Source organism: Intrasporangium mesophilum (assembly GCF_054783095.1).
The window spans coordinates 173,015-288,357 of record NZ_BAAGRF010000013.1 but is presented as its reverse complement, the minus strand read 5'-3'; the positions used below and the strand labels follow the sequence as shown (position 1 = coordinate 288,357).

The following is a 115,343-nucleotide window of genomic DNA, read 5'->3' as shown; positions in this document are numbered from 1 at the left end:
AGGCGCGAGGGTGCCTTGCTGCACTCGTACTCGAGGCGGCCGGCCCGGGCGGCGCTCTGAAGACCGAACGCAAGGGTGTTTCACGCTACGAGGTGCAGGTGAAGGGACGTGCGGCCCACACCGGGCTTGACCCTGAGCGCGGCGTGAATGCGACGATCGAAGCGGCACACCAGGTGCAGGCGGTGGCGGCACTGGCCGACCCCGCCCGTGGCACCACGGTGACGCCGACCCGCCTTGACGCCGGCACCACCGTGAACACAGTCCCGGCGGCGGCCGGCTTCCTGGTCGACGTTCGGGTCTCCGACACCGCAGAGCAGGAGCGCATCCATGCCGCGATGCAGGGACTGAGCCCTGTGCTCACCGGCGCTGAGGTCGAGGTCCTCGGCGGTCCCAATCGACCACCGCTGACTCTGGCTGCGACCCACGACCTCTTGGAGCGCGCCCGGCGGCTCGCAGAAGACCTGCACCTCTTACCGCTCACAGCAGCCGCGGTCGGGGGAGCATCCGACGGCAACTTCACGGGCGGTGTGGGCACCCCCACCCTCGACGGCCTGGGGGCGGTGGGCGGAGGCGCACATGCCGATGACGAGCACGTGCTGACTTCTGAGCTGGTCGACCGCACGCGGCTGCTCACCGCACTGATCGCCGACCTTCTTCGGGAGCAGCAATCGTGATCGCAAGCACGGGCTTGGCGGCCGGGTCGGAGCGGGCCGACCTGGTCGAGGCCGCTCGCACTGACGCGGCGATCGCGATAGCCGCCGCGGGTGTCGACGTCCGGGTCCTGAACGACGTCGGTGAGCTCGAGGACGTCCGCCGTCTCTACGAGCGGATCTGGCGCACGGGAGCCCAGAACCCGCCCGTGACGGCCGACCTGCTGCGGGCCATGGTCAAGGGGGGCAGCTATGTCAGCGGCGCCTACCGGGACGACCAGCTCGTGGGCGCGTGCTTCGGTTTCTTTGCTCCACCGCACCTGCGCGCCCTACACAGCCACATCGCCGGTGTCGACCCGCAGGTGCAGGCCCGGGGCGTGGGCCTAGCCCTCAAGCTGCACCAGCGAGCCTGGACCCTCGCGAACGGTGCCCACAACATCACCTGGACGTTTGACCCGCTGGTCCGGCGTAACGCCTGGTTCAATCTCGCCAAACTGTCGGCGGACGTGGCGGAATACCTGCCGGACTTCTACGGCCCGATGGACGACGACATCAACCGCGCCGACCCAACGGACCGCGTGCTGGTGCGCTGGCCGCTGACAGCTCCCGCGGTCACCGCAGCCTGCGCGGGGAGCGCTCGATTCGTCAATGCGGCCGCGTTGCGCGATGCCGGAGCGACCGTCGCTCTTGAGGTCTCGGCCTCCGGTGGCCCGCTTAGCCGGCCGGCGCGGGGGCGAACCGTACTGGTCGGGATACCTGACGACATCGAGGGACTCCGCATGGATGATCCGCGGGGCGCCGCGGAATGGCGCGCAGCGCTGCGAGAGGTACTGGGCGGGCTGCTGGACCAAGGGGCGACGGTACGAGGTTTCGACCGAGCGGGCTGGTACGTCGTGGAGAGGCCGGACCGATGAGGCTCATCGGCGTCGAGATCCTGACCGTCGAGCTACCGCTCGCCACGCCGTTCCGCACCTCGCGGGGCACCGAGCACGTCCGCCGTGCCGTCCTGGTGCGAGCGGTGTCGCCCGAGATCGACGGGTGGGGCGAGTGTGGCGCCGCCGCCGGGCCCTACTACTCGCCCGAGTATGCCGACCAGGCCGTCCACGTCCTGCAACACTTCCTCGTGCCGGCCCTGGGCGCCCTCGAGACAGTGAGCGCCCATCAGGTGGCGCCTGCGCTGGCGAACCTCAAGGGCCACCGGACAGCCAAAGCCGCGCTGGAGACCGCCGTTCTCGACGCCGAACTGCGAACCCGCGGTGAGTCCCTGGCCGATGCCCTGGGCGCTGTCCGGACCACAGTCGCGTGCGGGGTCTCCGTCGGTATCCCCAACTCCATCCCGGAGCTTATCGACATCGTCGGTGGCTACCTCGCCGACGGCTACCTGAGGATCAAGCTCAAGATCGAACCGGGCTGGGACATCGAGCCCGTGCGGGCCGTCCGTGAGGAGTATGGCGACGTGCCGTTGCAGGTCGACGCCAACACCGCATATCAGCGCAGCGACGCACGCCACCTGAGCCGCCTCGACGCCTTCGACCTACTTCTGCTGGAACAGCCGCTGGCCGAGGACGACCTGCTCGGGCACGCCGAGCTCTCTCGGAGCCTCAGCACCCCGATCTGCCTCGATGAGTCGATCGTCTCGGCTCGCTCAGCGGCGGATGCGATCGCGCTCGGTGCCTGTCGGATCATCAACATCAAGCCTGGCCGCGTCGGCGGCTATCTCGAGGCGCGCCGGGTCCACGACGTGTGTGTCGCCCATGGTGTGCCGGTGTGGTGCGGCGGCATGCTCGAGACGGGCTTGGGCCGCGCGGCGAACCTGGCCCTGGCGGCCCTGCCCGGTTTCAGCCTGCCCGGAGACACCTCGGCATCGGAACGCTACTTCCATACGGACCTGACGGAGCCGTTCGTCCTCGACGGCGGGCACCTCGCGGTTCCGACAGGCCCGGGGATCGGGGTGGCTCTGTTGCCGGAGGTCCTCGAGGACGTCGTCGTCGAGCGGGTGTGGCTTCCGCTGACCTGAGTTGGTGCCGCGGGACCAACTTCTGCGATCATTTCGTCGTGGTCGACAAGCGCCGCCCCTGGGCGGCGCGGCTAGCGTCGGGTGCGTGACGGTCATGGACCTCCCGCAGCCGGGAATGGCGCGGGTCCTGGAGGAGCTCGGCGCCACGCTACTGACGGTGGTGGGGGGCTCACCTTCAACGACCGGCGACCTCGGGCCCGTGAAGGGAGTCGCCATCTATGACGCCCTGGACGAACCGGAGCTGACCGAAGGACTCGTCGTGCTCGGGGTGGGCCTGAACGACCCTGACGAGATCGCGTCGGTTGTCGAGCGACTCGGTGAGCGTGACGGCACCGCCTTGATCCTGCGGGCACCGGTGGAACCCACCGAGCGCCTCATCGCCGCGCAACGGCGGGCCGGGATCGCGGTGCTGGCGTTCGCGCGGGGAGCGTCGTGGACGGACCTGGCGCAGATGATTCGCTCGCTGACCATCGACGCGCCCCCTGCACCCGAGCTCGCCCGCCCGGGAGCCGGCCAGCGGCAGATCGTCGGCTACCAGTCGGGGCTCGGAGACCTGTTCGCAGTCGCCAACGCGGTCGCCGCAATGGTCGGTGCGCCCATCACGATCGAGGATCGCAGCTCTCGACTGCTCGCGTTCTCCGGTCGCCAGGAGGACGCCGACCAGTGGCGGGTGCAGACCATCTTGCGACGTCAGGTGCCGGAGGAGTACACCCGAGTGCTGGAGGAGCGCGGGGTGTTCCAGGAGATCTACCGGAGCAACAAGCCCGTGTATGTCGCGCCGATCTCAGACGACGAGCCGCAAGGACGGGGTGGGCGTGCCGCGATCGCGGTCCGAGCCGCCGACGAGATCCTCGGAACCATCTGGGCGGCAGTCGCCGAACCGCTTGGACCAGAGGGGAGTCAGGCGTTGCAGCACGGTGCGGCGCTCGTCGCGATGCACATGGTCTGGCAGCGGGCCGAAGCCGACCAGGAGCGCCGGCTGCGGGCCGAGCTGCTCGCTACGGCACTTGACGGCGGCCCCCGAGCGCTCGACACCATGGGCCGGCTTGGACTCAAGGACGAGCCGGCGGTCGTCCTGGCGCTGACGGTCGTCGGACCCGAGGGCGAGCACCCGTTGCCGGCCCAGCTGGCCGTCGAACGCAAGCGCCTGGCCGACGCCTTCGCACTGCATCTCACGGCCGTTCACCCCCGCAGCGCCGTCGGCCTGGTGGGGGACGTCACGTACGGCATACTTCCGGTCTCGAAAGAACGAGCGGGCGGCGAGATCAGGGCTTCGGAGATCGCCACGGAGTTCTTCCGTAGGGTTGGTTCCAGGCTGCGCCCGCTGGCGGGCGTTGGACCGGTGGTCGGCGGTGCCGCCTCACTGAATCGGTCCCGGGCCGGCGCAGACCGTGCCCTGCGGGTGCTGCGATCGAGGCGCTCGTCGCCGCAGGTGGCCCGGCTGGACGACGTGCATCTGGAAGCGCTGCTGCTGGAGCTGGCCGACCGCCTCGAGCAGGGGGACATTCCCAGCGGCCCTATCGCCCGGATCGTCGCCTACGACCGCGAGCATCAGAGCAGCCTGCTCGAGACCCTCCGCGCATGGCTGGACACGTTCGGCGACGTGCCGGTCGCTGCGTCCGCCATGTACGCGCACGCGAATACGTTCCGCTACCGACTTCGGCGCGCGACCGAGGTCGGCGCCATCGACCTGGATGACCCCAACGCGCGCCTCGCAGCGATGCTGCAGCTGCGACTGATGGACCTGACCGCCGGGACCGAATGAGAGCGGAGAAGGCGTCGTCGGTCGGGTCGACTACCCGACGACAATGCCACTCGGGAGGGTGAGACAGAGTTCTCTGGCCAGGAAGGCGAGCCACTCAGTGTCCTGTTCCAGGGCGGTCTCCCGGTTGGTGGCGGCACCATGACCGGCGTCCTCGAACACGTGCAGCAGGATCGGTGCGCCGCCCTGTTGGGCGCGCTGCAGGCGTGCCACGAACTTGCGCGCGTGCCACGGTCGGCAGCGCGGGTCGTTCGCGCCAGCCTGGACGTAGACCGCTGGAAACACCCCTGGGCGGATGAGCTCGTACGGCGAACGACCGAGGATCCGTCGCACGTCGGCAGGATCATCGGGATCGCCCCATGCCTTGCGGATCACGAAGTCGAGGTACGGATCGCGCATCCCTGCAGCAAGGTCGAGCAGGGGCGCTCGGGGGAGTGCCGCGCGCCACAGATCCGGCCGCGTGGTGACCGCGACCCCGCACATCAGCCCGCCGTCGGAGCCTCCGGTGACAGCGAGCCGCGAGCTTGTCGTCCGACCGCTCGCAATCAGGTGTTCGGCAACGGCGACAAGGTCGTCGTCACGGACGTGCTTGGTCTCACGGTGCGCTGCGAGATACCAGTCCCGCCCGAACTCACCGCCGCCGCGCAGGTATGCCTGCACCAGCGTCCCACCGGCCGCCACGAAGGCCGCGAGATCCGGCCGGTACTCCGGGAGAGTCGCGATGTTCGCGGCGCCGTATGCGCTGATCAGTGTCGGCTCCGGATCCTCGTCCTGGCCCGTCGACCCGGCGAGGCGGACCACGTGATAGGGCACCAGGGTTCCATCGGATGCCGTTGCGGACCCGATTTCCACTGTCGCGTCGAGGCTCACGGCGGGTGCCTGCAGCACGGTCACCTCGGGGTCGCCCGGACGGTGCCGGTACATCCCCCACGAGCTGGTCAAGGTCGAGAAGGCGAACACCAGCTCCGGGACGGGCGCACCAACGGCTAGACCCGTGAGTGGGAAGAACGGCGTGGCGACCGTGCCGCGCGCAGGCAAGCGAACCGAGTCGACGACGACACCCCGAGCATCGAGCAGGCGTAGCTGGGCGAAGGTGTCCTGCAGCCCGCCAAGATAGAGGTGGTCGCCGACCGGGGTGAGCGAGCGGAGGACCAGGTCGCTCTCCGGGACCAGCTCGACCCAGGTGGAGTCGTCGTTCGCGTCCTCTGCGCCGAGCGGAATCGCGATGACGCGACCGCGAGCGGCTCCGACGTCCGTCACGGCGACGTAGCGGTCTCCGACGACGTGCCCGGCCACGGTGCCGGTGCAGCTGGTCACGAACGGTCGCCAGCCCTCGGCCGGCTGGGTGAGGTCACGCACGGCCACCGGGATCGGACTGCCGATCCTGTGGCTGGCCACGAGCCAGCGACCGTCCGCCGACGGCTGGACGAGGGTGTACTCGCGAGAACCGGCCGGCACCGGCACCGGCTCGACCGTAGTCCGGCCCGAGTCGAGATCGTGGTGAAAGACGGCCTGGACGAACTCCTCGGGACTTCCGGTCAAGGCGAAGAACCAGAACCCGCGCGCGTCCGCCGCCCACGCCACGCCGCCAGCCCAGGCGCTGTGCAGCACCTGGACCGGCGCAGGAAGCACGGTCCCGCTAGCGACCTCGACGAGGTGGATCCGGTTGTGCTCGCTGCCATCGGAGCAGACCCCGACCGCCAGCACACGAGCATCCGGCGAGGGCTCGAGCCAGGACAGCACTGCCTGCTCGCCCGCGCCGACCAGGTCAGAGATCCGCAGAACCGGGCGGCCGGTCCCGAGAGGTTCGTTCGCCACAACAACGGTGTCACCGACGGCGCGGAACCACCGACCTGCTGCGTACCGCGGCAGAGCCGCACGCATTCCGGTGTCATACCGCTCGACGAGGCCGCGCCAAGCGCCGCGATCCGAGCTCTCGAAGATCGTCATCGTGGCAAGGTTCGCCTGCCACCGCTGCCACTCGCTGACCTCGTCGTTCTCGCCCTCCAGCCAGCGGTATGGGTCCGGCACCTCGAGCCCGGCGAGGTGGTTCATGACGTCCTCCGTCCTCGTGGCTGGGTAGCCGGCGAGCTCGGACCGCAGCCGCCTGACGCTGCCAGGGACCCGGTGCACCCGCCGCAGGTGCACGAAGGCGTCGTAGGCGGTGCCGAGGCTCGCGCATCGGTCCAGCCCGCCCGCGGCCTGCGTCCCGCGCACCCCGTCGAGGAAGCCCGCTGGTATGCCGCGGAGATCGACCGCGGACAGGGGGTCGCCCAGGGGGTCCAGTCGGGACTCCACGCTGTCCGGCCTGAGCACACGGTCGGTCAGCTCCACGGCCCAGTCGAAGGGCCGGGACGACCGTTCGACAAACCGCACCTCCGGTCCGGATCCGTACGTCATGCCGATCACGACGAGGTCGTCACCCAGGTGGGGTGCGAGCAATCCGCCGAGCATCGGGGAGCCGTTGAACGGACCGCGCTGCACGTGGGTGTTGTGGGCACTGACCAGGACTCGTTCCTCGCGCTTGAGCACCCAGCGGACCGTGTCGGCCATAAAGTGCTCGCGCGGTGGCGTCCCGGTGCCGTCGTAGGTCCGTTCGGCCACGAAGCCGGCCACGGCCGCGGCGCATCGTTCGGCCACGGGATCGTCCACGCCATCGGCCCGAGCAACGAGGGCCGCAAGGTCCTCGAGCAGCGACAGTTGCTCGTCGGAGGCAAGGGCGGCCCACCGGCGGGGCGCCAACGGGCGCGGCCCCAGGTCACTGCGCCGCAACAGGTCCTCGTCCCCGGGCATCGACGGAAGACGGTTCAGGAGTGCTCGAACGGCCGGGCCGGCTGACACCGCATCACCACCGAGGTCCATGCCGTACAGCCGAACACCGGCATCCCGCATCCACGACAGCTGCTCCTGGAAGGCGGCGCTGTGCCCGAAGCCGTACGAGATGCCATCGCGTGCGACCTGTGCTGCCGTTGCTCCCGACTCAGGCGGACCATGCAGCCACGCGTCGACCGTGAGGCCTTCGGGAAAGCCCGACTCCAGCACCAACGCCGTGACACCGAGGTCGTCGACCAGGATGCGGAGGATCTCGCCCCGGAGCTGGTGGAACTCGACGATCTGGTGTGCTCCCTCACCGAGGGCAACCACCCGCGCGCCGCCGACGACGCGGCGCAGCCAGGTCGGGTCGATCAGCATGGCACTCCTTGGGCTGGCCGGGCCATCCCTGTCATGGTTACTGGTGGTAGTACCAGAGCTCCGGTGAGTAGATGTAGCTGAGCAAGGACTGGAAGGACTCCGGAGGGCCCGACAGCGTGTCCTTCCAGACCACCAGCGTGTGCGGCGTCGGGACCAGCAGCACGGGCAGGTCGAGCGAGACGGCGGTGGTCTCCTTGGCCAGCACGGCCGGGTCGGCGCCGAACGTCGAGTCGTCGATCAGGCGGTCGACCTCCGGGTTTGAGTAGCTGCCCAGGTTGAAGCTTCCCGTCGTGTTGAAGATCGTGTTCGTGCTCGGGTAGCCCGCGGCCAGGTACAGCGCGCCGTAGTCCTCCATCGCCCATTGGTTGGCATTTGCCGGCGCGAAGCTGTTGCCGTAGTTCTCGTACATGTAGTTGAGCGACTTCGTGACAACGTTGACGGTGACGCCCAGCTTCTTGGCCTCCGAGGCGAAGGCGACGTCGCGAGCCGCGACGTACTTGGGGGTGTTCGCGGCGGTCAGGGTGAAGCTGATCGTCTGACCCTTGGGTATGCCGGCTCCGCACTGACCCGCACCGGTGCCGGGAGTCTGGCAGGTGGTCCCGGCGTCGGGGTCGACCTTCCAGCCATGGGCGGTGAGCAACGCGGCCGCGCCGGCCGGGTCGTAGCCGTAGGTCGGCCTGTCGCCGAAGGACGGCGGGTAGGGCGAGTCAGCCCCGCCCACGCTGTAGTTCTGGGAGGCAGCGCCGTTGTAGATGCCCCGGCTCTGGACGAAGGTCCCCTGGTCGATCAGCTTCTGCAGCGCCTGCCGCACGTACGGCTGCGCAATGACCTTGTCGAAGTTGTTGACCGTGTTCTTGAAGTTGATGGTCATGGAGTCGAACCGTGCCGGCGCCGGCGCGCCGAACACGTGGTAGCCGCCTCGCTTCAGAGCGTCGATCTGGTTGACGTAGCTGGCGTCCAGCGAACCCACAGTGAGGGTGCCGGCCTTGTACTGGTTGAGCACCGCCGCCGATGACGTGAACGACTTGAAGTCGACCTGGTCCAGCGCCTTCGCGCCGGGTCCGCTGTACTTCTCGTTCTTCGCGAGCGAGTAGGAGCCGGTGGTCGAGTCGAAAGACTTGAGCTTGTACGGCCCGTTCACGATCTGCCACAGCGGGTTGGAGGTGAAGGTCGACTGGTCCTCGGACTGCTTGGTCAAGTAGTCGTAGATCGCTGCCGCGTTCTTCGGGTCGGTGAAGTCCAAGTGGGGTCCGCCGGTCTGGGCGATGCTCCAGTCCGCGGACGGCATGATGTAGATGAGTGTGAGCATCGACAGGAGATACGAAGAGTTGTACGCCTTGTCCAGGTGCAGCGTGACCGTGTCCGGGGCCGAGGCCTTCGCGGTGACGCCGTCCGGGAATTGACCGGGCGTGTAGAAGCTCCAGTTTCCCGGGCTCTTGCGAAGAGCTGCTTTGAGCAGGTCGAGCGAGAAGACGACGTCGTCCGCGACGACTTTCTTCCCGTTGGACCAGGCGTAGTCCTTGAGCTTGATGGAGACGGTCTTTCGGTCACTGCTCGTCTTGGGCGGCTCGGCCAGGCTGTGGTTCAGGTCGGCGACCTGGTCGCCGGCGCCGCTCGGCCGGTAGAGGGCCCGCCAGAGCTGACCGCGCGCGATGACCGTGCCGTTCGCCGAAGCAGGCGGGTAGGGGTAGATGTAGTTCGGGCTCAAGCCGGGAGCGAGCGCGACGACCACAGTGCCACCTGGCTTGGGACTGCCGCTTTCATCGGGGAGCTTGTTGTAGCTTCCCGCAAGGTCTTTCGTCGGTGCGCCGCTGCTGCTCTCGGAGCAGCCCGCAACCAGTAGGGCGATTCCCGCGGCGGTTGCCGCGGCTGCCGTGCGCGCGCGGCGCTGGCGTGGCATGTGGATCATGGCTGGCTCCAATGTCTGTCGGTTGTTCGAATGAGACGATGCACCAGCGGTCTTCGCCTCGGTTTGGTCGGTGTGACAGTTTCCGGTGCCGCCGTCGGTCTGGCTGCACAAGAGGTGGTGTTCGCTGCCGCCTCGTCAGTCGGCGGTGCGCCCGAATGTGTCGCGAAGGGCGTTTGCGAGCAGGTTGAGACCAAGGACGGTCAGGACGATGCAGCAGCCGACTGGGTAGATCAGCCACCAGTAGCCCGCTGAGATGTAGGAGACGCCATCAGCCAGCTGGCTGCCCCAGTCGGTCGTGGGATAGCTCAGCCCGAAGCCGAGGAATCCCAAGGCTGCGACCACGAGGATGGCGTCGGCCACCTGGAAGGTCACGTTCACGATCACCACGCCGATCGAGTTGGGGATCAGGTGAGTGAAGATGATTCGCCGCCTCGACGCGCCCATGACGCGAGCGGCCAGCACGTAGTCGCGTACGCGGAGAGTGAGCACCTCACCGCGGACCAGGCGCGCCGAGATCAGCCAGGAGAAGCTCCCGACGACCAGGCTCAGCGTCCAGGCGTTCGCATGGAAGCGGGCCGACAGGATGAGGACGAAGAAGAGGAACGGCACGGACAGGAACACGTCGACCAGTCGCATCGTGAAGCCATCGACCACACCGCCGGCCAGGCCGGCCACGGCACCGTAGACGGTGCCGAAGGTGGTGGCGATCACGGCTGCGACCAGGCCGATCTGCAGCGACACCTGACCGCCGGCCATGAGCCGTCCCAGGACGTCGAACCCGTTCGTGTCGGTGCCGAGCGGGTGGCCGGGGCTGGGCGGCAGCGCAGCGTCCACCACGTTCACGTCAGTCTGGTTGGTGTGCCACAGCAGCGGCCCGAGATAGCAGAACGCCAGAATGAGAAGGAGCAGCACCAGACCGACCGCCCCGGACGGGTGGTGTCGCAGCCATCGCTGCGTCGCCTTCGTCCGCCCTCTGGAGGAGGACGACGGCAGGGCCTCGGCCGCGGTTCCAGGGCCGGGGGGTGCCACACCGCCCATGCTCATCGGGCCAGCTCGATCCTGCGGTCGGCGAAGGCGACGGCGATGTCGGCGGCGAAGTTGCCGACGACGGTGAGCACGCCACCGATCAGGGTGTAGGCCAAGAGCACGGGATAGTCCTCACGTTGCAGGCTGTTGAGGAACAGCAACCCCAGTCCCGGATAGTTGAACAGCGACTCAACGATCAGGTTGCCCGCCAGCAGGGTCGGGATCATCGTCCCGACGAGAGTGATCATCGGCAGGCTGGCGTTGCGTAGCACGTGCCGTCGGATCACCAGCGGCTCCGGCAGACCTTTCGCCCGAGCCACCGTGATGTAGTCCTGCCCCAGCTGGTCCACGGCGGACGACCGCTGGTACTGCGAGTAGATCGCGATGCTCGTCACCGCGATCGTGAGTACCGGCAGCACCATCGATCGCGGGTCGGTGAACACAACCCACGGCGAGTGCGACTGCGAGGCTTCCGCGGGAAAGACCGGCCACCGCTGGCTGAACAAGGCGATCAGTATGAGGCCCAGCAGGAAGGTCGGCGTGGCGTACAGGATGTAGATGACGACCGTGGCGATGCGGTCCAACCAGCCGTTGCGTCTGATCGCCTGCACCGTTCCGAGTGGCACCGCGATCGCCAACGCCAGGACCAGGCCGGACAGCGAGAGCATCGCGCTGCGGGCCGCGTTCTGCCGCAGCACCGTGCTGACGTCCTCGTTCAGCTTGAAGGATCGGCCCAGGTCTCCGTGCGCCAGCTGGTTGAGGTAGCTGACGTACTGGATCACAACGGGTCGGTCGAAGCCGTGTTGCTGGTTGAAGTCGGCCACCGCCTGCGGCGTGGCGCGCTGGCCGAGCACGACGCGTCCGGGGCTGTCGGAGACGAGGTGGAGCATGAAGAACACGACGGCCGAGATGCCGATCAACACCACGAGCGAAACCGCCAGCCGACGCAGGATGTACCTGGTCATCGGGATCCTTCCTTCGGCTGCAAGGGGAAGTGGCAGGCCACCTGCCAGCCACCGGAGACGGTCTCCAGGGCCGGCTCGACCTCGGCGCACAGCTGCGTGGCGAGCGGGCAGCGCGTGCGGAACCGACAACCGCTGGGTGGGTCGATCGGGCTGGGCAGCTCGCCCCGGACCCGCGCTTCGCGGGGCGCGACCGCGCCGTTGACCTCCGGGACCGCGGCGAGCAGGCCAAGTGTGTATGGGTGTGCGGGTCCGGCATACACCCGATCCACCGGCCCGGTCTCGACCAGCTTCCCCAGGTACATCACCCCCACCCGGTCCGCCAGGTATCGGACGACGGCGAGGTCGTGAGAGATGACCACGCTGCTGAGGTTGCGCTCGCGCTGCATCCGCCGCATGAGGTTGAGCACCTGAGAACGGATCGAGACGTCCAGCGCGCTGACGGGTTCGTCCGCGACCAGCACCAGGGGATCGAGCACGAGGGCACGCGCGAGGGCGACCCGCTGGCGTTGTCCGCCCGACAGCTCGTGGGGATAGCGCTCGAGGACCGAGGTGGGCAACCCGACCTCGGCGAGCAGGTCGTTAGAGAGCGCCGTCCTGCTCGCGCGGGTGCCGACACCCTGAACGGCCAACGGTTCTCGAAGGATGGTGCCGATGTTCATGCGGGGGTCCAGGGCCGCACTGGAGTCCTGGAACATCATCTGGAGCTTGGCGCGCCTGGCGCCAAGCGCTCTTCGCGTCCCGGCGCCGAGCTCGGCGCCCTCGAACACCACCGCCCCGGCTGTGGGGCGGTCGAGGGCCACCAACATCCGGCCCAGGCTGGACTTGCCACACCCGGACTCTCCGACCAGCCCGAACGTCTCACCGTCGGCGACCTCGAAACTGACACCGGACACGGCCTTGACGGTGCGGCGGTGTCCCAAGCGGCCGCCGGCCGTCGGGTACTCACGATGGAGGTTCAGCACCTGAAGCCGGGCGTCATTGCCTGTTTCATGGATGCGGCGCTCGACCAACCGGACGGGTGCCCTGTCCACTGGCCCGGTCGCTGGGTGCCAACAGGCGAAGGTATGCCGCCCCTCCGTCGTGGTCGGTGGACGTTCGTCGAGGCATTGCTGGGTCGCTGCTGCGCACCGTGGGGCGAACGGGCAGCCTTCGTGGCGGGTCGCGAGGTCCGGCGGAGCTCCTCCGATGCTGGACAGCTCGTGACGGCGGTCGTGGGTCAGCGACGGGATCGAGCCAAGGAGCGCCTGGGTGTAGCGATGCCGGGTGCTGTCGAAAACCGTGGCCGTCGGGCCGGACTCGGCCAGCCGACCGGCATACATAACCCCGACGCGATCGGCGTGGCGGGCGATGACACCCATGTCGTGCGTGATCAGGATCATCGCCATGCCCAAGCGGGACCGCAGGTCGTCGAGCAGGTCCAGGATCTCTGCCTGGATGGTGACATCGAGCGCCGTCGTGGGTTCGTCGGCGATGACGACCTTGGGCTCGCAGGCAAGGGCCATCGCGATCATCACCCGCTGACGCATGCCACCGGAGAGCTGGTGCGGATGGGCGTCCATTCGCTCCGCCGGTCGCGGGATGCCCACCAGGGCCAGCATCTCCTCTGCGCGCTTGCGGGCCGCACTCCGTGACAGTCCACGGTGCAGCTGGACCGGTTCGGCGACCTGGTCCCCGATCTTGCGGGTCGGGTTGAGCGAGGTCTGAGAGTCCTGGAAGACCATGGCGATGTCGTTGCCCCGAATGGCGCGGTAGCGCGACGATGCCAATCCGACGAGCTCAGTGCCGGCAAAGTCGATGGACCCACCCGTGACCTGTCCGCCGGACGGCAGCATTCCCATGATTGCTAGGCCCGTCATGGACTTGCCCGAGCCGGTCTCGCCGACGATGCCCAGCGTCTCGCCGCGCCGCAGGTCGAGGCTGACGCCGTCGATGGGCCGAACCAGCCGGTCGCCGCGGCGGATCTCCACCGCGAGGTCGCGGACAGTCAGCAGACTGTGCGCTCCGCCCAGCGCCGATGCTCCAGCAGCTTCTTCGGGGCTGGCGCTCACGGCTTGGATCTCCTGTGCCATTGGTCGATCGTCGGGCGGGTGTCGCTCCCGTGGTTGGTTCCCCAGACCCAATCTGAGGCCACCACCTTGTCGGACGCACCAAACGCGCTCTCTCGTGCGGGCTCAGCCCGGCCGACCGAGCTCGGCCACGTAGAGGTTTCGGACATTCTCCCCCAGCACAGCTCGGACGTCGGGCGCTGACCAGCCGCGTCGTAACAAGGCCTCGGTCACCAGCGGGAGTCCCGCGGGCCCCTCCAGACCGGGCAGGTAGGCGCCGGCCGGTACCCCCGCGACCGTGGTCGGTTCGCAGCACGGTGGCGTGGTCTCCGCCAGCACCTCCTGGAGGAAGTCGGGACCCAGCCCCACGTGCGCGACGCCGGTCACGCCGACGATGTGCTCGAGGTGGTTCACCAGCTGGTCGACGGTGTGGTCGCTGGGGTGTAGGTAGGGCGCGAAGAAGTTCACGCAGACGACCCCACCGGTGGCGGCGATCCCCCGCAGCTGGTCGTCACTGAGGTTGCGGTGGTGATCGAAGAGAGCGCGCGCTGAGGAGTGGGTCGCGATGACCGGCCGCGTACTCAGCTCAAGCACGTGGTCGACCCCGGCGACACCGAGGTGGCTGACATCGACCAGCACGCCGAGCCGCTCCAGCTCGGCCACCGCATCGCGTCCTGATCGTGTCAGGCGACCCCCGGTCTTGTCCTCACCACTGCCGTCAGCGAGCGGTGTACGACCGAAATGCGTGAGAGAGGCGACCCGGACACCGAGTCGGAAGAGGGTCTCAAAGAGCTCGATGTCGTCCCCGACGCCCGGGGCGCTCTCCAGCGCGAGAACGAGGGCGATCCGGTCACCGGCCAGGGCTTCGTCAATGGCGGCTCCGTCGAGGCACAGCGCGACCTGGTCGTCGTTGCGTTCGGCCAGGCGGTGCGCCGCCTCGACCATTCGCAGGGTCTGCCGCAGAGCACCTTCCGGACGGTAGGCGTCCTCGACGAAGACGGCCAGGGTCTGCAGGTTCACCCCGCCCGACTTCAGCTGGGGCAGCCATCGTTCGCGGAAGAAGGATGACCAGCGGTCAGGTGGCCGGTGGACGACAGCGCACAGCAGGTCGTTGTGAGTGTCCGCCACGACGGCGTTGCGGTGGAGGTCGAGCGCATTCGTCATGGCGCCCGCCGATCGGCTCGGCCGGCGTGGAGAAAGGCGGCGCGACCCGCCCCGTCGTCACCCAGGAAGGCCACCGGTTGGTGCCTGCCGTTTTCGGGTTGCAGCGGGAGGAAGGAGTCGCCCCGCCAGGCGACGAGCTCTGTGCGGTAAGGCAGTTCGTCGAGGTCGGCCAGCATCCCCATGGGCGTGCGCTCGAGCCACAGGCGACCTTCGGAGTCCTGGCTCACCACGGTCTCACTGACGACGGACGTGTACCGGCCGACATACCGATCGAGATCGCGGCCCGACCGGCGTCCCGCTGGCATCCCGTTCGGTTCCGGTGGCCCCGGCAGCTCCCGACCGCACAGGTCGCTGAGGACCTGGCTCAGGACTGCACGCTGCACCAGATCTGCCGCGCCGCCGTTGGTCAGCACGACCACTGAGACGTCCCGGTCCGGTAGCAGGCGCAGCATCGCGGACTGACCGATCGTGTTTCCGTCGTGACCCACGACGCGGCCGCCGGGTAGGTCGAACAGCTCCCAGCCCAGTCCCCACGCGCTGCCCTGGGCGATGTCCGGCAGGGCTACCTGGGCTTCCTGCATCGTCGCAACTGTCGCAGCGCTCAGCAGCTGGCCGGCGGCCGCTCGGCCATGATTCAGATGGACCCGAGCGAAAGCCAGCAGATCCGTGGCTCTCATGGCCAGCATCGAACCCGCGGGGGCGTTCGAGCGAGCCATCGCCCAGGTTTTGGTCGGCTGCAACTCAGCCCCCGCGGATGTGCGGACGTGTCCGACGGCCACCCGATGCACGACGGCCTCGTACGGGTCGACGGCAGCGTGGGTGTCACCGAGCCGGTCGAGCAGGTGGTGCCGGAGACACGCGTCGTACGCCCGTCCTCGGACTACCTCCACCAGGCGGCCGAGGACGCAGAAACCGGCGTTGTTGTAGGACCAGAGCTGTCCCGGGGCGAACAGCTGCGGGGTCTGCGCCAAGAGCGTCACGTAGTTCGACAGACAGTCGTCTCCCTTGCCGGTGTCGGTGAAGATGTCCCCCTCGAACCCCGCGGTGTGGCACAGGAGGTGGCGGACGGTGGTGCGCGCGGCGGCGTCGGCATCAGTAAGCTCAAACTCGGGGAGCCAGGTTCGCAGGGGGTCATCCAGGGTGATCAGGCCCTCCTCGACGAGCTGCAGGACGAGGGTTGCGGTGAACACCTTCGTGATGGAACCGACCTGGAAGATCGCGTCGCTGGTCGCCTCGATCCCGGTCCCTGTGCTCAAGGTGCCGAAGGCATGTGCCACGTTCTCATCGCCCGCCCCGACAGCGACCGACGCGGCCGGGACATTGTGCTCGACGAGCAGCCGCGGCAGGTGCTCCTTCAGCCACGCGTCGATGCCATCCAGCCGTGCCACTGTCACCTCCGCAGTGCGCCTCGACGCCAGTTTGCGCCGGGTCGCGACGAGGATAGGCGCGGGCCGCCGACAACCCTTGGTTCGGCGCCACAAGCGCTGGGCTTCCACTTCGTCCAGTGCGGCAAACCAGAAGCCTTCCGGGGACTGGACACTGTGCCGCGCAGTGTCGACTACCACCCGCTGTCGATCCCGGTGAGCTACCCCACTCGAACGTCGACTCCGGCGAGGTCAGGTACTACCGCGGTGGCGACTACGAGACCCTCAAGGGCTCGGGCATCGGCCAGGGCTCGATCAGCCCCCCGGCGGTCACCCGCACGGCCCGCAGCCCGGGGCCTACGAGCGCTCGGTCGGTGCAGAGTTCTTCGATGAGCTCGCCGTCAGGGTCGACAAACTCCGCCCGCTTCTGCATGAACCATGTGCTCAGAAGGGCCTCTGACCAGCGCGAAGGCCGGTCCGAGGCCCTTGCCGTCGGCCGATGCTGTCCGGCTGTAACCGGCTCCAGACGGCCGCCTGCGGGGCTGTGCAGAATACGTGCAGAAATGTTGGCCCGCGGAGGGGTCAGGTGGCTCGCGTCCAGCTGCTGCGTTGAGAGGTGCGCAGGGCCGCCTCGACACGAGCACGAGCTGTTTCGTCCTGGCCGACGCCCTGCCGAGCCCCCGGCCTTGTCCGGGCCGGAACACCCCGACACAAGGAACCCCGCAGATGTCACAGCGGCTGCAACTCGCGCGACACGCATCGTCATCACTTCCGCGTCCACGGGTGCTTCGTAATGATGATCCGTTCGCCGCAGGTCTCGGCGTTGCTGTCCGACAGGATGAGCTGGTTGCCGTCCACCTTCCACTTGACCGTGCCGTCCGCAGGGTTGCCGAAACCTAGCCGGTCGTGGAAGGTCGAGTAGGTGTCCTTGTTTCCCAAGGTTCGCTCGGTCGAGCCTGCCGTGGTGACGTAGATGTACACGTAGCCGTCGCGGAAGACCATGTCGTCGATCTGGGTTGGGTGTTGGTCTGCGCCGCCTTCGCAGCCATCCCAGTCGGAGGGGGTCAGGGTCATGGTGAAGGTGACACCTTCGGGGATGGTCGCGGCGTGCGCTTGCGGGTCGCCCGGTTGCGTCTCGGATGTGGCGCTGCGGGCGGTGGCGCAGGTGATGCTGTCGGGTGCGGCGCCGGTGGCGTCCTTGAGGCCTTGGATCTGTTGCAGCCGGGCCTTGTTGGTCGGGTTGGTGGCGGCGATCTGGTCATAGACCGGTTGGAACGCCGTCCTGAACTGGGCCAGCTGGGCGGGGGTGGCCGCGGTGATGGTCATGCCGCTCTTGCACAGGTCGGCGGCGTTGGCGGTGTCCTCGGCGCGGGAGGCGTCCAATGCCGCGGCGCGGGTGGCCTGGGCGGCATCCGTCAGGATCTGCTGCTGGCCCGGGGTCAGCCGGGACCATGACTTTGGTGCGGCGATGATGGTCAGCGGGCGTGGCCACAGGTTCAGGTTGCCGACGATGCTCTTGGCGCCCCTGTCCTCGTAGTGGTTGAGCCAGATCAGCCCGACCTGCATGTCGATCCCGTCGATGGTGTCGAGCGGGGGCCCGGCGCCCAGGTGTTTGGTCGTGGCGCCGAGCTGGGCGAAGGCCCGCTCGGTCAGCTTCGATGAGTTGATGCCGAACACCTTGCCGCGGAACGCGTCCGGGCTGGTCAGCGGCTCCCCCTTGCTCAACGGCCGGCGCAGCGGGCCGGGGGTCACGCCGACCCCGACCACCCCTACCTTGGTTATGTCGGCCAGCATCTGGTCCGGGATGCCGGAATCGAAGACGCGGCCCTCCAGCTGCTCGCTGTCGATGAGCATCGGGGCCAGCAGCGGCTGGAAGCTAGTCACTCCGAAGGTGTCGAACACCCTAGGGCCGACCCAGGCCAGGTCGACCGTGCCTTGGCGCACGTCGTTGACCAGCTGTGATTCGAGCTCCGGGTCCGCGGCGTGCGGGCTCTCCACGAACACGATCTTCACGGTTTCGTGGGACCGCTTGGCCACCTCGTCGGCGAACGCCTGAAGCTGCGCCGGCGGCGGGACGTTGGTGTTCTCGAACCGCAAGGTCGTCACCACACCCCCTGCCGCGCCCCCGGCCTTGTCCGGGCCCGAACACCCGGACACAAGCAACCCCGCAACCCCAACTGTCACGGCCAGACGGGCGATGGTGATGAGTCGCATGGCGCACCTCCTTGATCGGTTGGTGCGACGCTAGGTTCGGGCACCGTTCGCGACATCAGTGCTGGCACGAGGAAACGCCGTGTTCCAGTGGGGATTTCCGGGGTCACGTCTCGGCCTCCGGTCGCACGATGCTCGCCTCGAGCCGCGTTCCGAACCCGGGGGCTCGACACGATGAACCGACCACCGGCCGCCTCGACCCGGTCGGCGAGCCCGAGCAGCCCCGCGAAATGCATTGCCGGACATGGGTCATCCCGTCAGCCGGCCGATCGCGGGGCCAGTGAGCTCGCTCTTGCCGACGAAACCACGGGCTGGGCTGGTGGCGACTCGAGGGCCGTAGGCCCCCTCGCTTCGGCTCGACGTGAGCACAACCGCGGAGCCTGGCGCCTCGCGTTGGATGCGTTCAGACACCGCGAACCCATCGATGTCCGGCAGGACGATGTCGAGCAGGACGACGTCCGGCAGCAGCCGGGACACCAGCTCGGCGCCGGAGGCCCCATCCGCGGCCTCCCCGACCACCTTGAAGCCCTCCGCCTCGAGAAGCGCGCGGGCAAACGTCCGAAAGCCGGCGTGGTCGTCGATGATCACTAGCGTCTGCGTCATGGCGCGGTCTCGATCTGGGGCCATTGATGAGGACTCCAGAAGGCCCCGACCGCGAACCCCGAGCTGATTCCCGCGGTCGACCTCAGGTCTCGGGGCATGGCTGGCACTTCCTTTCGGTGCCTCGACGCTCGGATTGTCTCGTCTCCAGGTCAGTGTCGTCCGGACATTCGGCCAAGCGAATCAGTGCTACCCCGAAGTCCTGGCGGCCGCCTTGGGTGGACTCTGGTCGCCAAGCGGCGCTCTTCGTGTGGTGGACGCTTCTGGAGGGCGCCTTCCCCAGGTACTGGAGACGACGGCATACCTGGTCGTGGCCAGGATCGTCGCTCAAGGGCCATGACGGTGTACGCGCGAGCCGACGGGGGTTGTGACGGTGGCGGGCTCCGTCGGAGAGCCGGGCACACATCCATGCTGTAGCGGCTCTTCCGGCACCGAGGCGACGACCGAGCGGACCGCGGCGAGTGCGGGGCCGGTGACCGGGTCCCGCTCTAGCCCCTCGATTTCGGGTCGTGCGGCCAGCTCGAACGCGGACAGAGTCGAGGCCGGCGCCAGCACGATGGCCCCGCCGCGTTCGCAGTACTCGTCGGCAGCGGCCGCGTCTCTCTCGGTGGTCGCCAGCGTGTGGTCGAGAGCGCGCCACGCGAGGGACATCATCAGGTCGCGTTGCTCCGGACGGAGCTTCGCGAAGGCCGAGGCCCGCATCGCGAGGACGTCGAACTCCGCATACGGTGTGACGTTCCCGGTGTAGACCACCGCCCCAGGCAAATCCGGGTAGTCCGCGAAGGATGCCTCCGTTGCTCCGACCTCGCCGGTGCCGGCCCCTGTGATGAACTCCTTGTCGCTGAGATCCTTCGGCACCAGGCCCATTGCGCGCAGCGCCCCGTAGGTCGAGGCGGACAGGGGCGCTCGCGTGGGAACCCCACGGAAGTCGGCGGGCTCGAGCATGGGGCCGCCGAAGCTCGCCACGTGACGCAGCCCCTGCGGGATGAGGGCCATTCCGGCCAGACCCGACGACGAGAGGCTCGCGAGCATCGCCAGGGCGGCATCGCTCCTTGCGACAGCTGCCGCGGCGGCATCGGACCGGATGAGGAATGGCGTCTGCAGCACGCGGAAGCTCGACTCGCCGACCAGGTCCCACGCGCGTGCCGGTACGAGCGCGAGGTCCACCTTGCCTTGCTTCAGGGTCGTGATGGCGCTGTCCTCCCACACGGGAGCACCAGCCGGTGTGACCTCCCTGCCCGCCTCGAAGATCACGTCGACCTCGACCTCACCACCGGTCTCCTCACGCACGATCTCCCCGAAGTACCGTGCCACATCACCCGAGGCCGATCCCGGGGAGCCGGACGTGCCCAGCCTCAGCACGATCGGTGCCGGGACGCCACGGGAGCCGAGCAGCTCAGCGCTGGTGCACCCGTCGACAGCGAGCAGCACTGCGGCGACCGTCACAACCAGTTTGGCTCTGTTCACGGTTCTCCTCCTTCACGTCACGATGTGACCGTAGGAGCGCCTGATACGCCTGTGCATCGGGGCTGGCACCGCTCCAGAACGGGCGTTATTCAGTGCTAACCCCAATAGCGCGCCGAGGAGAGCAAACCCCCGGGTCGGAGGCCGGTGCTGGTGAGATGCGTTGGAGCAGAAGATCGTCAGGTTGCCAGTGGTAATGATCGGCGGTGCCCGGGATCATCGCGCAGGCGTCGGCGGCGGCGATGGCGTCGGGGTCGCGGCAGGCGACGTGATCCCACGTCTGGGTGAGGTGGAACTCGGGAAGCAACAGCGCCGCCGAGAAGGTCACCGCGAAACCGCTCTGCTGGCTGCGACGGTCACCGTGGCAGGCATGGATGCATGTGGTTGGCCGGGCGACATCAACGCCCTACTGCCCCGCGTCCGACCCCCCAGACACCCGGCGCGACGAGTCGAATCCGCGAGTCTTCGATATACCGGTCGGCCGATGAGGAGGATCCCGCGCCGGAGACCGGGTAGGTGTGGTCGGCGGCTGCGGAGGATCCCGCGCCGGAGACCGGGTAGGTGTGGTCGGCCGCGGCCGAGCTGCCGGGGCCCGATGTCGGGACCGTGCTCAGCGAGAAAGCCGCGATGACGGCGGCGGCGGCCGTCATGATTCGGTGAGACATGAGCTTCTCCTTCTGGATCATGCGCCCGAGTGATTGGCGCATATCCAGACTTCTCTCGGAGCAACGGCCTCCACATTCGGAGAAACGCTCAACCTCAGCCCGGCTCGTTGGGGGTTTCCCGCACTGGCCGGACCTCACGAGTGGCGAGCCCGACCCGCCGGAGGTAGGCGACGGCATTCGGCGTACAACCCACGGCGCCAACGGATCCCGACGACGGGTGACCGTTTGCTCAGCTGTTGCGCAGGTAGGTCAGCACCGCCAGGACCCGGCGGTTGCTCTCCGGAGACTCGTCGAGCCCCAGCTTCGTGAATACCTGGCGCACATGGGCCTCGACCGTGCGGTCCGTGATGAACAGCCGTTTGCTGATGCCCTGGTTCGTCAGTCCTTCCGCGACCAGGGCGAGGACCTCGCGCTCGCGTTCGCTGAGGTCATGGAGCGGGTCGTCCGTCCGGCGTTTGTGGAATAGCCGCGCGACGATCGTCGGATCGACCACCGTCTCCGCCTCGGCGACGCGCCGGAGGCTGTCCACGAGGACGTCGCCCGAGAAGATGCGTTCCTTGAGGACGTAGCCGACACCTTCGGGCTGTTCCTGCATGAGCCGCATCGCATATGCAGATTCGACGTACTGCGACAGCACGAGCACACCTGTGCCTGGGAACTCCGCAAGGATCGTGGACGCCGCGACGAGTCCTTCGTCGGTGTGCGTGGGCGGCATGCGGATGTCTACGACGCAGACATCGGGTCGGTACGCGCGGACCAGGTGGATCAGCTCCGTGGCGTCGGCGGCCTGGCCGACGACGTCGACCCCGCCGTCGCGAAGCAGCACTGCAACGCCCTCGCGGGTCAGGAGGGTGTCGTCTGCGACAACGACGCGCATGACCCTCCGGTCCGCTGCTGAAGGTCGTGACTACAGGATACGGCTCGTCCCATGTGCCATTGTCTCCGAATTCGTGCCAGCCGTAGTGGAGTTCACCAATTCGCGCCGTCTCCGACGGCCGCGCCGGTCGGGTCGGCAACCGGGGACGCGATCGGCAGGTCCAGGTCCACGCGGCAGCCGTCGACGACCGGTTCGACGCGCACCTGCCCACCGAGAGAGACCACGCGGTCCTCCAGCCCGCCCAGATCGACGCGCCCACCTGCGACCTCGGCGCGCACCCGCAGTCGCCCTGAGGCATATGCCGCCTCGACCGTCGTCGGTCCCCTGGCCACCGCCTTCGCCACCACAAGGTATGCCGTCGTCTCCGCGACCGCTGGTAGCCGACCTTCCAGCGCATCCACCACACGCAAGGGCGCGGTCTCGCTCAGCGCCTGCCACGCGCTGGCAAGCCCCTCGATGGCCAGGATGTTCGGGAACAGTCCGGTGGCCAGCTCCCGAAGGTCGCCCACGGTCCCCTGGATCTCGGTCTCCGCCTGGCCGAGCGCCTGTGCCACCTCAGGATGGTCGCCGGGCAGGGTCGACCGCAGCAGGCGCAGACCGAGCAACAGTCCGACGAGGCGCTGCTGGGCGCCGTCGTGCAGGTCGCGCTCGAGCCGACGGCGTTCGCGGTCGCCGGCTTCGATGATGCGTACACGCGAGTCAGCCAGCGCGCGCAGCTGGGCAAGGCCTTCGGCGCGAAGCCGCTCGTTCTCCAGCCCCAACCGCGCGGCGGTGACGACGTCCCGGACGGCATCGGGGTTGTCGAGCAGCCCGGGACGGTGCACCAGCACCGCGATCTCCCCGATGCCGTCCATGAGGCGCGTCACGACGCGCCCCGGGACGTTCGTCACGTCGAGCGGCACCAGGTCGACGCCGCGGTAGCCGTCCACCGGATAGGCGACCTGGAGCGATGGGTCGCGCAGCCAGTCCGCCAGCGCCTCACGCATTCCGCCGGGAGCGGCGCCGAGGTGCAGATCGACGACGAGGCCGGCGACGCGCCGGCGCATGGTCCGCGCTCGCAGAAGGCTGAAGACCACTGCAACCGCCAGCGCCGCGAGAGCTCCGATGGCGGCCCACCACAACCATGGGTCAGTCGAGGAGCCGCCGACAAAGCCTTGATCGAGAGCCAGGACCAGCTCTGCAGAGACGATGACCAGGTAGAGGACACCGATCGACCACACCGCTCCGCGAGTCCTTCGGGCGGCCGGACTCATCCGCGCGAAGGTCACCAGGAGCATGCCCACCACAGTCGTTGCCCACGCTAGGGCCGCGGTCATCCCGATCCGGGACAGCGCCGTCGCCAGGTCTGGGTCGTCGTGCACGAGAAGGAGATTCGTCGGACAGTCAGGACAACCCTGGGATTGAGGGTCGAAGAACAGCGCTGGAACGACGCCTAGACCCCCGACCAGGATGACGCCTCCTGCCACGAGCACTGCGCGCTCCAGCGATCCGACCACGCGACCGGACGGGAAGGCCAGCACGGCCCACGTCGTCGCGGCCGGCAGCGCAGCCCCGCAGACGAGACCCGCCGAGAACACCACGGCCGAGAGCGGTCCCGTCGCGGTCGCACCAGGGATGTCCCACTCGGCGACGAGCAGAAGCCCCGCGACGAGCATGAGCAGCCATCCGAAGCGGTTCGCCGGTCGAGCGAGCCGGTACGTGATGCCCACGCCGGTCAGTAGAGTCACAACACCCGCGACGGCCCATCGGGTCACGTTCGAGCTCCCGACGTAGCTGAAGCCGGGCGACTCGTCCACGACACGCAACGTGACCCAGACGAGGCCGGCTACGACCACCCCGGCGACCACGCACCAGAAGAGCTGGAGCACAGCGATCGACGGTGCCCGCCGCGGGGTGCCTGCTCCTACCGACGCACCCATCTGTGGTCCTCTTCCGGGGCACGTCCCGGCGCGTACCGAGCACTCATGAGCCAAGAATCCACCCGGAACAGTCCCTGGGACTCAGTGTTGACACTGATTCGGTTCGCGATTGCCCGGACGAGACTGGCGTCGGGGCGAGAGAATCCGAACGTCGGGGCACGGAAGGGAAGTGCCGGGCCATGAGCCGAGCGATGCGAACGACGGTGGGGATGGCGATCGTCGTCGCGCTTGGCCTGACCGGATGCGCGGGCCCCGGATCGGATCGTGCCGGAGGCCGCGCGCTCGACAAGCCGCTCGTACTCGAGATCGCCCAGCTGGGCGGCGTTCCGGACCAGGTCCTGGCATTCGCGACAGAGGTGGAGAAGCAGTCGAGCGGGTCGGCGCGACTGCACTTCGCGCCGGACGCACGCCAGGCCGACCTCGACGGCGACGTCCGCACGCTCGAGGACGTGCAGAGCGGCAAGCTGTCGGGGGTAGTTGTCCCGGTGAGATCACTCGACCTGGTCGGCGTGACGTCCTTCCAGCCCCTACTCGCACCATTTCTGGTCGACAGTCAAGCCCTGCAGAGCCGCATCTTCAGCGAGCATCTCCCACAGGAGATGGCCCGTGGCATGGGAGGTCACGGCCTCGTGGGTCTGGCCATCCTGCCCGGGCCGCTTCGCAAGGTCCTGGGCGTGCGCAAGCCGTTCCTGGCACCAGCTGACTTCCGAGGCGCGGTTCTCGGCATCGGCAACGGCGGTGTCGCGCTGCGCACCGCGACCGCACTCGGCGCGACCGCAAAGCCAGCGCTGGGGGGCGACAGACTGGATGGCCTGGACGCGTTCGAGCAGCAGGTGGGCGCGATCTTCGGCAACGGCTACGGCTACGAGGCCAAGTACGTCACCGCCAACGTCAACCCCTGGCCACGTGCAGTGGCCGTCGTCATCAACGACAAGACCTACCAGTCGATGACGGACGCACAACGAGCCATCCTCCAGCGCGCCGCACTGACGGCGCTGCCGGCCGCTGCGGAGGCGTCGAGGACCGAAGATGTCGCCGACGTGGACGACCTGTGCAAGCTCGGCGTGGCCTTTCCCACGGCGTCGGGCCAACAGCTCGCCGCGTTGCGCAGGACCGTCCAGCCGGTCTACGACGAGATCGCCCGGGACCCGGCCAATGCGCGCATGCTCGAGCGGCTCACGACTCTCAAGGAAGCGGTCGGAGCCGCGCCTGACCTTCGTGCCTGCTCGGCGCCCGGTCCTGACGGATCCGGCGCGCAGACTCCGGGGCCGACCGCTGACGCGTCAGGGCTTCCGGACGGCACCTACGAAACCGTGCACACTCCCGCCGACCTGCGGCTCTGCGACGGACAGCCGGGTGGCGACGCCCTCAACCCGGACGGTCATCCCCGGACGTCGTACGACAGCATCACGCTCGAGCGCGGCACGCTGCGTGAGTTCGCCCGTCTAGGAAGCCCGTCCGCATCGGCCCAGATGGGCTGGGCCGGGTCCTACCGGCTGTTCCGCAACGTCTTCGAGTTCCACGAGAGTGACGGAAGTGTCTTCACGGCGACCTTCACCTTCGACGGCAAGAGGCTGACCCTCACCCCAACCGGCAGCTGGTCGTGCGACTCCACGGTGGTGTGGACCCTCCATCCATGGACGCTGGCGACGAAGCCATGAGCCGCGCGATGGTAGGAGCGAGCGAGCTCAACGGTCCGGTGATCGGCCGGCCAGCGGGGTGAGACATGGTCGGGCTCGGCGTCTTCCAGGCAGCCGACCTCATGGTCGGGCTGGTCGTGCTGGCCGCGGGCCTGGCTTCGCTCCGGTTCGGCCGGGTCTCCTGGCTGATGCTCCTCGTCGCTGCGACCTGGTTCCTCGGCAGCGTCCTCGCGGGAGCGGTGTTTCTCCACCGGGGTCCGCTTGTACACCTGCACCTCACGTATCCCACCGGGCGGGTCAGGCGGCGATACGTGACTGTAGTGGTGGCGGCGGCATACGTGCTCGCCGTCGTCGAGGCGTTCGCGCCCAGCCCCCTGCTCATGTTGGGACTCTCACTTCTGGTGGCCGCCGCCGCCATCGATGTCTTCGTGCGCACCACCGGCCCGGCGCGCAAAGCGGGACGTCCGGCCCTCGGAGCTGCCCTCGCGTTCTCGGCGGTGCTCGTCCTCAGCGCCCTGAACCAAGAACTGGCTTGGGACGCAGACGAGTTCGTGCTCCTCGTCTACGACGTTGTCGTCGCGAGCGCCGTGATCGTTCTGGCGTGCGACCTGCGATGGGGTCGCTGGACCGAGTCCACCCTGAGTGACCTCGTCGCCGACCTCGGTGCGACCTCCGACACTTCCGGTCTGGCCGGACGACTGCAGCGCGCCCTTGGCGACCCCCACGTGACGGTCGGTTACTGGCTGCCGGAGCGTGCGGCATACGTGGACGGCGCCGGCAGCACGGTCGAGCTGCCAGGGGAGTCCAGCGACCTCGCCGCCACGTACATCGACGACGAGGGTCAGCCCATCGCGGTGATCGTCCACGACCGATCTCTGCTCGAGGACCCCCGGCTGATCGGCGGCGCGACCACCGCCGCGCGGCTCGCCGTGACGAACGCGCGAATGCTCGCCGAAATCAGCTCTCGGGTGGGTGAGCTCACTGAGTCGAGGCAGCGCATCGTCGACGCCGTGAGTCACGAGCGCGCGAGGATCGCCGACGAGCTGGCCTCCGGTGCCCAGCGACGGCTCGCCGAGGTCTCCGAGCTGCTGGAGCGACTGTCCGAGGACGGCCTCGAGCGTGATCCGAACCTCGCCCGGCTGCGGGAGGAGATCACGCGAGCGCAGGAGGACCTGAGGACCTTCGTCGCGGATGTCCGTCCGGCCGCCCTCGCGGCAGGTGGGCTGGCGACCGCCGTTCGGGAGATGGCCGGTCATCTGCCCTTCCCAGTGGACGTGCGCGTCGAGCCGGACCGTCTGCCCGATGCACTCGAGTCGGCGCTGCTGTTCGTCTGCTCGGAGGGAATAACCAACGTTGTCAAGCACGCTCGGGCCACCCGATGCAGTGTCGTCGTCACGACCGAAGCCGGCGTGGTCACGGCTGTCATCGTGGACGACGGGGTCGGTGGCGCGGACCCAGCTGGCTCCGGGCTGCTCGGCCTCGCCGACCGCATCGAGACGATGGGCGGTCGGCTGCTCGTGACGAGCCGGCCCGAGGGTGGTACGCGGCTCGAGGCGAGCATCCCGCAAGCCGGAGCACTGGGTCCGGTGGCGCTGCTGCCGGAAGCGACGGCGTGAACGAGGCGCTGGCATGACCACCACACGTCGCTCAGCAGACCTGGCTGACCAACAGTCCCAGTCATTGTGGTGATTCCACGGATGTGCAGTGCCGTGAGCGCGGCCTAGCGTCAAGAGCAGAAAAGGAGGCAGCAATGAGGGCAACCGTCGCACGACTCACCATGGTCGCAATGGCTGTCATCCTTGCCCCGGCCGGATGTGCGTCCGCGGACAGGGCCGGCGGCTTCACGCCGGTGTCAGTCACGACGCTCCACGTGCTGAACACCCGTTCGCCCGAGGAGATCAAGCCCGTCGTCGACCGCCTTGCCCAGCTGTCCGGCGGCAAGCTGACGCTGGACGCCGACGGCTACTGGGAAGGGACGGACCTCTCGCAGGAGACGGACGCCATCAACGCCGTCCGGGCCGGCAAGGCCGATATTGCAGTGGTCTCGGCCCGACCCTGGCACGATGCGGGCGTCACGGCGTTCGACGCGCTGATCGCACCCTTCACCATCGACAGCCTCGCCCTCCAGCAGACGGTCCTGTCGAGCGACCTACCCGACGCTATGCTGCCGGCCGTCGAGAAGCTGGGCCTCGAGGGCATTGGGGTACTGCCCGGTTCCATCCGTTTCCCGGTCGGCATCACCCGCGCGTTCACCAGCCTGGCGGACTTCAAGGATGCCCGAATCGGCCACGCTCCCTCGTTCGTCGAGGAACTGACGCTGCTGTCGCTCGGGGCGGATCCGGTGAAGTTCATCGGCAACGGCACCTCGATCAAGGGCCTTGACGGGATCAGCATTCAGGTCGCCGGGATCAGTCAGTACTCGGACAGCGTTAACGGCGTCACCGCGAACCTGCCGCTCTACCCGCGTCCGATCGTCATCGTCGCGAGCGCCCAGGCCTACCAGAAACTGTCCGAGCAGCAACGCGGATGGCTCCGCTCGGCGGTCCGGGACTCCATAGGGGCGGCAACCTCCGGGCTACGCAAGGAAACCCGGGACACGCTGGCGACCCTGTGTCGAAACTCCTGGTTCCGCGTCTACAACGCGACACCCGAGGCTGTCGACGCCCTGCACGACGTGGTGCGACCACTCGTCGCGGCGCTGCGCGACGATGCTGGCACCGCCGGCTACCTGGACCGGATCGCGCAGCTGCGTGCCGGCGTGACGCCCTACTCGGACGAGACTCCCAGCTGCAACGGAAACGCCGGCTCCGTTGGCGCACAAGCCGCACGGCCGGCGCGCAGCGCATTCGACGGTACGTATCGGATGGACCTGCCCGCGGGCTGCGACCGCGCGCCGGAGAACTGCGGCACGTTCTTCTTCGTATTCGACCGGGGGCGCTTCGCGTTCACGGAGGAGAACGGGCCCGCTTGCACGTGGGCGTACGGCACATTCACGGTGAGCGGCATACGGTTCGAATGGCTGTTCACCGATGGCGGCGGCATTGCCCCGAGCGACACGCTGAACCAGCCTGGCGAGTTCTTCGCCTATTTCTGGAAGCGGTACAAGGAACAGGTGACCCTCACCCTGCTGACCCCTCCCGACGGCTGGGCCCCGGCGCCGTGGCGGCGCATCAGCCCGACGCCCGACGCCTCGTACCTCAGCAAGCGCTGCCCGCCGCCGGAGCCAGGCGCTCCGCTGACCGGCAACCCTCGGTGCGTCGTTGCGGGCAGGGCGTGGATGGGAGAACACCGAACCTGCATCAGGTGCGCGTATGTCCGCACAGACAGGGTGCGCTGAGGACAGCCACGCCGAGCACGCGGCACAGTCAGCCCAACCGCGGGACATCCGTGTCCACACCGCCGACATACCTGTTTCGTTACAGACGAGGCGTTCGCGGAGGCTCGGTGCGACGCGGGCCGGTCGCCTCGAAGCCGGCGGCCAGGCGCAACAGCCGGTTGTCGTCGTAGCCGCGGCCGGCGAAGGTGAGCCCGACCGGCATACCCGTGTCGGGCATCGTGCCCATCGGCACCGTGACCGTGGGGATGCCGAGGTGGCGGATCGCGAGGTTGCCATTGGCGACCCACACGCCGTTGCGCCAACCGATGTCGGCCGAGGCTGGGTTGACGTCCATGTCTGCGGGGCCCACGTCGGCGACGGCCGGGAAGACGACAGCGTCGAGGCTCAGCCCGTCCATCCACGCGTCGACATCGAGCTCGCGGGTGCGCTCGAGGCCACGCAGCCCGTCGGCGAGGTGCGGGATGTCCTGCGGCGACTGGTACGGATGCCGGCGTACCTGCTCGGGGTAAGTGGCGATGTCGTCGTCGAAGCCGGTGTAGCGGTCAGGGAGTGCGCCCTCGGGGTGTGGGTTGATCTGCGCCCCGTCGACGTCGGCGAGGGACGCGAGCGACGGGTCGCCGTTCGCCGCGAGGAAGTCATCCCAGGCCCATGCGGATAGGTCGACGATCTCGCGCCTCAGGAACTCGCGGCTGACCAGGCCCCGGGTCGCCACCGTCGGCGCTCCGGGCCGGTCGCCCTCGTAGTTCGTCACGGCGGGAAAGTCGACCTCGAGGACCTCGGCACCGGCGGCCTCGAGGTCGCGGCGAGCCGCCCGCCACAGGTCCACGACGGACTCGCGGGTCTCGATGCGCCGACCGGTGGGTCCGCCGATGCCCGGTGACGGCGCGGTGCCGGCGTCGGGATCGGCGTTGACGTACATGCGAGGGATGCCGATGCGGGCGCCGTTCAGGGCCGCGACCGCGCCGTCGCCCAGGCTGAGGTACGAGTCGGGCCGGACGGTCGACGCGGCCGGGATCGGCACCCAGGGCTGGGATCGCCAGAGGTCGCCTCGGGTCTCGGGATCGTCGGCGACGATGACGTCGAGGACGGCCAAGAGGTCACCCATCGTGCGTGTGTGCGGGACGACGACGTCCATCGTCGGCACGAGCGGCCAGTTGCCTCTCACCGAGATCACTCCGCGTGAGGGCGTGTAGGCGCAGAGCGCGTTGTTCGAGGCGGGGCCCCGCCCACTCGACCAGGTCTCCTCGCCCAGCCCGAACGCCGCGAAGCTCGCCGCCGTCGCCGTGCCGGAACCGTTGGAGGAGCCAGACCCGAACGGCGCCGTGAGGAAGTCTGCGCTGTATGGGCTTTCGGCGCGGCCGTACACGCCGCGCTGCATCCCGCCGTTGGCCATCGGTGGCATGTTCGTCAGGCCAAGGCAGATGGCGCCACTGGCCCGCAGCCGCTCGATGGTGAACGCGTCCCGCTGCGCCACGAGGTGGGCGAACGCCGGACTCCCGGCGGCCGCCGTGAGTCCGCGGACGAGGTAGCTGTCCTTCGCGGTGTACGGTATGCCGTCGAGCGGGCCGAGCAGGTCGCCGCGCCGCCTTCTCTCGTCCGAAGTCGCCGCCTCCTGGCGTGCCCGGGGGTTGGGCACGACGACCGAGGTCAGCGCGGTCGCTGTGCCCGGAGCGTCGTACCGCTCGATCCTGGCCAGGTACGCGTCGACCAGTTCCAGGGACGTGACCAGCCCTCGGCGCAAGGCATGCTGCAAGTCTGCGACAGAGGCTTCGACGACATCGAACATGGAGGCATGATCCTTCCTGTCGGCCCAGAGTGCACGCGGTATGCCGGTTGACCGCGCCCAGCGGCATGTCGACCGCGCCCAGCGGCATACTGTCCTCCGGGGTTCGCGTGGTGCCCGGGGTGGCCCGTGCAACCCGCCTCCGTGACACGATGGCGGTGCGCGCTCGCGGCTCCGCCTGCGTTGGCTGCGCACGGCCGAAGGACAATGCCATGGACGACCTCCTGTCCCTGTTTCCCCCAGGCAGCGCCATCAGCAGCGGTGGCATGCTCACGATCGGCGGGTGCCGCGCCGATGACCTGGCTGCGCAGTTCCAGACCCCGGTGATGGTTGTCGCGGAGGACGCCCTGCGGGCCCGGGCGCGCGAGTATGCCGCGGAGCTGGCTGCGCGCTGGGCGAAGTCCCGCGTGGTGTTCGCGTCCAAGGCCTTCCCGTGCACTGCGGTCCAGCGCGTGATGGTCGAGGAGGGGATCGGCCTGGATGTGGCCGGTGGCGGCGAGATCCTGACGGCCCTGAAGGCCGGTACGGACCCGGCCCTGCTGGTGCTGCACGGCAACGCGAAGAGCGATGAAGAGATCCGGATGGCGGTCGACCACGGGATCGGGCTCGTCGTCGTCGATGGTCCTGACGATGTCGACAGACTGGAGGCCGCGGTGCCAAAAGGGCGGCAGCAGGCCGTCCTCGTCCGTGTCATTCCCGGGATCACGGCGGACACTCACGCCCACGTCCTCACTGGCCACGAGGGATCCAAGTTCGGCCTCGCGCCGGCCGCTGCGGTCGAGCTCATCCGCCGGATCGAGGCAAGTCCGCGGCTCGACATGCACGGCCTCCATGTCCATGTCGGCTCCCAGATCATGGACGTCGAGCCGTTCGCCGACTCCGTCGCTCCCGTCGCCGCTCTCGGAGAGTTCCGCGTCTACGACCTTGGTGGAGGACTGGGCGCCCGATACACGTATGCCGACAACCCACCGTCCGTCGCGGCATACCTCGACGCCCTGGTGGGCGCTGCCCGGGCCCAGCTGCCCGCCGAGGCCCAGCTGGTCATCGAGCCCGGGCGCAGCATGGTGGCGTCAGCAGCGGCAACCCTCTACACGGTCACTACCGTCAAGCGCGGCGCCATCACCTTCGTCGCTGTCGACGGAGGGATGGGTGACAACCTCGAGGTCGCGCTCTTCCAGCAGCGCTTCGAGGCAGGCCTGGTCGACAGGCTGCAGGATGGCGACGGAGAGGCCGTGACCGTCGTCGGTCGGCACTGCGAGAGCGGGGACGTGTTGATCGACGAGATCCGGCTCCCACACACCAGTGTGGGCGACCTGCTCGCCGTACCCGCCACCGGTGCGTATTGCTACACGATGGCCAACAACTACAACGGAAATCGCAGGATCCCTGTCGTCTTCGCACGGAATGGACAGGCGCGCCTAGCCGTGCGTCGCGAGACGTGGGAAGACCTGACCGCGCGCGACGTCGACTGACGAACACGTGAGCCATCGCTGGGATCTTCCTGCGAGCAAGGCCTAGTGCCAGACTTCAACCTGTGGGTGCTGCGCGGTCATCCGCGGTCGCGCTGAGTCGCCGGCAGGAGGGGTCATGGCGTCGCTGCGCGAAAAGGTCCTACGCCGCAAGCCCGTTCGTGAGATGGAGGACGAGACAGGCGCTGATACCGGCCAGAGCGAACTCGCCAGAACCATCGGGCTGTTTCAGCTCTCGATGTTCGGCATCGGTGCGACGATCGGGACGGGCATCTTCTTCGTGCTCTCCCAAGCGGTTCCGGTGGCTGGGCCCGCGGTCATCTGGTCGTTCGTCATCGCGGGTGTCGTGGCCGGGCTGACCGCCGTGTGCTACGCCGAGCTGGCGGGGGCGGTGCCCGTGTCGGGCTCGTCCTACTCCTACGCGTACACAACGCTCGGCGAACTCCCGGCCATGGGCGTCGCCGCGTGTCTACTGCTGGAGTACGGCGTGTCCGCTGCTGCGGTGGCGGTGGGATGGTCGCAGTACCTCAACGAGCTGCTCGACAACCTGTTCGGGTTCACTCTGCCCGACTCGTTGTCGCAAGCTCCGGAGCAAGGCGGCATCATCAACCTCCCTGCGGTGGTTCTCATCTTCCTCTGCACACTGCTGCTGATCCGCGGAGCGAGCGAGTCGGCGAAGACCAACGCTGTCATGGTGATGATCAAGCTCGGTGTTCTCGTCCTGTTCGTCGTCCTGGGCATACAGGGGTGGAACTCCGACAACTTCTCGAACTTCGCACCGTTCGGGCTCTCCGGGATCACATCGGCCGCGGGCATCATCTTCTTCTCGTACATCGGCCTCGACGCGGTGTCGACCGCCGGCGAAGAGGTCAAGGACCCACACCGCAACATGCCGTTGGCGATCCTCATCGCCCTGGTGGCGGTCACGGCCATCTACATGCTCGTCACGGTGGTCGCGGTCGGTGCCCAGCCGGCCGCCGCGTTCAAGGACCAGGAGGCAGGACTCTCGGCCATCCTCGAGCAGGTGACGGGCGCCACGTGGCCCGGCACCGTGCTGGCCGTTGGTGCGGTCGTCTCGATCTTCAGCGTGACCTTGGTGGTCCTCTACGGGCAGACCCGCATCCTCTTCGCGATGTCGCGGGACGGCATGCTGCCTGAGCTGTTCCACAGGGTGAACCCCCGGACCCTGACCCCGGTCACGAACACGATCATCGTCGCCTGCGTCATCGCTCTCCTCGCCGGTCTGATCCCCATCAACTTCCTGGCCGAGATGACGAGCATCGGGACATTGGTCGCCTTCCTGGTCGTGTCGATCGGCGTCATCGTGTTGCGCCGCACCGCCCCTGACCTTCCCCGCACGTTCAAGGTCCCGGGCTACCCCGTCACTCCGGTGCTCTCCGTCCTGGGCTGCCTGTGGATCATCAAGGACCTCCGAGCCGTGACGATCTGGGTCTTCGTCATCTGGGTCGCCATCGCTTTGGTGTGGTACTTCGTGTACGGCATCAAGCACTCCCACCTCGGCCGTCACGAGCACGTGGGCCTCATCCATGACGAGGTCCCATGACCTACCTCGTGGGCTACTCGCCGGAGGAGCGGGGCAAGGCCGCCCTACATCTGGCCGCGATGTTGAGCCGCTCCTCAGGACAGCCTCTCGTGGTCTGCTCGGTCGTCCCCAAACCCTGGTACCCGAGCATGGCGAAGGTCGACGCCGAGTACCACGTGGCCCTCGACCACGACGCCGACGCCGCGCTTGCCTACGCCCGGGCCAACCTCCCCGCCGACGTCGAGGCGAGCTTCGTGCGCCATCAGGCACGCTCGGCCCCAGCGGGGCTTCTCGAACTCGCCGATCAGCACGACGCGGAGCTCATCGTGCTGGGATCGTCGTCAGCGGGCGTGTTCGGTCACGTGGCGCTCGGTAGCGTCACCAGTCGCCTGCTGCACAGCTCACCGCTGGCCATCGCCCTGGCCACCCGGGGTTTCCGGGCCCCGCCCGGGGTCGCGGTCCGGCGCATCACCGCGGCCTACGGCGGCTCCCACGGCGCCGAGGCTGTCGTGGTCGCCTCCGCCGCCCTCGCGGCCCAAGCGGGCGCATCGCTGCGGATCGCCACTTTCGCGGTGTGGCAGCGACCGGCATACACCACACGGCTCGGAGCGGACGGCGAGGACTCAGTCCTGTCCGAGTGGCTGAGCGATATGCGCGAGGCCACCCAGGAAGCCATCACGACCATCCGCGAGCGGCCCCACGTGCCACGCGATCTCGATGGTGTCGTCGGGATCGGCAAGACCTGGGACGAGGCCATGGAAGACGTCGACTGGGACACGGGCGACGTGCTCGTCGTCGGCTCGAGCGGACTCGGGCCGGTCGCCCACGTGTTCCTGGGGTCGCGGGCGACCAAGATCGTCCGCCACTCGCCGGTGCCCGTTGTGGTACTGCCCAGCGTGGTCGCCGAGGAGCTCGCGGGGCAGACGGGGCCCACCTGACCTCCGGACGGCGGCCGCGCTCCGATCTCGCAGAAGGGTCCGAGGAGTCATGCACGAGCTAGACCAGACCACCCAGCAGATGATCCGCAGCGTATTGGCCTACGCCGAGAACCGGCTGACCATGGAACCGGTCCCCCTGGACCAGGGCACGCTGCCCGCCGCAGAGCTCAACGCACGGCTCGAAGGCGTGATCCGCGAGCAGGGCCGGCTCCCCGACGAGGTGATGGGCATCTACTCCTCGATCATCGCGCCGTCGGTGATCTCTGCTGACAGCCCTCGGTTCCTCGGCTTCATCCCCGCCGCTCCCACGAAGGCGAGCCTGCTGTTCGACATGCTCGTATCGTGCGCCTCGATCCAGGGGATCTCATGGCTCGAGGCTTCGGGCGCCATCGCTGCCGAGAACTCGGTGTTGCGGCTCATCGCGGACGAGGCAGGGCTTCCGTTGACGGCTGGGGGCTGCTTCGTCTCAGGCGGGTCCGCGGGCAACCTGTCGGCCCTCGCCGTCGCCCGCGAAACCGCCAAGCAGCGCCTCGGCGCGGCCGCTGCCGGGCGCCGGCTCCGGGTCGTGGTCGGCACCGACGCGCACTCCTCGATCGTCAACACCCTCAAGCTCCTGGAGATGGACGCCCTCGTCGTCGACACCCCCGACCACCGGCTCACGTCAGGCGCGGTCGAGTCTGCGCTCGCGGCGCAGAACGACCTTGACGACGTCGTGGCGGTGGTGTGCACCTCCGGCACCACCAATGCCGGCATCATCGACGACCTTGCGGGTGTCGGCGCCCTGGCCAAGGACCAGGGCTGGTGGTTCCACATCGACGGTGCGTACGGGGGCGCAGGCATCTTCGCACCGTCACTGCGGGCGAAGTACGACGGCATCGAGCAGGCCGACTCGTTCATCCTCGACCCACACAAGTGGCTGTTCACGCCGTTCGACTGCTGCGCGCTGCTCTACCGGGAGCCCGGACTGGCGCGCGCCACTCACACCCAGGACGCGTCCTACCTCGATGTCATCCACGTCTCCGAAGGCGAGTGGAACCCCACCGACTACGCCTACCACCTCACCCGACGCGCGCGCGGGCTGCCGCTGTGGTTCTCGCTGGCCGTCAACGGGACAGGCGCCTACCGTAGGGCGATCGAGGCAGCGGCCAGCTTGGCCCGCGAGACTGCGGCGCTGATCAGCCAGACCCCCCACCTCGAACTCATCCGCGAGCCCGATCTCGGGGTCGTGCTCTTCCGTCGCATCGGCTGGACCGCAGAGGACTACGACGCCTGGGCGCAGTCACTGCATGAGGACGAGGTCGCGTTCATCCCACCGACCAAGTGGGAAGGCGAGACTGTCGGCCGATTCGCCTTCCTCCACCCGCACACGACGATGGACATCGTGCGGGAGGTTCTCGACCGCACTGCCTGAGAACGGCGGGCTCGTGGTCCCTTGAACACCGGTCCCGATCCCGGCGATCAGTCGGCGACTCCACGGCTCGGCGCTGGCGTACGGCAGCTCGGCCAGTCAATGGTGACCGAGGTGGCTGCTGTGGTGAGACTGGTCGGGCTCGAACGGCGGCCGGGCCTCGAGCAGCGGCTGAGAGGGGTCCCATCTGGTCCCGTCGCGCTCGTCCTTCAGCTTCCGAGCCATTGCCGACAACGCCTCCAGGACAACGCGGTTGGCCAGTGCCGCAGTGATGTCCGAGTGGTCGTACGCCGGCGCTACCTCGACCACGTCCATCCCGACGACCGGAAGTTCGAGGCAGATCCGGCGCACCGCGTCGAGCAGCTGGCGGGCAGTGAGCCCGCCCGGCTCGGGCGTCCCTGTGCCAGGAGCATGCCCAGGGTCGCAGACGTCGATGTCGACGGACAGGAAGACCCCGTCGCAGTCGTCCATCGCGATGCCGAACGCTTCGCTCAGGCACTCCTCCAGGCCGCGGTGCACGATCTCCGTCATCTCGTAGGAGCGCATATTCTGGTCCGCCATCCATGCCAGCGTCTCGGGCGGCGGCCAGTAGCCCCGCAGACCGATCTGGAGGAACCGGTCACCGCGCAGCGCACCCGACTCGATCAGGCGGCGCATCGGTTGGCCGTGCCCCCACAGGGACCCGAACTCGATGTCGCCGGTGTCTGCGTGCGCGTCGAAGTGGATCATCGAAATCCGGCCGTGGCCCAGGACGTTCGCCACGCCTTTGGCGTCGGGGTAGGTGACCGAGTGGTCGCCGCCAAGGGTGACCGGGATCGCGCCGGACCGGGTGACCTTCTCGACGGCCGCTTCCAGCGCCGGCAGCGCCGCCTCGATCTCGCCGGAATACATCTCGACATCGCCCGCGTCTACGACGCGTAGTTCCTTCAAGCCATCGGTGCGCAGGGCGAGGCTCGGGCGCTCACCGTCGTGCGGAAGGTAGTCGCGCATCCGGATAGCCATCGGTCCGAAGCGTGCTCCGGACCGCGCCGAGGTCCCTCCATCGAACGGTGCGCCCAAGATCACGACCTGCGCGTCGGCATACGTCGACGGGTCGTCGAGGTCGCACATAGGTACGCCGAGGAACGTGAAGTCGGGACCGAACTGTTGGCCGTACCTGGTCATGGTTCAGTGTTTGTGCGCGGTGTGCGAGGAGTCAATAACCGCACGTGGGGCCGGAGTTGGCGGGTTTACCGCACCGAATCTCGGTGGGACGTGCCAGCGTGACCGTATCCTCCTGTCGCGACGACGAAGTATCCCATCGGCCGTCTACACCTCTGGCACCTCGCAAGGACGGCGCGTCTCTCGGCCACGAGCGCGGGCTGATGTGGATCGCTGCACGCATGTGCTCGCGACAGTTCATCCAGCTGGGCCTCGTGGTAGGCCGCCATGGCGTCGCGTGACAGTCGACCGGACGGCGGTGGACACGGGCCTAAGCCAATGCGGCGGACCCGTGCCCGCTGCGTTGCCAGACGCCCCACGAAAGACAGGATGGGCCTCGCCCGTTAAGGTCGAAGCCCATCCTGGTGCGCCGCCTGCCTCAGGTCAGAGGCGCCACTCAGCGGCTAGGTCGGCATCTTTTGCTGTCGGTCCTTGCTAGCGGTTGATGAAGATGTAGTCGGCCTGGTAGGGGACGTTGACGGTCGGCGTGGACTGCGGGTCGCAGGTCCCGGTCGGGGCGAGGCCGCCGACGGTGTTGAGGCGAAGCACCTCGACAGCGTGGGCGAGCAGTCCGGTGGAGTCGCCGATCTGGGTGGCGTCCAGGTTCAGCTCAGCGATATTGCCGGCACCGTTGGAGTTCTTGGTGACCAGCTTGCCGCTGACCGCGCTGCCGTCGGGTGCCTGCCACTGCGGCGTGCCCGCGAGTGGCCGGATGAAGGTGTGGTGGATGCCGCCGGTCAGGTGCGCGTCGACGTCGTGCTGGGCGAAGGCGAACGACCCGTCACCCTGCAGCGTGCAGGCGTAGATCTGGCTGCCGAAGACCACCGATTCCTGCAAGGCGGCAACGCCGCTGGTGCTCACGGCGTGGTTCAGCGAATGGAGCTGGGCACGCACCGCGCCGTCCGGGAACTGTCTGGTGTGCAGATCGGTGTAGAAGCCGCCCGGGTTGGACTGCAGCGCAGCAAGCAGCGTCGGGTCGTTGACCGTGACGGTGCCGGACGCGACGCCGCCCGCCGGTCGCGGCGTGTCGAACAGGGTCAGCACGACCGGGCCGTCCGCTCCTCGACCCGCGGCGTGGATGTCGGCCTCGGTCGGGGGGTCGATGCCGCGCCACGAGACTGAGTAGCTGAGCGTGTCGCCCCGGATGCCGATCAGTTCCAACGCTTGCCCGACCGGGGCGCCCGACGTCACCTCGTTGCGACCCTCCAGGCTGGCAATGAGGGTGGCAGGTGCCGCGGTCGCGTTACCCGGCACGGTGATGCCCGCCGGCGGGGTCACGTCGCTGTTCGCGGAGGCCGCGCCGATGCCAAACGTGCCGAACGAGGCCGCGGCCGCGATGGCAGCGCCAATGCCGTGGGCCACGCGGCGTTTTGTGCTGCTGGTCATGAGTGATCCCTCTCGATTCTGCGGCCGAAGCCTCATGCTCGGCCTGCATGGATTACTACGCAGAGCGGTGGGCCGGCGTTTGTGTCGGGACATGCGGAGAAGGTCACAGCCGTCCGGGCGAACCGCATCAGTCCGTCTTACGTATGCCGCTGCGTCTCCGCTGGCGATGATCCCGAGGAAGGCGCCCGGGTCGCCGGGGCAGCAGGCTGGGACGGGCACGGCCGTCGGCCCCCAGGCGGACGGCATACGGGTATCAGGGGAAAACGCCGCTGGCAATAGATCAGGCCGGCACGGCCTGAGCAAGCATCAGGACTTGTTCGCCTGACCGGTGAGGACGACTTGGCCCGACGACGCCTGGTTGCCGTCGGCGACCTCTTTGGTGATGGTCAGCGTTGGAAACGTGGTCGGGCTCACGCCGGACCAGAGCGTGACGTCGGTGCCCTCGTTGAAGCTACCTATCGGAACGAGAAGCCCTGCGGCGCCCTTCAGCCAAGCCTGGTAGAACTCTCCGTCGGCGCGCCGAGGGAGTCCGGTCGCGTGCAGTTCGATCTTCCATCCACTGTCGGTCTTGGTCAGGGTGACGTTCCCGGCCGCATCTGGCGCGAGCCGGGTCCCGGTCAGGGAGGCAGCGAACTGGAGTGGTTGGTCGAGGGTCGCGTGCAAGCCGACCGTGATGCCCGTGGCCAGGATCCCCGCGGCGGCTGCGGCCATGATCGAACTCCGGATCCGTCGCGCACGCCGGCCGGTGCCGGCCTCTGCGCCGATCGCGGCGACCACCCGCTCCTGGAGGTCGAGCGAGGGCTCGGCCCACACGGCCCGGTCCGCGAGAACGCCGTGCACCCGCTCGATCTCAGCGCGCTCCGCCGGCGTCAGGTCATCGTCGGACATCCGAGCCTCCTTCGCGCGGGTCAGCGCGTGCTGAGTCTGCCGGTTCGGCACGCAGGCCGTGCAGGATGCTCGCCAGCCGGCGGTGCGCCCGGAAGGTCCGCGACTTGACCGTGCCCAGCGGGATCTCGAGCTTGTCCGCGATCTCCGCTTGGCTGAGCTCGTCGAAGTGCTGCATCCGGATCAGATCGCGTTCGGAGGGCGGCAGCTCGTCCAGCGCCCGGCGCACCTCGGCCACGTCGTTGATCTGCTCCGCCGATGGCGGCAGCGTGACCAGCGAGGCGCTGTCGGAGGTGTCGATGTTGTCGAGGTTGCGGTGCCGGCGCTCGCGCCGGTGCACATCGATGGCGACCCGCTTCGCGATCGTGGTGAGCCAGGCCGCGAGCTCCCGGCTCGGGTCGTAGCTTCCCGCAGCACGCCAGGCTTGCACGAACGTCTGCTGGGTGGCGTCTTCCGCGAGGCCGGTGTCCCCGAGCACTCTGAACGCGATCGCGAACACCAGCCGACCGTAGGTCTGGTAGACGACCCGGACCGAGTCCGCGTCTCCAGAGGCGAACCATGACGCCAGCTCGGCGTCGTCCAAGGCCACGGTGGTCACGCTAGACCAAGATTCACCGGCGGCCTCCGTGGTGTGCGGCTGTGCGAGAGTCGCGGCGGTCGCGGTCGCGCTGCGTCTCATTTCCTGCCTACGCAGCCGGGTCCGGCTCGGTTCGCCCGGATCCGGCAGCGGATCGCGGAACTGAACCTGAGCGTGAATGTCGCCGTAGAAGCGGCAGAGGTCGGCTGTACAGGGCCGAACTCGGAGCGTCCCCGGTGACGATGATCTGACGATCCATGACGTTTCCTTTCTTCTTGCCATGGCACCAGCGCGTGGTAGCGCCGTCGCAGGTGTTTCGCCCGGCGTGACCGTGCGTGTGAAGGGTCATGCCGAGCCCGGGACCGATGGCCGGTCTCCTCCAGAGCGTTCCCACAGGCTGTCGGATCCAGTCCTCGGGAGGTCTGGTCCGGTCGCGATGGCCGCGCACTCCGCGGCATCTCGGTCGAGGGCCAGGCGTTCGATGTCGCGGGAGACCTGGCGCAGCTGCCGCTGGGTGGCTTTGTTGTCGGGCCGCTTGACGAGGCGGAACCGGCGTTGCCGACCCCGACGCGCTCGGTAGACCAACGTCGAGGTCAGCAGCGCACCCACCTCGTGCTGGGGCCAGGGATCGACCACCCTCACCACCACGTCCGCTGAGCTGTCGTCGTGCTCGTTGCGGACGAAGCAGGCGACCCCGACCAGACGGCCGTCGGCAGACTCGACAACGAGCGCCACATCATCGCGGCCGTCGAGGTCCGTGAGCTGGTGAACGTCTGCGGCCGTGAGCCGGAGCCTGGGTGCCCTGAACCGGAGCTCGCGCGACCGGGGACCTGGACCGGCGAAGATCTCGAGCAGGGAACCGATTTCTCCGGGCCTGAGCCAACGGACGCGGACCCGCCAGTCCTTTGCCCGACACGTACGCGGCGTGGGTGCAAGCACGGCCGCCTCCTTCGATACAGACATCAGTGCTTGTGCAGGCCACATAGGTCACCTCGGGTAGGAAGGTCGGCAGCGGCCTGAAGGCCACAGCCCGATGGGAAGGAGTCGTGGGGATGGTGAGACCGCCAGTGGCGGTGTAGGCGAGGAGCCCGAGCATCGGAGGCGCGGGGCCGACACGACCCGGCGGCCACTCCGACAGAGACGGCGAAGGGGACAGTCAGTCACCCGGGCTCCCGGGGCTGGCGGCCGGGACGAGGTCGGTCTCATCCCGAGGCGTGGTGCTCCGGCCGATGCTGGAGGCCGCCACGGGGACGCGCCGGCCCGCTAGCGCCGCGAGCCCGGAACCAGCGGCGCAGACCCCGAGCAGCGGGAGCCAGGTCGCGGCCGCTCCGAGAGCGAGCAGGCTCGCCAGGATCACGGGTGCCGCGGCGCCGACGCTGCTGCCCGACAGCTGGAAGAGCGCCAGGTAACGGCCGCGAAGCTCGGCCGGCGCGGCCTCGGCCGCCAGCGCGGAGCTGACCGGCCAGCCGATCGTCTCGCCGAACGTGTAGACAGCGACACCGACCATGACGATCGCGACCGCGACGGCCCCGTGGGCGAGACTCGCGCCGAACAGCACCAGGTAGCCAGCGGCATACCCGAGGTGGCTCGCTGCCATCACCCGGCTGCGCACCCGCCCCTCGAGCCGGCGGACGACGCCGTTCTGGCCGAAGCCGATCAGCAAGGTGTTCACGGTGAACGCCGCCCCGGCGACCCAGCCGGGCAGGCCGAGCACGACCGCCGCGTATACGGGGATGGCGACGGTGAGCACCGAGCCCGAGAAGGCGAAGGTCATCCAGTGCGCCACGACGATCCAGTACGGGCGGTCGCGCAAGACGGTCGTCCACGACTGCTGGGCAACCGCTGGCGCGTCGACCTCTGGCATGGGGCGGGGAACCTGCCTCATGAAGGGGACCGCGCCGAGGAACGACGCTGCGGTCAGCACGATGAGGGCCGTGTATGCCGCGTGGCTGCCGACGGCGAGGGCGGCACCGGCCACCAGTCCGCCGGCCGCCTGCCCGAGGTTACGGATGCCGCCGATGCGGCCGAACCACCGCTCACGCTCGCCAGGGCCGGCTATGGCGCTCAGGGCGACCCCGAAGGTCCCGAAGAACACGTTCCGTCCGGAGCTGGCGACCCAGGCGCAGGCCAGCACGCCCCAGAAGGAGTGCAGGACGAGGTAACCGGCCACGCCGACGGTCTGGGCGACGTTGCTCAGCATCAGGACGGGCCTGGGTCCCAGCTCGTCGACGACGCGGCCCGACCACAGGCCGATCGGAAGGGCGAGGAGCCCGGCAACGGTCAGCGCCGTGCCGATCGTGGGCAGGCCGAGATGGGTGGTCGCGAGCAGGAAGATGATGGTGGCTGGCTGGAACACGCCGGCCGCCACGGAGTCGATCGCCATCGCGGTGACGAAGGACCGGTGCTGGTCGTCCATGTGGGTGTCTTCCTTGGTCTGCACGCATCAGCGCCTGACCAAGCAGTTCTACGGACGGTGCCGCACCCCTTGCGTCGGTACCTGATACCGAGATCAGGCTGGCGGAGTACCGAGATCGGGAGCCGCGTCGGCCAACGCGCGGAAGGCCTCCGAGGCGCGATGCCGCGAGGTGACGCCGAGCTTGGCCAGCACGGCGGAGACGTGGGTGTCGACGGTCCGCCGCGACAGGACCAGGCGGTCGGCGATCTGCGCGTTCGTGAGCCCCTCCGCTACCAGCGCGAGCACGGCCAGCTGGCGATCGGTCAGCCCGCTGGGGTTGCCCCGGGTGCGGGCCACGGGCCCCCTGGGCACGGACGTGGACCCTTCATCGCGGAGCTGTCGGCGGATTCGCCGGCCGAGACCGACGGCGCCCAGCTGGTCGAGCATTGCCAGTGCCCGGAGCCGCGTGGTCTCGTCGCCCGCCTCGGCCAGGGCCTGAGCCTCTTCGTAGGGGCGTCCGAGCGCGCGCCAGCCTTCCGCGGCCTCCTGCCATCGACCGGCGGCCTGCTGCGCGAACGGCGAGTCCGTCTGCTGCTGCAGCTGGATGAGTTCGTCGTCGGGTCGGGGGTAGCCAACCGCGCGCAGGCGGTAGGCCAGCTCGGCTTGCAGCCGGCGGTCACCGAGCCGCTCGGCCTCGCGGTAGACCGAGATGGCCCGGGTGATCGGGGGAACCGTGCCGGCCAGGAACGCCACCTCGAGGGCGGCGGCCGCGACAGGTCCCCGACGCTGCAGCTCATCCGCACGCTCGGCCACCCGCCACGCCTCCTGCAGCTTCTCGAAGTGGCCCGGCGAGGCCGTACGGGCCGCGAGCAGAGCCTCGACCACGAGCGTGACTCCGCGACTCGTGTGTGCGGACTCCGGGACGGCCGCGGCGAGCTCCGCGGCACGCCGCCAGTCGCAGTCGGCCATCGCGATCCGGGACCGGATCGCGGTCAGGTGTGTCTCGTACAGCTGGTGCTCCGCCTCGACCGCCAGCGCCAGCCCGTCGGCGACAGCGGTGTCGGCGGCGACCATCGCGTGGCGCCCCACCAGACTCCATGCCAGGTTGACGTACCCGCGGCAGGCGGCGTCGGCGTCCCCGACCGAGAGCGCGAGCTCGATGGACCGGCGCAGCTCGGGCTCGCCCCCGTCGGTGATCACCATCAAGCTGGCGCCGACGTTGTTGAGGGCGCGCGCCATCGTCAAGGTGTCGCCGGCCTCGGTGGCGTACGCGACCGCCTGCCTGCCGAGCTCGATGGCGGGCAGGTACTCGCCATACAGCATCGCGATCTGGGAGCGGTTGGCCAGGGCGAGCGCCTGGGTACCCGGGTGGGCGGAGCTGGTCGCACGACTCACGGCTTCGTCTGCGGACTGCAGTGCGAGCCGCGGCTGGCCGGCGACCCACGCGAGCCGGCTCAGCCAGCACAGGCTTCGGACCAGACGCCCCTCGTCGGGGTCACCGCGGCGAAGGTCGACGGCGCGCTCGGCCGCCGTCACGCCACTCGGGTCACCCGAGAGGTACAGCTGGATGCCGAGTGCCTCCCAGAGGTCGGCGCGGTCCTCCGGAGGGATGAGGGCTTCATGCCGGAGCACCGTCCGGAAGTGGGCGATCGCCTCCCGGTGCGACCCGGATGCCGCCGCCTCCTGGGCGGCACGCGGCCCCTCCGCGATGACGGTCGCGATGTCACCGCACGCCACGGCATGGTGCACAAGGCGGCCGGGGTCCGCGTCGCCGAGCCCGAGCAGCGCATCCAGGGCCCTGCGGTGGAGGATCGTCTGCCGCGCCCCGGGAACGCCCCGGAGCACCGCCATGCGGGTGAGCTCATGCCGGAACCTCACCTCGGCGTTGACGACGGTCAGCAGACCGGACTGCTCGCCGGGCGCCAGGGCTTCCCAGGCCCCGTCGACGAGGGCGGTCGCGAGTGCGGGCTCGACGGAGCCGGGGACGACTGCGAGCAGCTCGACCAGGGCGCGCGTGTCCTCGGGCAGGCGAGCCAGGCGCTCGGCCACCGCCCCCACGACGGACAGCGGGGTCGTCGTCGTCCGGCTGGCCAGAATCTCGGTCACCAGGTAGGGGTTGCCCGTGGTGAGTGCGAAGACGTCGTCGGAGTCCACGTCGTGTCCCGCGCACAGGGTGCTGACCGCCTCCGGCGACAAGGACGACACGTGGAGGGAGATGGCGGTCGAGGATGCGGCCGCCGCCAAAGCGCCCAGTCCCGCCGGGGTCGCCTCGTCGTCGCGGAACGTCACGAGCAGGAGCGCGTGGAGCGAGGCGAGCCGACGCGCGACATACCGGAGCACGTCGAGTGTGCCCTCGTCGGCCCAGTGCAGGTCCTCGACCACCATGACCGTGGTCGGCCCGTCGCCCAGTGCCGCGAGCAGTGCCGACATCACGAGGTCGCGGTCGCCTGCCTGGACGGCGGTGCGGAACTCAGGGCCCAGGCTCGCCGCGAGATCCTTCATCGGCCCGAGAACCCGAGGCGTCGACAAGGCGTCGCAGTATCCGGTGAGCACGCGGGTGTTCGCGCGAACCGAGGATTGGAACGCCCGCACCAGAGACGTCTTGCCGACGCCCGCCTCCCCGGAGACCAGGACGACCGAACCCCGTCCCTGGTCGGCGGCGCGCACCGCCGAGGCCAGCATCCGCAGCTCCTCGCTCCGTTCCAGGAGCCGCCCGGTCATCTCGCCACCATGCGACCAGCATCACAGTCAGGAAGGCAGCGGGAAACGCCCATGCCGATCTGGACCTCGGCACTGCGGTTCGGAGGGCGGCCGCAAGGACTGCGCAGTTGCCAGGGATTGCCAGCCGGGCCACCGGAAGTTCAGTGTCGCTGCACCGAATCGGGCTGTGGGGTGGCCGAGGTCGGCAGGGTGACCGAGACGGCGGCGGCCGAGGAGGCAGCGTCCTGCAGGGTGCCCGCTGCGGTGCGGTGGCGGCCCATGACGACCGCCATGAGCAGGCCTGCGACGCTGAAGCCGGCCATCACCCACGAGGCCGTGGCCAGCCCGGAGGCCAGCGCGTCGGCCGGCTGGGCGCCCTTGGCGCTCTGGTTGGCGCTGACCGAGCCGTAGATGGAAGCGGCCAGCGCGGTCGCGACGGCGGCGCCGACGTAGCGGGCCATGTTGGACACGCCCGATGCGGCGCCGACCTGGTTGGCGGAGACGCACGCCGTCGAAGCTGAGGAGGCCGGGCCGTTCGATAGCCCCATCCCGACGGCGATGGCGATGAGCGGAAGGACGAAGGCGGAGTACTTCCAGTCGGAGTCGACGACGCCGACGAGCGCGAATCCGACCGCGGTGAGCAGGAACCCGAGCGCGATGACCTGTCGACCGCCGAACCGTGCGGCGAGCCTCGGCACGAGCGGCGCCACGGCGACGAGGCCGACCGTGGCGGGCAGGGTCGCGAGGCCGGCCTGGAGCGGGCTGAACCCGAGGGTGGCGGGGTTCTGGAAGTAGAGGCTCAGCAGGTACATCAGCCCGTTGATCGTGCCGGCGCCGATGAGGATCGCGATGGTGGCGCCGACGAGGATCCGGTTGCGCAGCAGCGCGAGGTCGAGCAGCGGCACCTCGACGCGGCGCTCGACGACGACGAACAGGTATCCGGCGACGACGCTCACCACGAAGCAGCCGATCGTCGCGAGCGACCCCCAGCCCCAGTCGCTTCCCTTGCTCAGCGCGAGGATGAGTGGCGCGAGGGTCAGCGCGACCAGGACCGTCCCGGCATAGTCGATCGAGCGGGAGCGGCTGGGGTCGCGCGACTCGCTGACCGTGAAGTAGGTCAGCACGACGCAGATCGCGCCGATGACCGCGTCGACCCAGAAGAGCCCCTGCCACCCGGTGATGTCGACGAGCACCCCGCCGACCAGCGGTCCGGCCGCGGCGCCCACCGCGGCCGCGGCACCCCACAGCGACACCGCCCGCAGCTGGGCCTGGCCGCTGTTGGCCACCGACAGCAGGCTCAGCCCGCACGCGAGGATCGTGGAGCCCGCGGCGCCCTGGATGAACCGCCCGGCGATGACCATGCCACCAGAGGTGGACAACGCGATGAGCACGCAGGACGCGACGAACAGCAGCAGCCCGAGCTGGAAGACACGCTTGCGCCCGAAGACGTCACCGAGCGAGCCGGAGGTGATGATGACGGCCGCGCCGACAAGCGAGTAACCGGTGACGGCCCACTGCAGGGTCGTCACGTCGGTACCGGTGTCCTCGCTGATGGCCGGGAGCAGGATGCTCACCGCCGAGGTGTTCGCGTTGACGACGAGGGTCGAGAGGCACGTGGCCGCCAGCACCCCGCCGGTCCGTGACCTGACTTCGACATCGCTCATGTCACGGACGGTAGGTCGGCGAGGTGGCTCGCCGCCTCACCCGGTTCGGGCGAGTTGTCACGATCCCGTCACGCCGGGTGGTCACCCGAGGTGGGTGCGGCGGCTTGGGCCTTCGCGGGGCGTCGTGCCCCTCCTAGATGCCGCGCCAGGTCGAGGTGGCGCGGCCGACGCGCTCTGCGATGCCGGAGCCCACGAGCACCCCGACAGCTATCGCGACGATTGACATGAGCGCGTTGAGGAAGTCGCCAAGCCCGGCAGCCTGGTCGGCACCGACGATCTGTGCAACTCCCTGCAGCCCCAGGGCACCAGGCACCAGAAGCCAGAAGGTCGGCAGGAACGTCACCGGCACAGGAGGCCCGCTCTTTCGGCTCTGGATCGCGTAGCAGACCGGCAGCACCACAGCCGCCGCGACGAAGCTCGCCCCGAGCGATCCCAGTGCGCGGCCGGAAAGCACCTGGACGGCATACCCGATGTAGAGCACGAGCAGAAGCCAGCCGAAGGTCCGGCGCGGGGCGGACGAGGCGAGGTACTGGCCGAGGCCGAAGACGAGCACGCCCACCCACGGCGCCCACCCGCCCAGCGCGCGGGAGGCGTCGCCGGAGGGCGTCGGTACGCCGGCCAGCTGGGCTCCCATGGCAATGCCGAAGGTCAGCAGGAGCAGCCGTTCCAGCCCGAAGACCAGGCGGGCCGACCCGGCGAGCATGTCCCCGGTCGAGAGCTCGACGGTGCCCATCGTCAGGGCGGCACCCGGCAGGAACGTCACGAGCGCGGGGATGACGATCTCGAGCGGCGGGGTGTCGAGCGCCGGGGACACCCAGGCGAACACCACCCAGGTGACGACGAACGCCGTGGCGACCGGGAGGATGAGCGAGAGCGTCGGCTCCTTGTCGGCCCACCAGCGCATCGACCCGGTCAAGAGCCCGAGCAGCACGAAGACAGGCATCACCGCGACCGTCGGGTTGAGCATGAGCCCCAGCCCTAACGTCAGGATTCCGCTGCCGAGCACGGCCACGACCGGCCCGAACCGCGGCGGCGCAGTGAGCAGCTCGTCGAGACGCTTGCGGGCGATGTCCACCTCGACCGTGGCACGCCGGATGTCGTCGACGAGTCGGTAGAGGGCGTCCACCTGGTCGAGCCGCATGGGCATGCTGCCTCCGGTCCTGACGTCGACCCGGCTCGACGCGCCCAGGTCGATGCGCACGAACAGCCCTGTCGGCACGACGAAGAACGTGACTCCCGTCGCGGCATACATCCTCGCGACCTCGTCGAGGATCTGGGTGACCCGGTCCGCTGGCTCACCCGCGCGCGACAGAGCGATCCCGAGGCCGCACAACAGCTCGAGCACCGCCTCTGGCGGCTGGGCCGGTACCGGCTCGGGGGCCGGAGGGACCTCGCCCGCCAACCGGCCGGCGAAGTCGGAGACCCGGGACCAGATGCGGCCCGTGAGGGAGTGTGGCTTGCCAGGCGGCTGAGCCTCCTTGCCGGCCACGGTGATCGACGCCGTATGCCGTCAGCCGCGGGCTGTCGCGTACGCCTGGAGGAAGAGCGCCTCAACGAGTGCCATGTTCGCGATCTCCGTCGGGTCGACGCTCTCGTTCGGCGCGTGGATGAGGGCGAGGGGCTCCTCCACGCCCATGAGGAACAGCTCCGCGTCGGGGTAGGTCTCGGAGAACACGTTGCACAGCGGGATCGACCCACCCTGGCCCAGCATGGCCATGGGCTTGCCGTAGGCCTCCTGCATCGCGCCAGACATGGCACGGTAGGCCGGTCCGTCGGTTGCGGCCCGGAAGGGCGATCCCGTGGCCTCCGTCTCGACGACCACATGCACGCCCCAGGGCGCTGCGGAGAGCAGCTGCTCTCGCAAGGCCCGCTCCGCCGTGGCCGGGCTGGTTCCTGGCGGGATGCGAAGGTTGAGGCGGGCCCGTGCGGTCGGCGCGATCGCGGCCGCCGATCCCACGACGGGCGGGCAGTCGATCCCGAGGATCGTCAGCGACGGTCGTGCCCACAGCATGTCCGAGACGGTTCCGGACCCCAACAGCGTGGCGCCCTCGAGCACCCCCGCGTCTCCGCGGAACTGGTCTGGGGGATAAGGCTCCCCGGCCCAGGTCTCGGTGTTGTCGAGCCCGGTGACGGTCGTGTTGCCTTCAGCGTCCCGCAGCGACCCGAGCATCGCGACAAGCGCAGCGAGGGCGTCCGGGGCGGCCCCGCCGAACATTCCGGAATGGACCTCCGATGCGAGCGCCTCGACCGAGACGACGACGTTGACCATGCCCCGAAGGCTCACGGTGGCCGCCGGGACGCCGACCGCCGCGTTCCCCGTGTCGCACACGAGAATCGCGTCGGCGCGGAGCAGGTCGGCGTTGGGTGGCACGAATGCCTCGAGCCCTCCAGTGCCCTGCTCCTCGGAACCCTCGACGACGAGCTTGAGATTCACGGGGATGTCGGCGCCGAGCGCACGGAGCGCCGTGAGATGCATGACGATGTTGCCCTTGCAGTCCGCGCTGCCCCGGCCGCACCAGCGGTCAGCAACCTCGGTGAGCTCGAACGGCGGTGTGCGCCAAGCCTGTTCGTGCAGGGGCGGCTGGACGTCGTAGTGGGCGTACAGCAGGACTGTCGGAGCGTTCGGGTCGCCGCACGGCCGCGACCCGACGACCGCCTGGCTGCCGTCGGCCGTCTCCGCCAGACGCGCATCGGCGAACCCGACCGCGGCGAAAGCGTCCAGAACCCACTGCGCTGCCTTGGCGCACTCCTCCGGCGGGTACTGCCGCGGGTCCGCCACCGAGGGGATCGCGACGAGCTCGGCGAGGTCAGCGCGCGCCTGATCCATCAGACCGGCCACCCGGTCACGCAGCTCCATGTCTCAGCTCTTCACGGTGTTGTCGAGGTTCAGTCCGTTGACGAACTCCTGGAAGCTCGGCAGCTGGTCCGGGCAGTAGATCTTGATGATGGCCAGCTCTCCCTTGACCACCCGGTTGTCGGCGATGACCGGGCGCATCCCCGGGCCCGCGGCGCCGTTCATGAGCTGCCCCAGGAAGATCGACTTGCGCAGCGCCCCCGACGGGTCGTCGCAGACGGCGCCGCCGTCGTCACCGAGCACGGTCACGACCTGATCCTGGGTCGGCGCCGGGAGGCCCGCCGCCTTGAGGGCGAGGATGAGCTGGTTCGCCTTCGCCTGGGCCGCCTCGGTGGACTCCTTGGCCCGATGGGTGAACAGCGAGACGACCAGAAGCACCACGAAGACAGCGGCGATGACGATGTACATCGTCCGATGTTCGCGGTGGGTCGGCTCGCGGTGGGTCGGCTGCTCCGTGACGGTCATGATGCCGCCACCTCCTTGGCTTCGGGCAGCTTCCACGACGGCTTGCGAAGCCGGTAGAAGAGGAACGGCACCAGCAGGCCGAGGCCCAGGGCGCCACCGGCCACGATGATCAGGTAGACGCCGGTGCTGCCGCCGCCGAACTGCGACGGTGGCACGAAGCCGATGAGCAGGGCGGCGAGCGAGGCCGCGAACCCGACCCCGCACAAGCCGGTCAGCATCGGTGCCCGGTAGCCGCGAGCGTGGTCGGGATCGTTGCGGCGCAAGCGAACCGCGGCCACGAACATGAGCAGGTACATGATGAGGTAGACCTGCGTCGTGATGACGGAGAAGATCCAGTAGGCACTGGACACGTCCGGGATCAGGGCGTAGCCGAGCGCGATGACCGTGGTGACGAGCCCCTGGGCCACGAGGATGTTCTGCTGCACGCCCTGCTTGTTCAGCTTCTGCAGCCACGGAGGCAGGTACCCCTCCTGCCGCGAGATGAGCAGCAGCCCCTTGGACGGCCCGGCGAGCCACGTCAGCATGCCACCGAGCGAGGCGGCAACGAGCATGATGCCGAGGATCGGAGTCAGCCACTGGGCGCCGAAGTTCGCGAACACCGCGTCGAAGGCCTGCATCACTCCGGCGGTGAGCGAGAGCTGGTCGGCAGGCACGATCCAGCTGATCGCGAGCGCGGGGAGGATGAAGATGGCCAGGACCAGACCCATCGCCAGGAAGATTGCCTTGGGGAACTCCTTACCTGGGTTGCGCAGCGAGCCCACGTGCACCGCGTTCATCTCCATGCCCGAGTAGGACAGGAAGTTGTTGACGATGAGCACGAGGCTGGACAGGCCCGCCCACGCCGGGAGCAGGTTGCTTGCGGTCATCGGCGCGGCGGACGGGTTGCCCTGGCCCAGGAACACGATGCCGAGGACGACCAGCAGCGTGCCCGGGATGAGCGTGCCGATGACCAGTCCCCAGCTCGCAAGGCCCGCAACGCCGTTCGTGCCCCGGGACGAGACCCACACGCCCGACCAGTAGACGACGACGATGACCAGGGCCGTCCAGACCCCGCTCGAGGCGAGGGCGGGGTTGATGACGTACGCCAGGGTGCTCGCGACGAACCCGAGCAGGCTCGGGTAGTAGAAGATCGTCATCGCGAACTGGCACCACACCGCGAGGAAGCCCATGGGCTTGGAGATCCCGCGAGCCACCCAGTTGTAGACGCCGCCGTCATAGCCCGACGCCAGCTCCGCCGAGACCAGCGAGGTCGGCAGCAGGAAGACGATGGCCGGGACGATGTACAGGAAGACGCAGGCCAGACCGTAGATGGCCATCGTCGGCGCGGCACGAAGACTCGCGACCGAGCTGGTGGTCATGAGAGCGAGAGCGATCCACGAGATGTAGGGGACCGCCCTGGCCCGTGTGCGGGTCGAGGCGGCCGGGACCGGCTGGTCGGCCGCGGCGTCGGCGGTGCTCATCCGGCCCACCTCCCGCCGGCCCTCGCCCGCAGGGATACCTGAACAAGCCGCATACTGACCCCCTCATGCCCTGGAGCCGAGGCGCACCCCCGACGGGTTCATAGTTCGTCCGCGAGGAATCGGACACATCACCTGTCCCGGGTGACCCGTTGGCCACGGCCTACGCGACGATGTGCAGCCCGTGGTCGGTGTTGTTGAGGCGGCGCCCACCGTCCTCGGTCACCGTGACGATGTCCTCGATGCGCACACCGAACCGCCCCGCGAGATAGATCCCGGGTTCCACGGAGAAGCACATCCCCGGCACGAGGAGCCGCTCCTCGCCCTCGACCATGTAGGGCGGCTCATGTGTCGTGACACCGATGCCGTGCCCGGTCCGGTGGATGAACGCCTCGCCGTAGCCGGCCTCCGTGATGACCGCCCGTGCGGCACGGTCGATCTCCTGGCAGGACACGCCCGGCCGGACCGCGTCCACCCCGGCCTGCTGGGCCTGCCGGACAACCTCGTGGATCTCCCGGATCTCCTCGGTCGGCTCGCCGACGCACACGGTGCGGGTCGTGTCCGAGCCATAGCCGTACTTGAGCCCGCCGAAGTCGAGCACCACCGCGTCGCCGACCTCGATGATCCGGTCACCGGCCTCGTGGTGTGGGTTCGCCCCGTTCGGGCCCGACCCGACAACGGTGAAGTCGACCTGCTCATGTCCGAACTCGCGCAGCAGTTCCGCCAGGTCCGCCGCGACCTCGGTCTCCCGCCGGCCCGCGAACCGGCGCGTCACGATCTGCTCGTATGCCGCATCGGCGGCCTGTCCCGCTGCCGCCAGCCGTTCGAGCTCGTCGGCGTCCTTGACCGCCCGCATCATCGGCAGGCTGTCGGTGACAGACCGGTACCGCGACCCCGGCAGCCGCGCCTGCAGTCCGAGCAGGTGCATCGCCCACGCGGAGTCCGAGACGCCGTATGCGCCGCCTGGGAGCAACAGCTCTGCCGCCGCGGCATATGGGTCGGTGGCGTCGGCCCAGTCCTTGAGCGTGAGCCCCATGGCCCCCTCGGCCCCCTCCGCGTCCGGCCGCTCGAGTGCCGGGACGAGCAGCGTGGGCTCCTGGTCGCGATGCAGGACAAGCACCGTGAGCCGCTCGGTGATCGCCGTGGGCTGGTACCCCGTGAGCCAGACGAGGTCAGGCCCGGGCGTGACGAGGACGCCATCCAGGCCCACCTGGGAAGCGGCTTCGACGACCCGTTCGGCGCGGGCCCGGTAGTCCTCGGTGGTGAACGGCTCGGGTGCGCCCCCTGATGCGCTCATTCTGGTCTCCTTCGCGTCTGTCACCACGCTAGGAAGACCACCGGCTGGACGTGGTCACCCGAACCGGGTGAGCGCGGACCGCCCCTGGACGTCGAGTGCATCACCGTGGTCGATTCGCACGCTCGCCCAGACGGAGATCCGGTGCGCACGTCTCCGCTTCACCCGGGGGCGATGTTCGGACTACTGCGGCTCGGGTCGGTCATGAGCTTTGTCCCCAACGCGGTGATGACGGCACCCCCGCTGCTTACGAGACGAGGTTCCGCGGCGAAAGCCACGTGGTGCGGCATACGTCGTCATCCAGCTCACGCCTTGGTAGGTCGCCTCGTGGATGGACGCGTGTCAGCGCGGGTCGTTGGTGAAGCGTCCGCTGGTGGTATCTGTCGATACCATGACGGCATGGCGATGACTCTGCGTTTGGGCGAGGCCGATGACCGGATGCTGACCGAGCGCGCCCGAAGTGAGAACCGCAGCAAGCAAGAGGTCGCGCGCGAGGCGATCCACGCCTACCTCACGGACCAGGTGCGGCGGATCGAGGACTTGGAGGATGAGCTCGCGCTGGCGCGGTACCAGCTGCGGCGGCAGCTTGGCGAAGTCAGGTATGTCACGCAGGCCGAGGCCAGGTCATCTCTGGGGCTTGCTCCGGTGCCGCGGGGCGCGGGGGGTTGACCTACGAGCTCGTCTGGGCCGACGAGGCGTTCGCGGCGGCACAGGTCTTCATGGCCGATGACCCCAAGGGTCTGGCCGCGGTGTTCGACGCGGTGGATGAGCTGGCGGACGACCCGCGCCCGGCGAGCGCCTTTGCGTGGGGGAATGCAGACCGGCTGCGCCTTCGCGTCGGTCGCTACCGCGTTCTGTACGAGGTCGACGAGCGGGTGGTCAGGATCGTGGTCATCCATGTGGGTCGTGCCGGCTGACGGCCGACACGATCGTGGTGATGGCGAGACGGGCTGGTGGGACGCTCATGAAACGCCGAGGGTACGAGCGATGCGTGCGACGCCTCGGCGATCTTGGCTACTCACACACGATGCCGTCATGGTCGCGGTCGGTGTACCAGTCGTACTCCGGGTCCTTGCCTTGGTAGTAGGGCCCGTAGCCCGCGGCGTTGGCGGCCTTGCACGTCGCGAAGCGCGGGTCCGTCGCCGTGGGGGGCTTGGCGGGTGGTGGCGTGGTCGTGCGCTGGGGGGCGGGTGTGACGGTCTGGACGGGTCCACCACCGAGGGGGATGGCCTTCGAGGTCGGCAGCACCTGGTTCGGACAGGTCTGCAGGATGCGCGCCATGGCGTCGTGCTCGGCCTGGGTGACCCAGAGGTCGTACTTGACCTTGACCGCGACCTGCCGCGCCACGTAGGAGCACCGGTTGCTCGTCTTCGGCGGCAGCCAGGTGGCGGCGTCGCCGTCGCCCTTGGCCTGGTTCGTCGTCCCGTCCACCGCCAGCAGGTTCAGCGGGTCGTTGGCGAACGCCGTCCGGCTCGACAGGCTCAGCTTCTGCGCACCTTTCTGCCACGCATCGGACAGCGCGACCACGTGGTCGATCTGGACGGCCGAGGACGTGTCCTGGCCCCGGACGAACCGGATGGTGTTGCCCGTGTACGGGCTCACCAGGGTGCCGCTGAGCACCAGGCACCCGTTGGTGCCGGCCTTGAGCGTGAAGTTCTTCAGGTCCCGGCGCAGGACGTCGTTGCGGGTGTCGCACCCGTTGCGGTCGGCGTCGAACCAGGCTTGGCCGAACTGATCTCGCGAGTAGCCGGTCTTGGGCGCGCGGCCCTTGACGGTGAGGTCCGCGACGGCGGCCAGCGCGGTGCCCTTTTCGGCGGTCTCGGGGCCGACGGTGGGCGCTGTGGGGGAGGGCGTCGTCGGGGTCGGTGTCGTCGGGGTCGGTGTCGTCGGGGTCGGGGTTGGCGTGTCGGACGCTTGCGGGCTCGCTGTGAGCGGCGCGGAGGACGAGTCGGTGGGAACCGCGACCGGGGACACGTCGGTCGGGCCCGCGGTCGCGGCGGCGACGGCGAAGAGCGCGAATGCCGCAGCGACCGCGGCGCCGCCGGCGCCGCGGCCCCGAAGCCGGGCCCAGTCCACGTGCCCGCGGGCGAGCGCGACGATCGCCACGACCAGGACATACGTCCCGGCCAGGACCAATGCGCCGCTCACCCCGGAGCTGGCAGCCCCGAGCAGCGTGGTGACCCCGAGACCGCCCCACCCGAGCCAGCTCGCCAGGCCTGGGCGTGCGATGTCGTGTCTGGTGTCCGTGGACGTGGAGCGCGCGGGCTGCCCGCCGGTGCCTGCCGCCGCAGGCGCTGTCGGGGCCGACGGGCCGGGTGCGACGTGTTCAGACCACTGCTGCCCGTCCCAGTACCGCTGGTCGCCCTCGGGCGTTGGGTACCACCCCGCCGGGGGAGCAGGTGCGCTCATCGATCCGCCTTCTCGTGTGGAGGCCGCAGTGGGTCAGGCACCTGCGGAGAGTAGTCAGACCGGGTGAGACTACGCGGCGGTTTCCGGAAGATTGTCCGAATCGGCACCTGGGCCCGTAACGTCCCCATGCTGTGGCCACGATGCGCCATCGGTCAGGGTCGAAGGTCCCTGCACGGGCGTGATCCCGGTAACGGGCGACCGCGCCAAAGAACGCTGGCGATGAAGGACGGCCGGCCGATGGCCCGAGCGAGGTATCGGTGCCGTGGCCGTTGCTCCACGAGTTGGCGCTCAGCACCGAAACCATGGCGCGCGGGTCTCAGCCACGGCGTTCGACCTGCTCTCGCGAAGGCGTATGCCGCAGGCACCGCCCAGACGCTCGAAATGGCCATCGCGGAGGGCACGTCAGTGGACCGCACGCCATGGGTTGAATAGATCTGCATAAAAGGCGATCTGGGTCCAATCTGGTGAGAAGTCGCCGAGTCCGCACTCCCAAGGCGTGACCAGCCGAATCAACCGAAATCCGGTTTCAGGGGGTCCCATGGCGACCTGTGCGGATTCCCAATCACGCTGTCGCCGAAGGCAGCCAAGGCTATATTCCAAAATGTGTGGTGCGGCGTGCTCGGCCCGCTCGTCGTCCAGCGCGATGACGGGTCGATCGGCAGTGTCGGGGGATGGGCTCGGCGACTGCTGTTCGCCGCTCTGCTGAGCCGCGCCGGCCGAACGGTCAGTCCGGACGTGCTGATCGATGACGTGTGGGGTGTCGCTCCGCCGCGTAGCGCGGCCAAGACGCTACAGAGTCACGTCGTCCGGCTGCGACGCGACCTCGGCCGCGAAGAGTCGGAGACGATCCTGGTCAGCGAGCGGACCGGTTATCGCCTCGTCCTCGGCCCGGACGACTTCGACGTGACGGAGTTCGAGAGCCGCGTGAGCGACGCGCTTGCGGCGCAGGCCGGGGGACAGCTGCAGGTCGCGCTTGCCGGTTTCGATGACGCACTGGTCCTGTGGCGTGGCGAGGCGTACGAGGAGTTCGCCGACGCGGCGTTCTCGGTCGGCGAGCGGTTGCGCCTGTTCGAGCTGCGCGCGGACGCCCAGGAACACCGCACCGACGTCGCCCTCGCGCTCGGCCAGTCGGGGGAGCTCGTCACCGACCTCGAGAAGCGGATCGCGGCGGCGCCGTATCGAGAGCGCGGCTGGGAGCAGCTGATCGTCGCGCTCTATCGCGCCGGCCGGCAGGCAGATGCCCTCGGCGCCTATCGCCGGGCCAGCACGATGCTCGCCGAAGATCTCGGCATCGACCCTGGGCCCAGCCTGCGTGAGCTGGAGACGCGGATTCTGCGCCAGGACCTGGACCTGCTCGGAACGCTTCCACCACGCGCTCCCGTTCTGGTTTCACCGAGGCGCGACGTCTGCCCGTACCGCGGTCTGGCCAGCTACACCGATGCAGACAGCGAGCTGTTCGTCGGGCGCGAGCGGTTGACCGCGGAGCTCGTCGGCCGTGTCGCCGACAGCCACCTCGTCGTCGTTGTCGGTGCCAGCGGCACGGGCAAGTCGTCGGCCTTGCGCGCCGGGCTGGTGCCGGCATTGCGGGCTGGTGCCCTGCCTGGGTCGGCTTCGTGGCGGTCGGCGGTGGTCACGCCGGCGGACGACCTCGCGGGCGTGCTCACCGCGGAGCTGGATCTCGTCGTGCTCGACCAGGCGGAGGAGCTGTTCACTCGGTTGTCCGTTCTGGAGCGGCGGGTCGCATCGGATCGGCTCGAGCAGTTCGTGGCCGTCGGCGGCCGCGCGGTCCTCGCATTGCGAGGCGACTTCTACGGGCGGCTCGCCGAGCTCCAGCGGCTCGCGCGCCATGCCCAGGCCGGGACAGTGCTCGTCGGACCGCTCCGCGAGGACGAGCTGCGTCGAGTCGTCATCGAGCCCGCGCAGCGGGTCGGGCTCCAGGTCGAGGAAGCGCTCGTCGAGCGTGTCCTCGACGACGTCGCCGGGCAACCTGGAGCGCTGCCGATGCTGTCAGCAGCCCTCGTCCGGACCTGGGAGAACCGGACCGGAGACGCGCTCACGCTCGAGGGCTACCAGCGCGGCGGCGGGGTCGCGTCCGCGGTGGAGGCCACGGCCGAGGAGGTCTACCTGCGTCTTGACGAGGCCGAGCGCACGCACGCCCGCCAGCTGCTCGTCAGGCTCGCCGTGCGCGAGGGTGACGCATGGATCCGCAGGCCGATGCGCCGCGCCGACGTGCCACCCGACACCGATACCACTACGGTGCTCACGGCCCTCGCGGCGGCTCGGCTGGTGACGATCACTGACGCACGGGTCGAGATCACCCACGATGCGCTGCTCGCACACTGGCCGCGGCTGCGCGGGTGGTTGGAGGAGCGGGTCCTGGCAGCCGCGCTGCTCGACCATCTCGAGGTCGCCTCGCGGGCGTGGCACGACGCCGCTCGGCCGTCGACCGACCTCTACCGCGGCGCGCGGCTCCAGGCGGCCCTGGAGTGGCGCTCTGGACACCCGGATGACGTGTCCGGTGCAGAGAGCGAGTTCCTCGACGCGTCCGAGGCGGCAGCCGATGCCGAGCTCACCGCGGCGCGCGCCCAGGTGCAGCGCGAAGCCAGGGGGCGGCGTCGCTTGCGCTCGGTCGCGGTCGGGCTCGCCGCGATGGTCGTCCTCGCGGCCGTCGGCATCGGCGTCGCGCTGCATGAGCGCGCCTCCGCCGACCAGTCCGCTGCGAGTGCGCAGTCCGCGGCGCTCACGGCGGACAGCCGCCGGCTGGCGGCGCTGTCCCTCGCGGCGCCGGACATCGCGACCTCCAGCCTCCTGGCCGCCGCGGCATACCGTCTGGAGGACTCCCCGGACTCCCGCGGTGCGTTGCTGTCTGCCGTCGAGCGGAACCAGTCGGCGCTGTGGCGTTTCCAGATCGACCATCGGCCACAAGCCGTCGTGGCAACGCCCGACGGCACCCGCGTCGCGGTGCTCGACAACCGGCGCCACGTCCACATCATCGAAACGGCGACCCGCCACCAGGTCGCAGAGTTCAGCTTGCACGCCTTCCTGATTTCCGGCCTCACCCCCGACGGCAGGCAGATCATCACGTACGGGCCTGATCGAAACGAGGATGACAACGGCCGGCTCTCGATCGTGGACGTCGCCACAGGTCGCCGGGTACGGGTGCTCACGACGGCCGGCGCTCTGGATCCGGCGTTGTCGGCGGACGGTCGTTGGTTGGTTCAGGTCACGTCCCAGAAGGTCTCGGGTGGCGTCGTGGTCGACGTGTTCGACGCCCGGGACTGGACCGCCCAGCCGAGGCAGTTCGCTGTTCCGCAGGGTGCCGAGGTCGTGGCCGCCGGCCGGTCGTCGTTGGCCGTCGGGGGGGCGGACGGGTCGGTCGAGGTGCGCAGGTGGGTTGACCTTCGGCCGATAGCTCACGTTCCAGCGATGCTGCCGCCTGGGGCCGACAGCGAGCCGCTTTTCGCCATGTCGCCGGACGGGTCCCATGTGGCAGTCCAGGACAGGTCGGACGGGCGCCGGATAGACATCGTTCGGGTGAGCGGCGCGGGCCCCGCACGGACGACACTCCCGACTCAGGCCCAGGACGTCGGCATCTTCGGCTTCTCGCCGGACGGCGCCGAGCTGGCGGTGACGGGGCTCGGCGGCGCAGTTGCCGTGTACCGCAGCACCGACGGTGCGCAGGTCGAGTCGCTGGCCGGACATTCCGGTCCGTCATACGGCCTGGCCTGGACGGGAACGACCACGCCGGCGGGCCTCTACACCGTCGGCCTGGACGGCAACCTGGTGTCCTGGAGCATCAGCTCGACCCCGCGGCTGCTGACCGAGTCGGGTCCGGACATGTCCACGCCCGATCGTGGAGAGACGTTCGGCCACTTCGTCCTCGGCATGACGCCGGTGGAGGGCTCCGTTCCGGAGTCGAAGCTGAACCTCTATCGGGCGGACCTGTCGAGCGGCACCTGGGAGCAGTGGTCGCCGAACCTGCCGGACAGCGAGTACATCAACCAGTTCGTGGGCAGCGCTGACGGCACGATCGGCCTACTGTCGGTCGGGGACGGGACGCAGCACAACCTCATACAGATCTGGGACCTGGTGCGTCACACACGGGTCGGTGAGCTGGACCTGCCCCGGCAGGCCGGCATACCACTCGATCTCATGGCGGCGATCGCCCCGGATGGTCGCACGGCATACTGCACCCTCGACGCAACCCAGATCGGCGTGTTCGCGCTCCCGTCCGGGAAGTACCTGCGCAGCTTCCATGTGCATTTCGCACCACCCGACGGCGACCGGATCCTCGCCGACCCGTGGCGCTTCGACCCGGCAGGACGGCTGCTGGTCGGCGGGATCGACACCGGCCCCCACGCGCAGAACGGCCCCGATGCCCTGGGTCCGAACGACACGCGGCCCCCCAACCAGCGGCTCCTGCTGCTCGATCCGCGCACCGGGCAGACGCTGTCGCAGATCAGCATGGGCGACAACCGCGGGCCCACTGTGACCGAGTGGTCGCCAGATGGGAGGTACCTGGCGGTGGGCACGTACGACGGCACCTTGACCCTGTACGACTCGGCGAGCCTCGGCGCCGTCGCGAGCGCCGGACCCGTCGAGCCCGGGGCTGTCCGAACTGCGATGTTCGCGCCCGACGGCCACACCATCGTCACCTCGGGATCCGCCGGGTCGATGAGCTTCTGGGACGTGCCGAGCTTGCAGCGGGTCGCCGCGCCGTTCTCTGTCAGTGCCGCCGACGCCAGCAGCGGGATCCTCGCGTTCTACGCCCCGAACAGCGACGTCGTGGGTTTCGCTGCGGACGTCTCGAAGCCGACCGCCGGGCAGCGCTGGTTCGTCCTTCGTGCCAGGCCCGACGACCTCGTCCGCACTGCGTGTGCGCTCGCGGGCGCCGACATCACGCCGGCCGAATGGCAGCGCGACGTCGGCGACCGTCCCTACCAGCACGTGTGCACGTAGTTCCCATTCAGGGTCAAAGCCGCAGTAAATCGCGGCTTCAACCGTGCTGCAACCGCCTCCTCGCACGCTGTGCGAATACCGGCCGCCCGTGCCGGCGCCACTCAGGAGGTGGATTCGATGCACACAGTCACCAAGATCCAGAGCCTCTCGCCTCGAAGCCGGAGGCTGGGAGTCGCGGCAGCAACTGTGCTGTCCGTTGCGGCATTCACGCCGGCCGTCAGCTCGGGCCACGCCTACCCTCACGTATCGCTCGGTGTCGCCAACAGCGCCACCGCCGTCGAGCACCAGCTTCTCAGCTACCTTGACGCCAACTTCAGCCTCGCCGGCAGCGCCAACGCCGTCGAGCATCGGTTCCTCAGCCACCTTGACGTGGCCGGCAGCGCCAACGCCGTCGAGCACCGGTTCCTCACCTACGTCAACGCCGGCCGCGGTGGCGCCGGCAGCTCTAGCTCGGCGGACAACAGCACGGCGCGATGAACAGCCGACGCGGTGGTGCGATCCGACCCGTCAGAGAGTCAAGGAGGTGATCGCGGCACGTGAACCATCCATCCGAGGTGACTTCGCGCCGCGCCCGCGTGGTCCTGGTCCGATGACCGGGACCACGCCCGTGTGCGCTGACTCGATCAACATCGGACAGTTCGTATCGGAGGTCCTTCGGACCAGGGCCTTGATGCTTCGCCTGGCCGGCGCATGGGTTACGGCCGGGTCCGCACGCCGGCCTCGGCGGGGAGGTCCTTCGCTTGCTCGTCGAGGCTCCGTTACATGCGAAGAACCCGTGACGACGGATAGGGATCGATGCGACCGCACCGCTTGCATTGGAGGTACCGCTCGCCCTCCTTGCCGTGGGCGTCGCGCCACGAATGCCCGATCACCTGGCACAGCCATGTCCACGCCATGCTCCAGTGTCCTGCCGCACCAACGTACCCGCTCGATAACCGAGCAGGTGGAGGGATGCTCGACGCGGCTGGTCGGGTCGACTCCACGACGGCGTCGGGCATTCGCCCGAGGAGCGGCATGTCGGGACGAGGCACAACAGTCGACCAACTGGTCGGTTTTTGCGGTGCGTGGCGTTGATGTGGCCCGACAAGTGAGCATCTGGTCGATTGTGGTGCCACTGGCGTCCGCGAAAGGCACTGGGTCCGCTACAAGATCCGGCCGCGGCCGGACCTTGTAGGCGATGTTCGCGGCGGATTCGGCTACCAGGTCCATCCCGGGCTGGATTCTGTATGCGGCAGAGCGTGCACACAACATCCTCAATTCAGCAGAGTCGGGTGCTCACGACCGTCGCGTTAAGGACGACCGGACGCAGCCTGGCGGGAAACGCCGGTCCTGGAGCAGGTCGTCTTGGCGACTCGTCGATGAGTTCCGGGAACCGGCGCTCCTCGACGGCGGGCGCCCTGAAGGACGCACTCGGCGGCCTGGCCTTAGGGTCGCCGCCGGTCAGGGGCGCCGGGAAGGTGCTGGTCGCGGCCTTGAGGACGGCAAGCGTCGATGGCTGAAGATCGCGGGCATTGGGGGAGGAGTCGGGGCTCGGCGCATTCGCCGCTTCGTAGCTTTCGCGACGGACTTACAGCCTGACGTCTGGGTGCCCCTCACCTGCGCAGACTCTGTTGCAGACCCAACTTCGACACGAATTCGCCACAGACCCTCGTCGCCAGCCGCCCGCAGCCGGCCACGACTGGACGCGCGCGATTGGTTGGAATCCTTCACCTGCCACCATGTGATGTCTCAGGACATCGGAATGAGCCGGACCTACGGATCGTAGGTCCGGCTCAGTGTTGTGGTGAGTGTGGGGGTCGTGGTCGTTCCCTGGGCTGTTAGTCGCGGCTGGGGTCGAGGGCGAGCTTGCGCAGGACCTCGCCGGTGGCCTGGCCGGGCCCCCGAGGAGTGACAGGACCTACTGGGTCGGTCCGGGGACCGTGTTCAGGTCGTGGTTGATGATTCGGCCGCCGTACGCTTGGGCGAAGTCGTAGGCGTATCCGAGCATCTCGGCCTCGCTGTACTGCTTGTCGACGATGATCAGGTTGAACGGCTTGCCGCTGGCGTAGGAGCCGTCCGGGACAACGACGCCCGGCAGCTGGGCCCAGTTGATCTCCGAGACGGTGGTAGCGGCGATGGTGCCTCCGAAGATCGGGCCCTGCTCCTGGTACTGCTGGGGGTAGATCAGTGCGTCGAGATGGTTGTCGTCCATCACCTTGTTGAAGATGCGCAGGTACTGGTCGCGGTAGGCCTGGACGGCGGTCAGGTCGGGGTTCACATGCGCGCCCGCGAGCATGCCATTGATCCTGGTGTCACTCGCGAAGCCGTGGGTGTCCGCCCAGTCGTTGAGCTCCTCGACAGAGTGGACCGCCGCGCTCGGGCCGAGCCGCTCGAGGTACTGCTCGATCCCAGGGTTGTTCAGCCCCGACGTTGAGGGGCTCGCGGTCCGCAGCTCGGCGAAGCCAGATCCGGCGAAGGGGTCCTCGACGACGGTCGCGCCCTGCGCCTCCAGCTTTGCAACGGCGTCGGCGTAGAGCCTTGCCGTCTCCGGCGACAGCTGCCCCGTGCTGCCCGAGCGCCAGCCGGGGCCGAAGAGGCCGATCCGCTTTCCTTCGAGCGCATGAGTCGACAACTGCGAGGTGTAGCCACCATCGGGCACGATCGCGCCTGCGGTCTTCGGGTCGTCGGTGGTTGGGCCCGCCATGACATCGAGCATCAGCGCCGCGTCCTCAGGTGACTGCGCGAGCGGACCGATCACGTCACGCCAGGCGCCGGCGAGTGGAAAGTTCCCCGTCGTGGGCACCAGGCCGAAGGTCGGCTTGACGGCGTAGAGGCTTTCGGCGGAAGCCGGGTTCTGGATCGAACCGCCCGTCTCCTCTGCGAGGCCCGTGACGGAGAAGCCGCCCGCCACCGACATGGCCGACCCGCTGGAGGAACCGCCCGGCGCCCACGCCTTGTTCAGGGCGTTGTACGTCGGCCCGTAGGCGCTGTTGTTGGCGTTGTTTCCACTGCCCGCGAGAATCGGCAGATTGGTTTTGCCGAGGAAGACGGCGCCAGCGTCACGCAGCCGACCGACCACCGGTGCATCCTTCTCCGGGACCAGCGAGATGCCGCCGGTGATGGGCGAGGTCAGTGGCCATCCAGAGGTCGTTGCCATGCCCTTGACGTCCATCGAGTCCTTGATGACGATCGGCACACCGTCGAGCGCGCCCACGTCCCCCTTTCCCTTCTTGCGGCGCGCGTCGGATGCGGCGGCGTCCTCCAGGGCGTTGGGGTTCATCTGTGTGAAGGCGTTGTAGTACGGCTCGAACTTCTCGATGCGCGCGAGGTAGGCCTTTACCAGGTCGACCGAGGTGAACTTGCCGGTCTCCAGCCCCTTCAGCGTCTCGGTGAGGGTGAGTGTGGTGGGGTCGGGAAACGCGAGGTTGCCCCAGCCGTTGCCCTGCGCCTGTCCGAACGCGGAGTCGCCTGGTGAGGCCGACGCGCTGGCGGTGGAGGCGACGCCGAGCACGCTAGCGGCGAGAAACGCACTGGCGGCGATCCCGACGGTGGCGGTTCGGCGCCTGCGCCTTGTGTTGTCCATGGAGTAACGTCTCCTGATCGGTGGAAGAGTGTGACGTCACGGACCCTAGAGACGCCCGATTGCGCTGCCGTTAAAGGCGATAGCGCAACAGGTTTCGTCGATCTCACCTCGCAGGTTCCGAGCCCGAGCCACGAGCTCGAACACCGCCGGCATGCCTCGTCCTCGAGGTGAGTGGCCGTGAGGGCGAAGTGGTCCTCGAGCTCAACGGGGGGATCTTCGTCGGCAGACTCAGCCCTCTCTCGTGCCCAGCGAACGAGCGAGGTAGACCTCACCGCCCACATTGAGCCGAATCCTGGCAACCCGCTCGGGCCCGGCCGAGTGATGCACACCCACGCACGGGTCAGGGCACCCGGAAATCGGGGGGCGCTTCGTCATGGGGGTCGTCGATTCGGCGGATCAGCTCACCGCGGCTCCAGGCCGCCAACGCAAGCCCGGAAACCAGGATGACCAGGCCGGCACCAGTGACAGTCGCTCGTGGACCGACCCGGTCCGCGATCCAGCCTTGGACCACGGCTCCGATCGCGAAGCTCGTCGATACGAGCATGATGCGGACGGCGAGGACGCGAGCGCGTAGATGATCCGCCACGATCGTCTGCATTGCGGTGTTGGCGACCGCGAACCCCGCCAGGAAGCACGAACCCACGACAAGAAGAGCCAGACTGCCGATCATGACATGGCGAGCGAGGCCGAACACCACCTCCATCAGCCCGTAGAGCGGCACGGCGACTCCGGCCAGCAGGGCGCGGCTGAAACGGCGACCAGCGACCAAGGGGGCCGCGATCAGAGAACCAACCCCGAGCAGGGCGTTCATGATGCCGAGGGCGATCGCGCCGACCTGGTAGACGTCGCTGGCGAAGACCACGGTGAACCCGAAGATCGGGTTGCCGACGAGGCCGATGATCAGCGAGATGGCGATCGCCACCTGCAGGCCGGGCTGAGCACGGACATAGGCGACCGCGGCTGCGAAGCCACGAACCACGCCCACCCGTGGCGACGAGACGAGTCCCGCTGACTCCGGACCCTTCCCCACCGCGACGAGGGCCACGATGACGAACGCAAAAGTGATCGCATTGAGCAGGAAGGCCCAACCCGGCCCGAGACCAGCGAGAACCACACCGGCCAGGGCCGGCCCGATCGCGCGAGCTGCGTTGAACTGGAGCGAGTTCAAGGTGACGGCCGAGACCAGGTCCTCACGCGGCACGAGGTCGTTGACGAAGGCCTGCCAGGTCGGCATGTTCAGCCCCTGCACGGTCCCGCTGACGGCGACGCACGCAAGGATGGCCAGCGGGTGGCGCACCCCCGCGACCCACACGAGGAACAGGCCGACGGCGGCCAAGGCCATGACCGACTGGGACACGATGAGGATCCGCCGGCGGTCGTAGCGGTCGGCTAGCGCCCCTCCCAGCGGTGCGGCAACCAAGGTCGGCAGGAACTGGAGAGCCGTCGCCGCCCCGACCCACAGTGCGCTGCGGGTGATCGCGAACAGCACGAAGGGGATGGTGAGGTTCGACAGCCAGGTGCCCGTGTTCGAGGCCAGGGCGCCGCTCCAGAAGGTGAGGAAGCGGCGGTGCCGAAGAGCCCGGAACGGACCGTTCGACGCAACGGCCGAGCCGCTTGCCCGTCGCCGGCTAACGGGAGGGACCCGACCTGTGCGCGCCGTCCCGTCCTGAGATGCGATCGTCGCACCGTCCGGTCGGGCGGGCGGCCTCCTCACTAGCTGTCGTTTCCGTCATCATCATCCCGTCGCGTCGTTTGCCGGGCTCGCGACCGTCCCGGGGTGGACCTGGGCCCAGCTGCCGACCCCGGAACAATCGCTGGTGCTGCGCTGTCTCAGTTGGACTGTGGCTTCATTCCGAGCAGGCCGAGAAGGCGGGCGTAGTCGGGATCGGTTGCGACGAGCTTCCTGCCCTGCACGATCTTGCCCGCCGGGGCGGCCTGACACTGGGGGATGGGCCTGTCGAACGGAGCCTTCACTCCCGTCTGTCCGGGCGGGCCCACGGCCGAGCACATCGCCGCCATCCCCTCGGGTGACTCGCGGAAGTTGGCAAAGACGAGAGCCGCGTTGGGGTGGGGCGCGTTCTTGAACACGCTCAGGAACCCGATCGACTGCACGACAGGATCGGTCAGTACCTTGAACGCGATCGGGGCGCCCTTGTTGGACAGATCCGTGATGAGCATGCCGGACTGCGGAAACCCGATGGAATGTGCACCGCTGGCGACCTCTTGGGCGGTCGGCGTCCCGCCGTTGACCATCTGCGGGTTCTGAGCGGCGACCTTACGGACGAAGTCGTCGCCCAGCGTGGAGGCGACCGCGTCGACCCACGAGAACATCGTGTCCGAGCCGCGAACGTCGATCATCGCCACCTGGTCCTTGAACTCGGGCTTGAGCACGTCGGACCAGGTCTTCAGATCGTCGCCGTTGACCTTGTCAGTGTTCCAGGTCACGACCAGGAACTGCTGCTTGTTCGCCACCCAGGTGTCGGACTTCATAGCGGAAGGCCACTTCTCGGAAGCCAGCACCGGCATGACCGAGGGATCGAGCTTGAGGAACCAGTCCTTGTTCGACTGCAGGTCCTGGAAACCGCTGGCCAGCACATCCTGTGCATGGATACCGGACTCCTGCTCCGTCGACACCCTCGCGGCGAGGTCGCCGCTGCCTTGGAGCACCTGGACCTTGATGTCGGGATACTTCTGGTTGAACGCCTTGACCACCGCGTTGTTGAGGGTTGAGGAGTCCGTCGAGTAGTAGACGACCGCGCCCTCCTTTTTCGCGGCTGCTTCGATCGCCGCCCAGCCACCGGCCTGCGCCGTGCCACCGGTGCTCTCTGGCACCTCGTTGCCGCCACATCCGGCGAGCGCGAGCGTCGCGCTCACCACGGCCAGGCTGCCGGCGAGTCGACGTCGGCCACCGGGATCACGTGTCAGGCTGCGCGTCCTCATCGGACGCAGCCCTTCAGCGCTGGGCTGGACGCCCGCGCGTGCATCGGCCCGAAGACCGAAAGCCCGAGCTCCATGACGAGATCAGGCTGACACCATACGCTCGTATACAGATGCATGCCATTACGCTAGCCACGGGGCGCCGCCCTCGCAAGATACCGACGTATATCTATGAGTACGCCTGTGTACCAGTACCGCGACAGCGCCCCAACGGGGTCGATGAAAGGACTGCCCGATGAAAGGGGCCAGACATGTCACGTGAACCATCTGCCGACGAGGTGCTGAGGACCACCAGGGCGGTACGACGTCGTCTCGACGTCAGCAGACCGGTGCCTCGTGATCTGCTGGAGGAATGCCTCGAAATCGCGATGCAGGCTCCGAGCGGCTCCAACCGCCAGGACTACGTCTTCGTGTGCGTCTCGGATCCGGGCCAGAGAGCGGCCATCGCCGATGTCTACCGGCGCGCCTACGACAACGCGGGCAAGGTGCCGATCGAGTACGAGGCAGGGGACATCCGCGGTCCCGCGCAGGAACGGCTGTTGGCGACCGGCCAGTACTTCAAGGAGATCCTGGGCCATGTGCCTTGGATCGTGGTGGCGGCGATCCGTCGCAAGCGATCGGCAGACGCGGACAGTCGCGAGCTCGCCAGTCTCTACGGCTCCGTGCTGCCAGCTTTCTGGAGCTTCATGCTCGCCGCGCGCGCCCGGGGCCTGGGTACGTGCTTCACCACTCGCCACCTGGCCTACGAGCGTGAGGCGGCCGACATTCTCGGCATCCCCTACGACGAGGTCACGCAGGTCGGCATGACGCCCGTCGCTCACTACACGGGCACCACCTTCAAGCCGGCCGCCCGACTCCCTCTCGAGGAGATCGTCCACTACGACCGCTGGGACCGGTGACGGCAATGGCGCGGGCCACGGCTGCAACCCGGCTGGCTGAGCTGTGGGGCGGCATCCAGTTCGCTGACCTGCCCGGACCCGTGCAGCAGCGCGTGACGGAGGTCTTCATCGACACGATGGCCGTCCTGGTCGGAGGCGGTCGGGAGCCCCGCCAGCTCGAGCTCGCCGAGTCCGGGTGGTTCGGGCACGGCCCTGATGGACCCTGCACCGTCCTGGCGACCGGCGGAACCGCCGCCGCCGTGGGGGCCGCGATCGCCAACGCGTGCTGCGGGAACGCCCAGCTCCTGGGTGAGGGGCTGCGTATGCCGGGTGGTCACCCGGCGATCCACGTGGTGCCCGCGGCGCTCGCGGCGGCTGAGCACACGGGGGCGACGACCCACGAGCTGATGAGCGCGATTCTCGTCGGGTACGAGACCGCCGCCCGCGCGGGGCTGGCCGTCGGCACCATGCGCGGGGAGCTCCACCCCAACGGCAGCTGGAGTGTCATCGGCGCGGCGGCGGGTGTCGCCCATCTCGTCAGTAGGGGGGAGCCGGCATCGATCGCTCGTGCGATCGATGCCGCAGCCGGCCTCGCGGTGTCAGGCCCATTCGCGCTCGGACGCCAGGGCGCCGATGTCTACCACCTCGTCATCGGCCTCGGCGCCGGCATCGCCGTCTCCGCCGGCGCCATGACAGGCATGGGCTGGACCGCCGTCCCCGGCACCCTCGAGGACTTCTTCGTCCCGCGCACCAGTCAGCCGGAGTCCACCGTCGACTGGGCGCAGATCACGCGCGCAGAATCCGCGCACCCCGCGGTCCTGGACGGCTACATCAAGCTGTACCCGGTCTGCGCTCACGCCGCGGCGGCGATCGACGCAGCCGCGGCTCTGGCCGACGAGCTGGCATCGACGCGCGACATCCGCGCCATCGAGATCCGTTGTGCAAGCCCGGCCGCTGCTCGGCTGAGCGCGGTCGACCCACCGAACCTCTTCGCCGGCCGTTACAGCATTCCCTTCCTCTGCGCCGTGGCCCTGAGCAGGGGCCGGACCGGCGTGATCCGGCTCGAGGAAGGTGCGCTCGTTGACGAGGAGGTGCGGCGTCTGAGTCGTGCCACGGTCGTGGTCCATGACCCGGCCCTGCAGCTCGACCACCCGCAGGGGAGTCCGGTGACCGTGAAGATCACAGGGGAGGACGGCCAGAGCGTCGAGGCGTCAGTGATGACACCGCTCGGCGACGCTGCCACCCCCTTGACTCGGGAGCAGGCGAGCGAGAAGGCACTCGGACTGCTGGCCCGCCGGTTCGGGGGCGCAGCAGTCAATGTGCTCGACGGGCTGCGCACCGCGGTCGAAGGCAACCAGAGCGTCTCCGAGATCTCACAGCTGCTCGGCGGAGCCCCGGCGCATCAGTAGGACCGTCAGTCTTGCTCCCGGTCACGACCCCCCGAGCGCTCGACGTTGTCCCGCACGATCGCGAGGAAGCGGAAGATCACGTGGGACAGCTTGCTGTAGGGAGCCACCGCGAAGGTCAGCACGACAGCCGCGAAGTGGACGAGGAACGCGATGCCGAACGCCGGCGTCGTGCGCAGCAGCAGCACCGCCAGCCCGGACAGTGCCAGAAACTCCAGGGCGACCAGGAGGCCGTAGTCCTTCACGGTCATCTGCGCGTAGCTGGTGACAGTCGATGCTCGGGTCTTGAGCACGAGCAGCGCGGTGCACCCGATCACCATGGCGACGCCACCGACGGTCCCGGTCAGCACCGGGACGGACAGCCACGGGTACGGAGGCGGCGAATGGAGGAAGTCCTGAAGGATCGCCGCGGACATCGTGGAGACGAGGCACAGGCCGAAGCCGTAGGCGACGAAGCCGTGCAGGACGCGTCGCTTCGACGACGGCTCGGTGTCCTGTGGGTAGTAGCACTCTTGCCCGCCGCCTCGCAGGTAACGCAACGTCGCGGCATACCAGACGGCGCGCGAGACGTGGCCTGCGCTCATCTCCCGGCCGTCTCCGGCCACATCGGTCCAGAACCGTCGCCCGGCGACGATCGCCACCGCCGTGCTGTAGAGCGCGGGGACGAGGATCAGCAGCAGGAGCACCGGATAGGGGATCAGCGCATAGGGCGACTGCGCCCCCGCCCCTGGCGCAACCAGTCCGGACGGACCGGCATACAGCAGTGCGGCGAGGGTCACGAGCGCGGTTGCCAGAACGACGCCCGAGAAAACGCCCGTCCATCCGGAGAACAGGCGTGGCACTGCGGCGGGCCACATGTAACGGCGATAGTCATGAACCCGGACGGCAGACAGGGCCTTGGGCAGGTCGACGGCGAACTCATGCGGCGAGCTGTACATGCACGCGTCGTAGCAGGCCCGGCAGTCATGGCACAGGTTCGCGAGCTGGCTGACGTCGCCCTGCTCGATCACGGTCCGGCGCCCGAGCGCAGGGAAGACCGCACAGAACCCCTCGCAGTAGCGACACGCGTTGCACACGGTGAGCTGACGGGTCGCCTCCTCGACGAGGAGGTGCAGGGAGGTGCGGCCGCCAGGGCCGGGCTGGTCCAGCACGGTCATCTCCGCCCCTCACTCGCGTGCTGGGCGGCTCGAGCACCGGCTCGGCGTCCCCAGACGCTGCCGATCGTCATCCCGAAGCCGGCCAGATACCCCGTGCTCAGGATGTTGCCCGACATGATCTCGCCGGCGGCATACAGGTTGGCAAAGGCCGAACCGTCGGTCCGCAGGACCCGCGCATCGGGCCCGATCGAGACGCCCATGTACGTGAACGTCACGCCGGGTCGCATGGCCACCCCGTAGTACGGCGGCGTGTCGATGGGCTGTGCCCAGTTCGTCTTCTGAGGTGTCAGGCCCTCGGTGTGGCAGCCATCCAGCTGCGAGATGTCGAACGCCCCGCCCGGGACCACGGCGTCGTTGAACGCCTCGACCGTCGCCACGGCGCGCTGCTGGTCGAGGTCGAACGTGCGAAGGAGGTCGCCCAACGTCTCCGCCGACGCCGTGGGGTACATCGGCCGCAGGAACAGGTGGTTGACCTTGGCGTCCCACAGGCAGTAGGCGATCTGGTCGGGCTGCTCGGCGATGTGCCGGCCCCAGGTCGCGTAGCGCTTGGGCCACGCATCCTCGCCCTCGTCGTAGAACCGGTCTCCCCGGCTGTTCAGGACGATGCCGAAGGGGACCGTGTCCAGCCGGGTCGCGATCCCTCCGTCGAACCGCGGGGCCCGGGCGTCCACCGCGATGGCGTGGAACCCGCGCCGGTGGCCGACGGAGGCAGCCTGCGCCGCGTACAGCTGCGCCAGTGCGTGGCCGTCGTTGTACGGGGTCCCGCGGATGATGTAGTTGTCGGCGGCATCGCCCCAGTAGCGGCGCAACCAGTCGATGTTGGCCTCGAAGCCTCCGCTGGCGCAGACGAACGTGCGCCCGCGCACGCGATGGCTGACGCCGCCGAAGCACACGATCACCGCCTGGCACTCATCCCCGTCGAACTCGAAGTCCTCGACCTTGGCGTCGTACGCAACGGTGATGTTCGCACGAGTGGCGATGTAGCGGTAGTACGCGTTGAGCAGTGCCTTGCCGCCGCCGAGGAAGAACCGGTTGGTCCGGCCCAGCTGCAGGGTGCCGGACAGGGGGTGCTGCCAGCGCGCGCCGTGCCGGTACATCCAGGACGGGATGGTCTCGGAGTCCCGGACCGTGAAGCGCGCGAGCTCCTCGACGTTCGGGCCTTCCCCCACGTTGCACAGGTCCTGCCACAGCTCCTGCTCGCTGTACGCCCCCGGATGGAACTCGTCCTGCTCGTGCACGCAGCGGATGTTGCGCGTATGCCGGCTGTTACCTCCGCGCATGTGCTGCGGGGCCCGCTCCAGGACCAGGACCCGCGCGCCGAGGTCGTCTGCGGCCATGGCGGCCGCGAGGGCCGCGTTGCCGCCACCGACCACGACGACGTCCCAGACGGTGTCCGCCCATCCGGTCGCTCCTGGCGGGCGCCTCGTCACGCCTGTTTCCACCGTGGCGCCGCCTTCGGCGCGGGGGTGGGCAGGGTGGGTTCCGGGGGATGGCTCGGCGGCTCGGTCGCGCACGCTGGACGTGGTCAAGGGGCCTCCTTCAGGCTCGGCCGCCAGTCAGGCGGTGCGCGTCAGCGCACGAGTGTATACCGCAGCATACGACCAAGGCGCGGGAGGTGGGGTCGATCCCATGGGCGGACTTGTGCCCGGCGACGGCCGGGGCTGCCGACCTGGGTATGCCGCGGGCCGGGCCCGAGTGCCGTCTCAGCGCAGCTGTTCGGCGGCGAACAGCGACAGGCGGATGTCGCGCGCGTCCTGGAAGTGCCGCATGGCGATGTCGTGTGCGGCCGCTGCGTCACGACGCTCGATGGCATCGACCAGGGCCTGGTGCTGGTCGCGAGCCGACTCCCAGCGTCCCGGCACCTTCAAGGTGGTGCCGGGGTAGCGACCGAGGTGCAGGTGCAGCCGCTCGAGCAGGTCCACCAGCGGCTTGTTGTGACTCGCGCGCCAGACCGCGTGGTGGAAGGCCTGGTTTGCCTCGACGAGCTCGTCGACGCCGTCGGCAGCGGTCTGCGCCCCCTTGCCCAGCGCCCAGTGCAGGAGTCTGAGATCGTGCTCATCACGACGCTCGGCGGCCATCCCCGCCGCCGTCGCCTCGAGCACCGTGCGCACGGAGTACACGTCCAGGATCTCTTCCGGGCTGCGCGTCCGCACCGTGAACCCGCGGCTGCTCCGCTCGATGAGCTCGTCCTGCTGCAGCCGGCGCAGGGCCTCCCGGATCGGCGTGCGGCTGACGCCGCACCACGCGGCAAGCGCTGTCTCGACCAGCGGCTCGCCGGGCTCGAGCGCACCGCTGAGAATCGCCTGCTTGAGCATCTCGTACGGAGCGACGCGCTTCTCGCTGCGCGGAGGGCTGGCCGGCGCTTCATCCTCGCTGGATGTCCGACGCGGTGTCACGGCCATGTCTGCTCCCTCTCGGTCTGATCGGACCAGGGGACCAGCACATGCATGCATCGGTATCCCCTGGTGTGCCAGTTTCGCACCTTGGCGCCGTCGCTTCAACGCGAGGACAGGGGACGACTCTGCGAGCCTCGACCGCGCCGCGGTGCGCGGATCCCCACCATCGCCCCCTGGTTCGTGCATACTGGTGAGTACAAGACCTAGCTAGCGACAGGGAGCGGAACGTGCCCAAGCCGAAGGCCGCAACGTTGGGTAGCCAGGCACGAGGGACGGTTCAGCCCTACGAGATGCTCAGGTCGGCCATCCTCAAGGGTGAGCTGCAGCCGGGGCAGCAGCTCGTGGAGGCCAACCTCGCGGAGTGGGCCGGCGTGAGCCGCACCCCGATCCGCGAAGCACTGCGCCGGCTCCAGCAAGATGGTCTCATCGCCCGCACCGAGCGCGGCATGGTGGTCAAGGAGCGCAGCCCCGAGGACATCCTCGACATCTACGACACGCGGTTGGTGCTCGAAGGCTTCGCCGGACGGACGGCCGCAGACCGGCGCACCGACTACGACCTCCGAGCCATGCGCAAGTGGCTGGAGCAGGGCGACAAGGTCACGTCCGATTCCCAGGGCCTCGTCGAGGCAAACCTCGGCTTCCACGCCTCGATCTGGCGAGCGACCCACAACGAGTCCCTCATCGACGTCCTGGAGCGCCTCAACCTTCATCTGGCCCGCTACCCCGAGACGACGCTCGCCGTCGCCGGGCGATGGGCCGAGGCCCGGGGCGAGCACCGGGAGCTCGTGGACGCCATCGAGGCGCGAGACGGCAACTTGGCCGAGGAGATTGCCACCAGGCACTTCGCCGAGGCCCGCGACATCCGCCTGACCATCTTTGAGGAGATGACCTCGGGCAGCTTCATCGAGTCGTTCTGAGCCTCGAGAGCCAGTTCCCCCGCACGCTTGCGGACTCCCCGGGCAGCTAGTCCGGCAGCCTTCATCTGGGTTTGCGCCCGCCGCTCGGAAGGGTCGTGCCCCGGCCCCCACCTGGAGCGCGGAACCCCGCGCCTTCCGCATGCTCGATGAGGTCTCGACTGTCGCGGTGCATCGTCGTATACTCTTGTGCACAAATGTATAGCCCAGCCCGGGCGCGGCAGAGGAGAGAGATCGGTGAGCGGAAATCGCGGTGTCGTCTACCTGGGTCCACACCAGGTTGAGGTGCAGTCGACCGAGTACCCAGCACTGGAGCTTCGGGACGGTCCCGGGGTCAACCCGGCCAACATCGGACGCAAGTGCGAGCATGGCGTCATCCTCAGGGTGCTGGCGACCAACATCTGCGGGAGCGACCAGCACATGGTCCGAGGTCGCACCACCGCCCCGCCCGGGCTCGTCCTTGGACATGAGATCACCGGCGAGGTCGTGGAGACCGGGTCCGATGTCGAGTTCGTCAAGGTCGGCGACATCGTGTCGGTGCCGTTCAACATCGCATGCGGCCGGTGCCGCAACTGCAAGGCGCGGCTCACCGGAGTCTGCCTCAACGTCAACCCGGCACGGCCCGGAGCGGCATACGGCTATGTCGACATGGGCGGCTGGGTCGGCGGCCAGGCGGAGTACGTCATGGTCCCGTACGCCGACTGGAACCTGTTGCGCTTCCCCGACCGCGACCAGGCGCTCGACAAGCTGCTGGACCTCACGATGCTCTCGGACATCTTCCCGACCGGGTTCCACGGCGCCGTCACAGCGGGAGTCGAGGTCGGGAGCACGGTGTACGTTGCCGGCGCCGGGCCCGTCGGGCTAGCGTGCGCGGCGTCCGCCCAGCTGTTGGGGGCCGCCGTCGTGGTGGTCGGTGACCTGGTCCCCGAACGGCTCGAGCAGGCACGGTCGTTCGGCTGCGAGACGGTCGACCTGCGCAGCGAGGACCTGGCTGGAAAGCTCGAGGAGCTGCTCGGTGTTCCCGAGGTCGACGCTGCCGTCGACTGCGTCGGGTTCGAGGCTCGAGGCCACGGTGCCGAGGCCGCAACGGAGGCCCCCGCGACGGTGCTCAACTCCCTGATGGGCATCACCCGCGCGGGTGCCAGCCTTGGCATCCCAGGCCTCTACGTCACGGAGGATCCAGGTGGCATCGACTCGGATGCCCAGATCGGCGCGCTCAAGCTTCGGCTCGGTCTCGGGTGGGCCAAGAGCCTCAGCTTCACGACCGGGCAGTGCCCCGTCATGAAGTACCACCGCCAGCTGGCGATGGCGATCCTGCATGACCGCGTCCACATCGCCAAGGCGGTCAACGCCACGCCCATCAGTCTGGACCAGGCGCCCGAGGGCTACCGCAACTTCGACCAGGGAGCCTCCCGCAAGTACGTCTTGGACCCGCACGGCGAGCTCGCGAAGCGCGCCGCATGACCGCCTCCCCGGCGGGGCCCGTGCTCGGCCTCGAGCACGGGCCGCAGTACGCCTGGACCGAGCCATGGAATGACTGGCTCGCCTCGCGCTCGCAGCACGAGTCGTCGGCGTGGATCCACTCGGGCATCGCCGCGACACGGTCCGGGGACGTCGTCGTCGTGAGTCACGACCAGGCGGAGGCCGTCCTCCTCGCGCCGGACGGCTCGGTGCGGGCGAGCTTCGACACCGGAGTGACGCAGGGCCACGGGCTTCTCGTCGCCGGAAGCGATGGTCAGGAGGTGCTCTGGATCGCCGACAACGGCGCGCGTCGCGAGCGGGACGCCGAAGGCGAGTACCCCAACCAGGACGGCGCCGCTACGCCAGCTGCCGTGAAGATGTCCCTCACCGGGGACGTGCTCCTGTCCATCCCCGCCCCGGACATCGAGGCGTACCGCACGAACAGGTTCAAGCCCACCGGGGTGGCGGTGGACGACGGGAGCGGTGGGACTGGAGACGTCTGGGTCGCCGACGGTTACGGCCAGAGCTACGTCCATCGTTTCCGCAGCGACGGAACCTACGTCATGTCGCTGTCGGGCACCGAGGGGGCGGGGCGCTTCGACTGCCCGCACGCCGTGTGGGTGGACCACCGCCGGGGCGAGCCCGAGCTCTACGTCTCGGACCGCAGGAACGGGCGGCTCCAGGTGTTCGACCTGGAGGGTGTCTTCAAGCGTGTGGTCGGCAACGCGTCGCTCTTCAGGCGTCCGAGCGCCTTCACGGCCGTGGACCAGTTCCTCGTGGTCGCTGATCTCGAGTCGCGGCTTGCGGTGCTCGGACCCGACGACCAGCTCCTCGGCCACCTCGGCAGTGACGACGAGGCGGCCGTCCGACCCGGCTTTCCCAACCAGCTGGACCACGATCATCGTCCACATCGCCCACGTGGCCTGCGCCCGGGGTACTTCAACAGCCCGCACGGTCTGACGGCCGACGCGCAGGGGAACCTCTACGTCAGCGAGTGGCTGATCGGCGGGCGGCTCGTCAAGCTGGAGCGGCGAGCGTAGCCTGCCTGAGCGGCATACCGGCCGGTACGGTATACAGTTGGATTCGTTAGTATGCCGCGCTGAGGGCGGTGGCCTGGCCGGCCGTCTCGGCCGAGCGCAAACCACGTTCTGACCAGCGGGAAGGACCGCAATGGATCTTGGCATTGAGGGCAAGGTTGCCCTCGTGACTGGCGGCAGCCAGGGAATTGGCAGAGCAATCGCCCACGGGCTGGCCAAGGAGGGCGTCCGGGTAGCCATCTGTGGCCGCACCAAGGACATCGTCCATGAGACCGCCGAGCAGATCGAGTCCGAGACCGGGACACCGGTGCTGCCGGTCGTCGCCGACGTCCTGGTGCCGAAGGACATCGAGCGGTTCGTCGCGGAGACGCTCGAGCGTTTCGGCACGATCGACATCGCGATCAACAATGCCGACCTCATCACCCGAGATGTCGGGTTCTTCGAGCTCCAGGACGAGGACTGGCAGGAGAAGATGAACATGAAGCTGTTCGCCCCCATCCGGCTCATCCGCCTCGTCGCGCCGATCATGCAGCAGAACGGCTGGGGGCGGATCATCAACATCGGTGGCAGCTCAGCGCGAAAGGTCCACTCGGCGGGCTGGGCCAAGGGTGCCACGCAGCCCGGTCTGATCAACCTGACCAAGAGGCTCTCCTGGCTTCTCGGGCACGACGGCATCACGGTGAACCTCGTCGAGCCCGGGATCGTATGGACCGAGGGCCACACCCGCATGGACGGCAAGAGCCGTGCGGAGAGTCGCTCGGAGGACCTCGCGAGGCGAGCGGACCGCGAGGGGGTCTCCTACGACGAGATGGACCGCCGCGCTCGCGCCGAGCTCGTCATCGGTCGACGTATCGAGCCGGACGACGTGGCGAGCGTCGTCGTCTTCCTCAGCTCGAAGCTCACCGGCGCCCTGACGGGAGAGACGATCCTCGTCGACGGCGGAGAGATGAACACCGTCCGCTTCTGATCCATCGATCACGCTGTCTGCAAGGGAGTCCCGGATGACATCGTCCAGCCAGGCCCGTCCGTTCGAGGTCGTCGACGGATGGGAGCAGCTGCCCGAGGGCCTCGTCCATCTCGACGTCGCCGACGTCGCGGTCGACGTTCAGGACAACGTCTATGTGCTCGCCCGCAAGGATCCCGCCGTGATCGTCTATGACGCCGACGGCCGCTTCCTGCGCACGTGGGGCAGCGACGTCCTCAGCAGCCGGCCGCACGCGATCACCTTGGGGCCGGACGGGGTCGCGTACGTCGTCGACGAGGGGAGCCACCTGGTGCGCCGGTTCACGCCTGAGGGTGAGCAGATGGGAGTGATCGGCACCGGTGTCGCCTCGGAGACCGGCGTCGACAGCTCCAACCCCAGCCTCTACCACCGGATCCAGAGCATCGAACGTGGCGCCGGCCCCTTCAACCGGCCGACCAAGGTCGCCATGGCGCCCTCGGGCGACCTCTACGTCTCCGACGGGTACGGCAACGCACGGGTCCACCAGTTCACCAGCGACGGCGAGCTGGTGCGCTCATGGGGTGAGCCCGGCACCGGGCCGGGTCAGTTCAACCTGCCGCACTGCGTGAGCGTGCTGTCCGACGGTCGCGTGCTCGTCTCCGACCGCGAGAACGACCGCCTGCAGGTCTTCGATCCTGACGGCGCCTTCATCGAGGCGTGGGCCGGTCTGCAGCGTCCGACCGCCACCACCGTGGCTCGTGACGGGCTCGTCTACGTCCTGGAGTCGGGCCTCTGGAAGGGGGACGAGTCGATCGCCCGCGGACTCATGGAGGTCGACCTGACGCCACGGGTCAGCATCCTGGACGACCACGGGACGCTGCTTGACCGGTGGGGCAATGTCGGGGACGACCCGTGCGCACCGGGCAACCTGGTCGCACCGCACGGTCTGTGTATCGACTCTGCGCACAACCTCTACATCGCAGAGGTCAGCCACACGTCGCGGAGCCGTCGTGGTCGCGACGCCGAGAACTGTCACACCTTCCAGAAGTTCGCGCCGGTGCGATGATGCTGGTCGGGAGGTATGCGGCGATGAGCAGCAGCAGCGCGCGAAGGCTGCGTGGCCGACCGTGGAGACTCGGGAGATGAGCAAGCGCCTGCCGCCGCCCCGCACGCTCGGTCCCGATGCGGAGCTGCCGCTGCAGTATCCGCTCTCGGCCCATGAGGCGGACGACGCCTGGTACGTCGTCGTCGAAGGTCGCGCGGACGACTGGCTTGCCCGCTTCGAGAAGGCGCCCGGCTTCGATGCCCGGGAGTGGGCGACGAGCATGGCGCACACCTTCAACATCCGTCTGCGTGCCCAGATCGAGCACGACGAGTAAGTCGGTCACACTGTTCTGAACAGTGGTATACAACTGCATGCCAAGTCGGTAGCATGGGTGCCACAGCATTGAGCCACAGGTCACTCAGGAGCCTCAGGAGGCGCAGGGCAGATGTCGGTGCAGACGCGGGAGCGCAGCGCGGGAAGCAGAGCCAAGCTCGAGGACGTCCTGGTCGTCGACACCGACGTGCACGTCTACGAGCTCCCGAAGGACCTGATCGACTACATCGACATGCCCTGGCGCGTCGCGCTCGAACAGGTCAAGGACCGATCCGGCAACTTCATCCCGGCCTTCGCGCCGGGCGCAAGTGGCTTCAGCTTCGGGCCGATCTGGCCGACCAGTCACGAGTCCGACCGGATCGTGCGCACACCCGAGGCGATGCGCGAGGAGCTCAGCCACATCAACGTGGACATCGGGATCCTGTTTCCCAACAACCTGCTCAAGCTCCCGACCCTGACCGACGATGAGTATGCCGCCGCGCTGAGCCGCGCCTACAACGCCTGGCTGGCCGACACCTGGTGCTTCCCCGACCAGGGCCTGCTCGGGGTCCTGTGCGCCTGCCCGCATGCCCCGGAGGACACTGCCGCCGAGATCAGGAAGTACGCCAAGCACCCTGGAATCGTCGGCGTCTACCTGCCCAGCGCCGCGGTCGATCCGCTGTGGGGCAACCACAAGTACGACCCGATCTACGAGGCCTGCGAGGAGGCCGACTTCGCGGTGCTGCTGCACAGTGTCGGCATCGTGCACCCGGCATACCCGTTCAACACCAACGGGTTCACGAGCGGGTTCGCGCGGCATACGACCTCGCACACGTTCTCGATGATGGCCAACCTCGTCGACATGATCAGCACCGGTGTCCCCGAACGCTTTCCGAAGCTGAGGATCGCCTTCACCGAGGCCGGCGTCGCCTGGGTGCCGTTCCTCATGATGCGCATGGACCGGATGTACCGGGAGCGCCGGCACGAGGTTCCGTTCCTGACCAAGCCGCCCAGCGAGTACATGACCTCCTTCTACTACGCCACGCAGCCCGTCGAGGAGCCCCAGAACCTCCGCGACCTGGTCACTCTCGTCGACCTCTACGAAGGACAGACCCAGACGATCTTCGCCTCGGACTGGCCGCACCACGACTTCGACCACCCGAACAAGATCTTCCAGGCACCGTTCTCTGACGATGTGAAGCGAAAGATCTTCGGGGAGAACGCTCTGCGTCTGCTCAACCTCGATGCCACCGGCCATCGGATCGGGCTGACCCCCACCGACACCTGACCCGGCCGTCGACAGGCGCCTCCGCGCGCGAACCGATCGAGGCCGAAACGACCCTGCCCACCGCGGAACTCTAGGAGAAGGAATGGATGCCAACCATGCACGCCTCGGCGAGCATCTGATCGTGGACGCCAGCGTTCACGTGCAGGAAGGTCCGCTGGATCTCCTGCCGTACTGCGACGAGGCCTGGCGGCCGGCACTCCAGTCCATTGCGGACAACGCCAAGACAGCGGGAATCGGCGCCGAGCTGTGGCCGCCAGGTCTGCCCGGCGAGGCGACCACGGCGACCCCAGAGGAGCTCAAAGCGAGCGTCACGGAGCGCGGCGTCGACCTCGCGGTCCTGTGCCCGACCAGTCTGCAGAAGCTGTCGATGGTCGCCCATGCCGAGTTCGCTTCGGCCGTGGCGAGGGCGTACAACGCGTGGCTCACGGAGACCTGGCTGCGCCCGGAGCAGGGCCTGCTCGGGTGCGTGGTCGCCTCCGCGCACGCTCCGGCGGACTCGGCGGCCCAGATCGAGAAGTATGCGAGTCACCCGGGCGTGGTGGGGGTCTACCTGCCCGGCGCCGCTGTCGACCCGCTCTGGGGCCACCGCAAGTACGACCCGATCCTGCGGGCCGCCGAGTCGGCCGGCCTGCCGGTGCTGCTGAACAGCGTCGAGGTCATGCACCCGGTGTTCCCGTTCAACACCCACGGGTTCGACACGAGCCTTGCCAGGTTCACCACGTCCGACCCGTTCTCGATGATGGTCAATCTCATCGACATGATCACCACCGGGGTGCCGGCGCGCTTCCCCGACCTGCGGGTGGGCGTCCTGGGGGCCGGGGTCACCTGGATGCCGTTCCTGAGCCTGCGCCTGGACAAGGTCTACCTCGAGAAGCGCCGAGAGGTGCCTTTCCTGGCCGAGCGACCGAGCCAGTATCTCAAGGGCTACTTCTACGGGTCCTTCCCGCTCGAAGATGCACCCAACCCCGATGACTTCGTCACGATGGTCGACCTGTTCGAGGGCGAGAACGCGATGGTCTTCGCTTCTGGGTGGCCGCAGGACGGCTATGACTCCGCCGAGCAGATCCTCGCTCTGCCGTTCTCGGACGAGGCCAAGGCCAAGATCGTCGGCGGGAACGCGCTGCGGCTGTTCAACATCGACGAGCGCGGGCACCGGCTGTCGCTGTCACGTGAGGCTGCGTCGCGGTGAACGAGGGGCATGTGGTCGGGAGGCTGGAGGAGTTCCCCGAGGGCAGTCACCGGGTCGTGACGGTGGGTCGTCGCCGGATCGGGGTGTTCAACGTCAAGGGCACGTTGCATGCGTTGCCGAACCTGTGTCCGCATCAGACAGGGCCGTTGTGTGAGGTCAAGAAGGTGACGGGGACGACGCAGTCGCGGGTGGAGAACGACTGGGCGATCGAGTGGGCGTTCGACAAGGAGATCATCGCGTGTCCGTGGCATGGGATCGAGTACCACGTGCCGACGGGGCGGTGTCTGACGTTCCCGGAGATCAGTATTCGCAGCTATGAGGTGTCGGTGGACGACGGCGAGGTCAGCGTCCACTTCTGAAGGAGTGCCGTCGTCCCCGACGACGTGGTCGTCGACTCGCGAGGGTGAGTCGACGGCCACGTTCGTGCGTGGCGCCACCCCGGCGTCCGTCGGGGTCACCAGCGGTCGTGGTGGAAGATCTCCTCGACCGGGATGCGGGACGCGGGCTTGAAGCCGGAACCGGTGAAGTAGGCGACCGGCGTCATACCAACCTGGGTCACGTCCTCGAACGGTATCCCCAGCAGCTCGGCGGTCTCCCGCTCGTAGGTGAGGTGCCGCGTGGTGAAACAGGTGCCCAGCCCCCGGGCCTGCGCGGCAAGCATGAAGCTCCAGAACGCGGGCATCACCGACCCGTACAGACTCGCCAGCTCGCGGCTGTCGGCGTTCGCGGTGCGCTTGCGCCGGATGGTCGCGACAACGAGCCAGGGGACCTCGGCGAGGTGGTCGCGCAGATACTCGCCGGCTGACTGGAGCCTGTCCTGGGCCGGCCGACGGATGTCATCCGGCTCGTAGTCGACCAGGGTCTTGACGGCGTTGACCAGGCTGCGCTTGTAGAGGTCGGCCAGGCACTTGCGCACGGCCGGGTCCGAGACACACACGAAGCCGTAGTCCTGCCGGCTCGAGCCGCTGGGCGCCTGCATGGCGACCTCGACGCACTCCTCGACGAGTGTCTGGGGGACCGCCCTGGTCAGGTCCAGGCGGCGCCGGACCGCTCGGGTCGTCGTGAGCACCTCGTCGGCGGACAGCTGCTCCATGGTCACGCTCCTGTTCTGTGGCTTCTGTGGCCCTCGGTTGCTGTAGGCCGGTCATCCCGCGGGGCAGCGTGCGTGTTGCCGAGGGCATGCTGGTGCGCCTAGCATCATGGTATGCGATCGTATACAGCGTCAGGAACCCTGTCCTGTGCGCCGCGATCGGACGACCGGTTCGCTCGCATGGGACTCGGATCTGCGTCGGAGTGACCCACGCGCCACGACCGAGCGGGCGCAAAGCTCGCGTCGGATCTCATCTCCGAAAGGGCGGGGCATGACAGCTCGCTATCTCGTCAACTGTTCGATCCTCTTCACCGATCTGCCTGTGCTGGATCGTCCGGCAGCGGCGCGGGCCGCCGGGTTCGACGGCATCGAGTTCTGGTGGCCGTTCCCTGTGGCGGTGCCCGCCTCCGCCGACGTGGACGCCTTCGTCGATGCCGTGTTGGAGGCCGACGTGCAGCTGGTCGGTCTGAACTTCTTCGCCGGCGACATGCCTGGTGGCGACCGGGGCGTCGTATCGTGGCCCGGAAGGGAGCAGGAGTTCCGGGAGAATGTCGAGCTGTCGGTCGAGCTCGGCAAACAGCTGGACATCCGAGTGTTCAATGCCCTGTACGGCAACCGGCTCGAAGGCATCGCACCGGGTGAGCAGGACGAGCTGGCGCAGGAGAACCTCACCCTGGCGGCGCGAGCTGTAGCCCGCCTCGGTTCGACGGTCCTCGTCGAGCCGCTCAGCGGTGCCGAGCGCTATCCGCTGACCAAGGCCGCCGATGCGCGCGGCGTTCTGGACCGCCTCAAGGCCGGCGGGGTCGAGAACATCGGCCTGCTGGCCGATCTCTACCACCTGGCCGTCAACGGCGAGGATGTCGCTCGGGCCATCGACGACCACCGCGACCTCATCGCCCACGTCCAGATCGCGGACTCACCCGGTCGTGGGGCCCCGGGCACCGGCCACTTGCCGCTACGAGAGTGGATCGTCGACCTGGAGCGTGGTGGCTACGAGGGCTGCGTCGGCCTCGAGTACCTCCCGACGCCACGCCAGGACCCCTTCGCCTGGTTGCCGCCCGCAGAGCGCGGCTCGAACGCCGGAGCGTCCACTCGGACGGAGAGCGACGCATGACGACCATCGGCTTCATCGGGCTGGGCATCATGGGCGGGCCGATGGCCTCCAACCTGGTTGCGGCGGGCTTCGACGTTGTCGGCTTCAACCGAAGCCGCGCCAAGGTGGACGCCCTCATCGCCCGGGGCGGTCGGGGCGGGACCGGGATCGGAGACGCGGTCAAGGGGTCCGATGTCGTCATCACGATGCTGCCCGACTCGCCGGACGTCCGCGAGGTGGTCCTCGGCAGCGACGGAGTGCTGGCCCACTCCCGCCCAGGCCAACTACTCATCGACATGAGCACGATCCGCCCCGACGTGTCGCGGGAGATTGCGGCGGCCGGCGCCGCGGTCGGTGTCCTGACGCTGGACGCACCCGTCAGCGGAGGAGAGGCCGGAGCCGTGGAGGGCAACCTGTCGATCATGGTGGGAGGCGCCGAGGCCGACGTCCAGGCGGCTGCGCCGGTGTTCGCGGCATTGGGCTCCACGATCGTGCACGTCGGCCCGCACGGCGCGGGCCAGACCGTCAAGGCCGCCAACCAGCTGATAGTGGCTGGTCATCTCCAGCTCCTGGCCGAAGCGTTGGTCTTCCTCGAGGCATCGGGCGTCGACCGCGAGGCGGCGGTCAGGGTGCTCGGCGGTGGGCTTGCCGGTAGCACCGTGCTGACCCGCAAGTCCCCAGCGATGTTGGCCGGCGACTTCAGGCCGGGCTTTCGGTTGGCTCTGCACCACAAGGATCTCGGCATCGTCACGCAGGCCGCACGCGAGGCGGGTGTGGTGATCCCGCTCGGGGCTGCGGTGGCCCAGCTCGTCGCCGCCCTCGTCGCGCGCGGCGACGGACAGCTCGACCATTCCGCGTTGCTGAAGCTGGCCAGGGAGCTCTCCTTCGAGCCGGGGTCTGACTGATCGAGGCCCATTGCATACCTTTGTATGCCGCGATACGCTCCTCGGTGTTCCGTTGGCGCGACGAAGGGTCGGGTTGTGACGAACGTGGCTGGCGCGCTGGCGACCATGCTGGCGAAGGTCGGGGTGAAGACCGTCTTCGGGTATCCGGGGGACCCGACGATCGAGTTCGTCGAGCGCTGCCGTGAGGCCGGGCTCGACGTCATCTCGGCGACCAGAGAGGCCAACGCCGCTTTCATGGCCGAGGCGCAGGCCATGCTGACAGGCGATCTCGGCGTGTGTCTGTCGACGCTGGGCCCGGGCTCGACGGCTCTGGTCAACGGAGTCGCGGCGGCCAACCTCGACCGCGTCCCCGTCCTCGCCTTCTCGGGCCAGATCGAGACCAGTCGACAGGCGACCTTCACCCACCAGGTCGTCGACCACGAGCGGATGTTCGGCGCCGTGACGAAGTGGGCCGGTCGCGTCGAGGCCAAGGCCGTCGAGGTGACCATGCGCAAGGCCCTGCGCACCGCCGTGGCCGAGCGTCCCGGGGCGGTGCACCTCAGTGTCGCGAGCGACGTGTTCACCACCGAGGTCGATGATTTCGACCCGACGCCTCCGCCCATGCGCCCCTCCCGCCCGATCCCTCGGGTGGTCTCCTCGACGCGTGACTCCGACCCGGTCGCGGCACTGCATGCCGCCCGCCGCCCGCTGCTGCTCGCCGGCATCGGGGCCGTCCGAAGCGGCGCGACGACCGAGCTGCTGCGCCTGGCCGACGTGGTCGGCATGCCCGTGGTCGTGAGCCCGATGGCCAAGGGTGTGGTCCCGGAGGACTCCGAGTGGTTCGCCGGCATCCTCGACATGGCCTGCAACGCGACGGTGTGGCAGCTCGTGGCCGAGTCGGACCTCGTCGTGGCCGCAGGCTTCGACGCGGTCGAGCTGATCAAGCCGTGGCGAGTGACCGCGCCAGTGCTGCACATCGACGCTGTGGAGAACACCGACCAGATCTACGTCAGCGCGCATGAGGTGGTCGGGGACGTCGCAGCCGTCGTCGGCTGGCTCGCCGACTCCTTTCATGGCGAGGCGCGCTGGACCCCGGCCGAGCTCGCGGCATACCGTGCCGGACTCACCGACGCCTACTACGCGGGTCGCGTGTCCGGTGCCCTCAACCCGACGGACGTCATCGACTCAGTCCAGCAGAGCACTGCCGCGGACGCCGTGGTCTCCACCGACGTCGGCTCGCACAAGCTCCTCGTGGGACAAGGCTGGCGGGCGACACAACCGCGACGCGTCCTCATGACCAACGGCCTGTCCTCGATGGGTTTCGGCCTCCCGGCCGCGGTGGCGGCGAAGATGAGCCGGCCGGAGTCCCCGGTGGTGTCCATGATCGGGGACGGCGGGTTCGCCATGTCGGCGTCCGAGCTGCGTCTTGCGGCGGACCGCGGTCTCGGCATCGTCGTGGTGGTGCTGGCCGACCAGAGCCTGAACCGCATCGAGATCAAGCAGACGGCCCTCGGATATCCGAGCGTCGGCACCCGCGTGCCGGACACCGCGGTGGCCAAGGTCGCCGAGGCCTACGACTGCCACGGCGTTCGAGTCGAGACGGTCGAGCAGCTCGACCGGGTCCTCGCCGACGTCGGCTCCCTGGACCGCCCCCTGGTGGTCGAGGCTCGCATCGACCCGGCTCAGTACACCTCGCAGTTCTGATCCACGGAGGACTCGTGTCGTCGACCCAGACCGCCACCAGGCGGCTCGCTCACCTGGCCCGCGTCGCTGCCGAGGCGCCGGAGGCAAGGGCTCCTGCCCGCGACGCCGTCGTGGACTGGTTCGGCGCCACCGTCGCGGGCCGGCGCATGGAAGCCTCGCAGATCGCGTCGCGGGCCCCGTTCCTCGACGAGCCCGGCCGAGCCAGGCTGGTTCCCGACGGGCGGCCCGCATCGGTCCGCACGGCCGCACTGCTCAACGGGCTGTTCTCGCACGAGGCGGAGATGGACGACATCTACCGCGAGGGCCTGTACCACCCGGGTTCGCCGACCGTAGCGGCAGCCTTCGCCGTCGCCGAGGGGCTGGACGCCACCGGAGACGACCTGCTCGCAGCTGTTGCCGGTGGCTACGAAGTGGGATGCCGGATCGCCGAGACGGTGAACCCGGCCCACTACCGCTACTGGCACACGACGGGAACGGTCGGCACGATGGGGGCCGCTGCGGCTGCCGGACTGTTGCTCGGGCTGGACGAGGAGCGGCTGGCGCACGCCCTCGCCGTGGCGACGTCCATGGCGGCCGGGCTTCAGCAGGCGTTCCGCTCAGGCTCGATGAGCAAGCCCCTGCACGCCGGACACGCCGCCGAGGCCGGGGTGCTGGCCGCGAGCCTCGCCTCCGAGGGGTACCGAGGCACACCTGAGGTGCTCGACGGGGACATCGGGTTCGGCGTCGCGATGTCCGACGCCCCGGACTGGTCCGCGGTCGTGGACCTCACCGACCGGCCGCCGGCTGTCTCGCAGGTGACCGTCAAGCCGCACGCGTGCTGCGGACATACGTTCGCCGCGGTCGACGCCGCGCTGGACCTGCGCGCCGAGGGACTGGATCCCCGACGCGTCCGGTCGGTCGAGGTGGGCACGTACCAGGTCGCGATCGACGTCGCGGGCGGGACCTCCGCCGAGACCGCCGGGGAGGCCAAGTTCAGCATCGGCTACTGCGTGGGTGCGGCGCTGACCCTGGGCGCGGTCGGCATGGACGCTTTCGACGCGAGCCACTTGAGCGACCCCGCGCTGCGGCGGTTCGCGGAGTCCACCCTGCTTACCGCGGACGACCGGATGAATGCCACGTTCCCCGGCCGTCGGCAGGCCCGCCTCGTCGTCGTCGACGACGACGGCAGGACCTGGCAGGCCGAGCGCTCGACGCGCCGGGGCGACCCTGACAGCCCGCTCTCGGCCGCGGAGCGTCGGACCAAGTTCGACGGCATGGTCGTCCCAGTGGTCGGCGTGGAGGCGGCGGCACAGCTGCACGAGGCGCTCACCGGGCTTGCCGACCTCGAGCACCTCAGCATGATCCCGCTTGGCACGGAGGCACACGATGACTGACGCAGGCATTGTCCGGATCGACCCCTTCCTCGACGGGGAGTTCCGAGTCGGCCAGGGAACGACGGTCACGATCGACGACAAGTTCACCGGCGCGCCGGCCGCCGAGGTGTCCCAGGTGTCGTCGGACCAGGTCGAGGCGGCTGTCGGCTCGTTGGTGCGCGCCCAGGCGACGACGGTATGGCCGGTCGCCGACCGGTCCGAGGTGCTCACTGCGGCCTCCGTAACACTGCGCGAGCGGTCTGAGGCGTTCGCCCGGCTGGTCGTCGCGGACACGGGTTTTACGATCACCGATGCTCGCCGGGAGGTGTCTCGGGCCGCCGACACCCTGCAGCTGTGCGCGGAGGAGGCCAGACGACTGGTCGGCGAGGTCGTCCCCGTCAGCGGCGTGCGTGGCCAGGAGAACCGGGTCGCTTTCACGACGTACCACCCGCGGGGCGTCGTGTGCGCGATCACGCCGTTCAACTCCCCGCTGAACACCGTGACGCACAAGGTCGGTCCCGCGCTGGCGGCGGGCAACGCCGTCCTGCTCAAGCCTGCGACCCAGACGCCCCAGAGCGCCGACGCACTGGTCCGGCTCCTCCTCGAGGTCGGGTTGCCGGCAGGCCTGGTCTCGGTCGTCTACGGCGGCGGCTCCACAGTGGGGACCTGGCTCGCGCGCGACGAGCGACTGGCCTACTACGCGTTCACCGGGAGCACGGAGGTCGGCCGGACCCTGCAGTCCTCGGTCGGTCTTCGGCCCACCCAGCTGGAGCTGGGGAGCCTGTCCAGCACGCTGATCACGGCCTCCGCCGATCTTGGCCGGGCCGTCGAGCTGTGTGTCAACGCGGGCTTCCGCAAGGCCGGCCAGGTCTGCACGTCGATCCAGCGGCTCTACGTCGAGCAGCGTGTCCTCGACGACGTGGCCGAGCGACTCGCCAAGACTCTCGGCGGCAAGGTCGCGGGAGATCCCAGCAGCGACGACACGTTCGTGGGCCCGCTGATCGCACCGGCCGAGGCCGACCGGGTCTGCGGCATCGTCGAGGAGGCGGTGGCGGACGGCGCACGGCTCGCCTACGGCGGCGGGCGCGCCGGGAACGTGCTCGAGCCCACGGTCGTCGCCGACGTCCCGAGCGGCTCCCGCGTGATGCGCGAGGAGATCTTCGGGCCGGTGGTCGTGCTGCGCGGTTTCGACGCCCTGAGCGATGCGGTCGAGGAGGTCAACGACACGCCGTTCGGGCTTGCCGCGGGCGTCTTCACCGAGAGCCTCAACGAGGCGATGTTCGCCGCGCAGGCCCTGCGGATGGGCTCGGTGCACATCAACGAGACGTCGAGCAGTCGCCTCGACCTCATGCCGTATGCCGGTGTGAAGGACAGCGGTCACGGGACCGAGGGACCGCGCTACGCCGTGCGTGAGATGAGCGAGCAGCGGCTGGTGTCGTGGCTCCCGACGAGTCCGATGCCGTGATCCGACGGGACTGACCTGCGACCGTTGCACCATTGCATACGAACGTATACCATTGTGCTCGTGAGGTACGACGTCGTCGTTGTGGGGGGCGGAAACGCCGGGATGAGTGCGGCGCTCGCCGCCGCGGAGCGGGCCGAGCGGGTGCTCCTGCTCGAACGGGCCCCGTTCGATGAGCGAGGTGGCAATACCGGCTTCACGGCCGGGGCGATGCGCTTCGCCTACGACGGGGTGCAGGACTTGCTGGAGATCGTCTCGGACATCGACGACGCGACCCTGGCCCGGACTGACTTCGGGTCGTATCCGGAGTCGCAGTTCTACGACGACCTCTCGCGCGTGACCGAGAACCGATGCGACCCCGACCTCGCCGAGGTCCTGGTGACGGGAAGCCAGCCCGCCGTGCGGTGGCTCAAGTCCAAGGGCGTGAGGTTCCTGCCGATCTTCGGGCGTCAGGCCTACGAGGTCGACAACCGGTTCACCTTCTGGGGCGGGCTCACCCTCGAGGTCAGCGGCGGCGGGCGCGGCCTCGTGTCGTATCTCGAGCGTGCCTGTCGCGACAACGGCGTCGCCACGTTGTACGGGGCACGCGCCCGCGAGCTGATGGTCGACTCGAGCGGAGTGGTGGGGGTTCGGGTCGAGCGTCAGGACCCCGACGGCCGTCGACGGGTCGAGGACATCGAGTGCACCTCGGTGGTGCTTGCCGCGGGTGGCTTCCAGTCGAACGCCGCCTGGCGGGCGCGCTACCTGGGCCCCGGCTGGGACCTGGCCAAGGTCCGCGGCACCCGGTACGACACCGGCGACGGGATCGAGATGGGCCTGGCGGTGGGCGCCAGCCCTGCCGGCCACTGGTCGGGGTGCCACGCGGTGGCCTGGGACTACAACGCCCCGGAATACGGCGTCCTGCAGATCGGCGACTCCTTCCAGAAGCACAGCTACCCCCTCGGGATCATCGTGAACCGAGACGGCAAGCGGTTCGTCGACGAGGGCGCCGACTTCCGCAACTACACCTACGCGAAGTACGGCCGGGAGATCCTCGCCCAGCCGGGGCAGGTGGCCTGGCAGGTCTTCGATGCCAAGGTCCTGGACCGGCTGCGCGACGAGTACCGCATCCGTCAGGTGTCCAAGGTGCGCGCCGACAGCATCTCCGAGCTCGCGGCCCGGATGGTCGGCATCGACGAGACGGCTTTCATCAAGACCGTCGCTGAGTACAACGGCGCTGTCCGCATGGACGACGGCGAGTACAACCCGAACATCCTCGACGGGCACGGCACGGTCGGACTGCACCCGAACAAGAGCAACTGGGCACTGACGATCGACGAGCCGCCGTTCGAGGCGTATGCCGTGACGTGCGGGATCACCTTCACCTTCGGCGGGCTGCGCATCGACAACGAGGCGCACGTCCTCAACGACGCAGGCGCACGCATTCCCGGCCTCTTCGCGGCGGGTGAGATGGTCGGCGGACTCTTCTACTTCAACTACCCGGGCGGGTCCGGCCTCTCCAACGGGACCGTCCTCGGACGCCTCGCCGGGAGCTCGGCCGGCGACCGGGCCACCGGCGTGGCGTGACGCCGGCGCCGAGATGACGGCGACCTGAGCTCAGCAGCATGAAATGTGCCCAGCGGAAAGGACCTGGTGATGGCCAAGCGAGCAACTCTCGATGACTTCGTCGTCGTCGACTGTGACGTGCATGTGCACGAGATGCCTTACGACCTCATTCCCTACATCGACATGCCGTGGCGGGTGTCCCTGGAGGCCATTGCCGCGAACGCGCAGAAGTACCTGGAGATCGGGTATCTCGACGTCCCGGCGTTCTCGCCGGGTGCGAGCGGCTCGAGCTTCGGGCCGGTGTGGCCCTCGAGCCACGAGGCGCTGCGGGTGGTGCTGACACCCGAGGCGATGCGCGAGGAGCTCAGCCGGATCAACGTCGACATCGGCATCCTGTTCCCCGACAGCATGCTGAAGCTGGCCACGATCACCGACGAGGAGTATGCCGCTGCGCTGGCCCGCGCCTACAACGCGTGGCTCGTCGAGACGTGGTGCCGGCCCGAGGAGGGTCTCGTCGGCTGCATCGTGGCGTCACCGCAGGCCCCGGACGACGCCGCCGCGCAGATCGAGAAGTACGCCAAGCACCCGGGCGTGGCGGGGGTCTACCTGCCCGGCGCTGCCGTCGACCCCCTCTGGGGCGACCGCAAGTACGACCCGATCTTCCGGGCGGCCGAAGCGGCGGACTTCGCGGTCCTGCTGCACAGCGTGGGCATCGTGCACCCGACGTACCCGTTCAACACCCACGGCTTCACCAGTGGGTTCGGGCGGCATACGACCTCGCATACGTTCTCGATGATGGCCAACACCGTGCACATCGTGAGCACCGGGGTCCAGGAGCGCTTTCCCAACCTTCGCATCTGCTTCACGGAGGCCGGCGTCGGTTGGGTGCCGTTCGTGATGATGCGGATGGACCGGGCCTACCGTCAGGGTCGGGACGAGCTGTCGTCCCTGACCAAGCCGCCGAGCGAGTACATCCGGAACTTCTTCTACGCGACCCAGCCCATCGAGGAGCCGCAGTCCCTGGTGGACATGGTCCGACTGATGAATCTCTACGACGGCGAGGACCAGACGGTGTTCGCATCCGACTGGCCGCACCACGACTTCGACCACCCGAACAAGATCCACCAGATGCCGTTCTCGGACGAGGCCAAGGCCAAGATCTTCGGCGGGAACGCGCTGCGGATGTTCAACATGGACGCCCAGTGCCGGCGGCTGTCGCTGTCGCGTGAGGCTGCGTCGCGGTGAACGAAGGGCATGTGGTCGGGAGGGCCGACGGGGCGGTGCCTGACGTTCCCGAAGATCAGTATTCGCAGCTATGAGGTGTCGGTGGACGACGGCGAGGTCAGCGTCCACTTCTGAGCGGAGGTTTTCGTGGGATTGATCGTCGACTCGCAGTTGCACGCCTGGCGCACCGTGCTGCCCGGCATGACTGCGCACCGGGAAGGGCCGTTCGACGCAGGCGTGATGCTCCCGCTGATGCGTGAGGCCGGGGTCGCCGGTGCGGCCCTGGTACCGACCAGCTGGGACCCGGAGGGCAACCAGGCCTCGATCGACGCGGCCAGGGAGCACCCGGACCGGTTCGTCGTCATGGGGCTCATCGACTCCTTGGAGGGCCTCGGGGACCGACTCGCCGGATGGCGCGACGAGGGCATGTGGGGGCTGCGGCTTCCATGCCGTCAGGAGCCGTACGCCACGTGGGTGGACAGTGGCGAGCTGGACACACTGTGGACCGAGGTCGAGAAAGCGGGTCTGCCCGTCATGGCGTTCGGGCCCGGGTCCAAGCTGGACGTGATCGCTGCCGGTGCCCGGGCCCATCCGGGCGTCTCGATCGCGATCGACCACCTCGCCATGGCGCCGCCGGACCGGGAAGTCGACGTGCCCAACGACGAGCAGCTCGAGCGCGTCATCGCTCTGGCGGACCTGCCCAACGTGTCGGTGAAGCTCTCGAGCCTGCCGCTGTTCTCGCGACAAGGCGCACCCTTCGCAGACATGTACGACCCGGCTCGCCGGGTCGTCGAGGCCTTCGGACCGGAGCGATGCTTCTTCGGCACCGACCTGAGTCGGCAGCCCTGCACCTACAGCGAGGCCATCGCGATGATTCGCGCGGCGCTCGCGGACCTCTCCGAGGACGAGCTCGACCTCGTGCTCGGTACCGCTCTGACCAGATGGCTGGGCTGGAGCCCGGCCCCGCTCTAGAACGCGCAGAGCTGCGCGGCCGGGAGATTTGCCATGAGTGATGTCGCCAACCTGTACGTCGCCGGCACCTGGCGTGGCGCCGCCGACGACGGCACGCTGGATGTCCTGAACCCCGCCGACGAGTCGGTGATCGGCACGGTGGCCGCCGCGACGTCGACGGATGTCGGTGCCGCGGTCACGGCAGCCGTCGCCGCCCAGCAAGCGTGGGCCCGGGTGCCGATCGTCGAGCGCGGCGACGCCTTGCGTCGGCTGGCCGACCTGATCGAGGCCGACACCGACCGGTTCGCGCGGTTGCTGGTCACGGAGGTGGGCAAGCCGCTGCCCGAGGCGCTGGCCGAGGTCGGCTTCGCGGTCGAGTTCCTGCGGTACAACGCCCGATGGGACCGGATCCTGTCCGGCGACATCCTGGCCGGTGACTCGCCCGGCGAGGTCATCCATCTGCTTCGCGTGCCGCTCGGAGTCGTGGCCGCGATCTGTCCGTGGAACTTCCCGCTCGCGGTGCTCTGCCGCAAGCTCGCACCCGCCCTGCTCACGGGCAACACGGTCGTCGTCAAACCGAGCGAGGTCACGCCGCTCACGGCGCTGGAGCTCGTCCGGCTCGTCGACGAGCACCTCGACCTCCCGGCGGGGACCGTCAACCTGGTCAGCGGGGGACCGGCGGTGGGGGCCGAGCTGGTGGCGAACCCCGGAATCGCGATGGTGTCCTTCACCGGCCACCGAGACACCGGCAAGGCCGTGATGCGCAGTGCCGCGGACAACCTGACCCGGGTTGCCCTCGAGCTCGGCGGCAAGGCACCGGCCATCGTCCTGCGGGATGCCGACCTCGACGTCGCCGTGCCGGCGATCCTCCGGGCACGGCATACCAACTCGGGGCAGGTGTGCACGTCCGCAGAGCGGGTGCTGGTCCATCGTGACCTCGTCGAGCCGTTCGTCGAAAGATACGTCGCGGCCGCGGAGGCACTGGTCGTCGGCAACCCGAGCGGCACCGTCGACATGGGCCCCATGGCCAGTGCGGCGCAGGTGACCAAGACGTCGACGGCAGTGGAGCGGGCCGTCAAGGAGGGCGCCTCGCTCCGCACCGGGGGAGGCCAGCCAGAGGGGGCGGCATACGACGCGGGGTACTGGTTCGCGCCGACGGTGCTGACCGATGTCCCGCGCGACGCCGCGATCCTTCGCGAGGAGACCTTCGGTCCGGTCACGCCCATCGTGCCGATCGACACTCTCGAGGATGCGTTGACCGTCGCGAACGACTCCCGCTACGGGCTGTCGGCGTACGTGTTCAGCACGGACTACTCGTCGGTCATGCGGACCGTGGACGAGCTCCAGTTCGGGGAGATCTACGTCAACCGCACCCTGGGCGAGTCCGTCCATGCCCACCATGCCGGGCTGAAGGAGTCGGGCATCGGAGGCGAGGACGGCAAGTGGGGCATCCTCAAGTACACCCACGTGAAGACCGCGTACCACCGCTACGGGTGACCTCGTGACGCCGCGCACCCGCTCACCAAGGCAGCCCTCGCGCCTCGGCAGCCGCATGCTGACGAGGCAACTGGCGCGGCCTGATGACCGGCGCTCGGTCCCTGCCGATCGCAGCGCCAAATCGTTGCGAAGCAGGGTTCGACCAGCTATTGCGTCCCTGTCCGTCGTGCGCGTATGTTCGACGAGTTGAAGGTATGCAGTCGTATACCCAACCATACCAAAGACGGTGTGACCCTGAGGATGGAGCTCCCCTGATGACATCAGCGGACCGCGAGGCGAGGGTGGTGGCATCGGACGTCGGCTTCACCGAGGGACCGGTGTTCCTGCGCGACGGCCGCATCCTCTTCGTGTCGATCGACCACGGAACGGTGTATGCCGTTGACGAGGCGGCGAGCGCCGGTCCGAGGGGAGCGGTGCGGGTCGCCACGGTGGGCGGCGGGGTCAACGGAGCGACCGAAGGCCGTGACGGCTTGGTCTACCTCGCCCAGGCCGGCGGGCGCGGCGGGGCGACGAAGGGCCTGCTCACCTCCACCGGAGGCGTGCTGGTCTATGACCCCCGCGGGGTTGTGAGCTGGCTGACCATGGACCCGATCTCGCCCAACGACCTCGCCTTCGGCCCGGACGGCCTGCTGTACGTCACCGACCCGACCCGCAGCCCGAAGCGCGCCGACGGACGGGTCTTCCGCATCGATGTCGACACGGGGCTGGCCGAGCTTCTCTGCTCGGTGCCGTGGTACCCGAACGGGATCGCGTTCGGTCCCGAAGACGACGCGGTGTATGTCGCGGACACCAGAGGTTCCCGGATCCTCCGGTTCCCGCTCTCGCCTTCGGGCCTGGGCGAAGTGGAGCTGGTGGTGCGGATGGACCGCGGACGTCCCGACGGCTTCTGCTTCGACAGCGAGGGCAACATCGTCATCGCTGCTATCGGTGATGACGGCGAGGCCGGGTGCATCCAGACCTGGACTCGCGACGGCGAGTCGCTGGACAGCTTCGACCCACACCTGGGCCAGGTCGTGACCAACGTCGCGATCAGCTCGGACCGTCGGTGCGTCATCACGGCTGCAGGGGAAGGAAAGGTCGCGGTGGTCGACGACTGGCCGGTCGCGGGCCTGGAGCTGCATCCATTCCGGAACAGCTAGACGAGAACGGGCAAGACGAGTTCGGCACTGGCGCCGATCTCGAACCAAGAAAGGGAAGCGATGAAGAGTTCGAGGGGGCTCGGAAGAGCAAGGTACTCACACCCGCGACGTCGAGCCGTTCACGGCGTGGCCGGGGCAGCCGTCGCGGCACTGTCGCTCGTACTCGCGAGTTGCAGTAGCGCCGACCCGGCAGCGTCGAGCGGCACGGCACCGGCGGCGGGGGGCTGGCAGGCTGTCGTCGATGCCGCCAACAAGGAGGGGGAGGTCGTCTTCTACTCCAGCGACTCCGACAGCATCAACAAGGCGGTCGTCGAGGCCTTCGAGAAGGCGTACCCCAACATCAAGGTCAACCTCGTCAAGGCGGGGCCTGACATCGCCGCTCGCGTGTCGACGGAGAAGCAGTCGGGGATCAACTCCGGCGACGTGCTGTCGACGGGCTTCCAGGACCTCGTCGAGAACACCGAGTGGTTCATCCCGCTCGACAAGACGGTCCTGCCGACCCTCGGAGAGCAGACCTGGCCCGACAACATGATCGGAAAGACCAAGACCTGGGTCGCCAAGTACGTCCAGTACCTCGGCGTGGCCTGGAACACCGCCGAGGTCAAGGGCGATGGCCTCAACACGTGGTCGGACCTGCTCAAGCCGGAGTTCAAGGGAACCGTGACCCTTCCGGACCCGCGCGCGACCTCCACCAACATCTCGTGGCTCGACGCGGTGAGCAACGCCCTGGGTGACGACTACGTCAAGAAGGTCTACGAGCTCCAGCCGAAGATCGAGGCGGGCGGGTCGGTGCCGGCATCCCAGGACGTCGCCGCGGGCGCCCAGGACGTCAGCTTCCCCCAGTCGTCGATGCTCATCGCCGACCTGTCGACCAAGGGCGCGCCGATCGCGTTCCGGGTGCTGACCGACCCCCTCGTCGAGGTGCCCGGCCAGCTGGCGGTCTTCAAGGACGCGCCGCACCCGAACGCCGCCCGCGTGTTCGCCAACTTCAGGGTCTCGCCCCAGGGCATGTCCGCCGTGTGCGTCGCGGCAGGGCCTCCCGGACAGACCGGATTCGCGGCGCCGTTCACCGAGCCCGTCCAAGGCTGCTACACCAAGCCGGACGGCAAGGAGGCCATCCAGGGCAACAAGAACCTCTCCCCGAAGGACGAGCGTTACCTTCACATCCTCAGCCTGCTCGGCCTGAAGCCCAAGACAAGCTGACCAGCAACGGCGCGCCGGGCGGCACCAGAGCCGCCCGGCGCGCCGCCGAAACAGACTGAGGCCGAGCCCGATCGGTCGACGCAGCACCAGTGGTGGCCACACACGAAGGGACAGTGGACGTGCCAGGAGCGATGACATTGAAGCGGAAAGCACCGAGCGATTCGGCAGTCCCCGAAGCCGGACCGTCGGTCGTCGAGGTCAAGGGCCTGTGCAAGACCTTCCGTCGTGAGGGTGGTGAAGTCGTCCCGGCCGTGGATGGCGTCGACCTCGAGATCGGGCCGGGCGAGATGGTCGTCCTGCTCGGTCCGAGCGGGTGTGGCAAGACCACGCTGCTGCGCAGCCTGGTGGGCCTCGAGACCCCTGAGTCCGGCACGATCTCGGCGAACGGGCGCTTGGTCTACTCCTCGGCCGAGCGAGTCGATCTGCCGCCCGAGAAGCGCGGCATCAGCATGATGTTCCAGCACTACGCGCTGTGGCCGCACATGACGGTCGGCAGCAACGTGGAGTACCCGCTGGTCAACCGGAAGGTTCCCAAGGCGCAACGCCGCGAGGCGGTCCGGCGCGCCCTGGCCTCGGTCGGGCTGGAGGAGATGCAGGGGCAGTACCCGGGACAGCTGAGCGGTGGGCAGCAGCAGCGGATCGCCCTGGCCCGGAGCATGGTGACTGACCCCCAGGCCGTCGTGTTCGACGAGCCCTTGTCCAACGTGGACGCTCAGGTCCGGCAGGGCCTGCGCGTCGAGATCCTGGCAGCCCAGCGGCGGGTCGGGTTCGCGGGCATCTATGTCACCCACGACCAGAACGAGGCCATGCAGATGGCCACTCGGCTCGCCGTGATGCGGCGGGGCAAGATCGTCCAGATCGGGACGCCGATGGAGGTCTACAACCGTCCCGTCAACCGCTTCGTGGCGACGTTCGTCGGCACCTCCAACATCCTCGACGTCCGCGACGTCAGCAGAGACCCGTCGGGACACGTACGGGTCCGCACGGATGTCGGTGACCTCACTCTGGATCGAGCTCCAGAGGACGTCGTGCAAGGGGGATACCAGTATCTCGCGGCGCGTCCGGAGACGCTGAGCCTGGCCCGTCCGGGCGAACCCGGCCTGGCCGAAGTGGTGGTCGAGACGGTGATGTTCTCGGGCTCCACCGTTGAGTTCACGGTGCTCGTCGGCGAGGACCGCCGCCTGAGCGGTCTGTCGACGCCGGCCGAGGCGTGGATGCGCCCCGGTGACACGGCCATGCTCGTCGTCAACCCGACGACGCTGACCCTGCTGAAGGACTGAGCGATGGCGAACACGACCGTCAGCGCGGATCTCGCACCGGGCGCCGCCCCCAAGGCCCCAGTCGACCCCCAGTCACGCCGGCGCCCGTGGCGTCTGTCCGGCCGCAAGTTCGGGCCGTTCGACGCGGTTGCGGTGATCGTTGTGGTGGCCATGGCCCTGCTCATCGCCTACCCCCTGCTCCGGGCGGTGATCCGGATCCTGTGGGTGAACGGGTCGTTCAACTCCGAGGCGTTCCACCGGGTCTTCACCTCGTCGCTGTTCTGGGAAGCCGCATGGACCACGGCCCGGCTCCTGGTCATCGCGGTGCCGATCGCGATCGGTGTCAGCGCCCTGTTCGCCTGGCTCACCGAACGGACGAACGCGCGGATGGGCGTGGTGTCCACCATCCTGCCCGTCATCCCCTTGCTCATTCCCGGCCTCGCGGTCTGCATCGGGTGGAAGTTCCTCGCGGACGAGAGGGCGGGCTTCCTCAACGTCCTGATCCTGCGGCCCCTGCTCGGCGTGTTCGGCTACCACTCCGAGACCGGCCCACTCAACATCAACTCGTGGCCGGGGCTGATCTTCGTCTACACCGTCGAGCTGATCCCCTTCGCCTATCTGATGATCTCGGTGGCGCTTCGCGATATCGACTCCTCCTACGAGGAGGCATCGCGTACCACCGGTGCCGGTCCGGTCCGCACGCTGTGGAAGATCTCGCTGCCACTGATCAAGCCCGCACTGCTCGGCGCGACCCTGCTGTGCTTCATGATCGGTGCGGCGATCTTCAGCATCCCGGTGATCCTCGGGACCCCGGCGGGCATCTCGACGCTGTCGGTCTACGTCATCGACTCCACCCGGTCGGTCTATCCGCCGCAGCTCGATGTCACCGTGGTCGGGGCGCTGTTCCTGGCCTGCTTCGTCGGCATTCTCTGGTACCTCGACCGACGGGTCGCACGCAAGGCCAGGTTCGCCCGGATCGGTGGCAAGTCGAGCTCGCGCTCGATCGTCGATCTCGGCGGTTGGCGGTACGTTGCCCGGGTCTTCATGATCACGTTCATGCTGGTCGCCAGCGTGCTTCCGCTGATCGGCCTGCTCTACGTCGCCCTGCAGCCCTTCTGGCGTCCCGTGTTCAGCCTCGCGTTCACGATGGACCAGTTCAAGTCGGTGTTCGAGGAGTCCCGCCTGCCACTGGCCATGCAGACCAGCCTGTCACTGGCCCTGATCGGCGCGACGGTCGGCGTGCTGATCGCGGCGGTCGCCTCCGCCTTCATGGACCGTCACCGCAAGTTCGCTCCGGCCGTCGACGGCATCCTCAAGTCGCCCGGTCCGATCACCCATGTCGCGATCGGCGTCGGCTTCATCATCGGGCTGGGCGCAGCGCCCATCAGCCTGGCCGGCACGTGGTGGATCCTGTTCCTCTGCTATCTGGTGCTGTACAGCCCGAACGCGCTGATCGCGGTGGGGGCGGCATACGGCCGGGTCGGTGGCGAGCTGTCGGAGGCGTCCGCGGTGAGCGGCGCTTCGCCGGGGCGTTCGTTCAGGAAGGTGTCGCTTCCACTCATGGTGCCGGGCCTCAGTGCGGCCTGGGTCTTGCTGTTCGCCCACATGCTGGGCGAGGCAACGGCCTCCTCGCTCCTTTCCAGTCCCAACCACCCGGTCGCCGGGTTCATCATGATCGACATCTTCGAGAGTGGCTTCTACGGCCAGCTGGCCGCCTTCGCGGTGCTCGTCGGGGTCATCAACTTCGTCGTCGCCGGGACCGTCCTGGTGATCGGGCAGTCCCGCGGTGCCACCGGTCGGCTGAACAAGCGGCAGCGCTGGTGGCGACGACTCTTCCGTAGCAAGAGCGGCCTGAGGGATCTGGAGCAGTCGGGCTTTGCGGCGTCGGGAGTCGACGCCCGCCCGGGGTCGGCCTGACGGGTCGCGAGCCCGAGGCCTGAAAGGAGGAGAGCCCATGGATGTCAGAGTGGATCAGGATCTGTGTCAGAGCTTTGCCGTCTGTGTCGGGGTCGCACCGGAGTACTTCGAGCTCGACGCCGGTGGAGACCTCGTCGTGCTGCGGGAGTCGGTCGACCCCGATGACGAGGACACCCTCGGCGAGGCGGCGATGATCTGCCCGCGGCAGGCCATCCTGCTCGCGGAGAACTGAGGTGGGCGCAGGCGGCGCGCCCGGCCCCTTCGTCGTCGTCGGAGCGGGTGCCGCTGGTTCGCGCGCTCTGAAAGCCCTGGCGAGCCAGGGCTATCCGGGTCAGCTGCACCTCGTCGCGGCGGAGCCGGACGGCCCGTACTACCGGCCGGCGCTGAGCAAGCAGCTGCTCTCCGGGGCACAGAACCTCGGCCAGGTGCGCCGGTCCCTTGCCGTCGACCCCGCGGTTCACCGGCATGGCTCCGCCGCCGTCTCGCTCGACCTCCAAGGCCGCGTGGTGACCCTTCAGGACGGGACCGACGTCGGCTTCGACCGGCTCCTGATCGCCACCGGCTCGGTGCCCCGATCTGTGCCGGGCATCCAGCTGGGCGGTCGGATCGGGAGTGTCGACGACCCGACGCAGGTGGCCCGGGTCCGCGGCTGGCTGGAAGGCTCAGGCGGGCGGGCAGAGGTGTTGGTCATCGGCGCCGGCCTCATCGGCTCCGAGGCAGCCTCGACACTCACCGCAGCCGGCGCGGACGTCGTCGTGGTCGACCCCTCGACCACCCCGCTCGACAAGGCCCTTGGCAGCTACGTGGACGCTCTGTGCCGAGACTGGCACGCCGAGCACGGGGTGCGCGCCCATCTGGGCAGCTTCGTGGTGAGCCTCGACCAGGACGACGCAGGCGTCGAGGCGGTGCTCGACGACGGGCGAACGCTGCGGGCCGACTATGCCGTCGTAGCCATAGGTGTCCGACCAGCGACCGACTGGCTGCTGGGGTCGGGCCTGCCCTTGTCGGCATCCGGCGCGGTAGAGGTCGACGAGACCCTGCTCGTCCCCGGTCACCGGCACATCGCGGCGGCCGGCGATGTTGCCGACTGGCACTCGGCCCGGCTGGGCCGGCGCGCCCGGGTGGAGCACTGGGCCGTCGCCCTCGAGCAGGGTGCGGCAGCGGCATACAACCTCACCCACGACGAGCCTCGACCCTTCGACACCGTGCCGATGTTCTGGACCGAACAGCACGGGCGGCTCGTGCATTTCGTGGGGCACCGCGAGCCGGACAGCCAGTGGGTGGACGTGACCGAGAGCGAGCTTCCCCGTGGCGGGCGGGTCGTCGCCGCGGTCAGCCACGGCGTCGAGACCGGGTACCTGCTGATCCAGGCGCCCCAGCTGCTGCGCCGCTATACCCAGCAGGCCGCCCTGTGGCCGCCGGTCGCGTCGTGACGCGAACCTGCCGGTGATGGCGCCGGGGCACCCCAAGGTGGGTCGCGGCCTAGCGCTAGGGGTGGGCTAGGCCCAACGCACGGCCGGTCTCGAACAACAACGTGCTTGCGTTTGCCATCGAGCGAGCGACGTTCGGCTCGAGGTCCTCGAGCGTGTGAACCGCCCGGATGCCAGCGCGCGCCAGGTCGGCCGCGTCGAGCCGGCAGCGTCCCGCCACAGCGATGACCTGCGCCCCGGCGCGGACCGCCCGCCGCGCGACACCAAACGGGCCCTTGCCTTGCAGGGTCTGCCGATCGAGGGAGCCTTCGCCGACGACGACGAGGGTGTCACGGTCGACGATCTCGTCGAAGCCCGCCAGGTCGAGCACGAGGTCGATGCCGCTGGTCAGCTCGGCACCCAGCAGGGCGGCCAGGGCAAAGCCGGTGCCGCCGGCGGCACCGACGCCAGGACGGTCGCGGCAGTCCGTCCCCGTGGTCCGGTCAACGGCGTCGGCCCACCTCGTGAGACCCGCCTCGAGCAGACCGACATCGCGAGGGGCTGCTCCCTTCTGGGGGCCGAAGACGCCAGCCGCGCCATCGGGTCCGAGGAGCGGGTTGGTGACGTCGGTGGCCGCGACGAACTGGACTCCACGCAGGGGCCAGCCGGGCGGGGGGACCAGGCGGTCCAGGTCTGAGAGAGTCCCGCCACCGTCGGGACCGAGGCGATGACCATCGTGGGCCAGGAGCTCGACCCCAAGGGCCTGCACCAGACCGGAGCCGCCGTCTGTCGTGCAGCTGCCGCCCAGCCCGATGACGACCCGTGTGGCGCCCGCGCCGACCACGGCGGAGACCAGCTGCCCGACGCCGAACGTGGTAGCGCGAAGCGCCGTCTCGGGGGTCGGGGGGCCGGGGAGTAGGTGCAGGCCCGCCGCAGATGCGAGCTCGACGACGGCCTCGTTCCCGCGGACCCCGACGGTTGCCTGCACTGGGGTCAGGAGCGGTCCGACCACTGTGTGGGACCGGGAGGAGAAGCCCGCGGCCAGCAGCGCATCGACGGTGCCCTCGCCGCCGTCGGCAATGGGCAGCTGGACGACGGTGGCGCCGGTGGTGACCGCCGTGATGCCCGCGCTCAGGGCGGCGACGGCGTCCCGCGCACTGATCGACCCCTTGAAGGAATCGAGCGCGACGACGACTTGTCGTGTCGGCATGCCAAGGAAGCTAGTCAAATCGACTGGGTCCCAGCGCATTTGACCGACATTCGAACACACTCGAGCCTCGTGTTCAGCACGACGATGGCGGTCCGGGACGGCGTGCAGTCAGCCCATTCATCAGCGCTCATCGCGCTCCACGTCGATCAGCACCTTGTGCCGGCCCGCTCTGGCGATGGCCGCGGTCGTGAAGGCCTCTTGGGTCTGGCGTAGTCCGAAGATATGGCTGACCAGAGCTTCGCCCAGATCGCTGTTCTCGGCCAGAAACGTCTTTGCCGAGTCAAGCGCCTGGCGATGGTCGCGGGTGACATTTCCCAGAAGCGTCAGGTTGCCGCGCATCAGGCGCTCCATGTCGAGCTGGTAGTAGCGCTCGTCAGGAATCCCGAAGTGAAGGACCGTTCCTTGGTCCGCTGTCGCTCGCATCACATCGTCCAAGATGTCGGTCTGATGCCCGACCGCCTCGATGCAGATATCGGGACGGTCGCCTGCAGGTAGCTGCCGCGCCCATTCCGCTGCCGTCGCTTTCTGCAGGTCGTCGACCCCGAGAACGGATGCCACGTCGCTGCGGTCGACCGGGTCCACGCCGGTCACGCGGCGAGCACCTCGCGATCGAGCAACATGGGCGAAAAGGAGGCCGATGGGCCCGAGCCCGACGACGGCGACATGTCTGCCGCCGATCCCTACCTTGTCACTCGCGTGGAGCACGCAGGCCAGCGGCTGCAGGATCACGGCCGTCAGGGGGTCGAGTGCGGGGTCGTAGGTGACGAGCCTGTCGGCGCCTGTCAGGACGTACTCGGCCAAGCCGTTGCTGCCCGATGCCCAGCCCACGACCTCGCTGCCCACCGGCAGGACCTCGTCGTGGGACGCGATGACAGTCCCGGCGATCTCGTGCGCCGGCACACCCGGCGGTCCGGGCAGTGCAACGGCGGAGAGCGTGGAGGTCCCCCGGAAGCGTGCGATGTCGCTTCCGCAGATGCCTACGGCGCGCGTTCTGACCAGAACCTGACGGTGTTGTCCCCCGTCGATCGCAGGCTCCGGGGTCTCGACCCTCTGCAGCACACCAGGCTCCGACAGCCGGTAAGCCCACATGGTCACCCTTCGTATACTAGCGTATGCAATCGATCGGTCGGCGACCATGGTGACTGGAGGCTGGATGGCGGACGCCGCCAAAGTGCGGCTGGCCTACGGCGAGACCGGGCTGGATGTGGCGTTCCCGGTCGGGCGCACGGTGGTGGTCGAGCCGCGGTTCCATCCGGGCGTTCCGGACCCGGCCGCTGCCTTGCTGGAGGCGTTGCGGCGTCCGGTGGCCGGGCCGTCGCTGCGTGAGCGCGCGAAGGGCCGCGGGAAGGTGGCGATCTCGGTCTGTGACCTCACCCGGCCGCAGCCGCGTGAGGCGATGGTGCGGGCGATCCTCACCGAGCTCGAGGGCATCGTGGATCTTGATGACATCGTCATCCTCAACGCCACCGGCACCCACCGGGGCAACACACCCGGGGAGCTCGAGGCGATGCTCGGCCGGGAGATCCTCGGGTCGGTCAGGGTGGAGAACCATGACGCGCGGGACCGGTCGCGTCTGACGTGGTGCGGCGTCCACGGCGACGGGGTACCGGTGTGGCTGAACTCGGAGTGGATCGAGGCGGACCTGCGGATCACGACCGGGTTTGTCGAGCCGCACTTCTTCGCTGGCTTCTCCGGTGGGCCGAAGCTGTGCGCGCCCGGGCTTGCGGGGCTCGAGACGGTGCTGGTGCTTCACGACGCCAAGCGCATCGGGCACCCGGACGCGCGATGGGGTGTGTGTGAGGGCAACCCGGTGCACGACGACATCCGGGCGGTCGCGGTCGGGACGGGGGTCGACTTCGCGTTCGATGTGATCCTCAACCGTGACAAGGACGTCGTGGCCGCGTATGCGGGTGAGCTGCTGCCGATGCACCGCGTGGCCCGTGAGCACTCTCGCCGGCTGAGCATGCAGGCGGTCCCAGGCAGGGCCGACGTGGTCGTCACGACGAACGCGGGCTACCCGCTGGACCAGAACTTGTACCAGGCAGTGAAGGGCATGTCTGCGGCCGCGACGGTCGTGCGGCCTGGAGGCCTGATCGTGTGTGCGGCCGAATGTCGGGACGGCTTCCCTGACCACGGTTCCTACCGCGAGGTCCTGGCCTCCGCGTCCTCGCCCGGTGCGTTGCTCGCGGACATCGCGGCGAGAGAGTCCACGACACCGGACCAGTGGCAGGTGCAGATCCAGGCGAAGGTCCAGACCATGGCCGAGGTCCGGGTCTACTCGGACTATCTGAGCCCCGATGACCTGCGCTCGGCCCACCTCGGGCCGGTCGACGACATCGCCGAGCTGGTCGCGGCCCGGCTTGCGGCCTCGGGTCCGGACGCGTGGGTGTGCGTGCTGCCCGAGGGCCCGCAGACCATTCCGTATCTGGCCGATGGCGCTGGGCCGCCCAAAGCAGGGGGTATGCCGTGAGCCCGGCGGACGGGCTCGGCTTCACTCCCAGCGACGCGAGGCCGGCTGGACGTGTCGGCGAACTTCTCGACTGGCGCCGACGCTCAGTGTGCTGCACGTCCTCTGGGATGAAACGGCGTTGGCGGGCTCAGGCGATGCCAGCGTGAGCGCGGCGCCGACGATAGCTCCGTGTGCTCGCAGGCGTCGGGCGAGGTCGACTGACAGCGAGGATCAGTGCGGAAATCGCGGCGAAGTTCCCTGCTCACCGACGTTTGCGCAGGTGAGCGGAGTGCGCTACGGCAGCTGTAAACGTCGCGAAGCTTACGAAGGTTCGAACGGTTCCTACTGCCGGATATGGTCTGACAGTCGCGCCCGAGAGTGCCTTGCCTTGCCCGATGCGCCCCGTTCCGGCCCGCGCCGCCGGCTCTCAAATTAGGGTGCGGCCATGAGGGCGTATGTCTTCCCAACCGATACGAGTTGGTCGAGCTACCTGCGCGCCCGTCCTCACCTCGACAACGTCAACTTCTGGCTGCCTGGGGGTGGCAACTTCGCCGCGCTGGCGCGCGGAGACCGGTTCCTCTACCGCAGCAAGATGGCAGCCGGGGGGCGACTCATCGGCGGCGGCCTCTATGACGGATTCGTGCGCGTGACGGTCACTGAAGCCTGGCGAGCCTTTGGCGCAGCCAATGGGTGCGATACGCCCGCCGAACTGCTGTCCGTAATCAACCGTTATCGCGGCAAGAACGGCAGCGTGCCGGAGACTGATCCCACCATCGGTTGCATCCTGATTCGTGACTCGTTCTTCGTAGAGCCCGGCCTTGAAGTGGCGGTCCCGCCGAGCTACCCGATGACGTCGACGCGTGGGAAGGGATACGACGCAACCAACTCCGACTGGTCCTACCTCGAGGCGGCGTTCGCGGAGCTCATCGTGCGCGCCCACGTCATCGACCGAGACCCCACAGGCGATGTCGCAGCCTTCGTCGGCGGCCCAACCCGCGGCGCTCCCCGCCTGGTGGTGCCGCGCGTCGGCCAGCACAGCTTCAAGGCATTGACGCTCGATGGCTACCACCGGCGTTGTGCCATCACTGGGGCGAAGATCACGCCGGTCCTTGAGGCGGCCCATATCCGACCCGTCGCGCACGAAGGTCAGCACCGCCTCGACAACGGGCTGCTTCTTCGCTCCGATGTCCACACCCTTTTCGACGATGGCTACCTCGGCATCGACACGAGCCATCGCCTCCTTGTCAGCAAGCGGATACGCGCCGACTTCGGCAACGGCGAGGAGTTCTACTCGCGTCAGGGCGTGACTATCGATCTTCCCGACCGGGTGGCCGATCGCCCTCACCGCGATGCCATCGAGTGGCACCTGGACACCGTGTTCAAGGCTTCCTGAGCGTTCGCTGTGTGCGGTCCAGAGGTGCTGGAACCGGCGATTCCAACGTCGGGAACGATGTGGTGTCCGACCTGATGGTTGGACTCGGGAGCCGCGGCGCCCCGTCGGCGCTCGATGCCAGGATGTGCTCAGGGCGCGACGAAGGGTGGGCTAGGCAGTGGACGACGGTGTCATCGACGTCTCTGACTGGGCGGTGATCGACGACGAGGCAGAAGGCCAGGACCCGGACAAGCTATGGATTGCGCAGCGACCGACGGCTGGACGGCACGAACAGTGGCTCTGGAAACCGCGGCGTTCCACCGCAGACGGCAGCCATGCTCAGCTCAACGACGTCGCGGAGGTCGTGACATCTCGCATTGCCACCGTGCTCGAGCTTCCGGCCGCAGAGTGTCGGTATGCCCGTCGGTATGGGGCGTTTGGCCTTATCTCTTGCAATGTCGCTCCCGAAGGATTTGACCTCAACGTCGGATCCACCTACCTCGTGGGGGCTCCGGGCTACTCGCGGTACGAGCCGGTCGTGGACGAGCATGGGCGTCGGCGGGGTTTGCTCAAGCGCGACAGTGGGTACACGCTGGATGCCATCGAGCACGTGCTTCGCGGCCTTGGTGGCCCGCCCGGCCACGACAAGGTGGACGCCCTGCAGATCTTCAGCGGCTATCTCATGCTCGATGCCCTCACGGCCAATACGGATCGGCACCCTGGCAATTGGGCACTGCTGACCTCTCCCGAAGGGGTACGCTCACTCGCCGCGACTTTTGATCATGGGAGCGCGCTGGGAGCCGGACTGACTGATGCGAAGAGGTCCAACCAAGATGTGGATGTCTGGTGTCGGAGGGGAGCCGCCAAGAGCTTCGAACCCAAGGGCCTGACCCTGCTCCAGCTGGCAAGTCAGGCCATGGGCCGCTGGAACGGCGAGAGCTGGCGGGGTCGGCTCGCCCGTCTCCCTCCGATCAGCGAACTTGGCATACTGGAGGCGCCGACAGGCCGCCTGTCGGTGGTCGGGTCTAGGTTCATCACCGGCATCATCGAGGTCAACAGGAGGAGGTTGTGCGATGTTGACCAAGATCAAGACTGAGCGGCTGCTCGTCACGCGTCAGGATCCGAAGACACGGCGATATCAATCGCTTGGTGTACTCACCTACCACGACGGTCAGTACACGTTCGTCTACTTCGACGATGCTCCGGTCGAACTGCCTGGCCTGCCCCGGGGGGAAGAGCACACGAGCGACGCGTTGTTCCCCGTCTTCGGCGAACGAGTCATGTCCCCCCATCGTCGCGACCACCGACGTGCCATGGAACACCTCGCGCTAGGCGCCGATGCGGAGCCGTTCGAGGTCCTGGCGGTCTCAGGCGGACGTAGGACCGGCGACACCTATGAGCTGACTCCGTTGCCCGAACCGGGACCGGTCGACCTGCCGTTCTTCGTTCACGGCGTGCGCTACCTGGAGGATGCCGAGCGCACGCATCTCGACCAGCTGCGGCCCGGCCAGCGCCTGAGGCTGGAACCTGAAAACACCAACACAACAAACCCGCGTGCGCTGTTGGTCTCGGGCGACGGCACCCGGCTTGGCTACGTTCCAGACCCGCTCGTCGAGATCGTCCGATCGGTGATGACGGATGACTATGTACTGCGGGTGGTTCGCGTGAATGATCCAGAAGCGGGCTTCCACCAACGGCTGCTCGTTCGGCTCGAAGGAACTCTCGGCGGCTGATCCGACCTTGTCATCACACGGAGCGTTGCATCTGGGTCCAAGGGTGGCGGCTTGTGCCGGGTGTGCCCGGAGGGTTGCGCAATCCGTGGAGGAGGTCGGCGATGAGCCACATCTGGGCAGATCAGCGCCTCGGGACTCGTAGATCCGTCGCGAAAGCTACGAAGGTTCGAATCCTTCACCCGCCACGATGTGCTGTCACAAGACATCCCGAACAGCCGAACCTACGGATCGTAGGTTCGGCTGTTTCGTTTGTCCGGCATGTTGTGGCTGGTAGTCGCGGCTCGGGTCGTCCCTGTCTCTGCAGTCGGGGTGGCTATGTCGCGTCCGGGAAACGTGCTTGGGCGCGTGTCGGGTCGTGCCCCGAGGTGTATGCCGCGACAGCCGCCTCGATGGTGAGGCTCAGGCCCCTGGTGTACGCCTCATGCCAGTGCTCTGAGTCGGTGGCGGCCTGGAGAGGTGCGACGAAACGGTCGAGAAGCACCTGGTCCGGCGCTGAGCGCGAGATACCGGTGATGTCCCGCTGGCGTTCAGCGACTCCAAGCAGGTTCGCGGCCCGTGCTGCGTCCCCGAACGCTGCCCAGATGCTGACGAGGATCTCGACGACGTCGATGGAGAGCTCGACGTCTCCGAGAGCCACGGCTGCCGGCGCCACGTCGACGAACTCGCGGAACGCCTGCTCCGGGCCCTCGGCATGGAGCAGGGCTGTCACGAGGTTGCATCGATCGATGGCGACGCCCCACGGGTCGTCCAAAGCCTGGTCCGCGGCCAGGGCTCGGCGGGCCGCGTCGACGGCCGGCCCATAGTCCCCGGTGTCCATGTAGCCGTGGACCAGGTTGCTCAGGGCCGTGGCCTCCCGGCGCGGGTCGCCCGCCTGCCGCGCCAGGTCGAGACTGCGCTCGATGAGCTCTCTCGAGCCCGCCGGGTCCCCGCCCTCTCGACGCGCGATGCCGAGGCTGTTGCACTCCCGGGCCTCCAGGCTGACATCGCCCAGCCGGTGCGCGATGGCGAGTGCGCGCTCCAGGGCCTGGGTGCCGGTCGGGACATCGTTCTGCTGGAGCGCCAGTATGCCGTGACCGTGGAGCGCGTTCACCAAGCCCGCGGAGTCACCGTGGTTCCCGCTGTCCACCAGGGCCAGCGCGCGTTGGTGCCAGCCACGCCCCTCCTGGATGTATCCGAAGCGGTACCAGTAGCTGTCCATCGGCGCAAGGAGTGCGAGGCCGGCCGTGAACCGCTCGTCGTCGGACTGGCCGGCCAGGTCGAAGGACCAGTCCATCGAGGCCCGCACGTCCTCGATGACGGCCTCCATCTGGTCCAGTGCCGTCATCTGCCGAGGCCCGTGCAGTGTGGCCGCGATCTCGCTCGTGACACGGAGGCACCACCGAGCATGCCGAAGCCTGACCTCGTCCGTCTCCCCGCACGACTCCATCTGCTCCCGGGAGAACCGTCGGATCGTCTCCAACATGTGGACCAGCGGCTCGCCGTCGTGGCCCTCGGAGATCTCGAGCAGACTCACGTCGACCAGCCGGGTCACCACGTCCAAGGGGTCGCCTCCCTCGCAGACAACCTCCTCGACCGCGTCCAGGCCTACGGGGCTGGAGAATGCGCCGAACCGGCGAAAGGCGCGCTGATCCTCCTCCGGCAGCATGTCGTAGCTCCATGCGATGGTCCCCCTGAGCGTCCGCTGCCGTTCCGGACGGTCCGGGCGGTCCTGGCCTTCCGGTGCGGCCGCGGTCTCACCGAGCCAGCTGTCGATGCGGCTGAGCAAGGCACGCGGGGCAAGCAGCCGGCAGCGGGCAGCGGCGAGCTCGATCGCGAGCGGCAGCCCGTCCAGGCGCCGGCACAGCGCCACGACGTCGTCGGCGTTGTCCGCCGTGAGCGCGAAGCCGGGCCTGACGAGCCCGGCACGCTGGACGAAGAGCTGGACAGCCGGCACCCGTGCCACGTCAGCCACGTTCGCGCTGCCACCGCGCGCCGCCGGAACCGCCAGAGCCGTCAAGGGATACAGCTGCTCCTCGACGAGGTGGAGGGGGCGGCGTGAGGTGGCCAGCACGCTGACACCGTGCCCGCCCTCGAGCAGCTGGCTCACGACCTGGCTTGCGTCCGGGATCTGCTCGAGGTTGTCCAGGACCAGGAGTGGATCGCGGTCCCGGACGAACTCGGTGGCGCGATCTCTCGGTTGCTGTTCTGCGTTCCCGGTCGCGCCCACGACTTCGGCTATCGCCGCCCACATGAGCGCCGCCCGGTCGGCGGTGTGGAGTGGGACGAAGAAGACACCGTGCGGGAACCGGCCCTCCAGCGCGCGAGCGACCGATACCGCGAGGCGGGTCTTGCCGGTGCCACCCGGCCCCGTGAGTGTCACGAGTCGGGCACCTCGGTCGATCAACGCGACGAGGTCATCCAGGTCACTTGCCCGTCCGACGAGCTCGCCGGTGTATGCCGGGAGGTTGGCGGCCATGCCCAGGCTGCGCAGCGGCGGGTGGTCGGCCAGCAGTCCGGGCGCGGTGACGTCGTAGAGGTGCTGTGGCCGCGGTATGTCCTTGAGCCGGTGCCATCCGAGGTCGCGCACCGTCACGCGCTGGACCGTGTCACCGACGAGGGCGTGGGTGGGATCGGAGATCACGATCTGGCCTCCGTGGGCCGCAGCCGAGATTCGTGCCGCCAGATGTACGTCGATCCCCACGTAGTCGTCCTCGTGCCGCTGTGGTTCACCCGTATGCAGCCCCATCCGCACCCGCACCGGCATCCCCATCGGCCATTCGTGGTCGGCGAGCCCCCGTTGCGCGTCGACGGCGGCGCGCAGGCCATTGGTCGCCGAGGTGAACACGACGAAGAAGCTGTCGCCCTCCGTGTTGATCTCGATGCCGTCGAATCGTGCGAAGACGTCCCTGAGAATGGTCCGGTGCGCCGAGAGCGCTTCTCCCCAGAGGGGGCCAGCCCGTTGAGCAACTGGGTCGACCCCTCGATGTCGCTGAACAGCATCGTCAGGGTGCCCACGGGCAGCGACGGCATACGACACAGTGTCCGTCAACGGGCCCCGACGCGTCAGGAGATCGGCGGATCGGCCGGCCCAGGGCGGGTATGCCGTGCCATCCTCCTCGATTCGTGTGCGGCAGGTGACCCCGCCCATCTATGGTTCCCTCAGCTCGTCAAGGGAAGGCACCACAGACATGACCGGCTTCGAAAGGTCCGTCCGGATGTCCTCCGTCAACCGGTGGACATCATCCGGCCGTCGCGCCGCATGGGCGTTGGTAGGCCCGGCGGCCCTTGCCGTCGTGCTCTTCGCCGGCGGACCGGCGTCTGCGGCGGCAACCTCCACCACCAACGGCATCTGCAACGGGGTCACGAACCAGCTCGCGCAGCGAGGGTCCGTACAGCAGAACCTCGCCAATGCCGCAGCGAGGAAGAACGCCGAGCTGATCGCGTCCCTGACGGCGGAGCGGATCGCCCTCGAGGCTCGACGTGCGGACCTGCAGTCCCAGGTCGACCAGATCGACAAGAAGCTCGCAGACCTCGACGCGCACGGCATCGAGCTCGAGGAGGGCCTCAAGACCCGACACGACATTTTGGCCTCGCTGTCGGGGCAGCAGGCGAGTGTCGCCAGCCAGATCGCCGTCGTTCAGAAGGTGCTGAACGCCGTACAGGCGCGACGGACCGAGGTCCTCACCCAGCTGGACGCGCTGGAGGTCCAGCTCGCCGAGCTCAACTCCCAGGGCACGGCCGGTGAGGGTGTCATCCACGACCTGCAGACCCAGATCAATTCGTTGGTGACTCAGCTCGGCGAGATCGATGACGACATCGTGGCGAAGGGGGCTCAGCTGGCCACGCTGCAAGGCCAGCTGGAGCCGCTGGACAGTCAGGTCGCCGACGCCGAGCGGGTGCTTCGCGACCTCGAGACGCAGCAGAAGGCGAACAACGACGCGATCGCCACTGCGACCGCCACCTTGAAGGGCCTCCAGGACCAGCTCGGGAGCGTCGAGGCGCAGATCAGGGCGATCGACGGCACGATCGCTCTGGGTGGTTGCACCGCTGTCTGATGTGGGCGCCTGTTCGAGGCTGCCGTTGCGGACCACCTCGGCTTCGCCGGGGATGACTCGCCGGTCGTCTCAGAACGACTGGCCAACGGGCTGGCGCTGGAGGGCACCAATCCACTGGTCCTGACTATTTCTCGTCGGAGGGCGACTTCCAGCTCAGACGCTTCAGTTTGACCGGGTCGGCGACGAGATCGATGGCGGCGATGCGGCCATCGACGACCGTGAAGCCGATGACCCCGGCAAGGCTTCCGTCCGGGGCGAACACCGCGCCGGCCTGCCCGTTGACGATCGCAGGCGTCGCATACGCAGCGAACCGGGGCGCCGTTTGCAGGACCCGGCGGGCGACTGCTTGTGCACCGTGGACGGGGAACGCCAGCGCCGGTGCGGCTGCGCCGGCGTCAGCCCGGAAGACCACATTGGGATCGAGCACCTCGAGCAGACCGGCCATGTCTCCGGATCTGGCAGCCGCGAGGAACGCATCGACGGCGACCCGCTGGCGCGCCAGGTCGGGATCCGGTGTGGGCGCCGCCCTGACCCGCCGCCGGGCACGAGCGGCAAGCTGCCGCGCCGCCTCCGGGGTTCGCTCGACGACGGGGGCGATCTCGCTGAAGGGCAACCCGAACACGTCGTGCAGCACGAATGAGAGCCGCTCTGGCGGACTGAGCGTCTCGAGCACGACGAGCAGGGCGAGCCCGACCGAGTCGGCCAGCAGGACGTCCTGCTCGGGTCCGGTCTCCTCGAACTCGACGATCGGCTCCGGGAGTCGCTCGCCCATCTGATACTCGCGCCGATGTCCCCGCCGACGCAGCATGTCCAGGCAGATGCGCCCGACGACGGTGATGAGCCAGGCCTGCAGGTCCTGGACATCGGAGGTCTTGCTGCGATCGAGCCTGAACCAGCACTCCTGGACGGCGTCCTCGGCATCGGAGACGGATCCGAGGATGCCGTACGCGACCGTCTGGAGACGTGGACGAAGCTCGTCGAATCGTGCCGCGAGCCAATCTCGGTCGTCCACTGCATCCTCCTGACGCCACACCAACCCTTACCCCCTTGGACGCACGGCGACTGAGAAGTGTGACCGGATCGCGAACATTCTCGAGAACGGTCACATCCGCCACCCAGCGAACGTCCTCCCTTGCAGCACGGCGCATCCGGCGTTGACACAGATCACGCGTGGTGAGTGAGGACGACATGAACGGCTGGACACATCAAGCAGCTGCCGCCATCGAGGTGAGCGGGCTCCGGAAGACCTTCGCCGGCGGTGTGGAGGCGGTCAAGGGGATCGACTTCAGCGTGCAACCCGGCGAGGTCTTCGGACTGCTCGGACCCAATGGGGCCGGCAAGTCGACGACGATCGGCATGCTGACCACCACGATCCTCCCGACTGCAGGTACCGCTCGGATCGCCGGCCACGATGTCGTCCATGAGCCGCTCGCGGCCCGCCAGGTGAGCAGCGTCGTGTTCCAAGAGGCGACGGTCGACCGAGGTCTCAGCGGACGCCAGCACCTCACGATGCACGCACGGCTCTGGAACGCGGACCGGTCTGGTGCCGGCCGGCGTTCCGATGACCTCGTGGAGGGATTCGGCCTCGCCGAGGTCATCGACCGGCCGGTTGGGACCTACAGCGGCGGACAGCGACGACGTGTCGAGATCGCGAGAGCGCTCGTGTCGAGGCCGCAGGTGCTGTTCCTGGACGAGCCGACGGTGGGCCTCGACACGCGGATCCGCTACGAACTGCTGGATCTCATCGCCGGGCTGCGAGCCAGCACCAGCATGGCGACCCTGATCACCACGCACTACCTCGACGAGGCGGAACGCCTGTGTGACCGGATCGGGGTCGTGCACCAGGGCCGCATCGTCGCGCTCGACACCCCGGCGAACCTGCTCGGACTGTTGGGGGACCAGATCGTCGAGATCCGGGTGACCGACGACCCAGTCGTGTCGCTCGAACGCCTTCGCGGTGGTGGTCTCGCGGGTGGTGATGCCTTCGCCGTAGGGGCGACGTTGACGATCCCGCTCCATGCGCGATCGGCGCAGTCAGTCGTCGCGGCGCTCAGCTCGCTCGATGTCGCGACGTCGGCGGTCTCCACCCGGCGGCCCACCCTCGACGACGTCTACCTCCAGCTGACCGGCGCAAGCCTGGCCGCATGACTCAAGAAAGCGAGACCCTGATGACCACCATCGACATCACCCACCGGCCTTCCGCTCACGCAGCACGCCCCGTCCCCCGCACCGTGGCCAGGCGCACCGCGCTGACCGTTCTGGCTCGGCGGCGGTTGCTGCTCTCGGCGCATACTCCCCGCGAGATCGTCGTCCCGCTGCTCACCCCGATCCTGTTCGCCCTGGTGATCGCGCCCGCGCTGGCCACCATGGTGACCACAACCAACGGACTCGACTACCAGACCTATGTCGCCGTCGGAACGGTCGGCCTGCTCGTGCCTCTGAGCAGCATGTTCGCCGGCATCGGGGTCATCGTCGACCGCGACACCGGTGCCCGGCGGGAACTGCTCGCCGCGCCCGTGCCACGCTCGTTGATGGTCGGCGGGAACTTCCTCGTCGCGCTCGCGGTCAGCAGCCTGCAGCTCGCCGCCCTCGTGGTCGCGGCGATCGCACGGGGTGCCCACTTCCACACGAATGCAGCGGGGGTGGCCTGGTTCGTCGGGGGCGCGCTCCTGTTCATGGTCGCGAGCTACGCGATCGCCGAGATCATGGCCAACCGGATTCCCAGCCAGGAGGAGTACGTGGGCGCCACACCCGCGGTCGCGATCCTTCCCTGGTTCCTCGCCGGGTCCCTGTTCCCGATCAGCGCACTGCCCGGTCTGCTCAGTGGCGTCGCCAAGGTCCTGCCTCTCACGCACGCTCTCGCGCTGATGCGGTACGGCCTCCTCGACACCCACGCCACCGGCCTGCACGACATCTGGGGAATGAGCAATGCGAATGCGATGGCGGCGATGAGCCTCGCGGTCGTCGCCGGCTGGGCCGTCATACTCACCGCCATCTCCGTTCGCGTCTTCGCCAAGGCCGCGGTGCACTGAGCTCGCCCCACCGGCCCAGCCCAGGTCCACCGACGCCGGGCCGCTCCCATCGTCGGGGCCGAGGCTCAGCTGACCGATCAACCGCGTCCACGTTGTGCACCGACCAGCAGGCGCGACCGTCAGTGGCGCCGGCGGCAACCTCGGCCCGGCGCCGGCGCACTCGCTTGTTCGTGTCCGGCGCGGGCCGGTAGGAAGGGTTCGTGGGTCAGAGAGCCCTCGGCGACCGGAGCAGGCCGCCTCCAGGTAGGAAGGAGATTCGCGATGAGCGAGCCCACCATCGACATCGTCGCCATCGACGTGCCAGAGAGCGCGAACGTCATACTGGGCCAGGCGCACTTCATCAAGACCGTGGAAGACCTCTACGAGGCCCTGATCGGCAGTTCGCCGCATCTTCGCTTCGGGCTCGCCTTCTGCGAGGCCTCCGGACCCCGCCTCGTCCGGCGAGCAGGCAATGACACGACGCTTGTCGACCTCGCGGTGCAGAACGCCCTGGCCATCGGCGCGGGCCATTCGTTCATCGTGTTCCTGCGCGACGGCTTCCCTGTGAACGTCCTCAACCAGCTCAAGGCGGTTCCGGAGGTCTGCCACGTCTACTGTGCGACGGCCAACCCCGTACAGGTGCTGGTGGCTGGAACTTCCCAGGGCCGCGGCATAATCGGCGTCGTCGATGGCGAGCCGCCCTTGGGAGTGGAGAACGACGACGACGAGCGGGCCCGCAAGACCCTGCTCCGTGACATCGGATACAAGCTCTGAGCGGACCTCAGGCCGAGACGCTGCCGATACCGGCGCAACCGCGTACCGACGTAGATCGCAACAGAGACCCTTCAGCTGTCCGGAGGTGGCCGCGTTGATGGCGGCTACGCTCGCTCGGGCTCATTCCACGACATGCCGGCCTTTCGTGAGGGCCCATGCCGAGGGGTTACCGGGCTTCGTTTCTTGGGAGGCTTGTCTTGTGACGGGATCTGATCGTGACCGGGACTCCCGAGGTCGTGCTCGCCAGGCGAGGCCCCGCGACGCGTTGGGCCGGCCGTTGCCCTACGGCGCCGAAGGGGTCGAACCGGTGTCG

Annotated in this window: 89 protein-coding genes and 1 pseudogene (2 of these 90 running past the window's edge); 51 read left to right on the top strand and 39 right to left on the bottom strand. The window is 68.7% G+C overall.

Annotated features, from left to right (window positions below; translation table 11 throughout):
* From ACYVLP_RS12720 to ACYVLP_RS12705, 4 genes are all read left to right on the top strand, one after another.
* Positions 1–674 carry the 3' portion of a M20 family metallopeptidase gene (locus tag ACYVLP_RS12720; protein WP_460627714.1) on the top strand. The gene continues 415 nt to the left of window position 1, outside the view, so the window shows 674 of its 1,089 coding nt (coding positions 416–1,089); its start codon lies beyond the left edge, outside the window; its stop codon occupies positions 672–674.
* Positions 671–1,564 (top strand): GNAT family N-acetyltransferase, encoded by an 894-nt coding sequence (locus ACYVLP_RS12715; RefSeq protein WP_460627713.1) that lies wholly within the window; start codon positions 671–673, stop codon positions 1,562–1,564. Before ACYVLP_RS12720 ends, ACYVLP_RS12715 begins: the two co-directional genes overlap by 4 nt.
* Positions 1,561–2,667 carry an o-succinylbenzoate synthase gene (gene menC, locus ACYVLP_RS12710; protein WP_460627712.1) on the top strand — a complete coding sequence of 369 codons (1,107 nt, stop codon included), beginning with the start codon at positions 1,561–1,563 and terminating at the stop codon, positions 2,665–2,667. The genes ACYVLP_RS12715 and menC overlap by 4 nt, the downstream gene beginning before the upstream one ends.
* Positions 2,668–2,761: 94 nt before the next feature.
* On the top strand, positions 2,762–4,432 hold the full coding sequence (locus tag ACYVLP_RS12705; RefSeq protein WP_460627786.1) for a PucR family transcriptional regulator: 1,671 nt from the start codon (positions 2,762–2,764) through the stop codon (positions 4,430–4,432).
* Positions 4,433–4,462: 30 nt separating this feature from the next.
* On the opposite strand, the gene ACYVLP_RS12700 is transcribed toward ACYVLP_RS12705, so the two are convergent.
* The 7 genes from ACYVLP_RS12700 to ACYVLP_RS12670 all read right to left on the bottom strand — a co-directional run bounded on the left by ACYVLP_RS12700 (position 4,463) and on the right by ACYVLP_RS12670 (position 16,118).
* Positions 4,463–7,621, bottom strand: coding sequence for a prolyl oligopeptidase family serine peptidase (locus tag ACYVLP_RS12700; protein ID WP_460627711.1), 3,159 nt, complete (start codon positions 7,619–7,621; stop codon positions 4,463–4,465).
* Positions 7,622–7,658: 37 nt separating this feature from the next.
* Complete coding sequence (locus ACYVLP_RS12695; protein ID WP_460627710.1) at positions 7,659–9,530, bottom strand: ABC transporter substrate-binding protein; 1,872 nt, start codon at positions 9,528–9,530, stop codon at positions 7,659–7,661.
* Between the two features lie 135 nt (positions 9,531–9,665).
* Positions 9,666–10,574, bottom strand: a complete 909-nt coding sequence (locus ACYVLP_RS12690; RefSeq protein ID WP_460627709.1) for an ABC transporter permease — start codon at positions 10,572–10,574, stop codon at positions 9,666–9,668.
* Positions 10,571–11,521 carry an ABC transporter permease gene (locus ACYVLP_RS12685; protein WP_460627708.1) on the bottom strand — a complete coding sequence of 317 codons (951 nt, stop codon included), beginning with the start codon at positions 11,519–11,521 and terminating at the stop codon, positions 10,571–10,573. The genes ACYVLP_RS12690 and ACYVLP_RS12685 overlap by 4 nt, the downstream gene beginning before the upstream one ends.
* The gene (locus tag ACYVLP_RS12680; protein ID WP_460627707.1) at positions 11,518–13,590 is read right to left on the bottom strand and encodes a dipeptide ABC transporter ATP-binding protein; all 2,073 of its coding nucleotides are present in this window, start codon (positions 13,588–13,590) and stop codon (positions 11,518–11,520) included. The genes ACYVLP_RS12685 and ACYVLP_RS12680 overlap by 4 nt, the downstream gene beginning before the upstream one ends.
* Before the next feature lie 102 nt (positions 13,591–13,692).
* Complete coding sequence (locus tag ACYVLP_RS12675) at positions 13,693–14,730, bottom strand: dipeptidase (protein ID WP_460627706.1); 1,038 nt, start codon at positions 14,728–14,730, stop codon at positions 13,693–13,695.
* Positions 14,727–16,118 (bottom strand): serine hydrolase domain-containing protein, encoded by a 1,392-nt coding sequence (locus ACYVLP_RS12670; RefSeq protein ID WP_460627705.1) that lies wholly within the window; start codon positions 16,116–16,118, stop codon positions 14,727–14,729. Before ACYVLP_RS12670 ends, ACYVLP_RS12675 begins: the two co-directional genes overlap by 4 nt.
* Before the next feature lie 99 nt (positions 16,119–16,217).
* Between ACYVLP_RS12670 and ACYVLP_RS12665 the strand changes: the two are divergent.
* A pseudogene (locus ACYVLP_RS12665) lies at positions 16,218–16,521 on the top strand (homogentisate 1,2-dioxygenase); the annotation flags it as partial.
* 338 nt (positions 16,522–16,859) lie between these two features.
* On the opposite strand, the gene ACYVLP_RS12660 reads toward ACYVLP_RS12665, so the two are convergent.
* The 6 genes from ACYVLP_RS12660 to ACYVLP_RS12635 all read right to left on the bottom strand — a co-directional run bounded on the left by ACYVLP_RS12660 (position 16,860) and on the right by ACYVLP_RS12635 (position 23,830).
* Positions 16,860–18,308 (bottom strand): TRAP transporter substrate-binding protein, encoded by a 1,449-nt coding sequence (locus ACYVLP_RS12660; RefSeq protein ID WP_460627704.1) that lies wholly within the window; start codon positions 18,306–18,308, stop codon positions 16,860–16,862.
* Between the two features lie 246 nt (positions 18,309–18,554).
* Positions 18,555–18,908, bottom strand: a complete 354-nt coding sequence (locus ACYVLP_RS12655) for a response regulator (RefSeq protein ID WP_460627703.1) — start codon at positions 18,906–18,908, stop codon at positions 18,555–18,557.
* 324 nt (positions 18,909–19,232) lie between these two features.
* The gene (locus tag ACYVLP_RS12650) at positions 19,233–20,372 is read right to left on the bottom strand and encodes a TRAP transporter substrate-binding protein (RefSeq protein WP_460627702.1); all 1,140 of its coding nucleotides are present in this window, start codon (positions 20,370–20,372) and stop codon (positions 19,233–19,235) included.
* A gap of 395 nt (positions 20,373–20,767) precedes the next feature.
* On the bottom strand, positions 20,768–21,034 hold the full coding sequence (locus tag ACYVLP_RS12645) for a hypothetical protein (RefSeq protein WP_460627701.1): 267 nt from the start codon (positions 21,032–21,034) through the stop codon (positions 20,768–20,770).
* 229 nt (positions 21,035–21,263) lie between these two features.
* On the bottom strand, positions 21,264–21,911 hold the full coding sequence (locus ACYVLP_RS12640; protein ID WP_460627700.1) for a response regulator transcription factor: 648 nt from the start codon (positions 21,909–21,911) through the stop codon (positions 21,264–21,266).
* A 92-nt stretch (positions 21,912–22,003) separates the two neighbouring features.
* Positions 22,004–23,830 (bottom strand): histidine kinase, encoded by a 1,827-nt coding sequence (locus tag ACYVLP_RS12635; protein WP_460627699.1) that lies wholly within the window; start codon positions 23,828–23,830, stop codon positions 22,004–22,006.
* Between the two features lie 179 nt (positions 23,831–24,009).
* Between ACYVLP_RS12635 and ACYVLP_RS12630 the strand changes: the two genes are divergently transcribed.
* From ACYVLP_RS12630 to ACYVLP_RS12620, 3 genes are all read left to right on the top strand, one after another.
* Positions 24,010–25,491 (top strand): TRAP transporter substrate-binding protein, encoded by a 1,482-nt coding sequence (locus ACYVLP_RS12630; protein WP_460627698.1) that lies wholly within the window; start codon positions 24,010–24,012, stop codon positions 25,489–25,491.
* A gap of 65 nt (positions 25,492–25,556) precedes the next feature.
* Positions 25,557–27,086 (top strand): sensor histidine kinase, encoded by a 1,530-nt coding sequence (locus tag ACYVLP_RS12625; RefSeq protein WP_460627697.1) that lies wholly within the window; start codon positions 25,557–25,559, stop codon positions 27,084–27,086.
* 254 nt (positions 27,087–27,340) lie between these two features.
* Entirely contained in the window at positions 27,341–28,807 is a 1,467-nt protein-coding gene (locus ACYVLP_RS12620) for a TRAP transporter substrate-binding protein (RefSeq protein ID WP_460627696.1), read from the top strand.
* A 79-nt stretch (positions 28,808–28,886) separates the two neighbouring features.
* Here the strand turns inward: ACYVLP_RS12620 and ACYVLP_RS12615 are convergent, their stop codons facing one another.
* Entirely contained in the window at positions 28,887–30,593 is a 1,707-nt protein-coding gene (locus tag ACYVLP_RS12615) for an amidase (protein WP_460627695.1), read from the bottom strand.
* 209 nt (positions 30,594–30,802) lie between these two features.
* Between ACYVLP_RS12615 and lysA the strand changes: the two genes are divergently transcribed.
* From lysA to ACYVLP_RS12595, 4 genes are all read left to right on the top strand, one after another.
* Positions 30,803–32,062, top strand: a complete 1,260-nt coding sequence (gene lysA, locus ACYVLP_RS12610) for a diaminopimelate decarboxylase (protein ID WP_460627694.1) — start codon at positions 30,803–30,805, stop codon at positions 32,060–32,062.
* 115 nt (positions 32,063–32,177) lie between these two features.
* Entirely contained in the window at positions 32,178–33,623 is a 1,446-nt protein-coding gene (locus ACYVLP_RS12605) for an amino acid permease (protein WP_460627693.1), read from the top strand.
* The gene (locus tag ACYVLP_RS12600; RefSeq protein ID WP_460627692.1) at positions 33,620–34,540 is read left to right on the top strand and encodes a universal stress protein; all 921 of its coding nucleotides are present in this window, start codon (positions 33,620–33,622) and stop codon (positions 34,538–34,540) included. The genes ACYVLP_RS12605 and ACYVLP_RS12600 overlap by 4 nt, the downstream gene beginning before the upstream one ends.
* Positions 34,541–34,589: 49 nt before the next feature.
* Positions 34,590–35,951: a pyridoxal phosphate-dependent decarboxylase family protein gene (locus tag ACYVLP_RS12595; RefSeq protein ID WP_460627691.1), complete on the top strand. Its 1,362-nt coding sequence runs from the start codon at positions 34,590–34,592 to the stop codon at positions 35,949–35,951.
* Between the two features lie 96 nt (positions 35,952–36,047).
* Here ACYVLP_RS12595 and speB read toward each other — a convergent pair whose 3' ends face one another.
* The 13 genes from speB to ACYVLP_RS12530 form a co-directional block, all read right to left on the bottom strand.
* On the bottom strand, positions 36,048–37,112 hold the full coding sequence (speB, locus tag ACYVLP_RS12590) for an agmatinase (protein ID WP_460627690.1): 1,065 nt from the start codon (positions 37,110–37,112) through the stop codon (positions 36,048–36,050).
* 471 nt (positions 37,113–37,583) lie between these two features.
* A complete protein-coding gene (locus tag ACYVLP_RS12585) occupies positions 37,584–38,534 on the bottom strand; it encodes a CHRD domain-containing protein (RefSeq protein ID WP_460627689.1) in 951 nt (316 codons plus the stop codon).
* Positions 38,535–38,840: 306 nt separating this feature from the next.
* On the bottom strand, positions 38,841–39,422 hold the full coding sequence (locus ACYVLP_RS12580) for an anti-sigma factor (protein ID WP_460627688.1): 582 nt from the start codon (positions 39,420–39,422) through the stop codon (positions 38,841–38,843).
* On the bottom strand, positions 39,409–40,008 hold the full coding sequence (locus ACYVLP_RS12575; protein ID WP_460627687.1) for an RNA polymerase sigma factor: 600 nt from the start codon (positions 40,006–40,008) through the stop codon (positions 39,409–39,411). The genes ACYVLP_RS12580 and ACYVLP_RS12575 overlap by 14 nt, the downstream gene beginning before the upstream one ends.
* Before the next feature lie 333 nt (positions 40,009–40,341).
* Positions 40,342–40,935 (bottom strand): hypothetical protein, encoded by a 594-nt coding sequence (locus ACYVLP_RS12570; RefSeq protein ID WP_460627686.1) that lies wholly within the window; start codon positions 40,933–40,935, stop codon positions 40,342–40,344.
* Between the two features lie 217 nt (positions 40,936–41,152).
* A complete protein-coding gene (locus tag ACYVLP_RS12565; RefSeq protein ID WP_460627685.1) occupies positions 41,153–42,412 on the bottom strand; it encodes an MFS transporter in 1,260 nt (419 codons plus the stop codon).
* A gap of 93 nt (positions 42,413–42,505) precedes the next feature.
* Complete coding sequence (locus ACYVLP_RS12560) at positions 42,506–45,112, bottom strand: ATP-binding protein (protein WP_460627684.1); 2,607 nt, start codon at positions 45,110–45,112, stop codon at positions 42,506–42,508.
* A 140-nt stretch (positions 45,113–45,252) separates the two neighbouring features.
* Positions 45,253–46,755, bottom strand: coding sequence for an MFS transporter (locus ACYVLP_RS12555; RefSeq protein ID WP_460627683.1), 1,503 nt, complete (start codon positions 46,753–46,755; stop codon positions 45,253–45,255).
* 133 nt (positions 46,756–46,888) lie between these two features.
* Positions 46,889–48,244, bottom strand: coding sequence for a threonine/serine exporter family protein (locus ACYVLP_RS12550; protein ID WP_460627682.1), 1,356 nt, complete (start codon positions 48,242–48,244; stop codon positions 46,889–46,891).
* A gap of 21 nt (positions 48,245–48,265) precedes the next feature.
* Positions 48,266–49,612, bottom strand: coding sequence for a M20/M25/M40 family metallo-hydrolase (locus ACYVLP_RS12545; protein ID WP_460627681.1), 1,347 nt, complete (start codon positions 49,610–49,612; stop codon positions 48,266–48,268).
* 3 nt (positions 49,613–49,615) lie between these two features.
* On the bottom strand, positions 49,616–50,074 hold the full coding sequence (locus ACYVLP_RS12540; protein ID WP_460627680.1) for a hypothetical protein: 459 nt from the start codon (positions 50,072–50,074) through the stop codon (positions 49,616–49,618).
* Positions 50,071–51,534: an APC family permease gene (locus tag ACYVLP_RS12535; protein ID WP_460627679.1), complete on the bottom strand. Its 1,464-nt coding sequence runs from the start codon at positions 51,532–51,534 to the stop codon at positions 50,071–50,073. The genes ACYVLP_RS12540 and ACYVLP_RS12535 overlap by 4 nt, the downstream gene beginning before the upstream one ends.
* Before the next feature lie 160 nt (positions 51,535–51,694).
* Positions 51,695–52,828 carry a M24 family metallopeptidase gene (locus tag ACYVLP_RS12530; protein ID WP_460627678.1) on the bottom strand — a complete coding sequence of 378 codons (1,134 nt, stop codon included), beginning with the start codon at positions 52,826–52,828 and terminating at the stop codon, positions 51,695–51,697.
* Between the two features lie 396 nt (positions 52,829–53,224).
* On the opposite strand from ACYVLP_RS12530, the gene ACYVLP_RS12525 reads away from it, so the two are divergent.
* Together ACYVLP_RS12525 and ACYVLP_RS12520 are read left to right on the top strand one after the other, a co-directional pair.
* Complete coding sequence (locus ACYVLP_RS12525) at positions 53,225–53,494, top strand: hypothetical protein (protein WP_460627677.1); 270 nt, start codon at positions 53,225–53,227, stop codon at positions 53,492–53,494.
* The gene (locus ACYVLP_RS12520; protein WP_460627676.1) at positions 53,491–53,742 is read left to right on the top strand and encodes a type II toxin-antitoxin system RelE family toxin; all 252 of its coding nucleotides are present in this window, start codon (positions 53,491–53,493) and stop codon (positions 53,740–53,742) included. The genes ACYVLP_RS12525 and ACYVLP_RS12520 overlap by 4 nt, the downstream gene beginning before the upstream one ends.
* Positions 53,743–53,839: 97 nt before the next feature.
* Here ACYVLP_RS12520 and ACYVLP_RS12515 read toward each other — a convergent pair whose 3' ends face one another.
* Entirely contained in the window at positions 53,840–55,234 is a 1,395-nt protein-coding gene (locus tag ACYVLP_RS12515) for a GmrSD restriction endonuclease domain-containing protein (protein ID WP_460627675.1), read from the bottom strand.
* A gap of 615 nt (positions 55,235–55,849) precedes the next feature.
* Here ACYVLP_RS12515 and ACYVLP_RS12510 point away from each other — a divergent pair.
* On the top strand, positions 55,850–60,193 hold the full coding sequence (locus ACYVLP_RS12510) for an nSTAND1 domain-containing NTPase (RefSeq protein WP_460627674.1): 4,344 nt from the start codon (positions 55,850–55,852) through the stop codon (positions 60,191–60,193).
* Between the two features lie 117 nt (positions 60,194–60,310).
* Positions 60,311–60,670, top strand: a complete 360-nt coding sequence (locus ACYVLP_RS12505; protein ID WP_460627673.1) for a hypothetical protein — start codon at positions 60,311–60,313, stop codon at positions 60,668–60,670.
* A 1,420-nt stretch (positions 60,671–62,090) separates the two neighbouring features.
* Here ACYVLP_RS12505 and ACYVLP_RS12500 read toward each other — a convergent pair.
* From ACYVLP_RS12500 to ACYVLP_RS12490, 3 genes are all read right to left on the bottom strand, one after another.
* Complete coding sequence (locus tag ACYVLP_RS12500; protein ID WP_460627672.1) at positions 62,091–63,755, bottom strand: amidase; 1,665 nt, start codon at positions 63,753–63,755, stop codon at positions 62,091–62,093.
* A gap of 340 nt (positions 63,756–64,095) precedes the next feature.
* Positions 64,096–65,469: an MFS transporter gene (locus ACYVLP_RS12495; RefSeq protein ID WP_460627671.1), complete on the bottom strand. Its 1,374-nt coding sequence runs from the start codon at positions 65,467–65,469 to the stop codon at positions 64,096–64,098.
* A 116-nt stretch (positions 65,470–65,585) separates the two neighbouring features.
* Positions 65,586–66,629 carry an ABC transporter substrate-binding protein gene (locus ACYVLP_RS12490; RefSeq protein ID WP_460627670.1) on the bottom strand — a complete coding sequence of 348 codons (1,044 nt, stop codon included), beginning with the start codon at positions 66,627–66,629 and terminating at the stop codon, positions 65,586–65,588.
* 314 nt (positions 66,630–66,943) lie between these two features.
* Between ACYVLP_RS12490 and ACYVLP_RS12485 the strand changes: the two genes are divergently transcribed.
* Both ACYVLP_RS12485 and ACYVLP_RS12480 read left to right on the top strand, forming a co-directional pair.
* Positions 66,944–67,591: a nitroreductase family protein gene (locus ACYVLP_RS12485; protein WP_460627669.1), complete on the top strand. Its 648-nt coding sequence runs from the start codon at positions 66,944–66,946 to the stop codon at positions 67,589–67,591.
* Positions 67,592–67,596: 5 nt separating this feature from the next.
* Complete coding sequence (locus ACYVLP_RS12480; protein WP_460627668.1) at positions 67,597–68,979, top strand: MmgE/PrpD family protein; 1,383 nt, start codon at positions 67,597–67,599, stop codon at positions 68,977–68,979.
* A 5-nt stretch (positions 68,980–68,984) separates the two neighbouring features.
* Here ACYVLP_RS12480 and tcuB read toward each other — a convergent pair whose 3' ends face one another.
* From tcuB to ACYVLP_RS12465, 3 genes are all read right to left on the bottom strand, one after another.
* Entirely contained in the window at positions 68,985–70,133 is a 1,149-nt protein-coding gene (gene tcuB, locus ACYVLP_RS12475) for a tricarballylate utilization 4Fe-4S protein TcuB (protein WP_460627667.1), read from the bottom strand.
* The gene (tcuA, locus tag ACYVLP_RS12470; protein ID WP_460627666.1) at positions 70,130–71,662 is read right to left on the bottom strand and encodes an FAD-dependent tricarballylate dehydrogenase TcuA; all 1,533 of its coding nucleotides are present in this window, start codon (positions 71,660–71,662) and stop codon (positions 70,130–70,132) included. Before tcuA (ACYVLP_RS12470) ends, tcuB begins: the two co-directional genes overlap by 4 nt.
* Before the next feature lie 174 nt (positions 71,663–71,836).
* Positions 71,837–72,535: a GntR family transcriptional regulator gene (locus ACYVLP_RS12465; protein ID WP_460627665.1), complete on the bottom strand. Its 699-nt coding sequence runs from the start codon at positions 72,533–72,535 to the stop codon at positions 71,837–71,839.
* Between the two features lie 221 nt (positions 72,536–72,756).
* Here ACYVLP_RS12465 and ACYVLP_RS12460 point away from each other — a divergent pair, with 221 nt between their 5' ends.
* The 9 genes from ACYVLP_RS12460 to ACYVLP_RS12420 all read left to right on the top strand — a co-directional run bounded on the left by ACYVLP_RS12460 (position 72,757) and on the right by ACYVLP_RS12420 (position 81,077).
* On the top strand, positions 72,757–73,446 hold the full coding sequence (locus tag ACYVLP_RS12460) for a GntR family transcriptional regulator (protein WP_460627664.1): 690 nt from the start codon (positions 72,757–72,759) through the stop codon (positions 73,444–73,446).
* Between the two features lie 234 nt (positions 73,447–73,680).
* Positions 73,681–74,907, top strand: coding sequence for a formaldehyde dehydrogenase, glutathione-independent (fdhA, locus tag ACYVLP_RS12455; protein WP_460627663.1), 1,227 nt, complete (start codon positions 73,681–73,683; stop codon positions 74,905–74,907).
* Positions 74,904–75,944 carry an NHL repeat-containing protein gene (locus ACYVLP_RS12450; RefSeq protein ID WP_460627662.1) on the top strand — a complete coding sequence of 347 codons (1,041 nt, stop codon included), beginning with the start codon at positions 74,904–74,906 and terminating at the stop codon, positions 75,942–75,944. The genes fdhA and ACYVLP_RS12450 overlap by 4 nt, the downstream gene beginning before the upstream one ends.
* A 130-nt stretch (positions 75,945–76,074) precedes the next feature.
* Complete coding sequence (locus ACYVLP_RS12445) at positions 76,075–76,908, top strand: SDR family NAD(P)-dependent oxidoreductase (RefSeq protein ID WP_460627661.1); 834 nt, start codon at positions 76,075–76,077, stop codon at positions 76,906–76,908.
* Positions 76,909–76,942: 34 nt separating this feature from the next.
* Positions 76,943–77,950, top strand: coding sequence for a peptidyl-alpha-hydroxyglycine alpha-amidating lyase family protein (locus ACYVLP_RS12440; protein ID WP_460627660.1), 1,008 nt, complete (start codon positions 76,943–76,945; stop codon positions 77,948–77,950).
* 76 nt (positions 77,951–78,026) lie between these two features.
* Positions 78,027–78,263, top strand: a complete 237-nt coding sequence (locus tag ACYVLP_RS12435) for a hypothetical protein (RefSeq protein ID WP_452267273.1) — start codon at positions 78,027–78,029, stop codon at positions 78,261–78,263.
* 111 nt (positions 78,264–78,374) lie between these two features.
* The gene (locus ACYVLP_RS12430) at positions 78,375–79,529 is read left to right on the top strand and encodes an amidohydrolase family protein (protein ID WP_460627659.1); all 1,155 of its coding nucleotides are present in this window, start codon (positions 78,375–78,377) and stop codon (positions 79,527–79,529) included.
* Between the two features lie 82 nt (positions 79,530–79,611).
* On the top strand, positions 79,612–80,718 hold the full coding sequence (locus tag ACYVLP_RS12425) for an amidohydrolase family protein (protein WP_460627658.1): 1,107 nt from the start codon (positions 79,612–79,614) through the stop codon (positions 80,716–80,718).
* The gene (locus ACYVLP_RS12420; RefSeq protein WP_460627657.1) at positions 80,715–81,077 is read left to right on the top strand and encodes a Rieske (2Fe-2S) protein; all 363 of its coding nucleotides are present in this window, start codon (positions 80,715–80,717) and stop codon (positions 81,075–81,077) included. The genes ACYVLP_RS12425 and ACYVLP_RS12420 overlap by 4 nt, the downstream gene beginning before the upstream one ends.
* Positions 81,078–81,172: 95 nt before the next feature.
* On the opposite strand, the gene ACYVLP_RS12415 is transcribed toward ACYVLP_RS12420, so the two are convergent.
* Positions 81,173–81,811, bottom strand: coding sequence for a nitroreductase family protein (locus ACYVLP_RS12415; protein WP_460627656.1), 639 nt, complete (start codon positions 81,809–81,811; stop codon positions 81,173–81,175).
* A gap of 268 nt (positions 81,812–82,079) precedes the next feature.
* Here ACYVLP_RS12415 and ACYVLP_RS12410 point away from each other — a divergent pair, with 268 nt between their 5' ends.
* From ACYVLP_RS12410 to ACYVLP_RS12340, 15 genes are all read left to right on the top strand, one after another.
* Positions 82,080–82,922, top strand: a complete 843-nt coding sequence (locus ACYVLP_RS12410) for a hydroxypyruvate isomerase family protein (RefSeq protein WP_460627655.1) — start codon at positions 82,080–82,082, stop codon at positions 82,920–82,922.
* Complete coding sequence (locus ACYVLP_RS12405) at positions 82,919–83,806, top strand: 2-hydroxy-3-oxopropionate reductase (protein WP_460627654.1); 888 nt, start codon at positions 82,919–82,921, stop codon at positions 83,804–83,806. The genes ACYVLP_RS12410 and ACYVLP_RS12405 overlap by 4 nt, the downstream gene beginning before the upstream one ends.
* 75 nt (positions 83,807–83,881) lie before the next feature.
* Entirely contained in the window at positions 83,882–85,489 is a 1,608-nt protein-coding gene (locus ACYVLP_RS12400; RefSeq protein WP_460627653.1) for a thiamine pyrophosphate-binding protein, read from the top strand.
* A 14-nt stretch (positions 85,490–85,503) separates the two neighbouring features.
* Positions 85,504–86,862 carry an MmgE/PrpD family protein gene (locus ACYVLP_RS12395; RefSeq protein ID WP_460627652.1) on the top strand — a complete coding sequence of 453 codons (1,359 nt, stop codon included), beginning with the start codon at positions 85,504–85,506 and terminating at the stop codon, positions 86,860–86,862.
* Positions 86,855–88,306, top strand: a complete 1,452-nt coding sequence (locus ACYVLP_RS12390) for an aldehyde dehydrogenase family protein (RefSeq protein WP_460627651.1) — start codon at positions 86,855–86,857, stop codon at positions 88,304–88,306. The genes ACYVLP_RS12395 and ACYVLP_RS12390 overlap by 8 nt, the downstream gene beginning before the upstream one ends.
* 60 nt (positions 88,307–88,366) lie before the next feature.
* A complete protein-coding gene (gene tcuA / locus ACYVLP_RS12385; protein ID WP_460627650.1) occupies positions 88,367–89,869 on the top strand; it encodes an FAD-dependent tricarballylate dehydrogenase TcuA in 1,503 nt (500 codons plus the stop codon).
* A gap of 69 nt (positions 89,870–89,938) precedes the next feature.
* Positions 89,939–91,093 carry an amidohydrolase family protein gene (locus tag ACYVLP_RS12380; protein ID WP_460627649.1) on the top strand — a complete coding sequence of 385 codons (1,155 nt, stop codon included), beginning with the start codon at positions 89,939–89,941 and terminating at the stop codon, positions 91,091–91,093.
* A gap of 126 nt (positions 91,094–91,219) precedes the next feature.
* Positions 91,220–92,044: an amidohydrolase family protein gene (locus ACYVLP_RS12375; RefSeq protein ID WP_460627648.1), complete on the top strand. Its 825-nt coding sequence runs from the start codon at positions 91,220–91,222 to the stop codon at positions 92,042–92,044.
* A 33-nt stretch (positions 92,045–92,077) separates the two neighbouring features.
* Entirely contained in the window at positions 92,078–93,520 is a 1,443-nt protein-coding gene (gene aldA, locus ACYVLP_RS12370; RefSeq protein WP_460627647.1) for an aldehyde dehydrogenase, read from the top strand.
* A 254-nt stretch (positions 93,521–93,774) separates the two neighbouring features.
* Positions 93,775–94,659: an SMP-30/gluconolactonase/LRE family protein gene (locus tag ACYVLP_RS12365; protein ID WP_460627646.1), complete on the top strand. Its 885-nt coding sequence runs from the start codon at positions 93,775–93,777 to the stop codon at positions 94,657–94,659.
* A 126-nt stretch (positions 94,660–94,785) separates the two neighbouring features.
* Complete coding sequence (locus ACYVLP_RS12360; RefSeq protein ID WP_460627645.1) at positions 94,786–95,862, top strand: extracellular solute-binding protein; 1,077 nt, start codon at positions 94,786–94,788, stop codon at positions 95,860–95,862.
* A 131-nt stretch (positions 95,863–95,993) separates the two neighbouring features.
* Positions 95,994–97,142: an ABC transporter ATP-binding protein gene (locus tag ACYVLP_RS12355; RefSeq protein WP_460627644.1), complete on the top strand. Its 1,149-nt coding sequence runs from the start codon at positions 95,994–95,996 to the stop codon at positions 97,140–97,142.
* Between the two features lie 3 nt (positions 97,143–97,145).
* Positions 97,146–99,038: an ABC transporter permease gene (locus tag ACYVLP_RS12350; protein ID WP_460627643.1), complete on the top strand. Its 1,893-nt coding sequence runs from the start codon at positions 97,146–97,148 to the stop codon at positions 99,036–99,038.
* Between the two features lie 37 nt (positions 99,039–99,075).
* Positions 99,076–99,270, top strand: a complete 195-nt coding sequence (locus ACYVLP_RS12345; protein ID WP_460627642.1) for a ferredoxin — start codon at positions 99,076–99,078, stop codon at positions 99,268–99,270.
* A 1-nt stretch (position 99,271) separates the two neighbouring features.
* A complete protein-coding gene (locus tag ACYVLP_RS12340) occupies positions 99,272–100,471 on the top strand; it encodes an NAD(P)/FAD-dependent oxidoreductase (RefSeq protein ID WP_460627641.1) in 1,200 nt (399 codons plus the stop codon).
* Positions 100,472–100,526: 55 nt separating this feature from the next.
* Here the strand turns inward: ACYVLP_RS12340 and ACYVLP_RS12335 are convergent, their stop codons facing one another.
* Together ACYVLP_RS12335 and ACYVLP_RS12330 are read right to left on the bottom strand one after the other, a co-directional pair.
* Entirely contained in the window at positions 100,527–101,657 is a 1,131-nt protein-coding gene (locus ACYVLP_RS12335; RefSeq protein WP_460627640.1) for a glycerate kinase, read from the bottom strand.
* 120 nt (positions 101,658–101,777) lie between these two features.
* Positions 101,778–102,746 carry a zinc-dependent alcohol dehydrogenase gene (locus ACYVLP_RS12330; RefSeq protein WP_460627785.1) on the bottom strand — a complete coding sequence of 323 codons (969 nt, stop codon included), beginning with the start codon at positions 102,744–102,746 and terminating at the stop codon, positions 101,778–101,780.
* Between the two features lie 64 nt (positions 102,747–102,810).
* Here ACYVLP_RS12330 and larA point away from each other — a divergent pair, with 64 nt between their 5' ends.
* The 4 genes from larA to ACYVLP_RS12310 all read left to right on the top strand — a co-directional run bounded on the left by larA (position 102,811) and on the right by ACYVLP_RS12310 (position 107,211).
* Positions 102,811–104,127, top strand: coding sequence for a nickel-dependent lactate racemase (gene larA / locus ACYVLP_RS12325; RefSeq protein WP_460627639.1), 1,317 nt, complete (start codon positions 102,811–102,813; stop codon positions 104,125–104,127).
* Positions 104,128–104,551: 424 nt separating this feature from the next.
* Positions 104,552–105,499, top strand: a complete 948-nt coding sequence (locus ACYVLP_RS12320; protein WP_460627638.1) for an HNH endonuclease — start codon at positions 104,552–104,554, stop codon at positions 105,497–105,499.
* Positions 105,500–105,656: 157 nt separating this feature from the next.
* Positions 105,657–106,574 (top strand): hypothetical protein, encoded by a 918-nt coding sequence (locus tag ACYVLP_RS12315; RefSeq protein ID WP_460627637.1) that lies wholly within the window; start codon positions 105,657–105,659, stop codon positions 106,572–106,574.
* Positions 106,552–107,211: an HIRAN domain-containing protein gene (locus ACYVLP_RS12310; protein WP_460627636.1), complete on the top strand. Its 660-nt coding sequence runs from the start codon at positions 106,552–106,554 to the stop codon at positions 107,209–107,211. The genes ACYVLP_RS12315 and ACYVLP_RS12310 overlap by 23 nt, the downstream gene beginning before the upstream one ends.
* A gap of 313 nt (positions 107,212–107,524) precedes the next feature.
* Here ACYVLP_RS12310 and ACYVLP_RS12305 read toward each other — a convergent pair whose 3' ends face one another.
* Positions 107,525–110,338, bottom strand: coding sequence for an ATP-binding protein (locus ACYVLP_RS12305; RefSeq protein WP_460627635.1), 2,814 nt, complete (start codon positions 110,336–110,338; stop codon positions 107,525–107,527).
* A gap of 67 nt (positions 110,339–110,405) precedes the next feature.
* Here ACYVLP_RS12305 and ACYVLP_RS12300 point away from each other — a divergent pair, with 67 nt between their 5' ends.
* Positions 110,406–111,245 carry a hypothetical protein gene (locus ACYVLP_RS12300; RefSeq protein ID WP_460627634.1) on the top strand — a complete coding sequence of 280 codons (840 nt, stop codon included), beginning with the start codon at positions 110,406–110,408 and terminating at the stop codon, positions 111,243–111,245.
* Between the two features lie 124 nt (positions 111,246–111,369).
* On the opposite strand, the gene sigJ is transcribed toward ACYVLP_RS12300, so the two are convergent.
* A complete protein-coding gene (sigJ, locus tag ACYVLP_RS12295; protein WP_460627633.1) occupies positions 111,370–112,257 on the bottom strand; it encodes an RNA polymerase sigma factor SigJ in 888 nt (295 codons plus the stop codon).
* Positions 112,258–112,433: 176 nt separating this feature from the next.
* On the opposite strand from sigJ, the gene ACYVLP_RS12290 reads away from it, so the two are divergent.
* The 4 genes from ACYVLP_RS12290 to ACYVLP_RS12275 form a co-directional block, all read left to right on the top strand.
* Positions 112,434–113,393, top strand: coding sequence for an ATP-binding cassette domain-containing protein (locus ACYVLP_RS12290; protein ID WP_460627632.1), 960 nt, complete (start codon positions 112,434–112,436; stop codon positions 113,391–113,393).
* Between the two features lie 20 nt (positions 113,394–113,413).
* On the top strand, positions 113,414–114,277 hold the full coding sequence (locus ACYVLP_RS12285) for an ABC transporter permease (protein WP_460627631.1): 864 nt from the start codon (positions 113,414–113,416) through the stop codon (positions 114,275–114,277).
* Between the two features lie 261 nt (positions 114,278–114,538).
* A complete protein-coding gene (locus ACYVLP_RS12280; protein WP_460627630.1) occupies positions 114,539–115,030 on the top strand; it encodes an adenosine-specific kinase in 492 nt (163 codons plus the stop codon).
* Between the two features lie 307 nt (positions 115,031–115,337).
* A protein-coding gene (locus ACYVLP_RS12275; protein WP_460627629.1) for a DUF309 domain-containing protein crosses the window boundary here: on the top strand, positions 115,338–115,343 show its 5' end (the start). 318 nt of this gene lie beyond the right edge of the window; 6 of the gene's 324 nt are visible here — the first part of the coding sequence; it begins with the start codon at positions 115,338–115,340; its stop codon lies beyond the right edge, outside the window.

Coding starts and splice junctions, on each gene's coding strand:
- menC (WP_460627712.1), top strand. CDS start 1,561: ATGAGGCTCATCGGCGTCGAGATCCTGACCGTCGAGCTACCGCTCGCC.
- ACYVLP_RS12705 (WP_460627786.1), top strand. CDS start 2,762: ATGGACCTCCCGCAGCCGGGAATGGCGCGGGTCCTGGAGGAGCTCGGC.
- ACYVLP_RS12700 (WP_460627711.1), bottom strand. CDS start 7,621: ATGCTGATCGACCCGACCTGGCTGCGCCGCGTCGTCGGCGGCGCGCGG.
- ACYVLP_RS12695 (WP_460627710.1), bottom strand. CDS start 9,530: ATGATCCACATGCCACGCCAGCGCCGCGCGCGCACGGCAGCCGCGGCA.
- ACYVLP_RS12690 (WP_460627709.1), bottom strand. CDS start 10,574: ATGAGCATGGGCGGTGTGGCACCCCCCGGCCCTGGAACCGCGGCCGAG.
- ACYVLP_RS12685 (WP_460627708.1), bottom strand. CDS start 11,521: ATGACCAGGTACATCCTGCGTCGGCTGGCGGTTTCGCTCGTGGTGTTG.
- ACYVLP_RS12680 (WP_460627707.1), bottom strand. CDS start 13,590: ATGGCACAGGAGATCCAAGCCGTGAGCGCCAGCCCCGAAGAAGCTGCT.
- ACYVLP_RS12675 (WP_460627706.1), bottom strand. CDS start 14,730: ATGACGAATGCGCTCGACCTCCACCGCAACGCCGTCGTGGCGGACACT.
- ACYVLP_RS12660 (WP_460627704.1), bottom strand. CDS start 18,308: ATGCGACTCATCACCATCGCCCGTCTGGCCGTGACAGTTGGGGTTGCG.
- ACYVLP_RS12655 (WP_460627703.1), bottom strand. CDS start 18,908: ATGACGCAGACGCTAGTGATCATCGACGACCACGCCGGCTTTCGGACG.
- ACYVLP_RS12645 (WP_460627701.1), bottom strand. CDS start 21,034: ATGTCTCACCGAATCATGACGGCCGCCGCCGCCGTCATCGCGGCTTTC.
- ACYVLP_RS12640 (WP_460627700.1), bottom strand. CDS start 21,911: ATGCGCGTCGTTGTCGCAGACGACACCCTCCTGACCCGCGAGGGCGTT.
- ACYVLP_RS12635 (WP_460627699.1), bottom strand. CDS start 23,830: ATGGGTGCGTCGGTAGGAGCAGGCACCCCGCGGCGGGCACCGTCGATC.
- ACYVLP_RS12630 (WP_460627698.1), top strand. CDS start 24,010: ATGAGCCGAGCGATGCGAACGACGGTGGGGATGGCGATCGTCGTCGCG.
- ACYVLP_RS12625 (WP_460627697.1), top strand. CDS start 25,557: ATGGTCGGGCTCGGCGTCTTCCAGGCAGCCGACCTCATGGTCGGGCTG.
- ACYVLP_RS12615 (WP_460627695.1), bottom strand. CDS start 30,593: ATGTTCGATGTCGTCGAAGCCTCTGTCGCAGACTTGCAGCATGCCTTG.
- lysA (WP_460627694.1), top strand. CDS start 30,803: ATGGACGACCTCCTGTCCCTGTTTCCCCCAGGCAGCGCCATCAGCAGC.
- ACYVLP_RS12605 (WP_460627693.1), top strand. CDS start 32,178: ATGGCGTCGCTGCGCGAAAAGGTCCTACGCCGCAAGCCCGTTCGTGAG.
- ACYVLP_RS12600 (WP_460627692.1), top strand. CDS start 33,620: ATGACCTACCTCGTGGGCTACTCGCCGGAGGAGCGGGGCAAGGCCGCC.
- ACYVLP_RS12595 (WP_460627691.1), top strand. CDS start 34,590: ATGCACGAGCTAGACCAGACCACCCAGCAGATGATCCGCAGCGTATTG.
- speB (WP_460627690.1), bottom strand. CDS start 37,112: ATGACCAGGTACGGCCAACAGTTCGGTCCCGACTTCACGTTCCTCGGC.
- ACYVLP_RS12585 (WP_460627689.1), bottom strand. CDS start 38,534: ATGACCAGCAGCACAAAACGCCGCGTGGCCCACGGCATTGGCGCTGCC.
- ACYVLP_RS12580 (WP_460627688.1), bottom strand. CDS start 39,422: ATGTCCGACGATGACCTGACGCCGGCGGAGCGCGCTGAGATCGAGCGG.
- ACYVLP_RS12565 (WP_460627685.1), bottom strand. CDS start 42,412: ATGGACGACCAGCACCGGTCCTTCGTCACCGCGATGGCGATCGACTCC.
- ACYVLP_RS12560 (WP_460627684.1), bottom strand. CDS start 45,112: ATGACCGGGCGGCTCCTGGAACGGAGCGAGGAGCTGCGGATGCTGGCC.
- ACYVLP_RS12555 (WP_460627683.1), bottom strand. CDS start 46,755: ATGAGCGATGTCGAAGTCAGGTCACGGACCGGCGGGGTGCTGGCGGCC.
- ACYVLP_RS12545 (WP_460627681.1), bottom strand. CDS start 49,612: ATGGAGCTGCGTGACCGGGTGGCCGGTCTGATGGATCAGGCGCGCGCT.
- ACYVLP_RS12540 (WP_460627680.1), bottom strand. CDS start 50,074: ATGACCGTCACGGAGCAGCCGACCCACCGCGAGCCGACCCACCGCGAA.
- ACYVLP_RS12535 (WP_460627679.1), bottom strand. CDS start 51,534: ATGAGCACCGCCGACGCCGCGGCCGACCAGCCGGTCCCGGCCGCCTCG.
- ACYVLP_RS12530 (WP_460627678.1), bottom strand. CDS start 52,828: ATGAGCGCATCAGGGGGCGCACCCGAGCCGTTCACCACCGAGGACTAC.
- ACYVLP_RS12525 (WP_460627677.1), top strand. CDS start 53,225: ATGGCGATGACTCTGCGTTTGGGCGAGGCCGATGACCGGATGCTGACC.
- ACYVLP_RS12515 (WP_460627675.1), bottom strand. CDS start 55,234: ATGAGCGCACCTGCTCCCCCGGCGGGGTGGTACCCAACGCCCGAGGGC.
- ACYVLP_RS12505 (WP_460627673.1), top strand. CDS start 60,311: ATGCACACAGTCACCAAGATCCAGAGCCTCTCGCCTCGAAGCCGGAGG.
- ACYVLP_RS12500 (WP_460627672.1), bottom strand. CDS start 63,755: ATGGACAACACAAGGCGCAGGCGCCGAACCGCCACCGTCGGGATCGCC.
- ACYVLP_RS12485 (WP_460627669.1), top strand. CDS start 66,944: ATGTCACGTGAACCATCTGCCGACGAGGTGCTGAGGACCACCAGGGCG.
- ACYVLP_RS12480 (WP_460627668.1), top strand. CDS start 67,597: ATGGCGCGGGCCACGGCTGCAACCCGGCTGGCTGAGCTGTGGGGCGGC.
- tcuB (WP_460627667.1), bottom strand. CDS start 70,133: ATGACCGTGCTGGACCAGCCCGGCCCTGGCGGCCGCACCTCCCTGCAC.
- ACYVLP_RS12465 (WP_460627665.1), bottom strand. CDS start 72,535: ATGGCCGTGACACCGCGTCGGACATCCAGCGAGGATGAAGCGCCGGCC.
- ACYVLP_RS12450 (WP_460627662.1), top strand. CDS start 74,904: ATGACCGCCTCCCCGGCGGGGCCCGTGCTCGGCCTCGAGCACGGGCCG.
- ACYVLP_RS12445 (WP_460627661.1), top strand. CDS start 76,075: ATGGATCTTGGCATTGAGGGCAAGGTTGCCCTCGTGACTGGCGGCAGC.
- ACYVLP_RS12440 (WP_460627660.1), top strand. CDS start 76,943: ATGACATCGTCCAGCCAGGCCCGTCCGTTCGAGGTCGTCGACGGATGG.
- ACYVLP_RS12435 (WP_452267273.1), top strand. CDS start 78,027: ATGAGCAAGCGCCTGCCGCCGCCCCGCACGCTCGGTCCCGATGCGGAG.
- ACYVLP_RS12430 (WP_460627659.1), top strand. CDS start 78,375: ATGTCGGTGCAGACGCGGGAGCGCAGCGCGGGAAGCAGAGCCAAGCTC.
- ACYVLP_RS12425 (WP_460627658.1), top strand. CDS start 79,612: ATGGATGCCAACCATGCACGCCTCGGCGAGCATCTGATCGTGGACGCC.
- ACYVLP_RS12415 (WP_460627656.1), bottom strand. CDS start 81,811: ATGGAGCAGCTGTCCGCCGACGAGGTGCTCACGACGACCCGAGCGGTC.
- ACYVLP_RS12410 (WP_460627655.1), top strand. CDS start 82,080: ATGACAGCTCGCTATCTCGTCAACTGTTCGATCCTCTTCACCGATCTG.
- ACYVLP_RS12405 (WP_460627654.1), top strand. CDS start 82,919: ATGACGACCATCGGCTTCATCGGGCTGGGCATCATGGGCGGGCCGATG.
- ACYVLP_RS12390 (WP_460627651.1), top strand. CDS start 86,855: ATGACTGACGCAGGCATTGTCCGGATCGACCCCTTCCTCGACGGGGAG.
- ACYVLP_RS12380 (WP_460627649.1), top strand. CDS start 89,939: ATGGCCAAGCGAGCAACTCTCGATGACTTCGTCGTCGTCGACTGTGAC.
- aldA (WP_460627647.1), top strand. CDS start 92,078: ATGAGTGATGTCGCCAACCTGTACGTCGCCGGCACCTGGCGTGGCGCC.
- ACYVLP_RS12365 (WP_460627646.1), top strand. CDS start 93,775: ATGACATCAGCGGACCGCGAGGCGAGGGTGGTGGCATCGGACGTCGGC.
- ACYVLP_RS12355 (WP_460627644.1), top strand. CDS start 95,994: ATGACATTGAAGCGGAAAGCACCGAGCGATTCGGCAGTCCCCGAAGCC.
- ACYVLP_RS12350 (WP_460627643.1), top strand. CDS start 97,146: ATGGCGAACACGACCGTCAGCGCGGATCTCGCACCGGGCGCCGCCCCC.
- ACYVLP_RS12345 (WP_460627642.1), top strand. CDS start 99,076: ATGGATGTCAGAGTGGATCAGGATCTGTGTCAGAGCTTTGCCGTCTGT.
- ACYVLP_RS12335 (WP_460627640.1), bottom strand. CDS start 101,657: ATGCCGACACGACAAGTCGTCGTCGCGCTCGATTCCTTCAAGGGGTCG.
- ACYVLP_RS12330 (WP_460627785.1), bottom strand. CDS start 102,746: ATGTGGGCTTACCGGCTGTCGGAGCCTGGTGTGCTGCAGAGGGTCGAG.
- larA (WP_460627639.1), top strand. CDS start 102,811: ATGGCGGACGCCGCCAAAGTGCGGCTGGCCTACGGCGAGACCGGGCTG.
- ACYVLP_RS12320 (WP_460627638.1), top strand. CDS start 104,552: ATGAGGGCGTATGTCTTCCCAACCGATACGAGTTGGTCGAGCTACCTG.
- ACYVLP_RS12310 (WP_460627636.1), top strand. CDS start 106,552: ATGTTGACCAAGATCAAGACTGAGCGGCTGCTCGTCACGCGTCAGGAT.
- ACYVLP_RS12305 (WP_460627635.1), bottom strand. CDS start 110,338: ATGGGCGGGGTCACCTGCCGCACACGAATCGAGGAGGATGGCACGGCA.
- ACYVLP_RS12300 (WP_460627634.1), top strand. CDS start 110,406: ATGTCCTCCGTCAACCGGTGGACATCATCCGGCCGTCGCGCCGCATGG.
- ACYVLP_RS12290 (WP_460627632.1), top strand. CDS start 112,434: ATGAACGGCTGGACACATCAAGCAGCTGCCGCCATCGAGGTGAGCGGG.
- ACYVLP_RS12285 (WP_460627631.1), top strand. CDS start 113,414: ATGACCACCATCGACATCACCCACCGGCCTTCCGCTCACGCAGCACGC.
- ACYVLP_RS12280 (WP_460627630.1), top strand. CDS start 114,539: ATGAGCGAGCCCACCATCGACATCGTCGCCATCGACGTGCCAGAGAGC.